Here is a 115,343-nt window from a genome sequence, read left to right as displayed (position 1 = left end):
TTTACATTTTTCACCTGCTTTTTTCACTGCAATGTTCACACTATCTATTCTGCTTGTTTGCCCTGCGCCGATGCCAATAGCACAACCATCTTTTGCTATAACTATTGCGTTGGATTTCACATGCTTACATATTTTCCAGGCAAAAATAAGATCTTTTTTTTCTTTGTCTGTTGCAGTGCATTCTGTTACTTGTTCTGCTTTTATTGTGTGGTCATTATTTTCTTGCACCAAAAACCCACCAACAACATTTTTAGTTTGGTATTTCACATTTTGTTGAAAAGATTTATGAATAATCACTCTTAAATTTTTCTTTCTTTGTAAAATTTTTAGTGCCTCATTGTTTACCGATGGTGCTATCACTACTTCTAAAAATATCTCGTTTAATTTTTCCGCTAGCTTTAAATCTATCTCCCGGTTTAAGGCAACTATACCACCAAAACTGCTTACTTCATCGCACGATAGAGCTTTTTCATATGCCTCCAAAGCATTATTACCAATAGCAGCGCCACATGGGTTATTATGCTTGATTATCACTGCTGCAGGTTCTTCGAATTCAGAAGTTATGTTAAGTGCGGATTCTATATCTACTATATTATTATAACTCAACTCTTTTCCATGTAGTTTTTCCAACGGATATTCTGTAAATTGATTACTATAAAATGCAGCTTTTTGATGGGGATTTTCACCATACCTGAGTTCTTGTACTTTATGCCCGTATAGAGCAAAAAACTCTGGTAACTCATTATTTTTACTCTGGGATAAAAACCAACTGTGAATATTAGAATCGTAGTGTGCAGTGAGAGCAAATGCTTTGGTTGCTAAGTGTTTTCTATATTCCAATGTTGTTTTATTGTTATTTTCTATCATCTCAGCTTTCAGTGCTTCATAGTCTTGAATGCTAGAAATAACTGAAGTAAAACGAAAGTTTTTTGCTGCAGCTCTAATTAATGCCACTCCGCCGATATCAATTTGTTCTATAATTTGCTCTTCATTTGAGCTGCTACTTACTGTCTCCCAAAATGGGTATAGGTTAGTTATAAGCAGGTCTATTGGCTCAATTTCTAGATCTTGCACTTCCTTTTTGTGCTTTTCTCGATCATAAAGTATTCCTCCATGAATTTTAGGGTGTAAAGTTTTTACTCTACCACCCAGTATCTCTGGAAATTGCGTATAATCTGATACTTCTTGCGTTTTTATTCCGGCATCAGATAGTGCTTTATAAGTATTTCCTGTTGAAAGAATTTCTATTTGTTGCTGCATTAAAAACGATGCAAGATCAATTATATTCGTTTTATCATATACCGATATTAAAGCTCTTTTGATTTTCATTTTTGTACAGAAAATTTTATAAGATTATATCTAAGAAAAGGAAATTTAGCTATTACATTTCTACACTAATTTAAAGCAGTCTATTCTATAAATTTTTTTACCATGCTTGATTTCAAGCCACGAATAAAATCTTCAATACTGCAAGGATTTCTCCCTTCCATTTGTACAACTTTAGGAATTAAAGTGCCACCTTTTAAACTTATGTGCATATTATCGTTAACAATCTTACCTTGTTCTGAAGCGAGAGCTTCAAAGTCAGCATCAAGTATCCTGATACGTTTATTTTCTATCTTAATGAATGCTTTTGGGTAAAACGCTTTAACCTTTCTATAAGCAACTTCACAGGCATCACTTGCATAAATTTTATAGTCTTCCACTTTGTTAGCGTAACATGCATCGTTATCGTTCTGTTTTAAGAGAAGCTGTTTTTCAATTTCGTTTAGCACTTCCAGCAGTAAATCACTGCCTAATTCAGACAATTTATCATGCAATGTCTTGTAATTATCGTTCTTTTCGATAAGAAATTTTTCCTGTTTTAAAATAGGGCCGGAATCTAATCCTTCATCCAGTTGCATAATGCTAACCCCGGTTTCTTGATCTCCTGCTAAAATTGTGTGCTGTATCGGGGCTGCACCACGCCACCTTGGTAGTAATGAAGGATGAATATTAATACAACCATATTTTGGAATATTCAAAATTTCTCTTGGAAGTATCAATCCATACGCAGCTACAACTGCAACGTCTGGTTTGAAATTTCTAAATTTTTCTTGCTCTGCCGAAAACTTTAGAGAGATAGGAGTACATACCTCTATGTTACTTTCTTCAGCGATAACATGTACTGGAGATTTCGTTGGCTTCTGTCCACGCCCTGAAGGTTTTGGAGCCTTGGTGTATACTGCTACTATTTTATTCTGTGATTTCAATAGTAAGTTTAGCGTACTAACAGCGAATTCTGGTGACCCCATGAAAATAATTCTCATGGTGTCTTTGCTTTAAGAATTCTCTGCTAATTTACCACTTACAGCTTCTACTAATTTGGCAAAATCATCCTTATAATTAACGGCCATCTCAGCAAGAATCTTTCTATTTAAATCAATGCCGGCAAGTGTAAGACCATGCATAAACCTACCATAAGTAAGCCCATGCTCTCTTACTGCTGCATTAATACGTATTATCCATAAACCACGAAAATCACGTTTACGATTTCTTCTGTCTCTATAAGCATATTGCAGTGCTTTTTCAACTCTTTGTAATGCAATTCTATAACAACTTTTTGCGCGCCCTCTATAACCCTTTGCCAGTTTCAATATTTTTTTATGACGAGCGTGAGTAGTGACTCCACGTTTTACCCGAGCCATTTTATTTTACCTCCATTTTATTAAATACCATAAGGCATATAAAGCTTAACTATACGCGAGTCAGATTTACCAAGAATCGTTGTACCGCGCTGATTACGAATATTAGATTTACTTCTCTTTACCATGCCATGCCTTTTGCCTGACTGAGTAGAAATGACTTTACCCTTAGCTGTAAGGTGAAAGCGCTTTTTGACAGAGGATTTGGTTTTTAATTTTATTTTCTTCATATTCTAAACAAATTTACAAGCACTACTATTGAGTTCTTTAATAGTAATTAAGTAGTAGTATAAATAATTTTATTAAAGAATCAAATTAAAATTGTATATTAAAGGAGTTTAAAAGTAATTACGCCCAATATATGTGTTATACCTTCTTTATTCCCAAGTGGCAACAATACTTGCCTCATTTTAACACTTTCACTTTCTTCCTCTTCGTTGATTGGACATTTACTCTCTATTACAGTATCAAGTTTATCAATGACTGCATCTATTTTATATAGTCGCAAAAATGGTGCATCAATTGCATACTTATTATCAATACGCGTCTTGTTCTCAAAACCATAGAATTCAACAGCCTTTTCTCCTGCATTTTCGCAAATATAACCTTGATCTTTGACTTCAATGATAAAACAATGCTGCCATGACTCCATTATTTCTGCAGTGTCTATTTCATGCCTTTCTGGCCAATCTCTGTCTGATCCTTTTATGTCATTCCAGTGTTGAGTCACCACATTTGCTATTCTTTTTTCTTTGCCTACATAAATTTCCATTCCAATTTCCACATATAAAACACAGATATGAGGTAAATTTATCGTGAATATATTGATTTTTTCTTACCACAAGGTGCATGTCACTAGAAGTTCTGAGATCTAGAGAGTGGTATTGATTTTATTTCCATTACAACTTATTATTTATAGATAACCTCAATAAAAACGATGAAGCTAAACGAAATCAGAGAAAGATTTATAAAATTTTTTGTAAATAATGACCACGAGCAGGTTTCTTCTTCTCCTTTGATTCCAGAACATGACCCAACGCTCATGTTCACAAATGCTGGTATGGTGCAGTTTAAAAATATTTTTACTGGTGCTCAAAAAACTGAAATGAAACGTGCTGTCTCAAGTCAAAAGTGCCTAAGAGCAGGCGGTAAACACAATGATCTGGAAAATGTTGGCTATACAACTCGGCATCACACATTTTTTGAAATGCTCGGAAATTTTAGCTTCGGTGATTACTTTAAGGAAACTGCGATAGAATTTGCGTGGGAATTTATCACTAAAGAGTTATCTCTTGATAAAAACAGACTATCCATAACCGTCTACCATACTGATGATGAGGCGTACGAGATTTGGCGTAAGATAAGTGGCTTTTCAAGTGATAAAATCATAAGAATTACAACGGATGATAACTTTTGGAGTATGGGAAGCACTGGTCCGTGCGGTCCATGTTCTGAAATTTTTTATGACCATGGGAGTCCTAATTTACAAGAGGGCGATAGAATTGTTGAAATCTGGAATCTGGTATTCATGGAGTTTAACAAAGATGAAGAAGGTAATTTACACAAATTGCCAAAAAAATGCATCGATACTGGAATGGGTCTTGAAAGAATAGCGGCTGTTATGCAAAACGTCCATGATAACTATGATATTGATTTATTTTCTGCTTTGATAAATAAATCTCAAGAGTATTGTGGAAGAACAGAAAATAAAATAGCGCATAAGATCGTAGCAGATCATCTTCGCGCGGCTGCATTTCTCATCGCAGAAGGAGTGCTTCCTGGAAATGAGGGCAGGAATTACGTATTACGCAGATTAATTAGGAGAGCCACACGTTATATTCACCTGCTTGGATATAATGATTCCCTACTCCATCGTATTTTTCCAGTGTTGATAGATAGCACGAGTTCGGCTTATATGGGAGCTGAATTAGTCAGAGCTAAAAGCTTAATAGAAACGACGTTAAAATCAGAGGAAGAAAACTTTAAAGACACTTTGATGAAAGGCATTAGTCTATTGGAAAAATTCACTGCAGATTTAAAACCAGGTGACACTCTGCCTGGAGAATTAGCGTTTAAGCTATATGATACTTATGGATTTCCTTTGGATATTACACTTGATATTTTAAAAGAGAAAAAAATAAATTTTGACCAGAAGGGTTTTGATGATGCAATGGGAGAACAAAAAGAGAGAGCACGTGCTAAATGGGCTGGATCTGGTGAAAAATCTGTTGAGCAAGTATGGTTTGATTTGATCGATAAATTTGGCAAAACAAAATTTGTTGGTTATGAGTTCAATGAAGTAAATGATGCGAAAATACTAGCTATAGTTTCCTCTAAAAATGAAGTAATTGATTCTGCAAAGGAGGGAGAAAAGATAACCATTATACTTGATAAAACACCTTTTTATGGCGAGTCAGGTGGACAGGTGGGAGATACTGGCAGTCTGATCAAATCTGATAGAAGTATTATTATAGTCGAGAATACCAATAAGGTTAATGACCTATATTTGCACAGATGCATAGTTAAGTTCGGTTCAATTTGTAAAGGTAACACAGTTGCAGCAAGCATTGACAAGGAAAGAAGGCAAACCTTAAGAAGAAATCATTCAGCTACACACCTTTTGCACTTTGTATTGAGAAAAATCTTGGGTGACCATGTCACTCAAAAAGGTTCCCTAGTTGCACCGGATAAGTTACGATTTGACTTTAGTCATAACACTCAAGTTACTCAGGATCAGCTATTCTTAGTAGAAGATATGGTAAACTCTCTAATCAGAGAAAACCTTTCTACGTCTACAAAAATTCAGAGCATGAATCAGGCAATAGACGAAGGAGCTATGGCGTTATTCGGTGAAAAATATGGCAACCAAGTAAGAGTAGTGAAGATTGGAGATTCAAGAGAACTGTGTGGTGGCACGCACGTTGAACATACTGGAGAAATTGGTTTATTTAAGATAGTAACAGAAAGTTCTGTTGCTTTTGGAGTGAGAAGAATTGAAGCTTTAACTGGTCAGGAAGCAATCAATTATGTACGTGATAATGAAATTAACTTAAAAAAAGTTGCAGAATTCGTAAAAGCACCAGCAAGTGAAATAATAAACCGATTAAATATTTTAAATCAAGAGCGCAAAGAATCTGAAGCTAAAATAAAAAATTTATATAAAAAACTTATAAGCGCAGAGAGCATAAAAAGCACTGAAATAAATGGAATAAATTTTGTAAGTCATGCTTTTACCAATATTCCAGCGAATATAATAAGAGAGTTTGTTTTGCAGCAACAAAAACCAAAAACGATAATAGCTTTCACGGCAACAGAAAAAGATAAAACAGTCTTGATTATTAAAGTAAGTAAAGACTTAGCTAATAAAATTAGTGCAAAAGAACTAGTATCAATAGCAGTTGAAAAAAATTGTGATGGGAACGCTGAACTTGCACAAACAGGCTGTGATAGCAATAAAATAGATGATGCCATTACAGCCATTTGTAGCAAAATAGCAGCTTCTAAGCACTCTACGTCATACCACCACGAACCGTCATACCGCCGCGGCGCTAACAAGCAGCGGGATACTTATAGCATTTCTCATAATAGTCCGAATAGGTCATAGGAAGGCAGAATCAACAGCACGACGAAAGGATTCGAATAGAGGAATGTTTTTCCTGGCTCTGTTTTTTATAGCAAACCAATGATGCTCAATTTTGTTAAAATCTGGAGAATAAGGCGGCAGATACAAAATTTCTGCACCGACTCCTTTAGCGAGCTTGATAAGCTTATCAGACTTATGAAAAGTAGCATTATCAAGAATGACAGTTTGTCCAGGTTCTAAGATCGGTGCCAAAAATTGCTCAAACCATCCATTAAAAATATCCATATTACAGTGGCCTTCAAATGTTAATGGAGCAACTATCTTTCTTCTACTTAAAGCTGCAACCATACTGATTCGTTGAGTTTTTTTTCCAGATTTTAGGGCATAAAATCGCTGTCCTTTCTGGCAATACCCATATGGATAGTCCTCCGTGTTATCAATCCCAGACTCATCTATATACACTAAGTTTTCTGGTTCTTTTGTTGCTATAATTTTTAAGAATTCAGCACGTTTTTCTTCGTTCCTTTCCTTGTATCCATATGTCTTTTTTTGCGCGTAAATCCAATTTTTCTGAGAGCTCGGTGGATCGTTTGGATACTAACGTTGCCCCAAAGTTTAGCCATTTCCGACAGAGTTTTTCTACCGTGTTTTTTAGCAAATTCGATAAACTTATTCCAGTCGATAATTTTCTGATTGTAACCTCCATTACCGAGTTTTTTTGACTGAAAGTCGCCTGTTTCTTTTTTTCTTTGCTGCCACTCCCACAAAGTAGTTCGTCCAATTTTAAATCTTGCTGCCACTGCTTCTCTGCTTTCCCCTTCGTCTAGTGCTTCCATTGCTTTTTTTCTTAAATCATAACTATATGCTGCCGGCATCCAACCTCCTTATCGCCATCTATCCTTATCTTATCATATCCGGACTTCTGTGGAAAGAGCTATTAACCATCGTCTACACCGTCATACCGCGATTCATTCGCGGTATCTCTTAGCCGCTAACAAGAGATCCCGCTAACAAGCAGCGGGATGACGAATTACTATGCCGCCGCGAACCGTCATACCGTTGCAAACCGTCATACCGCAATTCATTCGCGGTATCTCTTAGCATAGATCCCGCTAACAGGTAGCGGGATGACGGTTGTCAGGCTAGCTGTCATCCAAGTAGCTCGACTACTTGGATCCAGGAAAAAGAATGGTGTCATGAAAGTAGCTGACACTGATTCCTTTATGATGGTGTCATCCCAGTGCCCAGACACTGGGATCCAGGAAACTTAATTGCAAGTAATGCATTGGATTTGGTGAGTATGGGTTTTGCGTTATAGAATGAAGCACTTTTGGTGAATTTATAAAGAAAGCTGGATCCCAGTGTCAAGCACTGGGATGACAAGGTATAAACCTTATCGTCATGCCGCCGCGAACCGTCATACCGCGATTCATTCGCGGTATCTCAGCCGCTAACAAGTAGCGGGATGACGGTTGTCGTTTAGCCATAAACATTAAGAAATTTACCAAATGAAAAAAAAGGCAAAAGAAGCCCTGGGGTTATTATCCGCTTTAAAATATTGGCGTTTTTTATGTTTTAAACGCTTGACAAGCGAAATTCAGCTGCTTTTAATTGCAACTAACTTACGCTGCAAACGTTTAAGAAATTTACTAAGCAGAAAAAAAGACAAAGAATCCCCGAGTTAGCTAGTCTTTTACTATCTCTGTCGAGTATTGGCATTTTTTGATGTCTTGTAACGCTTTATAAGCGCGTTCAGCTTATTTAGATAAAAACCTAGATGTAGATGAAGTTTTGTAAAGACATACAGTATCTATATACTGCAAAAAATTGAACATAAGACGCCGATACATTAAGTAATCCTTACCTTTTAATCTGCAGATTGGCGAAAGCAAATACAATAGCTTCAGTTTCATGATAAGGGGGCTAGCGGAGTTTGTCAAGGAATTCTTATTAAAACTAAAGAGCTCAAATGAAAGGAGGTAAACTCTAAAGTATACATTTAGTAGCGCTTTCTATGAGAGAAATCGTATTACCTATTCCGTAAAGCTTTATGAAAGATCCCATTCTTGGACCGGTTTTTTGGCCAAGTAACGTTTCATATAATAGCTGAAACCAGTCACGTAAGTTGGTGTAATCATATTTTTTTCCAATAGAAAATACCTGAGATTGAATTTCTTCAGCAGTAGCAGTTGTAGATAGAGAATGTAAAGTGTCCTTCAAATCTAGTAACGCTGCTTTTTCTTTTTCATTTGGAGTTTTATATGATTTTGTTGGCTTGATAAAATCGTGATAATACTTTACTGCGAAGTCTGAAAGTCTATCAAGCATTTTATTATTTTCTGGTGTAACGTTTGGTGCATAAGAGGATATAAAACCCCATAGGATCTCTTTGTTTTCAGCATTACAAGCTGCTGCTAGGTTTAAAAGTAGTGAGAAATTTATGCCTGAAGTTTCTATACTGGGAACATTGCCCTGGTGAATGTGCCAAGCAGGATTATTTATATCCTTTTCTTTGTTCTCATGATAACGCTTTACAAATTCTAAATATTCATCAGTTGATTTTGGTATCACATCAAAATATAAACGTTTAGCTTTTTTAGGACTCTGAAAAATGTACAATGCTAAGCTCTCTGTTGGTGCGTAAGTTAGCCACTCTTCAATTGAAATGCCATTTCCTTTTGATTTTGATATTTTCTTTCCTTCTTTATCAAGGAAAAGCTCGTAGCAAAACAGAAGTGGTGGCTTTTCTCCAAGTATTTCACATATTTGACTTGAAAGCACAGCAGATGGAGTTAAATCTTTTCCGTGAGCTTCGTAATTTACTCCAAATGCGGCCCACCTCATTCCCCAATCAGGTTTCCATTGCAGTTTACATTTTCCTTTTGTCACTGGAACTTCTATTTTTTCCCCGTTTGGGTCTTCATATGTGATTGTTCCTTTCTCTGTATTTGTTTCAATTACTGGAACTTGTAAAACTTGAGAAGTTTTTGGGCATATTGGCAAGAATGGACTATAAGTCTGCTGTCTTTCTTCCCGAAATGATGGAAGCATTACGTCCATCACTTTATCATAATTTTTCAGTAAGAGTAAAAGTTTTTCATCGTAAACGCCAGATTTATAACACTCTGTTGCACTCCTGAACTCGTATTCAAATTCAAACATATCAAGAAATTTACACAACAATGAATTCATATGATGACCATAACTCTGATGAGTGCCAAATGGATCAGGTATCATAGTCAATGGTTTATTTAAGTGCTCTCTTAGCATCTCTTGATTTGGCACATTATCTGGTATTTTTCGCAAACCATCCATATCATCTGAAACTGCAATGATTTTGGTTTTTATACCAGGAGCTATTTTTTTTAATGCATTTACAATAACTGTAGTGCGGAAAACCTCTCCAAAGGTTCCTATGTGGGGTAAACCAGAGGGTCCATAACCAGTTTCAAATATTATTTCTTTTTTATTAGGAAACTCTTGCAATATTTTTTCTGCTTCTTGAAATGGCCAACTTGTCATTATCGGGATTAAATAATGTATCTTAACTTAAAGTGCTACTAGTTTCAATGGATTTTTAATATAATGATATAGTATTAGTGTTAGAGCTATTATTAGAAGGTTAAAGATATGTCCACAGGTAGTATACAAACAGATCAATTATTTAAAGGTCTTACAAGACCTGCAATGCTCTTTGGTGTGAGTTATATGTTTGCAATATTAAACGTCCTGATTTGCATGCTAATTTTCATTAATTCAAATAATTTAAGAGTGATTCTCTTAATGTTACCAGGTATACATGGACTTGGTTATATAGCTTCTGCAAAAGAACCGTTGTTTATTGAATTATTTATGGTAAAATTGGGAAAGTGCTCGAAATGTTTAAATCGTTTTTACCATGGAGCCAATTCTTATGATATTGCTTAACGTTGTGTGATGCTGAGGTTTAGGGCTATTCAATCAAAGAATAAATCTACTCTGAACAGGGAAGTTCACGCTGCTGAATTTATTCCTTATTCTTGCTATTGGAATAGCACAACCTTGATGACAAAAGAAAATTGGTTGGTTAAGGTTATAAAATTAAGTGGTTTTGCATTTGAAACTGCCGATGACGAGGATTTAGTCATACAGAACAACATCAGGAATCAGATGCTAAGAAGCATTTCATCTCCGGCATTTAGTTTGTATTTTCATACTATCAGACGTAAGAAAAATATTTTTTCTGATGAATTTGCAAGTCAAGGTTTGCCGAATTTTTTCGCTAATCACGTAAATCTAAAATGGAGAGAAAAACACGCAACAAGGCAATCATTTATTAATGACCTATACATTACGATTATCCGTAGAGCGGACACAAAAGGAGTAGAATTTTTGTCACATCTACTAAAAAAATTCGGACATGTAACTTCAAAACATGCTTGGGAAAGTGATATACGTGCCACGTATGAAGATTTAGAGGAAACGACAAATCGTGTAGTGACAAGCCTTAGAAATTATTCGCCTAAAATTCTTGGAGTAAAAGAAACTCCAGATGGTTTGTTCTGCGAAATAATGGAGTTTCTATCTAGAATCGTAAATTGTGGCTTCGTTACAAATACGCTTTTTCCGCTAAGAACTGAAATATCAAGATACTTACCAGTACATAGGTTATTCTTTGGCCGTAAGATGATACAGGTTGTGACTCATAATGAGAGTAAATATGCTGGAATAATTAGTATCAAAGAATATGGAAATCATACTTCTGCAGGAATGCTTGATTCGTTTTTACAACTTCCTTACGAGTTTATAATTACGCAATCTTTTCAATTTATAAACAGGCAAATGGCGATTGGAAAAATGCAGATACAGCAAAATCGAATGATACAGTCTGCAGATAAAGCTATTTCTCAAATAGCAGAAATTTCTCAAGCGCTTGATGACGCAATGAGTGGTAAGATTGCGTTTGGTCAACATCACCTGACTATTTTATGTATAGAAAAAAGTCCTAAATCATTGGATAACGCTCTGTCGTTGGTAGAATCAGAGCTTTCTAATTGCGGTGTTTACCCTATACGTGAGAGAGTTAACCTTGAACCAGCATTTTGGGCGCAAATTCCTGGTAATTTCGATTATATAGTGAGAAAAGCTACAATAAGTAGTCTTAATTTGGCTGGATTTGCATCTCAACATAATTATCCTACTGGTAATAAATTCAATAACCACTGGGGAGATGCCGTTACAGTTTTTGACACGACATCTGGTACTCCATTTTTTTTCAACTTTCATATAAGGGATGTTGGACACACTATGATAATTGGCCCAACTGGTGCTGGTAAAACTGTTTTAATGAATTTCCTGTGTGCCCAAGCGATGAAGTTTTCTCCAAGGATATTCTTTTTTGATAAAGATCGCGGTGCAGAGATTTTCTTAAGAGCACTTAGTGGTATCTATACTGTAATAGAACCAAGAACTAAAACAAATTTTAATCCTTTACAACTTGATGATACCTCTGATAATAGAACATTTTTAATGGAGTGGATAAAGTCTTTAATTTCGGTATATAATGATAAATTTACTTCAGAAGATATTGCACGAATTAATGATGCAATTGAAGGAAATTTTAAATTAAGAAAAGAAGACAGATTCTTGAGAAACCTCGTACCGTTTTTAGGGCTTGCAGGTCCTGATACTCTAGCTGGGGCAATATCTATGTGGCATGATAATGGTTCTCATGCTGCAATATTTGACAATAAAGAAGATTTGCTAGATTTTTCACGAGCAAGAGTATTTGGTTTTGAGATGGCTAGCTTGCTCAAAGATCCTGTTGCTCTTGGACCGGTCTTGATTTATTTATTTCATAGGATTAGTATATCTCTTGATGGCACTCCATCTATTATCGTTCTTGATGAGGCATGGGCGTTAATAGATAATCCAGTTTTTGCACCCAAGATAAAAGACTGGTTGAAGGTACTGAGAAAACTAAATGCTTTTGTGATTTTTGCTACTCAGAGTGTTGAGGATGCAAGTAAAAGTACTATTAGCGATACGCTTGTACAACAAACAGCGACACAGATTTTTTTACCAAATCTGAAAGCTACTAGTGTCTATCGGGATGTTTTTATGTTAACTGAACGTGAATATATATTAATTAAGCACACAGATCCGAGTACTAGATTCTTTTTGGTGAAACAAGGAGTCAATGCTGTAGTAGCTAGAATAGACTTAAAAGGCCTGGATGATATAATCAACGTATTATCCGGACGTGCAGAAAGTGTTCTATTGTTACACGATATATTAAATGAAGTTGGGGACAACCCAAAAGTATGGTTGCCTATATTTTATCAGAAGGTAAAAAATGTTTAAGACTAAGCTGTCATTGCTATTAATTGCGATATTTTTACTAAATATAGACTTTTTACTCTCATATCCAGTGCTTGCAGATGGAGTAAGTGGTACTGACAAGACAGAATTTGTTAGCAGATTTAATTCCACTGGCAGTTTTAGTCGTGCCTCTAATCCTGATTGTGGAGCGTTTAAAACAGCTGCAGCACTTGCTGGAATAGCGATTGCTGTTGGCGCAATATTTACTGGCGTTGTTTTGATCGTTTCTTCTGCTGGTTTGTTTACCGCTCTTGTTATTGTTGGAATGATAGCTGCAATTGTTGGAGTCTGGAAAGCTATAGGAGGACTTGTTGTTTGTGAACATAGTTTTGTTAAACACCCAGTTGCACGTGACCATGATGGAAAATACAAAAATTTTAAATTAGAAGACACAGGTTATAGTGGCTGCACCAATGAAAATTACCAAACAGAAGAGGAATATTTTTCTTGTTTGCAAAATAAAGCTCGGGAAGACGTGAACAAAAAAGATTATGACGGGAAAAGAGCAGAAAAAGAAGCCTTAAATTCTAACGTTCAGGAGAGTACAGAGAGTTATTACTGGCCAAAAAATGGTGTGCAATACAGTGAATATATAGAAGTATGTCATCGAAAACCTTTAACTTTTGGTAATCTTTTTAATAAGGTAGACTTTAATTCCAGAGGAGAACCTGGATACATAAACTTTGATGTCAGGGAGAAAGACACTGGATACGTAGATGGGTCATGGTCCTCGAAGGTTGATGGTGGTCTGGAATGTAGAGTTCTCAAAGCAGGACAGAGCGAACCCATACATGGAGCTACATTCAAAGCAGTGAGAAAAACGGGCAGATTATGTGTGGAGTTAGCCAGTGTTAGCATGCTTGGTATCGAAATGACTCCTTGGCCGCAAGGGGTTGATATGGGGTGCACGGAATTGCCACCTGACCTACTTGCTCCTATGTGTGAAAAATCTGTGATGATATTCAAAAATAAAGATGGTACAGGAGAGGAAAAAGTTACTATTGGTAATAATGATGACTATAAAACTATTATCAGATCTAAAGAAAAAGGACTCAACGGACAAGGGGGGAAAATTTTTGTAGGTTATGATAATGCTGGCTGTTTTAGCTCGTATGTTTCTGAAGCTTGTTATAACCAGGCAGGGAGTAAATCATTAGCTCCTATTCCCGTAACTTCTATGATAGTGCAATGCATTAAGGAATCATTAGATAATTTAGTTGCAGGTAAAGGTGCACCAAATGGTGAGAGTTTTATATCTGTAGCACAGAAAAGGCTGAAAAACACTGTAACTGCTGTTTTAGTTTTAGCTTTAATACTGTTCTCTATAAAAGCCATGTCTGGTGGAGTTCAGAGGCCTCAAGAAATGTATATGTTGATCATAAAATTCGCTTTAGTGATTTACTTCACAACAGGCAGTACCATGTCTCATTATTATGGAGAATTAACTCGTCTCTCAAATGGTTTGTCAGAGATAGTGCTAAAAGCATCATCTGAAAGTAAAGGCATATGTAATTATAAAGCAGGTACAGATTATGAATATACTCGTGCAGGAAAGAGGGTATCTTACAGTTATCTTGCACCTTGGGATAGGCTTGATTGTAGAATTTTATTTTATTTAGGTGCCCCTTTAGATGGAATTGGTGGCAAAATTGGTACTGGAGGTGTTGCAACGTTAGCAGTCTTGCTTGGTGCTGCTCCTGTCTTATTAGTTGCAGGTTCGGTAATCGGTATTATTTTTGCTGGTGGACAAATTTTAGTAGCTCTTGTCTGTATATTTATGGCCGTTCTGATGATGATGGTTATTTTGTGGCTGTGCTATGTATTTATTTTATCTCTAGTTGCTTTAAGTGTAATCATCATTTTATCACCTTTGTTCATTCCTATGGTTTTATTCCAACACACCAAAGGATATTTTGAAGGCTGGGTGAAAGAGTTGATTACCTATAGCTTATACCCGGTTATCCTTTTTGCGTTTTTGTCCTTTATGTTCATAGCATGTGATAAAATCTATTTTAAAAATTTAAATTTTGAACTGGACGAGTCATATAAAAATGAACAACCGGACAAGTCATATGAAAAGAAACAAGCAGAAATCTCATATAGTAAGAAAAAACAGTGGTTTAAATTGAAAGATGGGGAATGTGATAAAAATGAAACTACTCTTGCATGTATGATGCAAAATTATAGCTTTAAAAAGAGCAGCATACTTGGTCTATTCGACTTTACATACATGGAGTTTGGCAGCTCTCTCATCGGAGAATTATTAAAATTGTGTTTAGTATTATTCCTCTTTTACCACTTTTTAAACATTCTTCCTGGCATGGCTGCTGAACTTGCTGGTAACCATAGAGCAGCACTTGGCTCAGGTCAGACACCTGGACAAATGGTGGGCAAAGCTTTATCTGCTGCCAAAGCTGCTGCTGGGGGTGTTGCTGGAGTTGCTGGTGCTGCTGCTAAGAAGTTGAGTGGTGGAGACAAGAGTAAATCTCGAGGTTCTGGTTCTAGTAGCTCCGAGAGTGTTAACAAAAGCACTAAATGAGTTGGATTTATGCTAAAATTTTTGCTGATAATACCGTTTTTTTTTCTGTCAGGCTGCGGGGAACATCACTGTATTAAGCCAGAAAATTTATCAGGTTTGCGTGAAAAACTAGATATAGTGTCAACAGAGCAGAAATGGGTTGATTCTGGTGTTAATATCTCAGATAGAATAAGAGTAACAGAGATTGATATAGTGCCTAGTAAGGTTAATTTTTGTCCTAAGCAGTATGCAGATTTTGCAATTGGGCCTGGGAGAAATGACGTTGCATTACCATTTGCACTTAAAAAAGGCGATACGATAAGCTTTAGTGTGATTGGAAGTAAAGTGTGTAAAGATAAAGAGAGTGAGACAAAAATCAGGTATTTGAAAATCGACGAAAAGTGTAGCGAGCAAGAAACGGAACATTTTGCACATGTTTTAAATCAAGAGAAATGCCAAGGTGGCAAGGATGGGATATGTCCTAATAAATATATAATAGGCGATGCGCAATGGTTGAGTGGAAGAGAGTACTGGTTTTCGAAGTTAGATCAAGATGAAAGAAAAAAGGAAATTGAAAATATTATTAACTCTATAAAACAAGGAGAGAATATAGATTGCAGCAAGCTTTCAGAGAGCAGTGCAAGTAAGATAGATACGCACATTTTAAATTCACTCTGTAGACGTATATGTAAATTTTCTTCTGGTCGTAGAGGCGAGGATTGCGTGTATATTGAATATAATAATATAGAAATTGAGCTATTCAATGCTTTAAATTCTAGTGGTGAATCTGTTGTTGCTGAAATTATTAGTAACGTATTAAAGGGAAAACAGGTAAAAACTGACATTACATTTCTAAAAGTTGGTATGGATAATGAAACTCTTGAACACATTCCAGGTGGTGGTTTATGTACTAGTTGTGATCATAAGATGGAGAATGACCATCAAATACCAAGTTTAACTTTTAGTCTATGTAGCAGAAATGACAAGAGCTGCTACAATACAAATGACAAAGGCGGGTTCAACATAAGAGTAACGAAGAACCATAGTCTGGAAAATAGCTTGTATATAAGTGTTTCCGATAAATTCCCTGAGCATAAGCCTGGTGAAAATCAAGCGGATATATCTGTAGATATCAGCAAAGTTCATGACATGGAAAACTTGAAAGGAAAATTAAAAGACAAAACAGGCACCATATATTACGGAATAAGAGACCATGGCTGCGATTACAAAAATGAAGGTCAGTTTAGCATTAACCTAACAACTCAAGAGCCACCTACAAAAACTTTTAGTGCAATATATAATTTCTTTGATGAAAAAGTGAAAACTGCATTTTTCGGCTCTAATTATAAAGACCCTAACGCAATTCACTCTGATACTAGTCCTGTAAAGTCTCTTTACGAAAGTTTTATAAAATCAAGCAGAACAAATACCATTAGATCTACTATAATATCACTATTAGTACTATATATAATCTTATATACTCTTTATTACTTTTTTGGATTAACTCATATTTCTATATATGAGTTTTTAATTATATGCGTAAAGATAGGAATCATCGCTCAGCTATTGCAGGATAATAGCTGGGACTTTTTTTATAACAACGCATTCTCTATATTTATTAACACTCCAAAACAACTAATAGAAATAGCAAATTTTAGAGGCACTACTTCAAATGTTTTTGAGTTTCTTGATTTGCCGCTCAATAGGTTCTTGTCATCGCATTCAGTATTGTTAATAGTATCTCTTATATTTTCTGGCCCTTTGGGCATTGTATCTTTTTGCTTGGTGATTTGGGGTTTAATCACAGTGAGCTTATCTATTTTTAATGCCTTATTTTCTTTTATTACATCTATAGCAATAGTTGCGTTATTACTTTCTTTAGCACCTATTTTTATTATTTGTCTTTTATTTGCGTATACTAGGCAGATGTTTCAAAACTGGGTTAAAAATTTAGCAAGATTTGCAATTCATCCAGTGGTCCTTTTAATTTTTATATCACTGATAAGTCAGGTTATGGATTATATTGTGTATTCAGTATTTGATTTTGAGGTCTGCTCTACATGTATACTTAATATTAACCTAAAGATTTTTAACCCTTGTATTTTTTATGGTTATGCTTCCAAATATACACCTAATATTACCGCTATGATGGCTTTTGTTATTTTGGGACACGCTATGAAAGCTTTAGTTGAAGCTTCTTCGGCAATATCTGACTCGTTGTTTGGTGCTTATGTAGCAAGCGAACCTGGAAGACAGTATCAACAAAGCTTAATGGGAAAAGTAGGGTTAGATGAACGAAGCGTTCAAAGAAGAGAAAGAGGAGATGCCTCTCAACAGTCAGGTACGTCAAGACCTCAAATACCACAAGGGACTCAAAGGTCAACGCCTCAGATACCACAACCAGGAAGACAGCAATGATAAGTAAAAGATCACTATTATTGATACTGTGTCTTGCAATCACTGGTTGTAATATGGATTGTGTCGAGCCTGGGTTGCAGAGCAAAAACACCAGCGTTAATGTGGATGTTCCAGTTCGTAAAGCCGATAAAATTCATTGGGTTGATTCTGGTCAGGTAATTAGTCAGGGTGAGAAAATCAAATTCACCCTCGATGGATCAGTAAATTTTTGCCCTTTTAAAGAAGACAAAAATCCAAGGAAAGTACTTGTGCCAGCTAGCTTTTGTGCTGATGGCTCAGAACCAAATTATAGTAAGGCTGCGGATATTAATAGTGTACCTAACAATTATGGTGTTAATGAAAGTAAAAACGAACTATGTGGTGGCAAAGGATTTGGCAGCAATAGACGTTATGTGGACACTGGAATTAAAGTAAATCCTGGTGACAAGTTAAGCTTCAGCTTAGTTCCCAGAAAAATAACAATTGATTACGACAATCCAGAAGGGAAAGGCATCAATTTTGATGACAATTGTTATAAAGCTGTAGAAAATGACCGTAAGGAAACTGTATATAAGAAAGCTACAGTGAGTGAAGTACATCAGGGGGGAGAGTTTTTTTGTGATGGTAAAGATGGTACAAAAAATAAAATACAATTTTTACCTCTTGATAAAACAAAAGCAAAGGAAAGCAAAGTGCTAGTTGGCAATGGGTATACCCCATATGATAATAAGGTGCATTTTAATAAAGGTTATATTCAAGACAACGAACCATGGGTATATGGTTCACTACTTGATTTACGCCGCGCTAAAATAGGATTGAACGAGTTATGTGATGGAAAAAACTGTAGTCTTGATGAGAGAAAAAAGTACTCCTCCTATGAGCTTAACTGTTACCATCAAAATATATGCTATACTGAGAAGGGTATATGGAACTATGGTTTAGGTCAAGCAGGAGAACGGAACTGTGTCTCCTCTATAAGGTATAAGAAGTACGATAAAGGAAATAAATGTGATATGTATTCTTATCTAGAAAAAATGGAAGGGAATGTTAAAGCAGGTAGTTTTACTGAAGATGATAAATCTTGGGCTGAGGCTCTTGTTGCAAAAATTGGTGATCCTGATGATAAAAATATCGCTAAAGGTATTCAATGTCTTCCAAAGAAAGAGGGTGCAAAAGGGGATAATATGTGTTTGCAAATTGGCGATAACAATAAATTCGAGGATTTTTCTCTGGAATTGAACAATGATTATCCAGTAAATGACGAGGTAACGCCCGGTAGTAGTGTGATGCTCGCTATCGCAGATTATGGTCATTATTACTATAATAGAGGAGGGTACCATGTTAAGGTGACTAGATCATGTGAATATATTAATGGCGAAAAATTATATGTATATTTAGGTGATGAGCCACCTAAAGATTTGCATGGTGTGGGAACTAATGATTTTAAAGTGGTAGGAGTGAGAGAAAGAGTAAACGGAAAAGATGAGTACACCATATTAGATGTAATAAGCGGAGAACACTTTCAGAACGAAGAATCTAAGAAGATATATTTCGGCATCAATGTAAGCAACGTAGAGAGAGATGACATTACAGATAAAAATGGCAAATATTATGAAAATAATAAGTACACAGTAACTTTATTTGTTAAAAGAAAAATTAATGATTTTATTTCATCGAATGTAAACGGGGTATTTAAACTTATAAAAGAAGAAGTAATTGGGGACAGCGTTAAAGATTCATACAAAGGATATGCAAGAGGTCTTCTTCAAGGGGTAAGAGCTTTGCTTACTCTATACGTTATATTTACTGTCGTTGGCTATATGCTTGGAACAATACAGCTAAGTAAATTTGATTTCATTGTAAGAATGTTCAAGATAGCATTTATAGCTTTTGCCTTTAGCGATAGAAGCTGGGAACTTTTTGGTACAGCTTTATCCAGACTTTTTATAGATGGTAGCACTTATTTAGTTGATAGTTTTTCTGGCTATGTAGGAGAAGGGGAGAGAAAATTTGCATTCTTAGACTTGACAGCAGGAGTATTATTCACAGCAGAAACTTGGCTAAAGTTTTTATCGTTGATGCTTTCTGGTCCTTTTGGCGTTATTGCATTTTTGGCAATACTCTGCGCTACTTATGCGTTTTTAAAATGCATTATTAGTGCTACATTGAAATATGTAATATCTACTGTTCTAGTAGCGTTTTTACTGTCATTAACACCTTTATTTATCGTATTTATTCTATTTCAAAAGACTAAACCCTTGTTTGATAATTGGATAAAAACGTTGGCTCATGTTTCATTAGAACCAGTCATTTTATTTTCATTTTTATCTCTTTTAAATCAGTTGATGTATTCAGTTTTATATAACCTCACAAATTTTTCTGCATGCTATCAATGTTTAATTAGCGTAAATTTCTTATCGTATGATCTGTGCTTGATGAAATCAATACTGCCTCTTGGATACAGTCCTGGCACTAGCGTTGATGTTGCACTCAGTACCGGAGAAAGGGCTGGTGGACACTTTGCAGCATTACCTATAGACCTAATCCAGGCGTTTATATACCTCATTATTGCCGGTGCAATGGAAGCTTTTGTTTCTATATCGGAAACTATGGTACAAACACTATTTAGCTCTGGTTATGGAGTTACTGGCGGTGTTGGTACAGTTGCTAAGAGCGCATCGCAAGCTATGCTGTCAACCGTTGGCCTTGATGATAAGACCCAAAGTATGATACAGAGTATCAAGCAGAAAATGAGTAAAGATTGGGGAAAAATTGAGGCTAAATTACCTAACACACCAAAGCAACCAGACAAAAAAGAAGATTCTAAAGGAAGTTCTGATAAAACAACGAGTGATAGACCTAAAACATTAAAACAATCAGATCAGCAAAAAAATTTTGATGAAACAATAAGAAGTGATCCTAGTGCTAAAGCTAAAAACAAGGAAGAAAATGGAGAGGAGTAAGATATAAATGATATTATGGAGTAACTAATTAAAAAGATATTTTAAGTAAAGTTTTAGAAATTTATTCTGTATTTGGAAAAAGTTTAGATATGCAATCACGTTTAGGCAAATGTTGGTTTAGGGTATTACTTCTTGCAGCTTATGTGCTGATCACAGGTTGTAGTAAAAACGATATGCCTTTTCCAAGGTGTATATCTGCTGACTATTTTGGTCCTAAACCTATTGCAGTAAGCGCTCATTTTTCAAGCGACCACGATGCGTTTATTCCAGGAGATGGAGAAGTTGTTGATCCTGAAACTGGTGAAATTAATTATGGTTTTCACCATAACCAAGTGGTGGAGTGGGAGGATACCGGGCTCGAAACCAATGGAGATAGTTTAAAAGTGCGAGTGAATGGTGCATGGACATCTTGGAGTAATAATAACAAGAAGGAATCTAAAAAAGGCAGTTATACCTTACAAAGCTTGGAGCAGTTAAAATATGCAACTAAATTTGAAGGCAAGTCAGGTGATAATAGTCTACCTGACTTTCACTTAGTTTGTAATGATTACAAACCTAGTGCGCCACAGAAAATTTCAAGTAAGTCTAATGCAAGTTGCACTGTAAAGTGCAAGTGCATTAATGAAGATGATAGCGCAAATACAGTATCACGTGGTGCTCCATGTTGGTTTACCAACGGTCATGGTGCTTATCTTTTGTTTCAAAGGCCTGGTGACGATAGTCCTAACAAAGATTTGAAATCTATGCGCAATCCTTCATCTCCTACTGTACATCTAGGTTACAACTCCGTGGCAGAGAATGGGAGCGGTCTTTTTGCTTTAGACAGAGATAGCACTAAATTAAAGGACAGAAATTGTGACCCGGTGAAATTAAAAAAGGGATGGAAAATATATGTAAAAATATTAGATAGATATTACTTAGATAATGTAGGTGGCTACTCTTTTGAGTTCTTAAGTGGAGTGCGGCAACCGAGTGGGGTTGAGTTTTTTGATTATATTTATAACTATCTAAAATGTGTATTATTGATTAACGAAAATTGCAAAGAACATTTTAATAGCAATGATCCTGCAGTTGCACAAGCTATGTTCGAAAATATAGCTGAAAAAAGTACGAGCTTTCACAATTTTGTTCTTTCCTTGCTTGTTCTATTTGTAATGATTTCATCGCTTCTTTATCTTTTTGGCATGATACAAGAAACTAAGCATGATATGCTCATCAGAATGATGAAAATCACTCTAGTAATAGTGCTTATATCTCCTGGAAGTTTTAGATTTTTCTATGATCATTTTCTTGTTTTATTTGTTAAAGGTCTTGAACAATTGATAAGTATAATTACTAATTTTGCTCCCAACATGAACACCGGAAGTATTGTTCAAGGAGATGAAGCTAAGTTGTTTAGCTTCATGGAGGACATGTTCAATAAGTTTTTTGCTTATTCTGTTTGGAAAAAGTTTGCAGCGTTTTTACATTACCAAATGTGGGCAAGCCTTCTTATGATACCGGCAATTTTCATAGGGATTGTGCTATACTTCTTGCTGTGCTTATATGCTTACATAATATTTCTCTCTGGTTTTATGGGTATAGCTTTTCTTATAGCCATTATGCCACTGTTTCTAATTTCTATTTTATTTTCACCGCTGAAAAGTCTATTTGAAGGTTGGATAAAATTCTGCATCAGCTTTTGTTTACAGTCGATTATGATATTTGCTCTCTTGTCATTACTGGCTTCCATTATAATGAATACCTTTTATAGGCAGTTAGGTTTTACTGTATGCTACAATAAATGGTTCGAGGTAAAGTTATGTGCTCCAAAATGGGTGTTTGGTGGTTTTTGTATCGTTGATAAGCAGTACTTTGGTTGGACCCCAGGGCAAATTTTCGTACCTTACACTCTTGGAGAAGCTTCTCCGCTGAACGTAGATAAGAACATAGAAGGTATAGAAAAGATAAGCAGAGAAGGTGGTACAATAAAATTTACTGGCGGTGCTGGGTATATCCCTCTTCCACCGGATTACATTGAAAAAGGGTTTCGTTATATAGATTATCCTTTCTTTAACCCAATTCCTGGTACTAAAGAGAATCCAGCAGACCATTATATTGCAGAAAGTGATATGGTAGTAGATAATAGCTGTAGTGTAAAAGATTTAGTGCGTTTAACAAATAGTTTATCCCATGCATCAGAAAAAGCTGATATCTTATTATTGATTAATAATATAAGTAAAAAGACAGAAATCTATTGTAAGCAGCCAGGAAATGAAAGCAGGTGTACTAATTACAAGGAAATCATAGAAAAAGTAATTCTACAGCCAAGTTTAAAAAGTGAAATAAAGTCTTTAGTGCAAGATATAATTAGACAAGATGGGAGCTGCCAATCACAGAATTTTTATAAGGTAAATAGAAACTATCAAGAAAATAGTGATTACCAAAGGGTGCAAGACATACAGAGAGGTTATTTAATCAATGCAGGGGAAATCTTTGTATTATTCCTGCTTTCATTTTTAATGTTCTCTTTACGCGAGTTCGTACAACAAATGGGCTCAAGTATCGCTGGTGGTGGATTCAGCGTTTACAATATATCTAGTATGTATCAGGCATCGCCTTTGACTGGCATAATGGAAGAATTCAAACAGCAGTGGCAAAATTTTGCTGGTAGAGGACTTGAGTCTTTAGGCAGTTGGGCTACTCATTTACCGGATAGATTAGCCGGAGGTGCAGCTAATCTGCTGGGGAGAGTACCAAGAGTTGGAGGAGTGCTGAAATACGCTATTGATGTGCCACGTAAATTTGTAGGTGCTACTATTGAAGCAACAAAATTTGCAACATCACCTAAAAATGACGTTGATAAACTTGAGGAAAAGATCTACAGGGCATTTGGAGTTGATAAGGAAGATATTACACACAGAAGGATCGGTAAATATTTAGATTATTATAAAGGATACGTAGGATCACATTTGGGCTATACAATAGAAGATGCTATGAAGTTTACTTGGGAGCATGGCCTTGATTCTATAGGAGTTAGCCGTCGTACAGGAGAAAAAGATGGTTATCCAAATAACTTACTTTTTAGAGCAAAATCGCATAGGCAAGATTTCTTGAATAAGCTTCATGATGACACCATAGGCCGTAAGAGAGAACCAGAAAAAGACAATCCTGATCAATCAAATAAGGTAGAACGAGAGTTAGGCACGGAACTAGTAAGAGATAACCATGATCAGCCACTAGAAGAAGGCGACCCTCTTCGACTACGAGGGGGAGGTCAGCCAGATAAGGTAGTACGAGAACTAAGCACAGAACAAGAAGACAAGCCTAATCAACTACAGCATGATCAGCCAACAGAAGAAGATAAGCCTGATCAATCAAATGAAGTGACACGAAATTTAGGCACGGAACCAAAAGGTTCAGATGAAATTGATGATTTTGGATCTGCTTTTGAAGGTATGGAAAAACGTGCTGAAAGAGAAGGCAGAAGAAATCAAGATAAAGTTTATAACCTCTCACCACTTTTTGAAATGAACACTCCAGAAGCTGTAGAAAAACGTGCTGAAAGAGAGGAAAAAAGAAATCGAGAAGACAGTAAAAGGAAATTACCGGAACCAATGAGGAAACCAGATGCAAAAGGAGATGAGAAGAGGATTGAAGATGAAGACTAATAAAAATTTCAAAGGCCTTGATTATTATAAATTGCAGCAAGACAAAGATGGCAACATAAAGTTAAATGACTACGACGACATTTTAAATGCGCGTAGGGCAAGGGTAGACTTGTTGCGGGATAACACATCACTTGACAAGGATGTCAATTTTGCTAAATTGAATAAAGCTTTGAGTGAGAAATTTGTAGATAATCATAGTTTATTGTCTGAATTTGATAAGGAAGACAAAGAGATTGTACAAGAAAGGATTAAGGTGTTTAGTATTTTAGAAAGTCTTGAAGACCTTAAAAGCGTGAAAAGTGAAGATCTGTTAGAGGTTAGCTTACTGCTGTCAGATCTTAGCTTCATAGAGAGAAATGTTGTACTAAATACCGATCAGAATTCTGATCTAGCAGGATTTAAAAACCTATTTATTGAAAAAAAAGCATCTGGTGAAGAGTATAGTGAAGAAGAATGTAGAGGCTTTCTTGATAATATAGATAAAATCAATACTATAATTAAGTTAGAGTTAGAAAGCAGAATTGAAGGGCTAAATCATGATGAAAAAAATGATCATGATGATTTACAAGATGAGATTGGTCAAGCAATTAATGCAGCAGGCAAATCAGAAAAAGATAACTGATGAGTCTTGTGTTTGTGTTTTTCTTACAAGCGACTCGATAGCTTCTCTCTATTAAACTGCTAAAGCCATATTGACATTAATCATATAGTATAAATAATTAATTATTTTGGAGCTTATTTAATATGCTACGCATCATTGCAGGCAAATATCGCGGAAGAAAAATAACTACAGGTAAGCATTTAGCTGCACGGCCAACTATGAGTATTGTCCGAGAAGCAATATTTAATATGCTTTCCTCAAGAAAACCTATTTATAACTTGAATGTACTTGATTTATTCTGTGGTAGTGGTTCTTTTTCATTTGAAGCGCTTTCTCGCGGCGCTAAACATGCATTTATGGTAGATTCAGATTATTACAATTTGCAATTGCCTAAAAAAACAGCAGAAGATTTTGGAATTACGGACAATGTTACGCTAATTTGCTGCAGTGCTAACTGCTTACCACAACCTATTTCAAAATGTGACATAGTTTTTATAGACCCACCTTACAATAGCAATCTAGTTGAATCAACGTTGAATGGACTAGCTCACTCAGGCTGGTTAAGTGATGATGCATTGATAATTCTAGAGATTAGGAAAAACGAAGATTTTGAGTGCAATAAAAACTTCAGTATAATCTTGGAACGCACCTACGGTATAGCGAGAATAATTTTTCTTTCTCTATTAACTTGAACTTGCATATACTTTTCATTGATGAGTTCCAGTTCTATTTTCGTCAAGTTTCCGGAGAAATTACTTATTCTGTACTGCCCTAGATCAAAATTTTTATTAAATTCAGAGTCTATTAAATATTCATGTGCTTCTTCAATAAATTTATTTTCTTTTTCTTCGTAACTGGTGTATTTTGTTGTACCATTATTATCCTCACGATAAACTAAATGTTCTTTATGATCAGCATGAATATTTTTATTTTCACAAACCTTTTCAGGATCGTGCTCAAGTACTTTTCTACCAACAATCAATAGCTTATAAGAAATTTCCTATGATTCCTTTTAAGCGAGTTTTGAATTTTTGAAATGTCATGACATTGTTGATACGGTTATCAAGAAACGATAAAGTATCCACAAAATCTTCTGAATAATCATTGATAAAAAAAAGTATCGTACTTAAGTACACTCCAGCTAATATTGCTCTTTTTGTATAGTAGTTAAAATCTGTTGATTGGTCATGAATGCCATACCAAATCGCACTAATAGTTCTGTATAAAAGTTTACTAGAAAAATATGTATTTTTTGGTGATACAGAAAATGATAAAACATTTTTTAAAAGTTCTCTATAATTCGGTAGCTTAGCATAGTTTGAAAGGTGTATTTGAATAGCTAACTTTACTCGCTCTCGCACTTTCATATCTTCTAAATTAGAATTTCTTAATTCAGCTTCCATTGAGCTATTTAAGTCCTCTGCTATGTGCTCCAAAGCGCTATATATTCCATTCTGAAATTTGCAAAAGCTATTAGCTAGATTAAGGTCAGTGCACACCTTTAATAGGGTTTCATCGCTTATCCCTTCAAATGGAATAACCCTAATTAGCTTATCTATTATTAACTTTTGTTCCACGCAACATCATACTAAACAGCATGTGTGATTGTACCTGAGATTTTCAAACATTCTACAAAATGCTTCACCACGTTCCTCGAAATTTTTCCATTGATCAAAAGAAGCACACGCGGGAGAAAGTAATATTGTTACTTCTTCTGCGCTATTTAAGGCCTCTTCAAAAGCCAATCTGAATGCATCTTCTAGATTGCAACATTTAACATAATCTACTTTATTCTCCATAACATTTGCAAAAGCTTCGGTTGATTCTCCAATAAGAAAAGCTTTTCTAACCCTTGTAAAATGCTTGCTTAATGATTCTATTCCACCTTTTTTGCTTCTTCCACCAGCGATCCAATTTATGTTTTCATAAGATAAGATCGCCTTTTCGCTCGATTTTGCATTAGTTGCTTTGCTATCGTTCACGAAAAACACATTTCTTATTTTGCCAAGCAGTTCATTCCTATGCCTCAGTCCTGAAAAGGACTTGATTCCATTGATAATAGTGTTGCTATCTACTCCAAGTACCTTACATACGGCATATGTGGCTGCTATGTTTTCTGCGTTGGATATTAGGTTTATTTTCACGTCGCTTACTGATAAGCTATGATTCTCTAGTTTTAACGAGATCTTCTGGATCCCAGTGCCCCTTTTGTCATCCAAGTAGCTGACACTGGGATCCAGATAATTTCGATCTATACCAGTAATCTGTTCACTATAATCAAGCAAATTGTTACCTGCCAATGATATTAGATCTCTTGCACCACCCTCTGTCATCTGAGTAGTTGGCAATGGTTTTTCTTTTCTGGATTCCAGCGTCACGCGCTGGAATGACATCGGGGAATATGTTACTGAGATTGGAATTTTGTCTCCAGTGAATTTGTTGAATATATCAGCAGTAATCTCATTGTCACATCCTATTACGGCAACCTCACTACCGTTTATCAGTTTTAATTTAGTTGCTATGTAGTTCTCCATACTTCCATGCCTATCTATGTGATCTGGTGTAATATTGAGCAGTGCTGAAATGTCCACGTTAATTTCATTCATCAACTCCAATTGAAAAGAGGAGAGTTCGATTACATAAATTTCTGCATCTCTTTCTAGATCCAAAACAGGAACGCCTAAATTTCCACCAATAGCTACTTTTTTCCCTGCAGATTTTAATATGTGCCCTATTAGTGATGTAGTGGTTGATTTACCATTTGTTCCTGTGACGCCTATTACCTTCTGGTTCGTAGTTTTAGCTTCAAGAAATAGCTCAATGTCTGATTTTATTTTGCAATCAAATCTCCTTGCAAGTTTTACTATCCAATGTGGCTCTGTTGGCACTCCAGGGCTTAAAACCAATGCACTGATCTCATGCCAATTGTATTCCTTGGGATGAATAAAATTACATTTTTTATACATCATTTTTGTATTTGCTATTTGCTCTTCATGATCATCCCATGCATATATTCTTGCACCACTCTTTGTTAGAGCGTTAATGGCGGATAAACCAGTTTTACCAAGACCAAAAACCGCGACGTTTTGATTTTTGTATTTGTTTAGTTGCACTGCTAGATAACTTATGCGAACCATTTTATAAAGATATCGTACAAATTACAACAGACTTCTTTCGTAGGTTACAACTGTCATTCAATAGAAACAAAAAACTTCCTTGACAAACTCCGCCAGCCCCCTTATCATGAAACTGGAGCTATTTATTTATCTTCGCAATCTGTGCAGGTTAATGACAAAAAACTTAGGGTATTTGGCGTCTCATGTTTAATTTTTCGCACTACGTGCATCGCATGTCTTTAAAAATCTCTGGGTTTTTACCTATATAAGCCGAAACGCGCTTACAAAGCGTTTAAGACAGCAAAAAACGTCAAATTGACAAGGGAGAATTTGAATGCTAGCTACTACGGGGTTTCTTTGCCTTTTTTCCTGCTTAGTAAATTTCTTAAACACTTGCGGTGTAGGTTAGTTGCAAGTTAAAAGCAGCTAAATCGCTCTTAATCAAGCGTTTTAGAATAAAAAAAACGCCGATATTTTAGTACATGGTAAATAGCCAACCACCACGGGGTTTCTTTTGCCTTTTTTTTCATTTGGTAAATTTCTTAATGTTTATGGCTAAAGATTACACGAATGTTGCAATTACAAAAGCGTTTCTACTAGGAGGGTGTCATCCCAGTGCTTGACACTGGGATGGCTTTGTTGCATAGCAACTGAAAAAATCTGGTGGCTACTGACAAAATTCATTATAAAATAGCCATTTAACCTTGAAAGAAAAAATATGCCACAAAAAATGAGGGTCAGTAACCATAGCGAATATAACAAATTTCTAGAAAAAAGAGGAAATATTTTTCATTATATCAACGAAGCCATAGAAAAGTGGTACGAGAATGGTCCAAAAATACCAGGTGGCAACAATATTTATAGCGATAAAGTTGTAATTTTGGTGCACATAATAACTTGTTTATTTAGAATAGGCCTGAGGCAAACAGTTGGGTTTATAGCAGGATACCTTGAGCAAATTGGGAAAAATTTGCAAGTTATCAGCTATTCACAATCATCAAGAAGGTTTAAGAAACTCAATATTAAGATCAATGATTGCAGAAAATAATATGGAAGATATCGAAATTGCTATAGACAGTACAGGAATTAGTATATACAACAACACTCCTGGTCATAGCAAAGAAAATAGCGAAGATAGAAAGTATCGCAGCTATGAACAGACAAGAAAATTGCATGTAATGTTGAATACAAACAGCAAAAAAGCCATAGCTGTAAAATACAGTAACGGCTGATCACTATGGAGCTTGTGATTTGCTAAAAGAAGTCGATTTTCAGTATGTCATAAAAGTACTATATGCAGATAGGGCATATGACAGAGAAAAGCTCTATAAGCTGTGTAATCAATATGGTATAAAAACGAAAATTCCTCCGAAAAACAACGCAGCAGAGCATCCAAAGTTAGACTATATGGCTGAGAGAAATTCTGCAGTCAAGCTCATAAAGTCATATGATGAAGATGGTATAAAGAAGTGGAAAAAAGAGATGAGTTATGGAAAAAGATCTTATATAGAAAGTTTTTTCTCGCGACTGAAACAAACATTCGGGTTTAGTTTTAGGAATAAATCTGAGACAAATAGAGAGAAGGAACTACTTGTTAAATGCTATTTGCTCAATAAGTTCACTGATATTGGTATGGCTAAATTTGAGATAGCTTCATAAATTTATTGTGCGTTACCTACTATCCGAAGAGCGATGCAACAAAGCCATCCCAGTGTCAAGCACTGGGATGACATCGGAGAGTAAGTTGTTGTGTTTTTTTTAGTAAGTTGCTCAATTGTCACTGATTCATTTTCTCTAAAGTCACCTACCATAGTTCTTCTTAATTTTGTAATGTGTCCAAAACAATTTAATGCAATTCCAAGATCACGAGCAATTGATCTTACATATACACCACTACCGCATATCATAGAAAAATTTGCACTATTATTTATCTTACTATTACCCACAAATATAAATGTACTTATAAATAAAGTATTACAATATTAAAGTTTGCAAATATTGAGGGTATAAAAATGGCAAACGAGAGTAATGAATGGGCTAAAAATGAATTTGGAGATGCTGTACTTGGAGATAAAAGATTAACTGACCGATTAGTAAAGATTGCTGATAGTTTGATAAGTTTACCTGAAAGCTCAATTAATGAGGCATGCGGAAGTTGGTCAGAAGCAAAAGCAGCATAACGTTTTTTTCAAAATGAGAACGTAAAAGAAGTCGATATTCTAGCTTCACACATTGATAAAACAGTTGAAAGAACAAAAGCTCATAAAAGAATTCTTGTGATTCAAGATACAACTTATATTTCATACTCAAGCCATAAGCGGATTGGGAACTATTGCTGGAAAAGGAGCAGTAATGCATACAGCCCTTGCTGTTAGTACGGAAGCTGGGAATACTGGATCAAAAGATTTACTCGAGGCAACTCATTTCTGAAGAAGAAAAAAGACTAAAGAGCCATCGTAACAACGTTCATATTGAGGATAAAGAAAGTATGAAATGGCTAGAAAGTTTAAAGAAAACAAATAATATTATAGATCTGGCCCAAACCGAAGCTATAACTGTATGTGACAGAGAAGCAGATATGCATGATTTTTTTGAACTTGCACATAATCTTAACTCAGCAATTTTAGTAAGAGCTCGCCACAACAGAAATGTAAATAAAAAATTCATGCATACCAGGAACAAGCAAAAATTATGGTCATTTATCCAAGGCCTCCCTTGCGCTGGAAAAGTAGAAGTTGAAATCCCTGCTAGAGATAACAAGCAAAAAAGGACAGCGTTTTTAGAAATTAGATTCGGAAAATTTATCACATGAAGGCCATATAAAATGTAAAGAAGGTCACATAAAATATAAACCGACAGAGTCTACAACTTCACGCAATTCATGTTGTTGAAAAAAACTCTCCTCCCGAAGCAAGTCCTCTAGAGTGGATGCTTTTTTCCGGTCAGTACTTTTGAAGAAGCTGTTGAAAAAGTTAGTTGGTATTGTTTGAGATGGAAAATAGAGATATTACATAAAATTTTAAATCCGGTCTCAAAGTTGAGGAATGTAGACTTGGAACAGCAGAAAGATTAATGAGGTATTTAACAGTCATGAGCATTATTGCTTGGAGAATTTTCTTTATTACATCAATTGCAAGAACTAACCCAACATTACCATGTACTGCCTTATTAGCTGAGGAAGAATGGAAAGTTTTATATGTTAAAATACACAGGAAACCATGTCCAAATATAGCCCCTACTATAAAAGAAGCCGTTTCGTGAACTTGGAGGTCATTTAGCAAGAAAAAGCGACCCAAAACCAGGACCAATTACTCTTTGGAAAGGGTGGAGACGTTTCTTTGATCTAGAAGAAGGATGGCGACTTGCTCACGAACCTCATATTTGTGGGTAATAGTAAGATTTGATATGCTGCCAACACTTATGTTCAAATTAAAAATGTCATTTATGATACTAGCCACTTCACGCTTTGAGTTTTTGTAAAATCCGCTGAGTGCTGCAATTATAGACTTAACCCTTGGACCAAATGTATCTGGCGTAACACCTTCTGGTAACTTGCTACTTTTTCTTTTTCTGCATCTCCAACAACGACCATGTTCCAATTACTACATAAGGCCTAATTTCCGGAAGATCAACTTTTTGGTGAACATAAGGTTTTTCGCATATTACAAGCTCTCCTCCGCATTCGCAAATATTAGGCGACTCTATTTTTACTACTTTATCCGCTTCCATTGTAGCATGAAAATTTCCTTTATGCTCAACCTGATCGCCAACATTCCTTTCGCTTTTTGGCTTGTCCTTTTTTGTTTTGTACAATTCTTTAGAGCTCGGTAGAGATGAATTTTTCGAGTTTAAACCAAGCCTTTCCTTTAATTCAGCGTTCTCTATCTTTAAAGCTTTATTTTCTGCTTTTAAGTTTTCTATCTCTGCTTCCAGTTTTTCTATTTTTTGCTGTAAATTTTTGCAAAGTTCTAAAAGGTTTACCACATTACCTCACTTTTGCTCTATGATTATCTTTTTAGATCACTTTGTCTACCTTATTCTACCACTCCGCTGAACGGATACAATTTACTAAACAGAAAAAAAGGCAAAAGAAACCCTAGGGTAGCTAGTTATTCACTATCCATTTTTTAAGTTGGCGTTTTTTAATGTTTTAAATAGCGCATTTCAGCTTATATTAGGTAAAAACCTAGAAATTTTATAAAGACATAAGGTGCACATAATGCAAAAAATTAAGCATGATTTACGCCAAATACATTAAGTTTTTTGTCATTAATCCACTGCAGAGATTGCGAAGATAAATAAATAGCTTCAGTGTTATAATAAGGGGGCTGGCGAAGCTTGTCAAGGAAGTTTTTATGATTTATCTAACGAACTTTACACTTGCTAAAGTTGTACCATCTTGGTAACTTTAACTGAAAGAAGTTATTTTTTATCCAATATGAAAAAAGCCTTTATATTCACATCCTTAATAGCAATTATATTGATAGTTATTACTTATTTATACAGAAACGACGGAACTAATGACTCACAAGTGGTAAATGTTTATTCATCGCGCAAAGAAGAATTAGTACGTACTTTGTTTGATGAATTCACGAAAAATACAGGTATTAAAGTACGTTACATCATTGATGATTATTCTCAGCTACTTTCACGAATGGAAAACGGTGGTGAAGCTGACTTATTTTTGACTGCTGATGCAATCAACTTAATTCTAGCAAAAAAAAGAGGACTTTTATCTCAAGTAGATTCAGAGGTTTTAAAAAGTGTTATACCTGCAAGATTTAGAGACAGTGAAGATTATTGGTTTGGTCTTACAAAAAGAGCTAGGATATTGGTTTACAATAAAGAGTCAGTAGACCCTAAGGACTTAAGTACTTATGAAGATTTAGCAAATGAAAAATGGAAAGGAAAAATATTAGTGCGTTCTTCTACAAGTCCATATAACAGATCGTTAATTGCTTTTATGATTGCAAATAATGGTTTTGAAAAGACGAAAGAATGGGTAAGCGGAATTGTGAGCAATATGGCAAGAAAACCAAGTGGTGGTGATACTGATCAAATTTACGCCGTAGCAGCGGGTGAGGGAGATGTTGCAATAGTAAACAGCTACTACTTTGCGAGAATTCTTTCATCAGAAAATAAAAAGAATGTTGCAGACAAGCTAGGGGCTTTTTTTCCTAATCGCAACGATCACGGTGTAATGGTAAACATCAGTGGTGCAGCAGTAACAAAAAACGCAAAAAACAGGGAAAATGCTATAGTCTTATTGGAATTTTTAGTAAGCAAGCAGGCTCAAGAGTTATACGCTAAAAAAAACCAAGAATATCCTATTATTGAAGGCGTTGAAACTTCCGATATACTAAAATCTTGGGGAAATTATTCACAAAGTGATTTGCCTCTAAGTGAACTTGAGAAGCATCTTTTTGAGGCTGTTATGATAGCGGATGAGTGTAAGTGGAAGTAATCTCCAGTGCCACTAAACATTGGGATGAAAGATTTATGCTAATGTACCTTACTCTTAACTTGCTGAACTTTTTCTTCCTTCTAACTTAATTTTGACTTTACTATCTTTTTCCGTTCTTCCACCAAAACAATTGCTGCACAAGAGGTCTATTGAAAAACGATAATAAGAAAGTAGAATTGGTTCAAGTAGTTGGATAACAATTGCATGTTAAAAGGAAATTATGAACAAGAGAAGGAATTTGTTAAACATCTCAGACCTTACAGTCGATGATGTAGAAAATATAACTAAGTTGGCCAACCAGTACCTTAAAAAAGAAGTTGCAAATAGTCATATCTTGGAAAATAAGACAGTAATAAATTTATTCTTTGAAGATTCAACGCGTACACTTGCGTCTTTTGAAATAGCAGCAAAAAGCCTTGGAGCAAATGTTGTAACTTTGCCAATAAGATCTTCTTCTATTAACAAGGGAGAAGATCTAAAAGACATGATCAAAACATTAAATGCAATGAATCCTGATTACATAATAATCAGGCATAAAAGTAGTGGTATCATTAATACACTGGCAAAGTATGTTAACTGCTCGCTAATCAATGCAGGCGATGGAAGTAGTGAACATCCAACTCAAGCTCTTGCAGACTATCTTGTAATCAGCAATCACAAAAAGCAAATAAAGGACCTCAAAGTTGTGATATGTGGAGATATTCTGCACAGTAGAGTTGCAAGATCAAATATAAGATTGCTAAAAATGTTTGGAGCAGAGATAAACTTGGTCGCACCACCAACTTTGATTTGTAAGCATTTTCCTGAAGTAGATTCAGTCCATTATTCATTAATTGAAGGTATAAAGGATGCTGACGTAATTATGCTTTTGAGATTGCAGAAAGAGCGCATGAATAATAGTTCTTCAGAGAAAGAATATTTTCATTTGTATGGACTTGATTTACAAAAGCTATCATACGCAAAACCAGATGCGATTGTTATGCACCCAGGGCCAATAAATAGAGGGATTGAGATTAGCAGCGATGTAGCAGATTGTGTTATTTTACAGCAAGTAGAATTTGGATTGGCAATACGTAAGGCAGTGTTGCACTATTATAGGCCTTGCTAATATTAAAAGATGCTACACAACTAATGCAAAAAGGGGGGGCATGAAATGACAAGGCTTGTAAATGGTTTGAGAATGGCCATTAAGATGTTAAGGCCGAGGATATGGTGTGGAAGTTTTTACGAAAGCCTGAAGTCAATCAACAACCTTGCAGAACGGCAAATTAGAAGGCTATCGTAAAAACAGCTTTTTCACCTGGTCGGAACATGGAGAAAGATTTGTGGAAAGAATGTTGTCGATATTTTTGACATCACGTCTCAATGGCCAAAATCCCTTCCAAAAGTTACGACTGCTTAGTTCTTTATTCATTCTCACAATCCGTGAACGGTTACAACCTGGATTCCAGTGGGCTTTGTTGCATCGCTAGCTATGATGGATTAAAGATAAAAAAGATAGGGAATATCATTAGCTTATTATTCTGGTATTTATAACAAGAACGGTCAATGAATACCTAAATTTGAGTAAAAGAAATTTCACTACCATTTACCAATCCGGCTAAAATTCAAGAATTTCAATGCTTTAGCTATTTTCAATAGAATTAAATTTATTAATATAAATAACAAATTACTATTCTTAAATTTGATCAGATTGATTGCAAAAAAACAAGATTTTCAATAAGTTGCTTATAATCCTAACTATAGTTAGCCTTTCATAAGTAGCGATGCAACGAAGCCATTCCAGTGTCAGCTACTTTCATAACACCATATTACCTTAACAAAAGCAAATGTTCGTACAGATGTGCATCAGCTACTTTCATCTGCCACCTGCAAATTGCAATGTTCGTACAGTTATGTGTCACGCTACTTGGATGACACCGTTGAAAGAAATGAACCGCCTTTTCAAAATCGTTTTGAATAGAGGAATAACATTCACAAGTAAAATTTCATATTACCATTTTTTAATTTATGTATTATAATAAGCTTAATCTATAAGAAAAACAAAGTTGGAAAAGTTGGAAGAACTAAGCAAAAACTGGGTGATAAGAACGGGAAGATTTTTATCTTCATTGTTTTTTTTACTGTTGATTGCGCTGTCAATACGTAGTTTTTTATTCGAGCCATTTCATATACCTTCTGGTTCAATGAAAAGCACCCTACTTGAAGGGGATTACATTTTTACTAGTAAATATTCATACGGTTACAGTAAACACTCATTTCCATTTTCTCCAAACATTTTTAGCGGCAGGATTTTTTATACCCCTCCAAAGCGTGGCGACATAGTAGTTTTCAAACCCACAAGAAATGACAGCATCAGGTTTGTTAAGCGAGTAATAGGAACACCAGGTGACAAAGTGCAAATGATAGAGGGAGAATTATACCTAAATGATCAGAAAGTAGAGCGAAGGCAAATTGAAAGTTTTTTTGATTATGAGTCAAATCGTAACATACCAAGATATATAGAAACGCTTTTAAGTGGCAAGGAACATGAGATTTTGGTAGATGACATTTCTAATAAGCTATCATATAACACTCCGGTTTATTATGTACCTAACGATCAATTTTTCGTTATGGGAGACAATAGAAATAATTCTTTGGATAGCAGGTTTCCTGAAGTTGGTTTTGTACCAATGGAAAATATCATTGGGCGTGTAAGTATAGTTGGTTTATCGTTTAAACTGGGGAAGGTCGATTGGTTACCATTTAATTTCAGGTTACCTGTTGCTTTGAGATTAAATAGGGTATTGCACAAGGTTGTGTAAGCTTTTTCTACCTATTTGTTAATTCACACAACTCTAAAGAAGAATTTTCTAACTCGGCGATAGTGTTGTTAATTTCATTCAAGTCATTGCCTTGTAAAGCGTTTTTTGCATTTTGTAATAGGTTTTTCAACTTTTGATCAGTGGAAAGGTTATTATTGTTTTCAACCAAGTGTATGAGTTTATTTCCATTAATTTTAGCGCCTGCAAGGGAACGAGCCTTCATATCTTCATCAAAGCTGTTTATTGACTGGTTAACCATATTTTGAACATCAGCTTCACTCAAGCCAAAACTTGAATTTACTTCAACTGTCTGCTCGATTCCAGTAGTTTTTTCTCTTGCAGTAACAGTCAAGATTCCGTCAACGTTAACTGTAAATTCTATTTCAACTCTTGCAGAACCTGCAGGTAGTGGCGGTATACCTTTTAGTTCAAACTGCGCTAGAGATTTGTTATCCTCTATCATTTCACGTTCTCCCTGACAAACGTGAATTTTCATTGCTGTTTGCCCATCAAAATAAGTTGTAAACTCTTTTGTTTCTGAAACTGGTAGTGGCGTATTTCTTGGTATGATTTTTTCAACTATGCCTCCCATAGTTTCTATGCCAAGTGATAAAGGTAGAACATCCAGGAGAATATTCCTATCTTTTGAGCTCGAAGTTAAATCATGAGCTTGCAGAGCTGCCCCAATGGCAACTGCTTTATCTGGATCCACGTCATTCAGCACTTTATTTCCAAAGAGTTTGACTAGTGAATTTTGAACCAATGGTGTTCTAGTTGCACCACCAACTAAAATTACTCCTTTTATATTATCAATTTTAAGATCTATGTCGCTTATAGTACGAGTGACTATATTGATAGTCTTATTGACCAAAGAACTGATTGCCTGCTCGAATTCTTCTCTGGTAATTTCACATTCAAATGGCTTGCCGTTAATGCTGAATTCAAAAATGCCTGAGGTGTTTTTGCTCAGATATTCCTTCACAGAGCGTGATTCGATAAGTAAGGAATTTAGTTGCTTGGCCGTCTTTTCTCTATACTTATCAATCACAATTGAACTCAGCAAATGATCAAAATCATCACCGCCGAGTTTGGTGTCACCACCAACTGCAAGAACTTGAAACACTCCTTGATGCAATTTCAATATCGAAATATCGAACGTTCCGCCACCAAGGTCATACACTGCATATATTCCACTGCTATTGTTCTTTTCAATGGAGTAAGAAAGCGCTGCAGCGGTTGGCTCGTTAACGAGGCGAAGAACTTCTATTCCAGCTAATTTTGCCGCATATTTAGTTGCGTTACGTGCTGAATCGTCAAAGTAAGCTGGCACAGTAATCACTGCTTTTTTTACTTCCAGTCCCTTAGACTTTTTTACCCTCTCACATAAAGCTTTTAATATCTCAGCAGAAATCTCAACAGGAGTAAGATACTTTTCCTCTGCGCATTTTATTCTAATAACTTTTTCGCTTTCATGATCTATTTCAAAATTGACGCCTTCTTTATTTAATTCTTCAACACTTTTACCCATTAAACGCTTTATTGAGTAGATTGCATTTTGACCGACATCGTAGCCAGTTTTTAATGTATTATTTTCATATGAAAGAGCAGAAGGCAGCAGTTCTCTTCCTTGTTCATCTTCAAATATCTCCACGTTACCAGCTTTATTTACCATAGCAATCAAAGAATTGGTAGTACCAAGATCTATACCAAAAATTACTTCACTTGAATTTGGTTCAGAAATTTGAATTGGTTGCATTCTTTTTCACCTCCTCAAATGACTTATATAAATATTTCAATCTTAAGACTTGTGTAGCAGCTCCATCAAAATTCTTTATAGCAAAAGTGTTAATTAGGTTTTTAACGCAATCTTTTATTTTTTCATCAATCATCCTGCTTGCAAATTGTAAATCATCGCAGTCCAGCAAATATTCTCTTATTTCCATTGATTCACTTAATATTTCAGAATTTAAGTGGTCCTTTTGGCTTTTCACATCAAAAAAATCTAGCAAATGCTCGGCACGTTTTAGCGGTGACTTTAGTATCTGATAAGCTCTGTTAATATTTTCCATGTTTTGGGACTGTCTTTCATTTATATCAGTTTTGCTTAGCTCAATATATTTTTTCTCTAACTCATCAAAGCTGATATTGAAAGTTGGTTCAATTTCAAACAATGTAAAATAGCTGCTAGACATGAAAACTCTCTCCACAACCACATTTTCCTTTCTCATTAGGATTTTTGAAAACAAAACCCGATGAAAATTTTTCTTCTACATAATCCATTTCAGAGCCAAGAATAAACATGACGGATTTTGGATCGATCAACACTTTAACTTTTTGGTCATCACTGCAGTTTTCCTCAATTATCGACTCTAAAGGACGAGTATCATACGCATATTCAATATCATATTTTAAACCAGAACATCCTTTTTGCTTAATTAGCACTCTTATTCCTATTGCTTCTTCCGGTTTCTCAAGGTTAGTATGCTTCTTTTGGTCCAATAAATACCTTATCCTTTCTACTGCTTCCGCAGTTATAGTGATAAGTTTTCTATTCTTTTTTACAGTTTCACCTCCGCCTACTTCTTGATATTCACTCATGCTTCTTAATTCTTTTGCTTACTTTGATAATCATGAATAGCAGTCTTTATAGCATCTTCAGCAAGTACCGAACAGTGTATCTTCACTGGAGGTAAAGACAACTCTTCCACTATTTGAGTATTCTTTATCTGTGTAACGTCACTGATGGTTCTTCCCTTTATCATCTCTGTTAACAAGGAACTTGAAGCAATGGCAGAACCACAACCAAAAGTTTTAAATTTTGCATCTTCAATAACACCTTTGTCATTGACCTTTATCTGCAATTTCATTACATCACCGCACGATGGTGCACCAACTAAACCAGTACCAACATTTGGATCATTTTTATCCAGAGAGCCAACATTCCTTGGATTTTCATAATGATCTAAAATTTTCTCATTATAACTCATAAAATTACCTATAAACTGCTATTTTACATTATAACATATTTAGGTTAAAAACTAAAGGAAAACAATCGTTTTACGTGATTTTTACTTTCAAAATTCCCGTAAAACGATTGTTTAACTTTACAAATACACATAATACGTGTATTTCTTTACAATCAGCGTCTCTATGTTGTCATTAAGTTTATAATTTAAAAAGGAGTATTCCCTTGAGTTTGTTTAGTAACCTTTATAAAGGCTTGTTAAAAACTTCTTCTCGCTTTAGCGACGGGGTGAAAAGTATTTTTTCTGGCAAAAAAAAATTAGATCAGTCGCTTTTAGATGAATTAGAGGAATTGCTAATTAGCATGGACATTGGTCATAAAACTTCTAAGTTGATTATCGATAGGCTCACAAGCATCAAGTTTGACAAGGAAGTTGAACATAATATTATCTCGCAGCAGTTAATGAACGAAATAGAAGCTATATTGAGCCCAGTTGTACAGCCGTTAATTTTAAATAAAAAACCACATATAATAATGGTATGCGGAGTAAACGGTAATGGTAAAACCACGACTATAGGTAAGCTTGCATATAAATATAAGGAGATGGGAAAATCCGTTATGCTTGTTGCGTGTGACACATTTAGAGCTGCTGCTAGTGAGCAGTTAAACATTTGGGCAGAACGTTCTGATTGCTTGATTGTTACTGGAGAGTACGGTAGCGACTCTGCAAGTGTGGCATATAGAGCTGTAAGTCAAGCTATAAAAGATAACGTTGATGTTGTTCTAATTGACACAGCAGGAAGGCTGCAAAATAATGTGAACCTTATGGAGGAGTTATCAAAAATATATAGAACGATAAAGAAATTGGATGATACTGCCCCTCATGACGTTATTTTAGTTCTTGACGCAACTACCGGCCAAAATGCTTATAGCCAATTAGAGGCATTTAGTAAGATGGTCCATGTTACCGGGCTAATCGTAACAAAGCTAGATGGCACCGCTAAGGGCGGAGTAGTAATTGGACTTGCAGAAGCTTATAAGGTAAAGTTACATGCTATAGGAATTGGCGAAAATATAGAGGACTTAAGGGAGTTTACTAGTAAAGAATTTGCTGAAGCATTATTTAATTGTAATTAAAGACTTCTCTTAATTCCCTTACATGACCAAGCTTAATTATCTCAATATCATGAGAAGAATAATTGCCATTTTTAGGCATAATTGCTTTTTTGAATCCTAACTTTTGTGCTTCTTTTAGTCTGAGATCAGCATGCGAGACATTCCTAATTTCTCCTGAAAGTGCAACTTCACCGCAGATTATTGAAGAAGTTGGCAGCGGTAAATTTACTACACTTGAAATAAGGGAAGCAGCAACAGCAAGATCAGCCGATGGTTCCTGTATTTTGAGTCCCCCTGCAATGTTTAGGTATACCTCTTTATCATGCAAAAACATTTTGCAACGAGCATTTAGCACCGCAATGATCATAGCCAATCGATTAATATCCCACCCAACTACTGCCCTTCTTGGGGTTGCCATATTAGTCCCTGCTATTAATGCTTGCACTTCCATTAAAATTGGTCTTGAACCTTCAATTCCTGCAAATACGGCGCTGCCAACTACTTCTCTGTCATGGGCCATCAGAAACAATGATGATGGATTATCAACAGGCACAAGTCCTGCTTCAGACATCTCAAAAACACCAATTTCATTTGCAGGGCCAAATCTATTTTTAATAGTACGCAAAATGCGATATTGATTGCTATTTTCACCTTCAAAATATAATACCGTATCCACCATATGCTCCAGAGTTTTGGGTCCAGCTATTTGTCCATCCTTAGTTATATGACCAACTATTAAAAGAGAAACACCATATTGTTTCGCAAGAATAGTTAATTCATGTGCGCAAGTACGAACCTGAGTTACAGTTCCTGGTGCCGATGTAATTCTGCTATCATACATTGTTTGTATAGAGTCAATTACTAAGAATTTAATACTTTTGTTTTCCTTTATTGTTGCTACTACATCAGTTAAAGACACTGTAGATAAAAGCTTAATTTTAGGTTCATTTATCTTAAGACGCTTTGCTCTGAGACTCACCTGCTCTAAAGACTCCTCGCCGGATACATAAAGACATTCAAAAGAGGAAAGTTGCACAACATTAGCTGCAATTCTAAGCAAAAGGGTGGATTTTCCAATACCAGGTTCGCCACCAATTAAAATGCTAGCACCTTGAACGATACCCCCACCAAAAACTCTATCTAATTCTTCTATTCCTGTTAAAAAACGACTTGGAGTGATAATTTCGCTACCCGATAACGTCTTTATTAAAATTGGTGCAGATATACTTCTTTTGCCCGTTTTTACTGCTATTTCCTCAACAATTGTATCCCAATTGTCACATGCGATGCACTTCCCTACCCACCTACCAGTGCTGTGACCACAGGATTGACATACATATACAGTTTTCATCAAAGCCAAAATTATTTTGTTGTAATTGTAATAAAAATTAGCTGAATATGCGAAGTAAATCTATAGCTAACCCAAGAAAGGGTTCCCTATGTCATACCGCGATTCATTCGCGGTATCTCTAGATCCCGCTAACAAATAGCGGGATGACGAGCTTATCGTCACGCCGCCGCGAACCGTTATACCGCGATTCATTCGCGGTATCTCAAAGCATAGATCCCGCTAACAAGCAGCGGGATGACGAATTACTTAACCATCATCTACACCGTCATACCGCGATTCATTCGCGGTATCTCTTAGCCGCTAACAAGCAGCGGGATGACGAGGTCATGCCACCGCGCGAACCGTCATACCGCCGCGGTATCTCTAGATCCCGCTAACACGTAGGGGAATGACGAGGTCATGCCGCCGCAAACCGTCATACCGCCGCGGTATCTCTTAGCCGCTAACACGTAGCGGGATGACGGTTGTTGTTTAGCCATAAATATTAAGAAATTTACCAAATGAAAAAAAAGGCAAAAGAAACCCTGGGGTTATTATCCGCTTTAAAATATTGGCGTTTTTTATGTTTTAAACGCTTGACAAGCGAGATTCAGCCGCTTTTAATTGCAACTAACTTACGCTGCAAATGTTTAAGAAATTTACTAAGCAGAAAAAAAGACAAAGAATCCCCGAGTTAGCTAGTCTTTTACTATCTCTGTCGAGTATTGGCATTTTTTGATGTCTTGTAACGCTTTATAAGCGCGTTCAGCTTATTTAGATAAAAATCTAGATGTAGATGAAGTTTTGTAAAGACATACAGTATCTATATACTGCAAAAAATTGAACATAAGACGCCGATACATTAAGTAATCCTTACCTTTTAATCTGCAGATCGGCGAAAGCAAATACAATAGCTTCAGTTTTATGATAAGGGGGCTGGCGAAGGGTGTCAAGCAAGTTTTTTGTTTCTATTCCCAATAAAAGTTTGTTATATGGTTATGCAAGAAGTTTAATACTCATAGTTTCAAGCATATACTGAAATATCTCATTAGCAATTGCAACATCTTGGCGTGGGGCTTTGCCGTGTTCTATAAACACAGAGATTGCATAGCGCGGGTTATGGTAAGGGCCATAGGCGATAAATAACTTATGACTTTCGCCCTTAGAGTTTATTTCTGGTGTACCGGTTTTGCCAGCAATTTGTATACCGCTTAGCCCTTTCTTATAGGTTCCAGTTTTAGAATTCACCACATCAAACATAGCTTTTCGAACTATGCTAAGATGCTCACAATCCACATCAATATCGGGAAAATCTTGTATCGTTTTACTCATCTCAATGTGGGGAATTACCTCTTTTCCTGTTGCAATCCTCGCTGCAAGAACTGCAAGCTGTAGTGGTGTTGTAAGCATATACCCTTGTCCTATAACTAAGTTGATAGTGTCACCTAAATACCACTGCGAATATAGCTTTCGTGTACGCCAATCTCTATCTGGCAACAACCCTGGAGCTTCTTCTTTAAACGTTCCAATCAGTGGCCCACTTCCAATACCAAATTTTCTGGCCATTTCTACTAGAGAGTCTACACTTATTTTTTTCCCTATATTATAAAAGTAAGTGTTGCATGATAATGCCATTGCCTCATTTAAAGATACATACCCATGGACTTTGCTTTTCAGACAACGAAATTTCCGCTCACCTATTTTCATATAGCCCTTGCACGAGAATTTCTCTTCTGGTGTTATTATCCCGTCTTTTAAACCCGCAAGCGCAACTATTACTTTAAATATTGAACCAGGTGGAATTTGATATGATAACGCACGATTCACAAGCGGTAATGAAGGAGCATTCAAGTTTTCCCAAGTCTCATTTGATAGCCTGCTAGCAAAAAGATTATTATCGTAAGAAGGTGAATTATATAATGCTAAAATTTCTCCATTATTTACATCAATTACCACTGCGGAGCCTTGGTGATCTTTAAATACCTCTGCGGTTTTCTCTTGCAGATTAATCTCAATTGTCAGTTGTACATCTTGTCCGTCTTGTTGTGGTATGCTTGATAATTCTTTTATGACGCGTTTTTTAGAATTTATTTCCTGCTCAGATTTTCCTGACTTGCCTTTCAATATATGATCATATGTATATTCAATACCGCTGATTCCTACTTCGCTTATGCCTTGCTGTCTTTTTGTATATCCGATTACATGAGAACACATTGAACCAAACGGGTAATAACGTTTATAAAGAGCAGTTATTTTTTCTGACGATTTTGCTATTTTAGACTCGACTTCTGATAATGTCTGCAAATCAACTTCCTTACCAGAACCATCAAACAAAACAACATACGAAATTTTGTTTACCGCAAGTTCAATGCTATTCCTATCTAAAATTTTGCCCCGCTTAGGCATAATAGTAGCAACTCTTATTCTATTACTATTAGATAGTGCTTCGTACTTTTGTCTGTTTCGTATTTGTAAATTATATAACCTGCAACTAAAAACCGCAGAAATGGTAAGCTGAATACCACCTAATATGAATGCTCTGCGGTTAAAGACTTTGTTTTTTGTCCACATAACATTCCTTCAAAACACACTTTTTTCCCCTCTTTTATTGTTACACTTCTGGCTTTTACCGTATTACAAACCCTTTTTTCCCACTCACTTAAGGTCACAAACTTATAATCTGATTTTTTTAGTATTTTAATAATATGAGGTAAAGCTTCAATTGTGTTTGACCTGTTATTGTGATCATGAAACAGTATAACTGCTCCATTATGTACATTACTTAAAACTCTTTCAACTAAAGTTTCTGGCTTATCACCTTGCCAATCTAGCGAATCAACTGTCCATAATATTGAATACATATTTAATTGATCAGTATTTTCAATCAGATTATCGTCATAACATCCATATGGCGGACGAAACCATTTTACATCTTGTTTTATTGCATTTTTAATTGCTGTATTTGTCTTTTCCAATTCTTGCAATTGTTCCTCACTTGAAAGTGATGTCAACTTCCTATGCGACCAAGAGTGATTGCCTAACTCATGACCTGATTCATGAATTTTCTTTACTATTTCAGACGTTTTTTCATTTATACGTTCACCAAGCACAAAAAATGTTGCTTTTGCTTCATAGCTTTCCAGAACATTAATAATATCGTTTATTCTATTGTTGGAAGGTCCATCATCAAACGTAAGCGCAACAAACTTATCGTCGTTATTCAATAATTTTTTTATATTACTTAAATTTCTATATGATAGATCTAGATTACAACTGAGCCCACAGTATGGTAAATTAAAATTACAATCACTACAAAAAGCCGTACTTGAATATAGTAAGAAAAAAGTGATTATCCTTATAAACATTTGTAATCAGCAAAGTGATAGAATACTACACTTTTTTGCTAAGTTAAGCCATCTTTAATTGCTGTAGCCTTTACTTCATCGCTTCTTTAATATATTATATTAACAATTTTATATAATATATTATGATTGCAAATATAAATACCGTTGCGCTTCAGGGAATTAGCACAGTAAATGTCAATGCACAAATTCATATGGCAAATGGTATTCCAGCTTTTAATATTGTTGGCTTGCCGGATAAAACTGTTGCAGAATCCAGAGAGCGCATCAGAGCAGCGTTAAATTCAATCAATCTACTACTACCTCCAAAAAGAATTACAGTTAATCTCTCCCCTGCGGATTTGCTGAAAGAAGGCAGTCATTATGACTTGGCTATTGCTATTGGACTACTTGTTGTAATGAATGTGATACCAGTTGAAAAAGTTCAGTCTTATATAATCATGGGTGAACTGGCTCTTGATAGCAGAGTTATTCCAGTTTCAGGTGTGCTGCCAACAGCAATTAATGCAAAAAAGGACAATAAAGGAGTAATTTGCCCGAGAGGAAATGGTGTAGAAGCTGTATGGGTGAAGAATGTTTCAATTCTGGCTATAGAGAAATTAACTGATATTATCAGACACTTTAAGGGTGAGCAATTAATTCAGCCAGTAATTTTTAATTATAGTGATGCACCCAAAGAAAAAAGATTGGTTCCCGATATGAAGGATATCAAAGGCCAAGTTGTTGCAAAAAGAGCAGCTGAAATTGCAGCAGCAGGTGGGCATAATATGCTTCTTGTTGGCCCTCCTGGTACTGGAAAATCAATGCTTGCTAAGCGCTTTATAGGATTGCTGCCTGATTTAACCGAACAGGAGATAATTGATGTTAATATTATTTCCAGCATAACAAAAACTGGTAATGAAATATTCAAAGTAACTCGTCCCTTTCGTGAACCTCATCATTCATGCTCTATGCCAGCGATGATAGGGGGAGGAAAGAATGCAAAACCTGGAGAAATTACCATGGCTCACAATGGCGTGTTATTCCTTGATGAGTTGCCAGAATTTCCAAGACTTGTGCTTGATTCTCTGCGCCAACCACTTGAAGATAGAAAAGTTACCGTTGCAAGGGCAAATGCTCACATAACCTACCCTGCAAATTTTCAACTGATTGCTGCAATGAACCCTTGCAGGTGCGGTTATTTAGGTGATGCAAGCAGATCGTGCAACAAAGCTCCAAAGTGTGGCACAGATTACAAAAACAAAATATCAGGCCCATTGCTTGATAGAATAGACATATGCATTGAAATGCCAAACGTTAGCATACTCTCTCCTGAAATCTCTGTGGAGGGAGAAAGTACTAAAATCATAAGAGAAAGAGTGATAGCAGCAAGAAAAGTTCAAACTGAGCGCTATAGTGAATTAAATATTCGTTGCAATTCAGAAGTAAGCGGTGAAGCATTTAATAAATTTACTGAACCAGATCAGGCAGGGTTAGAATTGCTAAAATACGTACTGAAAGAAAATTACATTTCCAATCGAGGCCACACACGCGTATTAAAAGTTGCAAGAACTATTGCAGATCTTGCAAAAAGTGAAGAAGTAAAAAGAGCACACATTGCTGAAGCGCTCAATTACAGAATAAAGGTATATTAAAAAATTAGTTTACTTGACAGGCAATTTTTTTTACTATATGCTTCCTTAATGAAATTTTAACATTCTATTTAAGGAGTAGAGTTATGGCATTAACAAATTATGAGTATAGAAAAGGGGATGGCATTTTTCATGCTATTTCAGAAGGATATATACGAGCTGAAAAATACTGGGGAATTCCTGGTGCTGCTGGTGGAGCTGGTCAGTACGCTATGCATAATAAAGGGAGAACAGCATTATTTCCGCTTGCAGTTGCAAGTGTTGTCTTTACAGCAATGCATATGAAAGCAGGCTTTGTTAGTGCAGCAGAAGCTTCTGGGTTTCTTGCTAAGACTGCCAGTTACTTTGTTGGAACAAATCAAGCAATAGCTGCTTCATTACCTGGATTTATCGGAACAGGTGTTGCTGGTCAGATAGTTGCGGGTGCCATAATGGCAATTGCTGCAGCTGCTGTTCTTTATGGAACATATCAAATTGCCTCAAAATTAAAAGATGTTGCGGTTGAAGAATTGAAAGGGGAAGAGAAAGATAAGAAATCTAATAATCTTTAACAAAATAAAAAGGGATAGGTTTCTGTCCCTTTTTATAAACGTTTTCTATTTTTTGCATCGGTTAAGTGATGTCATCTAAGAATCTAGTTATTATAATTAACGGCACTTATTAGTATAAATGTTAAGAATAAGTAAATCCCGTTTACTGTTTACGCCTATAGAAGTGAAAAGTATTTGCATATTATTAAAAAAGCGGTAACTTATTATCAAGTGAATTCGCTAAATTTGAGTAATTTAAATGTCTATTGATCTTAGTCTGCCGGAGTTACCTATATTGCACCCAAGGATTACCGTTGTGGGAGTGGGTGGTGCTGGTGGAAATGCTGTGAATAACATGATCCAATCTAATTTGCAAGGAGTGAATTTTGTTGTCGCAAATACCGATGCTCAAGCACTAGAAAAGTCGTTATGTGATAAAAAAATTCAGCTTGGCATTAATTTAACTAAGGGGCTTGGTGCTGGTGCTTTGCCTGATGTTGGCAAAGGTGCAGCAGAAGAGTCAATTGATGAGATTATGGAGCATATAAAAGATAGTCATATGCTTTTCATCACAGCAGGAATGGGCGGTGGTACTGGAACCGGTGCAGCACCGGTAATTGCAAAAGCAGCCAGAGAAGCAAGAGCCGCAGTTAAGGATAGAGCGCCAAAAGAAAAAAAGATATTGACTGTTGGAGTTGTAACTAAACCGTTCGGTTTTGAAGGTGTGCGCCGTATGCGCATTGCAGAGCTTGGACTTGAAGAACTGCAAAAATACGTGGATACACTTATTGTCATTCCAAATCAGAATTTATTTAGAATTGCAAATGAAAAAACTACATTTTCTGATGCATTTAAACTTGCTGATAATGTTCTGCACATTGGCATCAGAGGAGTAACTGACTTGATGGTCATGCCAGGGCTTATCAATCTTGACTTCGCTGATATAGAAACAGTAATGAGCGAGATGGGCAAAGCGATGATCGGCACCGGAGAGGCAGAAGGAGAAGATAGAGCAATTAGTGCTGCAGAGGCTGCAATATCTAATCCATTGCTTGATAATGTATCAATGAAAGGTGCGCAAGGAATATTAATTAACATTACTGGTGGCGGAGATATGACTCTGTTTGAAGTTGATGCTGCAGCCAATAGAGTGCGTGAAGAAGTAGATGAAAATGCAAATATAATATTTGGTGCTACTTTTGATCAAGCGATGGAGGGAAGAGTTAGAGTTTCTGTTCTTGCAACTGGCATTGATGGTCGCAATAATAAATCAGAAACTTCACCTATAAGTCAGAGCGAAGACTCAGAGAAAGAGAAATTTAAGTGGCCATATAGTCAAAGTGAAAGTACACAAGACAAAACACTGGAAACAAAACCAGCTGAACAGGTAAGCGAAGGAGCTAAGTGGGGCAGCAATATCTATGATATACCAGCTTACTTAAGAAGAAAAAAATAATGCAATTTTGGCTACTTAAGTCAGAGCCAAGTGAATACTCATGGCAAAAAATGGAAAAGGAGCAGGTAGTTGAGTGGGATGGTGTGCGCAATTATCAAGCTCAAAATTACATGAAAATTATGAAAGCAAGCGATCTTGCGTTTTTTTATCATACAGGTAAAGAGAAAGCAATACTTGGAATCGTTGAAGTATTTAAAGAGTATTATCATGTTAATGATCCCAAGTTCGGATTAGTGAATGTAAAGTTTTTGAAACCTTTAAATAACCAAGTAACGTTAAATAATATAAAACAAAACCCACTTTTGAAAAATATGACTATATTAAAACAACCACGTTTATCAATTGCCCCAGTTTCGGAAATTGAATGGAATGAAATAATAAGGATGAGTGATGTGTAATACCTGTCATTTCAGTTCCTAAATGATGTCATCTCAGCACACAACGCACAGCTGTATGAATATTTGTCTCGAAGGCAGTGCATTAAACGTTATAGCCGATTTTGCATCAAACACAAAGGTGTCATTCCAGTGCTTGACACTGGAATCCAGCCTTAATGCAACCACATTAAAGCCGTTGTGTTTTAATATAAGATTAGCTACTTTTATATTCACTAACTTGATGTCTAATCAAAATTCCTGGATCCCAGTGCCTAGACACTGGGATGACATCCTTCTAGTGTACAATATTCGTACAGTTGTGTACATGACACAAGGGTCTATAACTCTTCTTTTTTGGATTCCAGTGTCAGCTATTTGCATGACACCCTTACTGATGTGTCACTCATGTTAGAAGTAAATATTCTTGACAAGAAATGGTGCAGCATTATAGAAAATCCTAAAAATTTTGTATTAGGTGTCATCAATGCTTCTCTAAAAGAATTAAAAATAGACCACTATAAACCAAATATATCAATAGCTCTGGCTGATGATGACTTGCTACATCAACTTAATTTAAAATTTAGAGAAATGGATAAGCCAACTAACGTACTATCATTTCCGTATGAACAATTGTCTAATGAGTGCGATTTAGGAGACATAGCAATTTCAATAGACACAATAAAAAGAGAATCGCATGAGTATTATATACCCATTCTTGCTCACATTGCACACATGTTAGTGCATGGATTACTGCATTTACTTGGTTATGATCACCAAAAAAAAGATGAAGAAATTATAATGAAAAATCTAGAAAGAGAGATTTTAGCTTCGCTTGGCTACAATATGTGTGCGATTTAAAAGGAATTTAATAAAAATATAGTAGATGATAATAAAATATGTTATCTACAAAGGGTTTTAGCTATAAACAATAAAAGGTAAGTGATATGGTTCAGTTTTCTTTGCCAAAGAATTCTAAAATTAATCAAAAGGGCAAAATTTATCCTATTCCTGCTAGAGCAAAAAACATCAGAAGATTTCAAATTTACCGTTGGTCTGCTGATGACGAGAAAAACCCTAGAATAGACACATTTTTTATTGATATGGATAGTTGTGGCCCTATGGTACTTGATGCATTAATAAAAATAAAGGATGAAATAGATTCGACTTTAACTTTCAGACGTTCTTGTAGAGAAGGCATATGTGGATCTTGTGCCATGAATATTGACGGAACCAATACTCTTGCATGTACTAGATCTATACATGATATAAAAGGTGACGTAAAAATATATCCATTACCTCACATGTATGTAATAAAGGACCTAGTCTCGGATTTGAGCCAATTTTATGAGCAATACAAATCAATTAAACCTTGGTTACAAGCAGATAAGCCTGCCCTACCAAATAAAGAATACTCTCAATCTTCTGAAGATAGAAAAAAATTAGATGGCTTGTCCGACTGTATATTATGTGCTTGCTGTTCGACTGGTTGCCCAAGCTACTGGTGGAATAGTGATAAATTTTTAGGACCAGCAATACTATTACAAGCTTACAGATGGATTGCTGACAGCCGTGATAATAAGACAGGTGAAAGACTTGATGTTTTAAACGACCCATTCAAGTTGTATCGTTGTCATACAATAATGAATTGCACAAAAACTTGTCCTAAAGGACTTAATCCAGCAAGAGCAATAGCGAAAGTAAAACAGCTCATGGTAGAGAGAGAAGGAGTTTAAGTATTATCTTTTGCATTCTTCGTAAGAGAACAGCAAACCTTCCGAAGCGTATGGTATTGTTAATACCCTGAACGCTTTTCCGTTTGTGAAGTGCATCGTATCATCGTACGATTCAAATAATTTTTTGAACAACTCATGTCTTTGGTTACTAATAGTTTGAAAATCCTCTTTTTCTAAAAGCTTTTTAGATTCGAAGAGGTAAAGCATAACTTCGTGATAAGTTGGGTAAGATGCCAAAAATTTTGGGTCAAATTGAAAGGTTTTTATAAAAGCATTATTATAAAATTTTAGCTTTTGATTCTTACTATATATTACTATAGCAACCGGTAACCTCTCAAGCAAATTTTTCTGTGTAGCTAAATAACTGTTTAATTCAGTATATAATTTCTCTGCATCACTAACATCTTTCCCATACATTACTATGCTACCAGAACCTTGTATTGGAATTTTAACAAAATCGAAAACCTTAGGTTCGTTCTTATAAGTTATGACATGTCTTCCTGGTTTTGTGCTATGAGCGCTACCGGTAATAGCAAATTTCTTAGAACCATCTACATATTTATCATAAAACAAGTTATAAAATTCCACCTTTCTACTCTTGTTATATCTTAGTATTGGAAATGGTAAAGAGTTGAAAACGTTTTTATAGCTCTCCACTTCCTGTGTAAGCTTACTATTTTCTAACTCAAGTCCGTTAGCCTTTATCTTACAGTCTGAGACATTCCTTATCCATAACAGCACACCTATCACATTGTTAGAATCATCTATTATGCTTCTACCGTAACATATGCAATAAACCTCACTGTCTTTTGACTTTAAATCTAGAGTAAAAGATTTATTTATTTCCTTTGCCTCAACAAAATTTTTGATTAAGCTTTCTGATTGCTCAAAAAAATTCACAAACTCATTAAATGAGTAAAAAACAGTATTAAGCAAAATTAGTAAATTGGGAGAGAACTTTTCTATACGTTTTTTTGCATCCCAAATATAAAACCCATCATTCACAGTATCAATCAAATTATTTATGATAACATTTTGATGCTGTAAGTTCTTAATCTTATTACTAATTTTTAATTTAGAATAAGAGAGAAAGAATAATATTAGAATCAATATTAAAACCACTTCATACAAAAAAAACATAGCACTTTTAAAACAAATGTAAAAATTTGTAACCGCTCAGAATTATGCTGAAGAGGTATATAAGTAAAGATTGCCTAACATTTGAAAGCCCAATCTCTTATAAAGGTTCACAGAAGATTTCATACAATGTGCTACTATATATTTGCATTCAAGCTGTTTAGCTATCTTTATTCTTTCTAAAACCATTTGGGTACCTATTCCACGATTCCTGTAAATTGGTAAAACTCCATCACTATAAAAACCAGCTACGCTATCTTGAACATAAAGACCGCATGTCCCAATAATTTCATTATTTAGTGTTACAAGAAAAAATCTTAATCTTGAGTTCTTATCATCATAATTTGATAATCCGCGAAAAAATGTGCTGACAATTCCAACGCCATGATAAAAAATTTTAGAAGTGTGTAGATCTAACTGTTCTAAGAGGTTGCTACCATTCACAGCATTTAACCTCAAGTTTGGAATAACATCAGCAGGTAAAAAGTAATTTTTCATATTAAGTAAAGCTTTTTTTGGTGTGCTAACGTGTTTTATTTCACACTTTTCTAAAATATCTCTTATTTTCATATGTGAATTTATTACCCATGTTGCTTCTATATCTCTTGTTCTGAGATAATCTAGAGTTTTTTGTATAGAAAGCTCGGTACATTGATCTCCACAGAACACAAAATTAAATAATGACTCCCTGGTACCATTTATTGTAAATATGATGTTATCAAATTCATCGTGTACTTCCCACTCAGATAAATTCGCTGTGTACAGTATATAATCCTTTAGATTTTGAACAATTAAGCTTGAATAATAAATTTTTTTATCCTGCATACACCAACAATAAACAATAAAAGGCTCCTATAAGAACACAGGCTAAAATTGCAGCTATAACGTCATCTAGCATAATACCTAAAGGACCTTTGGTATTTTTATCGATTAAATTTATAGGCCACGTTTTTATTATATCAAAAAACCTAAAAGAAAAAAAGCACAACAACAATGAAGAATAATTCATCTCTTGGCTTAACAATATCGAAACTAAAAGTATCGTCAGCAATTGACCAACCACTTCGTCAATTACTACCTCTTTTGGATCACATGAAGTCTTGTAATGTTTTATATAATTACCTGTAGACCATAATCCAATTAAGAATAAAAAAGAAATAATTGCTGCACCTAAAATTTTGTTGCTCAGGATTACAGGAACAAGCGGAAAAGAAGCCAAACTACCCACAGTACCTGGCATTTTTTTTACTGTTCCAGACAGCCACCACGTTGATATTAATTTATATAAAAATTTCACAATATATCCAAATACAAAATTAACTTATAAGAACAGAAATAGTATCCTCTATAGAGGCGCTTTCATACAATAATCTATAGACCGCTTCACATATAGGCATTTTTATCTTTAGCTTTCCTGCTAAATTAAATATGGACTCAGCAGTGCTAAAACCTTCAATCACTGACTTGCCTTCTGACAAAATCTGCTGAACATTAAAGCCATTATCACTATTACCTATTTTAAACCCAAAAGATAAGTTTCTTGAATTCAAGGATGTGCATGTCATAATTAGGTCACCCAGACATGCTGGCCCAAGTAGTGTATTTATATCCACACTACCGTCACCAATTTTTGCTGAGTATAAAGCCTTAATTTCGCTCATACTTTTCGTAATCAATGCTGCATGAGCATTAAACCCAAGTTTACTACCTAGAACAATCCCACACGCTATAGCAAAAACGTTCTTTAACGCTGCACAAATCTGTACTCCTATAATGTCGTTACTAAACTCCAATTTAACATTTTCTTGTTGCAGCTCTGATACTAGCTTTGAACCTAATGTGTTATTTTGGCATGCAAGAACCATTGAATAGGGTAATTTTCTTGCAACTTCTACAGCAAAGCTAGGACCTGAAAAAATAGCAATAGGATTGTTAGGTAAAATTTCATTTACTATTTCACTAGGTAATTTTAATGTAGACTTTTCTATTCCCTTACAAGCTAAAATTATTGCTACATCTTTTTTCAGATTACAATTATGCAATTGCTGACATACCTTCCTCAGAGACTGAGTGGGAACAGCGAGGATTGTTACTGAAGCATTAATTGTGTCTTCAATAGCCAATTTTACTGACACATTATCAGAAATTCGACAACCGGGTAGCTTGTCACTTTCTCTTTTCCCGTTGATTGATTCAAATGTAGTTTCATTGCGAGTCCACAAAATCACATCTTTCTTACTACCTAATGAAATTGCGATTGCTGTACCCCATGCACCAGCACCTAAAATTGATATTGCCACACAATATTCCTGAAAATATTACTTATACTTTAAAATAGTAGGATAAGTAAATTAAAAATATAACACAGACATATAGAATAGTTAAATATTTATTAACCGAAGTATTCTTTTAATAATAGTAACTTTAATTCAATATTTACTAAAAATATTATTACTATCATGGTATGTCTATTATATTTTAGATCTATTTATATAACTTTGGAACAATATATTTACTATTAATTAATAAGTGTAATTTTGATCATTTGTTAATAAAAATTTGATTTATTACTTTCCTTAGTTATATATATTACTAAAATTATAAATTATTTATGGGGTGTAAAATATGCGTATATTATTAATTGAAGATGATCAAGTAAGTGCAAAGACTGTGGTTAACGCCTTAACTTCTGATGGACATTTCTGTGACGTTGTTACTTCTGCACAAGATTATAACAATAATATGGTTTCCTCAAACGGAGATTACTATGACCTAGTTATTTTAGATATACACTTGCCTGGTGATATTGACGGATATGATATATTGCTAAGACTAAGAAGTGCAAAAATCAAAGTTCCTGTCTTAATACTTTCATGTATATCCGCTGTCAATCACAAAGCTAAAGGACTCGGGTATGGTGCCGATGATTACTTAACCAAACCATTTCATAAAAGTGAGTTATTAGCTCGAATTAAGGCCATAGTGCGTCGTACTAAAGGCCATCCTGAATCGGTGATAAAGATTGGTAATATAAATATCAATTTTGATCACAGGATTGTTGAGGTGAAAGGTAAAACGGTTCACCTTACTAATAAAGAGTATTCTATGATAGAATTGCTAGCACTGCGTAAAGGAACAGTATTAACAAAAGAAATGTTCTTAAATCATCTTTACAATGGCTTAGATGAACCTTCAGATAACAAGATAGTTGATGTTTTTATGTGCAAATTACGTAAGAAACTTGAAAGTGCAAATGATGGAAAAAGCCACATAGAAACCGTTTGGGGCAGAGGGTATGTTCTGAAAGAGTATATTGATGATGATGAATATTCTAATGTTAATGTAGGCGAAAGTAGTGATGGCTATCAAGCAGAACAAGTGAAGGACAACGCATGAAATGCCTACACATTTAAATATAGCATGGCTTATATCGCACGTATCATGTGAACGCCTAGGTGAAATATAAGCCGAGTTCTGTTTATGTAGCTATTTATCTGGAGTAAATGTTACCATTTACCGCATGCGATTTACCCGAGTAGATATGAGGAAAACATAAAATCTACTTCTATTTAATCTTGCTCCTAGTGTTGGTTACTCGACTACCAATGTTGCCATTGCCATGGTGTGCTCTTACCACACCTTTTCACCCTTACCTAAAAATATTTTAGGCGGTAATTTTCTGTAGCCCTATAACTGGAGTTACCTCCGGCGGGCATTACCCGTCACTATTTTTCCTTGGAGCCCGGACTTTCCTCTGCTATGTTTATCACACAACAGCAGCTACTTATTTCACCTAGGAATTATACTTTAACATGAAAATCACAAAAGCAAAAGACAATTTCCTAACAGTCTACATATTAAAAACATTTAGACAAATAGCTAAAGGTGATATTCCGGCACATCATCACTATCCCAAGATAAGCTTTTTTCACTTTTAGACTCCGCTTCAGTTAGTCAAGAGCCTGGTCCACCGCTTGAAGACGATGAGCTACTTCTTGATCGACTACTACTTTCTACTGATATACTATTTAGCACTGTTTCAGATTGATATATAGTTCGCATTCTGTTACCAGTGGTAAAAATTTCTTCATCGCTACTTGAAGATGATCGCCTTCTATAACCCAAATCAGTTAGTTCTAATACAGAAGCAGCATTACGACCCTTAACATATCTATATGCTATGAATCCTATAATTCCAACAATACCTATTGCTCCAACCAAAGATCCCCCTATCATTCCTGCCTTATTAGACCCTATAGCAAGTTGAGTAGGTTGTGGTGAAGAAGTAGACTGAGGAAGTAAAGTCGTGGTGAATATAGGAGTTGTTGACTCTTTTGTTCTAGTACTTGGTATACTAAATACTGTTTGTGTAGTTTTCTCTGAGCTTGTTGTTGGCGCAGTTGGTTCCACTGTTACTGTGCTTGTTTGAGTCGTTGACTCTGTTGAAGGTTTACTCATCGTAGAAGTCGACGCACCAGTCGCTGCTGTAGGTTTTACAGTACTTGTCTCAGTCCCTGAAGTTACTATCGGCACACTAGTTGACGTTGTAGCAACCGTGGTCGCTTGTGAAGTAGTAGTTGTTTTTGCTACTGTCGTTGACTCCGTTGAAGGTTTACTTATTGTAGAAGTAGGTGCAACGGCTTCCGTTGTCAATTTAGTAGTCTTCACAGCGTCGGTTTCTGCTGTGCTAGTAATTGCAGCAGTCGGCGTTTTCTTAGAAGTCACAACCGTTTCTGCAACAGTTATAGGAGCCACGGTACTACTAGAAATAATATCTGGCGTTAATCGACCGTTAATGATATTAACAAAATCACTGAGAGTTTTGATGCTATTTGCCGGTATTATTGTTGCTTCAGAAGATTTTCCAGAGCCGTTTTGATTAAAAGTTACAATATTTTCTCCACTTACCGCAGTTACGATAAAACCACCCTGACCGTTGCCCTTAATATATAATTGCTCTATAGGATCTGTAAATTGATAGATAGGAAAATCTGACACTGATCCATTTTTAAGTAGAGTTGCTATATGTAACCTCTGCTCATTAGCTGATTGGTCATTTTCAAGAAAAGCAACTAGATCATTTCCTTCCGTTTGTTCAACATACTGCAAAAAGCTTATTTCATGTTCTCTAGAAAGAGATAGTGCTTTATTATCTATTTGACCTTTTCGATTACCAAGTAAAAAGCCATTAACTCCATCCTTCAGACCCTGAATCACTTTAGCCATATCAAATTTAAAAATACGTGTTTTTCTCACCTCTTGATTTTCCTTAGTAATCCTTTTGCTCACTTGCGAATAAAGCATCGTGTTTCCATTTAATGCCAATTGCCCCTGATTATCAAAATTGAACAATTTTCTTTCTGTAACACCTTTTTCTCCAGTCAATACCTTAAATTTTCCGCTCTCGCTTGACTTTAAGTACCAAGAAACTAAAGTTTGATCCTTTAAGTTATGGGCGATTACAATTACGTCACCATTACCAACTTTCACTGCTCTTGGTTGAAAGTAACTATTGCCCACATTTGCAAGACTATTATTATCAATATTCTTTTGTAATTTTCTTTTATCTAAATGTTCAACTGAAGGAGTATTAACTGATTGTTTAATTCCGTAAGTGTTAAAAGATAAGCCTTTAACGCATTTTTCTCCTTCTTCGCTAATTCCTTCTTCAGGAAAGATAACTCCAACTTTATCTATTTCAGCTGAATCTTCTATTAATGTGAGAGATAATTGATCTTTGAATTCATTTGCTACGCTGATATTTGTACCACATTCGTATGTTTTTGATTGATATAATGGACTAATAAGTAATTTTACTTTACTGCTCCCATTACCATTATCTTGATAGCTGAGTCCGTAAGCAACTCCATTCCCCTCAATTAATTCTACGTTTGTTGGATTAAAACCTATCGCTTCTTTAATTTCCGGTGTATTTGAGTTGATCCCGAGCAATCTTCTTAATATAGACATAATTTTATTTAAAATATTAATAAAATGCTATTATGATTACTCCTGTGTGTTAATGTCAATGAAAATTTTAACTAAAATTAAAAAATTAATATAATATTTTATACTAAAAGGTAAATATAAGCTTGAAGAGGGCTAAGAAGCTTTATGCTATTTCTCAAAAAACCAACAATTGCAATCATTGGTTCTACAGGTATAATCTGTTAAAGTTTACACGAGTCTCATGAATGATAGAAAAAGAAGAGCAGTTTAGTTTTACATCAGAAAACCTCAAGAAAGCGGGAAAGTTTATAGAGATGTATCCCAAAGGTAGAGAAGGTAGTGCTGTTATGCCTTTACTATATCTGGTTCAAGAGCAATGCGGATGGGTTTCTGAATCTGCTATGCGTTATGTTGCTGATATGCTGCATATTCCACATATTCGTGTATATGAAGTGGCAAATTTTTACACCATGTATAATTTAAAACCAGTAGGCAAATATCTAATACAAATTTGTAGAACAACTCCTTGCTGGTTGTGCAATAGTGAAGAAGTTTTAAATACCTTTAAAAAAAAACTTGGAATCAATATCGGTGAGACTACTAAAGATAATTTGTTCACTTTAAAAGAAGTTGAATGCCTAGGTGCATGCGTTAATGCTCCCGTTGTGCAGATCAATAATGACTTCTATGAAAATCTTACTCCTGAGAAAGTAGAAAACATCATAACAGAACTTTCAGGCAAATAGATGAAAGAAGAATTTTCATTCAAGAGAATCAAGCAATCAGGTTCTGCAAGAGTTGGAACAATTAAAACTCCAAATGGAAGCGTAGAAACCCCCGCTTTTATATTCTGCGCAACAAAAGCTGCAATTAAAGCTGCAGATATTGAAAGAATAAGTGAAGCTGGTACCCAAATCATACTTTCCAACACCTATCACCTAATGCTTCAACCAGGAGAGAATACTGTTGCAAAACTTGGTGGTTTGCGCAAGATGATAGGATGGAATGGGCCAATGCTAACTGACTCAGGTGGATATCAGATATTTAGCTTAGGCCACGGATCAGTTTCGGAAGAGATAAAAGGAATAAGAAAAAAACAAAAAACTTTGATCAAAATTAATGAGGATGGGGCAATTTTCCGTTCTTACATTAATGGTAAAATTTATTGCTTAACTCCTGAAAAATCTGTACAAATTCAACAGAAATTAGGTGCAGATTTAATCCTAGTTTTAGATGAATGCACTCCATTTCACGTAAGCAAAGAATACACAGCAAAATCAATGCTCATGAGCCACAGATGGGCTGAACGTTCTTTAAATGAATTTGAAAAAAACAATAATGGCAAGCAGGCACTGTATGGAATTAGTCAAGGCGGAATATATCACGATCTGCGTAGAGAAAGTTGTGATTTTATCAACAATTTACCATTTTTCGGTCAAGCAATAGGTGGATCACTTGGTCAAAGTAAAGAGCAGATGTACGATGTAGTTTCTTTCACTATGGACCACTTGAAAAAAGACAGGCCTACTCATTTGCTTGGTATTGGTGGAATTGTGGACATCTTTCGCGGAGTTAGTCTTGGAATTGATACGTTTGATTGCGTGCATCCAACCCGTTTAGCAAGGCATGGTGGTGCGCTGATTAAAGTAAAAAATAGAGATTCTATTTCTTCAAAGTGCAAAGAGCATATCAATTTGCGAAATCAACAATTCGAGCTGGACGATAACCCAATTGAAAGTGACTGTTTATGTTTTACCTGCAGAAAACATTCAAGAGCTTATATACACCATTTACTGAAAGCTAAAGAGCTCCTGGCTTACACGCTCGTTACCATTCATAATATTTTCTTTATGAATAAGTTAATGGCATCAATAAGGCAGGCAATATTAGATGATAGGCTAGATCAGGAGAAAAATAATTGGATTAGTGAAATACCATTGCACTTTGATTTGGCCTCTCTTTAAGTCTTTTCTTCATTAGACTTCTTGCATAACCATATAACGAACTTTTATTGGAAATAGAAACGAAAAAACTTACTTGACAAACTCCGCCAGCCCCCTTATCATGGTACTGAAGCTATTTATTTATCTTCGCAATCTGTGCAGGTTAATGACAAAAAACTTAGGGTATTTGGCGTCTCATGTTTAATTTTTCGCACTACGTGCATCGCATGTCCTTAAAAATTTCTGGGTTTTTACCTATATAAGCCGAAACGCGCTTACAAAGCGTTTAAGACAGCAAAAAACGTCAAATTGACAAGGGAGAATTTGAATACTAGCTACCCTAGGGTTTCTTTGCCTTTTTTCCTGCTTGGTAAATTTCTTAAACACTTGCGGTGTAGGTTAGTTGCAAGTTAAAAGCAGCTAAATCGCTCTTAATCAAGCGTTTTAGAATAAAAAAAACGCCGATATTTTAGTACATAGTGAATAGCTAACCACCACGGGGCTTCTTTTACCTTTTTTTTCATTTGGTAAATTCCTTAATATTTATGGCTAAACGACAATCGTCATCCCAGCGGGATCTAGAGATACCGCGGCGGTATAGCTATACCTTTTTTCTACTTAGTTTGGGTTATGCAAGAAGTCTATTCTGTTAACTCTTCCTTTTATTATTTTTCCTTCAGAAGTGCTATAATAAATAATTAATCTATTAATGTTAGCCTTTGTCTTGAATTTGTAAATGTTAGAGATAAAGATATGAATATAAAAAATAATGTTCTATTAATATTTGACTTTGATAATACTATTACTAATGGGCACATGCACAATGCTCTTTCTAGGTTAAGCAAAAGTGACTTTAATTCTACTCAAAATAATGCAGCAACTGATAACGACATAAAAAATTTTCTAGAAAATACAGACGGAATAAAAAATAAAGAGGGGTTAAAATCTGTACTGCAATCTGCACTTTCAAGTGGAATAGAAGTTAATATTGCATCATATACAAAATATCCGGATGCTGTAAAAGAGGTTGTAAAGGATCACTTGGGTTTATTTGAAGAACAAACAGGTAGCATTTCTGTATTTGGTGGGTTTCCAGGAGATTATGATAATCAGTTGCAAGAGTTAGATGTTAGAGAACAACAAAGTCAAGTCGGAAAGAATTTGCACATCTGTGAGGCAATTGTGAAGTATAAGAATAAACACGGTGAGTTGCCAAAAACTGTCATGCTAGTTGATGATGATGTAAAAAATATTCAAAAGATTAATGAGTTTGTTGCATCAATGAGCAAAAGAGGGGGATGGCTTAAAGAAAATGGGCTGAGTGTTGAAGATATAAACAATATTAAATTTGAAGGCGTTCAAGTACCTAAAGAGGACAAAAATGTTGGTTATCTAGAAAGAGTACAGGAGTTTGTCAATGCTAACTTGGTACAAGAACCAATTTATGAAAATTTAAGGAAAGAAGAACCTATATACCAAAATCTTCAAGACACTCAGAGACAATCACCTGAAGAAAAGCCACCACAATTACCTCCTAAACTTAAGAATTTAAATGCAGTATCCCAGAATAATGAGGAGCCACCATCATTACCTACTAAAAAAAGGAAATCAAGTGATGGTGTGGTTGTTGATGATGAGAGTAAAAAACAAGATATTAAAGACATGTCATCATCCAAAGCACAACCAACACGCTCAAAACGTCATGCAATGATGCTTGACCCTCAGCAAATAGAATCTATACACCAGAATGCTGAAGAGCCACCACTAGGTAAAAAATACGCACATACTGAAACCATCTCCTTATTAGAGGCATTTGAGACAATCAGAGATTTTTTTCAAGATTGTGGTCAAAAAATAATAAATACTATTCATAGATTATTAAAGAAGGAAGTAATAACAGGAGTTAAAGAGCAAGGCTATGATGTGAATAGTGAAAAAGGTAAAAGTGAAATTACGATTTATGGTAATAAATCGATAGATATTGACAAAATAAAAACGGATTTTATTGATACCTCTCTAATTCGAATAATGGAATTGGGTGAGGAGAAAATCAAAGATCTTAACAATAATTATAAAGGTGATCAGCTAGGGCGAGAGATATCGAAATTATTGAACGCTGGTTCGCAAAAGGAAAATATAAACTCAAACTATAATGATGGGTAGCCTATATTTCAGACTCGTGAAGAAGCATGGAATTATCCTCAGCAAAAGAAAAATATAAACTTGAATCCTGCAAGCAGCACTACACCTCAAGGTCAAGTATCATCATCTCCTCCTAGAAGCAATATAAAAGAAGCGTGTAGTTCACAGCACACCGCTTCAATTGTAAAGTAGCCAAATTAATGTAATAGAATGCGCTAAGCTTTAAGCATAGAAACCACTTTATCGTAACTTGGTAATGATTCAATTTCTCCAATTGCAGCTAGAGTGGTTTTTTCATGCTGAGATAACAATTCTTCTGCTGCTTTTTTTACGTTAGCAGTGGTAACTGCACTAATTTTTTCTATTAATTCATTTTTACTGATGTACCTATTATAGTTACCGTAGTAGTGTCCCAATGTTTCAGCACGTGAGCTAACACTTTCGCGTGACATTAAAATTTGGGATTTTACTCGCTCTTTCACTCTATTTACTTCTTCTTCCTTCAGATCATCTGTAGACAACTTCTTCAACTCTGTCGTTATAGATTTTAAAAGCTTATCTAAGTTACTACTGTCTGTACCAGCAAAAATGGAAAACATTCCTGTATTAGTATAGCTGGAATTAAATGAATAAACAGAGTAAGCTAATCCCTGCTTTTCCCTTACTTCCTGGAATAAACGTGATGACATTCCGCTCCCTAATATAGAATCAAGCACTTGAAACGTGTGATATTTATCGTCATGGCGAGAAACACTAGGTAGACCAATTAGCAAGTGTACCTGATCTAATTTACGATGTTCTAAATACTCACCACCAGTACAGCTCGCATTTTGGCTTTTTTTCAGCTTTTTAGAATGAATCTTTGAGAGAAAATCTTTGGTTAATGCAACAACTTCTTCATGTTCAACATTTCCTGCAACGGCAAATAGCATATTCTCACCAAAGTAATGCTCATTTATGTAATTATCTAGATCTCCTCGAGTAAAAGATTTTACAGTATTTTGCGTGCCTAAGATTGACCTACCAAATGGTTGGTCTTTATAAGCTGCCTCAAAATATTTGTCGAAAATAATGTCACTTGGTGAATCATTAGTTTGAAAAATCTCTTGTATTACAACACCCTTCTCACGTTCCAATTCATCTTCTGGAAACGTGGAATTCATCAATATATCTATTAATATATCAATACCAGTTTTTATGTCTTTCTTGAGGACTTTTGCATAATAGGTGGTGCTTTCCCTACCAGTGCTGGCGTTGAAAACCCCACCTATGTCATCAAAAGCTTTTGCAATTTCAAAGGCAGTTCTTGTCTTCGTCCCTTTGAAAGCCATGTGTTCTAAAAAATGGGATATTCCATTTTGCTTTGCACTTTCTGCTCTACTGCCAACACCAACTCGTATGCTTAAAGCTACGGAATCAATATCACGCACCTGCTCAGTTATTATGCGCAGACCATTATCTAATTTTGTTACCCGGGGTATATTCATCTCATATATTCTTCTAAGTTCTCTTCTGCAAAATCCCAATTAATCAAATGATCAAGGAAAACTTTTATGTAGTCAATTCTACGGTTTTGACAATCTAAATAATAGGCGTGCTCCCACACATCCATAGTGAGTAGTGGCACTTGACCATAAATTATTGGCAAATCTGCATTTGGAGTCTTGGTGATTTTGAGCTTTCCTAACCTACCTTTTTCGAGCACTAACCATACCCATCCACTGCCAAACTGGCTTACTCCATGACTCGAAAATTCTTCATAAAATTTATCAAAGCCACCGATATCGTCCTGAATTTTTTTTGCTAAAAGACTACTATCTTTAGGCTTACCACCACCATTTTTTTTCATTGAGTTCCAATAAAAAGTGTGGTTCCAAACTTGTGCTGCGTTATTAAATATAGGCAAGTTGCTGCTATTACCATGAACTTCTGTTATTAATCCCTCAATTTTCACATGCTGATAATCCGTATTTTCAACCAGCTCGTTGAGTTTATTTAAATACCCTTTATGATGCTTATCATAATGAAAGTCTAAAGTTTTTGCAGATATGTAAGGCTCTAAAGCTGTTTTATCATATGGTAATTCAGGTAAAGTAAAACTCATAAAAACCTCTTTATTTCTAACCTACTTGGATGGTAGGGCAATATATGCTTTTGTGCAACATATAATTAATAGCTAAAACATTTAGGTATCTATTGCATTATTCTAAATTATACTACAATAACGATTATTATATAAGCCATAGAAATGGATTAAATGCAAAAGTTACTTGACACCCTTCGCCAACCCCCTTATCATGAAACTGAAGCTATTTATTTATCTTCTCTGTACAGATTAAATGACAAAAAAACTCACGTATCTGGCGTATCATGTTTAATTTTTTGCACTATGTGCACCTTATGTCTTATAAAATTTCTACCTACATAAGCTGAAACGCGCTTATAAAGCGTTTAAAACATAAAAAAACGCCAACTTAAAAAATGGATAGTGAATAACTAGCTACCCTAGGGTTTCTTTTGCCTTTTTTTCTGTTTAGTAAATTTCTTAACGTTTATAATTTAGATTAGTTGCGGTTTAAAAGTAGCTGAATCGCGGTTATTAAGTGTTTAGAATAAAAAAACGCCATACTTGAAAGTATAATGTAAGTAATTAGCCAACCACGGGGCTTCTTTTGCCTTTTTCTCCGCTTGGTAAATTTCTTAATGTTTATACGGAAGGTGTCATTCCAGCGCGTGACGCTGGAATCCCCAAAAAAGGATGATGTCATCCGAGTAGCTGACACTGGGATGACAAAAAAAGGAGCACTGGGATGACATCATAGGGGCGCTGGCCTGACAATCGTCATTCCGCTACGTGTTAGCGGGATCTAGAGATACCGTGACGGTATGACAAGGGAGAACAGTTGTATTCCTGCACAATTTATTCTCATGACAAAAACGTCTTAACTTTCTCTCTACTTTTTCTGGGTAAGGTCAATTTTGTGAAAAAATGGATTGAATTATAGGCAGATTTGGCTATTATTTGTAATACATGGGTATTAGGTAAAATGTTTAAATTTGATCCTTTATTATTAGCTCGAATTCAGTTTGCCTTCACAATAGGCTTTCACATTATATTTCCTGCTTTCACGATCGGGCTTGCAAGTTTTCTAGCCTTTTTGGAATGGTGTTGGCTTAAGACTGGTGATACACGTTTCCGTGATGTTTATAAATTCTGGATCAAGGTTTTTGCCGTTGCTTTTGGCATGGGAGTGGTATCTGGAGTTGTAATGTCATATCAACTTGGTACCAATTGGTCGATTTTTTCTGACCGCATAGCCAATGTTCTCGGCCCTCTATTTTCCTTTGAGGTTTTAACAGCCTTTTTTCTGGAGGCATCTTTTTTGAGTATTATGCTATTTGGATGGAATAGAGTAAGTTCTCGTATGCACTTTGCTTCTACTTGTATTGTTGCAGTGGGAACGCTTATTTCAGCTTTTTGGATTATTGCGGCCAACAGTTGGATGCAAACACCCGCTGGATTCACGATTGGTGAGAATGGTCTCCTATATCCAACCAATTGGTTAGAGATTATTTTTAATCCTTCTTTCCCTTATCGCTTTATTCATATGGTAACAGCAGCCTATCTTACAACAGCTTTTGTGGTTGGTGGTGTAGGAGCATTTTATCTTTGGAGAAAACGACATGCTCCTCAAGCAAGAATTATGCTTGGTATGGCAACCATTATGGTAGCTTTAGCTGCACCATTTCAGCTGTTCATGGGAGATAGGCATGGATTAAATACACTAAAGCATCAACCTGCTAAGATTGCTGCAATGGAAGGTATATGGGAAACCGAAAAAGGGGCTGGCTTACTTTTATTTGCTTATCCGGATCAGCAAAATGAAATTAATCACTACGAGATAAAAATTCCTAATCTTGCCAGCTTGATCTTAACACATGATTTTTTAGGAGAAGTAAAAGGATTAAAGGAATGGAAAAAAGAAGATAGACCACCTGTAGTATGGGTATTCTGGTCCTTCCGTATAATGGTTGGAGTTGGAATTTTAATGATCATAATTGGGTCAGTAAGTGTTATACAGTATCTTCGTGGCAAATTATTCCAAAGTTGTTTCTTACATGGATGGTGGATATCAATGATGCCGTCTGGGTTCATAGCGTTACTTGCAGGTTGGTTTACTACTGAAATTGGCCGTCAACCTTACACTGTATATGGAATTATGCGCACAATTGAATCATTTTCATCTGCGATTACCGGTCCTCAGGTTGCATGGTCTTTGATTGCATTTATCGTTATGTATACCCTTATATTTGGAGCAGGTAGTTACTATATTCTGAAACTTATATACAAAGGAATTCCTGTCATTAAAGAAGAAGAGCAATTTTATAAACACGGTATTGGAGCTTCAGTGATTGATGCTGGTACATCTGGAAAGGACAACAATCATGTTTGATTTTTCTTCCTTAATTAATTTACCCCTAATCTGGGGATTACTAATTGCCATAGCTGTTTTACTGTATATTTTAATGGATGGGTTTGATTTAGGTATTGGTATTTTACTTCCTTTTGCACCGTCAGATAAATGCCGTGATCACATGATAAGCTCAATTGCACCATTTTGGGATGGAAACGAAACATGGTTGGTATTGGTTGGTGGAGGGTTGTTTGCTGCTTTTCCTCTTGCATATTCAATATTAATGCCTGCTTTTTATATTCCAATCATTATTATGCTGCTTGGCCTTATAGTGCGCGGAGTATCCTTTGAGTTTCGTTTTAAGGCAGAAGGAAAATACAGGCGATTATGGGATTATGCCTTTCATTTTGGGTCACTTGGTGCTGCATTTTGCCAAGGCATGATTTTAGGTGCATTTATACATGGTGTAGAAGTAAACGGACGCAACTTTTCTGGTGGCCAATTTGATTGGGCAAGTGCTTTTAGTGTAATGACAGGCATTGCTGTGATATTTGGATATGCACTTTTAGGTTCTACATGGCTCATAATGAAGACAGAAAATATAACACAAGAATGGGCACGCAAGGTTGCTTCTTATACGCTTGGTTTTGTAGGTATTTTCATGGGACTAGTGAGTGTAGTGACACCATTTTTAAATGAACGTATTAAAAACTTTTGGTTTAGCATGCCAAATTTTTATTATTTATTTTCTATTCCATTACTCACATCTTGGCTATTTTTCATGCTGTGGTTTGATCTTCAGAATACTAAACGGGAGTACCGTCCATTCTTTCTCAGTATTGCTATTTTTTTTATGGGATATTTAGGTTTAGGAATTAGTATCTACCCATGGATTATACCTTTTCAATATACCATTCTGGATGCAGCCGCTTCTGGGCCAAGTTTATCTTTAATGCTCATTGTTATAATACCGCTTTTACCAATCATTTTAACTTATACTGGTTATTGCTATTATGTCTTTCGTGGAAAATCAAATTATGAACACACATATTAAGGAGTTAGTGACCTTATGGTTAAAACGTTACCCTTAAATCAAGCAGTCATTCAGGCAATGGCGTCAACTCAAGAACCTTCATTAGCAAACCCTCCTATGGATTTTCTGAAAAGTTTTTGAGTATATTGTATTTTTAATTTGTAGAATAAGTTTTTTTCCTTTTTGCATGCTAACCAAAAAGGGTTCTGTCATCCTTCTTGTCATATAAGTAGCTTGACGCGGGCATTCAGTTTTCTTTATAATTTTCTTTGTGAAAGAACAAAAATGCTTATTTGTAACCATAGCTGGCTTACCAAATGCTGGGAAGTCTACATTAATTAACAGCATCATAAGCAAGAAAATTGCAATTGTCACCCCTAAAGTGCAAACAACAAGGACGCAAATAAGGGGTGTTGCAACATGCAACAACACACAAATTGTCTTTACTGACTCCCCAGGAATTTTCTCAGCAGAAACAAAACTTGAAAAAGCTTTAGTCAAATCTGCATGGTCGGCAGTTAAGGATAGTGACATCACTTTGTTGCTTGTTGATGTAAGCAATTATTTGAAAAATATAGAAAGAATTAAGACTATATTTATGCGGCTGCAGCGCACAAAAGGCAGATGCATTTTGGTTATCAATAAAACTGATTTGGTAAAAAGGCCTGAATTAAAGATGGCGCATGAGCATCTGAACTTGCTTTATAAATTTGAAAAGGTTTTTATGATATCAGCATTAAAGAATGATGGACTTTCTGATTTGATGAATTACTTGTCTGAAGTTGCATCGGTGAGCCCCTGGTTTTATGAAGAAGATCAAATAACCGATTCCTCGACAAATTTTTTATCAGCAGAAATTACGAGAGAAAAATTATTCTTGAACTTGCGTGAAGAATTGCCATACTCTACAGCTGTTATAACTGAACAATTTGAGGAAAAAAAAGATAAGAGTTTAGTCATCAAACAGATCATATTTGTGTTGAAAGATAGTCATAAAAAAATAGTGCTAGGAAAAGATGGCAGTAATATTAAAAAAATTAATATCGAAGCGCGTGCTGAACTAGAAAAATTATTTGAGTGCAAGGTACACCTCTTTTTATTTGTGAAAGTGCGACCTTGGATCGACCGTCCGGAGGAGTATATAGGCAATGCTTAATTCTTTATTGGTATTTGATATTGAAACTATACCAGATGTAAATTCCTGCAAAAATTTACTCAATATTAGTGATGATAGTAGTGTAGAAGAGAAGAGGGATGCATTAACAAAATATCATCTTGAAATAACAAACGGGCAAAACTCTTTTCTGCGTCAGCCTTTTCACCTTGTTGTAGTTATTAGTTTTTTACTTTGCAATATAAGCTACCAGAGTGGTTATGAGGTGTTCACACTGCAAGAAATAAGATCTGGAGGCACACTAAATTCCAGTGAAAAGGAGCTAGTGAAAGGATTTTTTAACTACATATCAGAGAAAAAGCCAAGATTAGTTTCGTTCAACGGACGCACTTTTGATATACCAGTGCTGAAGTATCGTGCTATGGTCCATGGCATTCAAGCGGAATATTTTCATAAAGCTGGCGATAAGTGGAATAGTTACAATCAGAGATATAGCAGTGATTGGCATTGTGATTTGCTTGAATCCCTCTCTGATTTTGGAGCTTCTGCGAGAGTAAAAATGAACGAAGTTTGTGCAGCATTTAATCTTCCTGGTAAGATTGGAGTTGATGGGTCACAAGTTATGGACTTATACGATAGCGGCAAGATACAAGAGATTCGAGATTATTGTGAAACAGATGTAATTAACACTTATTTGATTTACTTAAGGTTCATGCATCATCAGGGAAGGATTACTACTGAAAGCTACAACAAAAGTGCGGAAGAGCTGCTTTTAGAGTGCGAAAAAAAAGAATACCTAAAGAAATTTAAAGAAGAATGGCAAATAACTTGTGGTGGAAAAATTTTACTTCCATAGAATAAATAGTCGAGTTATAATGCACTAACAAGCGAACCTCTGTACTAAATTTTGGTTAATATACACGTTGAGCATATTAAGAAAGTTGCTTTTAAGGTATTGCATTTTACTTTTATTTTCGTTATAAGGTTGCTTTAAGTTGAATTTTCAACATTTTTATACTATTTACATTTAAGATATGATTTCGAAATTTTTTGGGGGCACTTCATGAAAAAGTCTATGTATACTAGAACTGCTCTAGTTTCTTTATTAACTTTATGTTCTTTCAGCAGTTTTGCAGCTGACTTTCCTGATGAGAGTATGAAGGAAATAAAAAAGCAAGAGAGCACAAAAACTTCTGGAAAAACAGAAGTTATGAAAACATCAAATAAAAAACTGAAAGAAAAGATGGACAGAATATGTAATGCTGATCCAAGAAAAAAAGCTGAAGAGCTTAAGAAAAAAGAGGAGCTAAGATTAGCAGCCGAGCAGAAGAAAAAAGAGGAGATCAGGCTAGCAAATGAGAAAAAAGCAAAGCTTATAGAGGATTCAAAAGCGAAAGCTCTAAACGCTAAGAATTCTAATATAGAAAAAGGTAAAGTTTCAAAAACTAAGCGTTCTAAAACTAAGAATGCTAAAGTTGAAGCTAAAGATGTAAAGAAGGATATAAAAGTTGTTAACAAAAATACAGAGGAAAAAGGTAAGGCAAGTCCTGTTGTTTCAGTTGGTGGAGTTGATATTATCGATACCAATCAAGGGCAAAGTAATTTAAGAATAACTTTTGGTGGTGTTGTTGATGCTCAAGGTTATGGCAAAGCTGGACCAAGTGGCGCAGATTATAAACGTTATAACGTTATGCCAAACAGATCTACAGAGTATTATAATGCCACTCCAGATATAACAAAAGGAGCAAATCCAATATTCTATGAAGGAATAGGAAATATTGGTGATTACAGCAACGATATGGGTATGATTGCTGATGCAATATTGCACCTCAGAGCAGAAAATAAGAATGAAGATTTAGGTCTTCTTTATGGTGCTGACGTGCAGTTTCATGTCCCAGTGACCGAAGGTAAGGGAGCTTCACAGGGTGTTTATGCTGCAAAAGGCAGAAGTGCGCATGTGTTTGTTAACTCAAAATATGGTGACGTGAAGCTTGGTTACCAATTTGGTCCTGAGGCTCTGATGAGGCTTGATGCAACAAGAATTGCGACTGTTGACGGAGCTGCAGATAGTGACTGGTTCAGAAAAGTGAACTTAGAAGGAAGCGCTGCTAGCTTTCCATTTTATGTAACACCACGTCTTTACACTGAAAGTTTTTCGAGTGAAAGTGAAAAATTCTCTTTCCGTATGGCAGGGAAATATAACAAAGGCGTTATGACTACACTGCCATTTAGAGTTGCTTACTACTCACCAAATTATATGGGCGCAAGATTTGGTATCAGCTACTCACCTCGTTATGATAGTGGTTTGTTTACTGTAAAAGAAACAGTTTCAGAAGATAAAGGCGGTAAGATAGAACATAAGGAAACGATAAAGCATGTCGGCCCAGACTATGAGCACATAGTAAGTGCTGGTGCATCATATGAATATGACTTTGATAAACATAACATAAAAGTTAAAACTTCTGCAGTTGGTGAATATGGCTTTCCAAAGCAACCAAGTAAAGATAAGCATCTTTATAAGGAATTTGTGGAGTATAATGACCTGATGGGTGTTAATTTTGGTGTAAGCGCTGATTATAAGATTAATGAAGATCAAGGCGTAAAGTTTGCTGCCTCTTTTGCATACTTGGGCAAATCTGGTCAACCGAAGGGTATTAAAAAATTAATTGGTGATACCTATACGGAAATTGATAGTAAAGATGCTACTGATGGCAAAAGAGTGGAAGGGCTGAAAGCTCAATTTGGTAAAGATAGTATAGATACCATGTATTGGACTGTAGGAGCTGGGTATCAACATGAGAATATCTACACAAGTTTGACGTATTTTGGCAGCAGAATGAATGACAAAGATATGCTTCATGATGGTGCACTTGGCGTTCAATATGATCTGTCTCCTGCATGCAGTAAGAACAAATTTGTTCCTTACGCAGCTCTCCATTATTTTATGACTAACGAAACAGGTAAGCTGAAAGATGAGTCTGATGCTGATGTACCTTCTAACCAAGGAATTCTCCTTCTTACTGGTGTGAAGTTTTCTTTCTAACCAGCCAGTATACACCACAGTTAATTGTGGTGTATTCTTGTCTGTTAGTGTTTATTTGTCGATCAAATAAACATATGGTGTCCTCTCTCCTGTCATCCCAGTGCGTGACACACAACTGTACGAACATTGTGATTTGAGGACACTCCACCAAGAAGGATGTCATCCCAGTGCCCAGACACTGGGATCCAGCTTTCCATGCAACTTCATCAAAAGCGTTTATTCAGCATAAGATCAGCCACTTTTTATGCTCACCAAATCAGTTTGCTTACTTACAAGCAAAATTTCCTGGATTCCAGTGTCAAGCACTGGAATGACACCCTATGGTCACCGGAATGACGCTTTATGGCTACTTAGATGATGAGAAAAGAACACACTGCCCTTATTCTACTGGCCGTATAGCTACTTTCAAATTTAATCAATTAAGCAGGAGGCACCTATGCAAACCACACTAAAAAATCATTTAGCTGGAGAATTACTTACCACTGCTACGTGCTGGAAATTAACTCTTGCAGGTGGAGAAGTAATGGGATTCACTGACTATGATGAAGACTTAAATATTGATAATATACTCTATAAATCTTCAAGTGGATTTACAGCCAGTAGTATAATATTAAACAGCGATTTAAAGACTGATAATTTGGAAATTGAGGGAATATTAAATAGTGTTGATATCAAAGAAAAAGATGTTTTATCAGGAAAGTACGACTTTGCAAATATTGAGATATTTCTTGTGAATTATAAAGACTTGACCCAGGGAACAATGAATCTACATTCAGGAATTTTTGGTAAAGTGACATTAAGTAGTGGAAGATTTATTGTTGAAATTAGAGGGCTTTCAGCAAAGCTTGAGAGAAGCATAGCAGAATTATACTCTCCTGCATGCAGAGCACAATTTTGCGATGATAAATGTAAAGCCGATACTAAAAAATTTAGTAAAATAAGTACAATCACTAAAGTAATAGACGAAAGAAGATTTGAAGACACGAATTTAACTGAGAGTGATGAATATTATAAGCACGGAGTAGTAAAATTCTTTGGCTCAATAGCGTTTGAAGGTGTAGTAAAAGAATATAAAAATAAAGTAGTTACGTTGTTTACTTCGCCTCCATACCAAATTTTTGCTGGAGATAAATATTCAATACTCGCAGGTTGCGATAAAACATTTCCAACTTGCAGAAGCAAGTTTAACAATACTGTGAATTTTCGTGGTGAACCCTATATACCAGGTTTTTATATTGTTTAGCAGTACAATTTTCAATATTATGAATAAGCATGGAAAGGTGGCTGAGTGGTCTAAAGCACACGCTTGGAAAGCGTGCACATATGAAAATATGTCGGGGGTTCGAATCCCCCCTTTTCCGTATGTTACTTCTAGAATAGTATAAAACCCCCGGTCGCGCACACAACTGTACGAACATTGTAATATGGTACAATGTTACAACTATGCGGTGGTAATTTACGATAAATTCATGTAGCCATTTCAAATTTAGCCATACCAATGTCAGTAAATTGATTAAGCAAATAACACTTGAGTAGCAGTTCCTTCCCACGATTAATTTCAGATTTGTTCCGAAAATTAAACCCGAATGTTTGTTTCAGTCGCGAGAAAAAACTTTCTACATAAGATCTTTTTCCGTAGTTTGTTTGCCTTTTCCACCTCTTCATTCCATCTTCGCTGTATGACTTTATTAGTCTAATTGCAGCATTTCTCTCTGCCATACTTTGGATGCTCTGCTGCATTGTTTTTTTGGAGGAATTTTTGTCTTTATGCCGCATTCATCACACAATTTATAGAGTTTATGTCTGTCATATGCTCTGTCTGCATATAGTGCTTTTATGGCATGCTGAAAATTAACTCCTTTAAGTAAATCGCAAGCTCCATAGTGATCAGACCGTTACTGTATTTTGCAGCTATGGCTTTTTTGCTGTTTATATTCAACATTACATGCAATTTTCTTGTCTGTTCATAGCCACGATATTTTCTATCAGCGCTATTTTCCTTGCTGTGTGTTGTTATAAATGCTGATGCTTGTGCTATCTATGGCAATTTCGATATCTTCCATATTATTTTTATCAATTCTGCAATCATTGATCTTAATATTAAGTTTTTTTTGAAGCTTGCGAATAGCTGATAACTGCCAAATCTCTTCCTATTTGTTGCAAATATCCTTTTATAAACCCGACTGTTTGTCTTAAGCCAATTCTAAAAAGATTAACGATTATATGCACTAAAATCACAACTTTATCACTATAAATATAGTTGCCGCCCTGCATTTTTGGACTATTTTCATACCAATTTTCGATAGCTTTATCGATGTAACGAAAAATATTTCCTCTTTTTTCTAGAAATTTGTTATATTCATGGCAGTTACTAACTCTCATTTTTTGTGGCATATTTTTTCTTCAACAGTTAAATAGCTATTTATAATGAATTTTGTCAGTAGCCACCAGATTTTTTCAGTTGCTATGCAACAAAGCTATCCCAGTGTCAAGCACTGGGATGACAGGAAAAGAGGCTATTTGGATGACATCTTTCTTCTTGGTATAAATTATTTTATATCTCAATGTTCATACAGCTATGCACGTTGCTGCATAGTGGATGAGGTGTACTACCTCTAAGAATATACATTATCTCACATAATAATATAATATTTCGTTCATAAATCAACGTTTTTAACATGCAGCAAGAACATTTCCGTTGTAATTAAGGTTCTTAAGATGTATATTAATGAATCTTGTTTTCAATAAATAATGAAAGTAATAATTGTCATGATAATGTTATTGTGTAGCAGTTACACAATGGCAAGCGAGAGAATAAGTCTAGTGGATAAAAAACTATCTCAAGGATATGTAGCTCCAGTGCTTATAGAAAATAGCGTTATTTTATCAGACAAGCACGGCGCTTTATATTCCTTTGATATTGATAACTCAAAGGCTATGAATTGGAAATTACACCTCTCACATAGGAAAAAAATTGGTAACATGAGCCTATCACATTATGAAAAAAATGTTTTCTTTATAGTGGATAACACTTTACACGCAATAGGCGCAAAAACTGGCAAGATTGAGTGGGAAAAAGAATTGAGAGCTCCAGTAAGAGGAAAAGCAGCAGTAATAAATAATAAATTGGTAGTATTGACTATTGATAATTATCTGTACGTGTTTGATATAAAAGATGGCAGCTTCGTTTGGACTTATCAAAACGGCATCAATGAGGTTCGAGGTTTGTATTCCATATCGCCAGCAATTTCTAATGATAAAATAATAGCACCATTTTCAAATGGTGAGTTAATAGCTTTTAATGAAGACGGTAAAAAATTGTGGAGCCAAAAATTGGCTACAAACCTTTTGGATACACAGCTCACAGATGTAACTACTACACCGAGAGTGCTTGGCGATACTTTAATAGCTACAAATAATTCTTATATTTATAGCATTGACGTGAAATCAGGAAATATTTTATGGTCAAAGTCACTGCAAGTAAAAAGTGTATCAGACATTGAGTCATATTATAGTCCTCTTATTCCTGCAGAGAAACAAAAAGAAGGCGGCAGAATTTTTATAGTTACTAAAGACGATAAAATAATTGGCCTGGATATAAAAAATGGAGAAACAGTCTGGACATCTGATTTAATAGAAAATACGCAATTGTTTGCTCCAATTATGCATGCCCATACACTGTGGGTGACAAGCAATAAAGGTTCAATGTTTGCTTTTCCGGGATCTGAAAGTGCAGGAAAGGTAGTCAAAGTACCTGGTAATGTGTTTCACACTCCAGTGTTTACTCGCAATAAGATATATGTAACAACTGAGGGAAAAGGTGTTTATTCTTTAGAAAATAGGTTTGTTTTTTATGACTGATTATGATTTAATTGTTATAGGTGGTGGCCCAGGAGGCTATAAGTGTGCTATCGCTGCTGCAAAACTTGGATTGAAAGTTGCCTGTATAGATAAAAATAGCATTTTTGGTGGCACATGCCTCAGAGTTGGGTGCATACCCTCCAAAGCATTGCTCCATTCTTCCTATCAGTATGCTCACACGAAAAATGATCTGTCGAAGCTTGGCATAAAAATTAAGGACGCAAGTTTCGATTTAAAAGAAATGCTAGGCTATAAGGACGCCAGAGTTCAGGAACTTGGAAAAGGTATAGAATATCTGTTTAACCTTCACAAAATCACTAAAATCAATGGGCTTGCTTCTTTTGACCAAGGTAATCTTGAAGTTTCAGTTGAAGGTAAGGTGCTGAAGACAAAAAATATAGTAATTGCAACCGGTTCTGATGTTATTTCTTTGCCAGGAATTAATATCGATGAGAAAGACATTATTTCTTCCACCGGTGCACTATCTTTAACTGAAGTACCAAAAAAACTTGTCGTAATCGGAGCCGGGGCAATAGGGCTTGAAATGTCTTCTGTATGGAGAAGGCTAGGGTCTGAAGTCACTGTAGTAGAATTTTTTGACAGAATCGCTGCAGCAATGGATGGAGAATTAAGTAAGTCTCTACTTTCTAGTCTACAAAAACAAGGAATAAAATTTTTACTTAGCACTAAAGTCGAGGAGATAAAACAAAGTAGCAACTCTTTGAGTGTGAAAGTTTGCTCTGTAAAAGATAACCAAACAAACGTTATAGAGGCAGATAAGGTGCTGGTTGCAGCAGGACGCAAACCATGCACTGAGAATCTTGGTATTGATGAAAAAATAGAAAAAGATAATCGCGGTTTCGTTCAAGTTAACAACAGATATGAAACTAATGTAAAAGGAATATTTGCTATTGGTGATGTGATCGGTGGAGCAATGCTTGCTCATAAGGCAGAAGAAGAAGGAGTGGCAGTTGCAGAGATAATCGCTGGGCAAGTACCTCACGTTGATTATGAAATCATACCATCTGTCATTTACACTCACCCTGCGGTTTCTTCAATCGGTAAAACTGAAGAGGAGTTGAAAAGTGTTGGCCGTAAGTACAAAGTTGGTAAATGTCAATTTGCTGCAAACGGCAGAGCAAAAATCACTGATGATGCTGAAGGATTCGTGAAAGTGCTGACTTGTAGCAGAGCAGATACAATACTAGGTGTGCATATCATAGGAGCATACGCTGACACGCTAATAAACGAAGCAGCGGTTGCAATGGCATATGGCGCAGCAGCAGAGGATATATACAGAATTTGTCACTCTCATCCTGATATAAATGAAGCCTTTCGAGATGCGTGCATCGATGCTTTCTTTAAAAAATAATTGTGGACCTCGGTTCAATCATTGAAAAATGGTATGAGTGGCTGAGGTGCAACAGATCTTATTCACCAAATACTTTAGAGTCATACATGAGGGACTTGAAGGATCTTATAAGTTTCCTAAATACTCACATTGGCGGAGAAGTAAATGTTGGTACTCTGAAAAATTTAAGCATACCTGAGTTAAGAAGTTGGCTTACCTCTCGTTACGCAAGAGGTGTAAACGCAAGATCCAACACTCGAGCACTCTCAGTAATCAGAAATTTCTTCAAGTACATAAAAAATAACCACAATATAGACAATGAAGCTGTATTTTCCTTATCAAGGCCAATTCAGAGAAGAACTCTGCCCAAAGCATTATCAATACCTAATATAAAAACTTTATTGAAAGAAATGAAACTATCCGACCTGGGTGAACCTTGGGTGGTAAAAAGAGAAATTGCGATTATCGTCCTGCTATATGGTACAGGCTTAAGAATCAGTGAAGCGTTGAACCTTAGGGTTAGTGATATCAGTAGCGAAAACTTAATAATTACAGGTAAAGGAGATAAACAAAGGCAGGTATTCATTCTCCCCGTAGTAAAAAAATGTATACAAGAGTATATAAAAGCTTGCCCTTACCTTGATGAAGCACAACATCTTTTTTTGGGAGTAAGAGGAAAAAAATTGGGAAGAACTTATGTGGCCAATCGTTTGCAGAAAATAAGGAGAATGTTAAATTTACCAGAAATTTTATCTCCACATGCATTTCGCCATAGTTTTGCTACTCATTTGCTTCAGGAAGATATTGACATAAGATCAATACAACAACTGCTTGGTCACTCAAGCCTGGAAACTACTCAAATTTACACTCACCTCAATTATCAAGATGTTTTTAACATGTACAAAAATTTTCAGCAGGGCCTGGAGAAGAAATCAAAACTTTAACTTCGTTCTAAACCACCAAGCTGAGTGCTTTCAACATCACTAAGTATTGTGTTTGCTTTATATAAATTACAACATCCTAATAAAAAAAAAGCCAGTGCAACTGCTGTAAAGAAAGCACTTATTATCCCTGGATAATCTTCTATTACTAAACATGCAACAACAGTATATACTCCAAGCAATATAAAACATGCAGAAGCGTAGTTGCTTAGTTTTCTACCAGAAGAAATTGCTTGCGAGGATTTTTCGTTTTTATTACTACGGAGCAGTCTATTTTCTGATGAAAGCCTATCTCTTTCTTCCCTTACTTGTTTCAAATCTCTTTTTAATTGTAAAATTTCGACAGTGTCGCTTGCTCTTCCATACACAATTCTATTAAGTCGAGTTACTTCACTATTTAGATCATTGATTTTTGTTTTTTGAGCCGATTTTTCCTGTCTTACTTGCCCTAAATCTCTTTCTAATAGTGAAATTTTGCTAGTTTTATTCGTTAGCTCTTGCTCTTTTTCTACAAGTTGAGCTTTTGTTCTTTCAAGCCCTTGTAAAAACTTCTCAAAATCTTCTGGTATATTATTCGTATTTGCAGGAAATTTTTCATTTAAATAATCTTTAATAGAGTTAACTGGATTATCAACACCCCCCAATGCAGCAGTAACAACTGCACGATTTATAAAACAATTATCTTCTCTATTAATAGTATCAGTTAATCGGCTCTGAATAGCTTGTTCAATTGTTTGCTTTAATTGTGCATACTGCTCGTAACTAAAATCTAGGTCTTTATGTTTTAAAAGTTTTGTCAATACTTCTTTTTCATCTTCTGTTATCGTTCGTAAACATAATCGAATAATTAAGCTAAGTGGTGTTTTTATTCTTCCATCTTGGGTTCTTCTCCAGCAATTAGGATGAAGCTCTTGATTCAATAGTCTTTTCGCTTGGCAAATATTTCCGCTAGAAAGAGCAGCTAATAATTCTTTTCCTTTCTGTGCTTTTTGTATTTCTATTATCAAATGCCCAGCACGATTTTGTCTAGCACATTCCTCAGGATTTTGATGGTTTTTATTGGTTAGATAAGTGTTTATGTTTGGATGACTTAGTAAGAGTTGTAAAGTTTTCTTTTGTTGAAAGCACATTGCTAGATGCAAAACTGTATTGTTATTATTTTGTTCAGAAATATTAACATCTATGCTCCGGTGCAGTAGGAGCAACCTAATCATATTCTGATATTCTTTTTCTGTTTCAGAGCCTGCAGACAAATTAGTAACTATGGACATCAAAGGTGTCATGCCTTCTTTATCAAACGCATTAACATCCGCACCCTCTGCCAGAGCTTCTTTAAAATCTTCTAGGTTTCCATCATCAATAGCCTTAAATAGCTGTTTTGTTGATTCACTTAGCTGTCTTGAAGTTGTCGGATTTCGAGCTTGCGATGCCGTGTTATCACCACCTCCATAAGCTCCATAACATGCTACACCGTTTCTATAAGGCATACTAAACCCTCTTTATTAATGATTTACTAATATAATTATGTAAAAGAAAAGGAAAATTGCAAGCAATTTATCTAAAATCCTAGAATTAACTACGACTCCAAAAACTTTTCTGCATCAAGCGCAGCCATGCATCCTGTTCCTGCTGCAACTACTGCTTGACGATATACCTTATCTTGAACATCACCTGCAGCAAACACTCCTGCCCTACTAGTTAAAGTTGTTCCAGGTTTTGTAATGATGTAACCCTGCTCATCCATTTCAACAAAGCCTTTAAAAATACCCGTATTTGGTGCATGCCCGATTGCAATGAACACTCCATCCACTTTTAATTCTTGGGTTTCTGCTGATTTAATCGCAATACCAGCAACCCTTTTTGGATTTTCTTCTCCAAGAATCTGCTCTACGGTATGGTTCCACATTACTTTTATTTTATCATTTTTAAAGAGCCTATCTTGCATTACTTTTTCCGCTCTTAATTTATCACGCCTGTGTATTAATATCACTTCTTTGGCAAATCGAGTTAAAAATATTGCTTCTTCAACAGCAGTGTTTCCACCACCAATCACAGCTACAACTTTATTCCTAAAAAATGCACCATCGCAAGTCGCACAAGCTGAAACCCCATAACCCTGAAATTTCTTTTCACTTTCTAAACCAAGCCACTTCGCTTGCGCACCAGATGCAATGATAATTGCATCTGAATAGTAGTCATTGATATTACCAGAAGATCTAAACCTATACTCATTAGAATCCTCAAGTTGTTCAACGCTTTTTATCTCATCATCTATTATTTTTGCTCCAACCTTTTCTGCATGCAACCTCATTTGCTCCATTAGTTCTGGACCCTGTATTGAAACAAAACCAGGATAGTTTTCAACATCTGTAGTAATTGTAAGCTGACCACCAGGCTGCATTCCCGTTACTATAATTGGCTCTAAGTTTGCACGTGCTGCATATATAGCAGCAGCATAACCCGCTGCCCCAGATCCAATAATAAGAACTTTTGTACTAAATTTATAATTCTTCACTGTATGAGTTTAGATAATCAGCTACTCCTTCATCGCTTGCCTGCATTGCTGGCTTACCTTTTTTCCACCCTGCTGGACACACCTCACCATGCTCTTCATTATGTTTAATTGCATCAACGATTCTAACGAATTCATCGATATTACGCCCTAAAGGCAAATCATTTATCGATTGATGACGTACAATAAATTTATCATCAATAACGAAAGTTGCTCTCAGCGCAATTGAGTCATCATATAAGACCCCATAGTCTCTTGATATAGACTTTTTGATATCAGACACTAAAGTGTAGCTAATCTCTCCAATACCACCATCATTAACTGGAGTGTTTCGCCATTTATAATGTGAAAATTTTGAATCTACACTTATTCCTATCACTTCAACACCACGCTTTGCAAACTCATTTATTCTATTATTGAGCGATATCAATTCAGTTGGGCAAACAAAAGTAAAATCAAGTGGATAGAAAAAAAGGACAGCATACTTATTTTTTATGCGCTTACTCAGACAGAAATCATCAACAATTTCTCCGTCAGAGAGAACAGATGAAGCAGTAAAATCGATAGCAGATTTTGTTACAAGATTCATAATTAACCTATTCTTTTAAAATAACTTTAATTTTACATCTTGATAAACTTATATGCAAGTTTTCTTTGGTTTTAGTCCTATAAAAACTTCCTAAAATAGCTCTTCTTTTTTACCGATAAGATACAATCCAGGTTGGAATACTGAGTTGGTGAGTATAAAATTCTACGTCATACCGCCACGAACCGTCATACCGCGATTCATTCGCGGTATCTCTAGATCCCGCTAACAAGTAGCGGGATGACGAGGTTATCGTCATGCCACCGCGAACCGTCATACCGCGATTCATTCGCGGTATCTCGGCCGCTAACACGTAGCGGGATGACGGTTGTCGTTTAGCCATAAACATTAAGAAATTTACCAAACGAAAAAAAAGGCAAAAGAAGCCCCGTGGTTGGCTAATTACTTACATTATACTTTCAAGTATGGCGTTTTTTTATTCTAAACGTTTAATAACCGCGATTCAGTTGCTTTTAAGCCGCAACTAATCTAAATTATAAACATTAAGAAATTTACTAAACAGAAAAAAAGGCAAAAGAAACCCTAGGGTAGCTAGTTATTCACTATCCATTTTTTAAGTTGGCGTTTTTTAATGTTTTAAATGCTTTATAAGCGTATTTCAGCTTGTGTAGGTAAAAACCCAGAAATTTGATAAAGACATAAGGTGCACATAGTGCAAAAAATTAAACATGAGACGCCAGATACGTGAGTTTTTTTGTCATTTAATCTGTACAGAGAAGATAAATAAATAGCTTCAGTTTCATGATAAGGGAGTTGGCGGAGTTTGTCAAGTAAGTTTTTCGCTTCTGCGGGCTACTTGAATAACGGCTACAATGTTCATACAGCTATGTACATAGCTGGAACCCAAAAAAAGAACCAAGTAGCCAAGGCTACTTGGATGACAAAAGGTAATACAAGAAATCTATTGGCTCTCGTATATCTTAGTGAAACTTAACAAGTTTATCTATAGTTTTAGTGATGATTCTTGGAGTATCCGGAGAAACTGCTGAGCTCAGCCTATTTAACCGCTCTATAGCGAACTCGCTATTCTCATTTGCTATGAAATCACATAAAATATTTTCTATATCCTTAGTAACACTTTCATGCTTTCTCAGAGGATGATTATGTGGATACCTACTGATGGTTTTGATACTGGAATACTCAACAAAAGCTTGATCCTTAAAAGCAAGTTGTCTCAATTTCTCTTTGAATTTTCCTTCTTCCTCTTTTGCTAAAAGGCGAGACTTTATCAGTGATTTTATAATCAAATTTATAGCTTGATGTATTTCAGAATGCACTATAACTTTAATGGTATTTTCTTCTACTATACAATCATAAATATTTTTTTCGCTCTGTAACGACTCTATTAATTTCTTGCTACTTTGTGAATTCAATTCCAAATTCTCCTCACTCATAGGAGTTATTATGAAGGTGTTCTTACTCACTCTGATGTTAAATTGTGGAGAGCCTTCAGAAAAGGAAAATGCTACATCCTTAAATTCAAGTGCATGATTGTATGCAGCAAAAAGGGTGTGTGCTATAACACTGCTGGGCACCTTCATTCCATGTTTACTCAGGTGGTTCAATACATTTTCAACCTCATGATATGTAAAGTCTGTATCTTTTAGCAATTCAACAACTTCTATGCCGTTGTGTTGTTTATACTCTATTCTCAATTCTTCTGTAAAAAGTGTTTTAGCTGCTATATGTTTATCAAGCACTGTGAAAATCTTGATGAAATTCTCTAAATCTTGTTTGTTAACTAATTCGATACTAATTAAGTTTCTGCTAATAATTGAAATATTTTTTGTCATTTTTTCCCACTAAAAAAACTCACTGAATGAATTGTATTTTTAATTCATTAAGAATTGTTTAAAGTGAGCATACTAGTTTTCATTTACGTATTACACGACAAAACAAGATAAAAAGTTACATAAAATCATCATGTGGTATAACACACTCTCCACATTCATCATTGCTGTTTGTGTAGGTTGTGACATCAGTGTGATTGTCATTATTATTTAGCATATCATCCAACTTTCCTTCTTTTTCAAGATCCATCAATTTGTCACACCCCCCAATGTGCTTATCGTTGATAAAAATCTGTGGAACTGTTCTAACGTTATACTTTGATTTTATGTTGTTAAATAGATCTGAGTTTTTGAGCACATCAATTTCTTCATACTTCACACCTTTTTTATCTAGTAAATCCTTTGCCCTTATGCAGTATGGACAGCCCTTCTTTACATATATCACAACATTTTTCACAATTTATCTCCGTAGCTTACTAAAATATAGTTATTATATATAAGAAACATATCAAATTGTATGAAAATTATTTATAATTGTGAGCAAGGAATAGAAAATAATATAGCACTAACCTTCGGAAATTTCGATGGCATTCATTTAGGACACGAGTTTGCAATTTCTACTCTAAAGAAGGTAGCACAAGAAAGAGGATTACCCTCTGCAGTTTTAACTTTTGAGCCTCACCCATCAACTGTTTTATTTGGTAGAAACAATTTTAGGTTAATAGACCAAGAACAAAAAAAGGAACTAATCAGCAGCTATGGTATAGATTACTTATATATTATTAATTTTAATAGAGGTTTTTCTGAGGTTAGCTGCGATGACTTTATCAGTGAGATTTTAATAGATAAATATGGCGCTAAACACATAATTGTCGGAGAAAATTGCACTTTTGGTCATAAACGATTGGGTAATATATTAACTCTAGAGAAATATTCTGAAATATATGGATACTCTTTGACTAAATTAGAGCCATTAACAATTGACGGCAAAATTTGCTCTTCTTCTTCAATAAGGGAGTATGTACAAAGGGGCGAAATAGAAATTACTAATAAATTGCTCGGCAGGCCTTATCAAGTTTCTGGTGTTGTGACAAAAGGTGCATGTAGAGGTAGAGAAATAGGATTTCCAACCATAAATATTCCTATAGAAGATTGCATGATAAAACCTAAGTTTGGCACATATTACGCTAGAGTGACTTTTCCTGATAGTAATCCAAATTGGTTATATGGAGTAGTCAATATTGGTATGAGACCTACTTTTAAGGATCTGAAAAAGCCTATAATAGAAATGCACATATTCGATTTTGATGAAGACGTATATAGTCATAAAGTCAATATACAACTTTTAAAATTCATAAGGTCAGAAAAAAAATTCCATAGTATTGAGGAGTTAACAAAACAGATAAATTATGATATACTTAAAGTTTATAGGTTAAAGGCAAATTTATGAAAAAGTTATGCTTAGTTGTTATATTAATTATAGTATTGATTGACCAAACGAGCAAATTGTACATAAACTCATTGATTGATGAAGGAGAATCAATTGAGATCGCTAGTTTTATAAAACTAGTTGAAGTTTGGAATTCAGGTATTAGTTTTGGAATGTGTAGCGCTTTACCACATGGCGGTTTCTTTTTTTCAGCATTTTCAATACTAATAATTGGTATACTTGCATATTTGATATACAAGTCTGACGATCAGTCAACTTACCTTGGTTTTTCTCTGATGATTGGTGGAGCAATCGGAAACGTAGTTGATAGGATCTATTGGGGAGCTGTATATGATTTCATATATTTTCATATTGATGATTGGTATTGGCCAGCCTTTAATTTAGCAGATTTATCTATAGTTTGTGGAATGTTTACATTGTTATATAAGTGGTATATATACGATATGCTTATTTCTAAACAAAATGGGGAATAAAGTAATTATGTTTATATTAGGTTAGGATAATGCTTCATAAGCTTTTTAGTTTTCTTATACTACCTGCATTTTTTTTTACTTACCCAATTTCTTCGAATGCTTTAAACATAGAGTACAACATAAAACATGCTAAACTCGATAACGGTTTGGATGTTTATATTGTTCCTAATCATCGGATTCCAGCCGTTTTACATGCAGTAATATACAAAGTTGGGGGAATGGATGATCCAATCGGCAAAGCAGGATTGGCTCACTACTTTGAACATTTAATGTTTGAAACTACAGGAAAGTTCACAGATATAGAAGCCACTATGAGTAGCATTGGGGCTCAATTTAACGCGTTTACCACTAAAGAATATACCTGTTATTTTGAGTTGATCCCCAAAAAAGATTTACCACTTGCAATGGAAGTTGAAGCAGATAGAATGGGCAGCTTTAATGTTACTCAAGACAAAATAGATAGAGAAAAAAACATTGTGTTGGAAGAAAGAAAAATGAGATTTGATAATCATCCTAACAACTTGTTATGGGAAGAAATGAATAGTGCATTTTACCGTACTGGCTATGGTAGGTCTGTTATCGGCTGGGAGAGCGATATCAAAACTTACAATTTGGATGACATAACGAGGTTTCATGATAACTATTATCACTCCGGCAATGCAATATTACTGATTGTGGGTGATGTGGAACTTGATGAAGTAGTGAAATTAGCAGAAGAAAAATATGGCGAAATTAAAGCTAAGCCTGTAATGAGAAATTACCCAAATCAGGATCCAGTGCATAATGCAGGTCTATCGGTGACCTTAGAGAGCACTGAAGTAAAAGAACCAGTTTTATATTTTCGTTATCGTGTACCCTTATTTGAGCATATAAATGAAGCTTCCGCTGCTCATTTAGCGGTTGAAATTTTAGGTGGCGGCAAATCCAGCAAACTGTATAATGATCTGGTTTTAGATGAAGATGTGGCAGTATCAGTGTTTGCTTATTATAATAGCCTAGCTTTTAGTGATGGCTACATTGATATTCAGGTCATTCCAAAAAGCGGAGTTAATTTAGATATTGTTGAAAGAGAGTTAGATAATGCTATTAATAACTTCATGTCTAAAGGAATAACGGATGAGGAGTTGCAAAGCTCGAAATATAGATACAAAGCAGCACAGTTTGATAATCTATCTGACTTAACTCATATAGCGATGTTCTATGTGCCACACCTTGCACTTGGTATTCCACTTGATGAAATAGATATTTCATATAGCAAAATAGATGATGTTAATTTAGAGGATGTAAATAACAAAATTCGTACTATCTTTTCTTCCAATAAGTTAATTGGTCGTTTATTACCAAAAGGAGATAACAATGAGAATAAGTAAATTTGTACTTCTGTTTTTTTTCTGCCTAAGCTTTAATTTACAAGCAAGTGGTAGCTTAAATATAGAGGAGGTCACTACCCGTAAAGGATTTAAGTTTTTATTTGTCGAAAACTGTGCTTTACCAAAAGTTTCACTGAATATATCATTTAAAGATGCAGGTTATGTGTATGAGAATGCAGAAAAACAGGGACTTACCTGGTTTACTTCTCTTATAATTCAAGAAGGGGCAGGAAAAAATGATGCCAAAGATTTTGCGAAAAAGCTTGAAGATAAAGGGATTAGTTTAAATTTTATTGCTGATTTAGAAGCATTTAGGGTTTCATTAAATACTTTGTCTGACAATCTAGAGGAAGCAATTTCATTACTGAGCGATACTATAATGCGTCCTAAAGTTGACCCTGAAGGGTTGAATAGAGTTTTCGAGAAAGCCAAAGTTAATTTTAATAATCTTGAAAAAAGTCCTTATTTTGTTGCTGGAAAAGAATTAGATACGTTATTGTTTAAAAAACATCCTTACTCAAAAAGTGTGTACGGTACTCTTGACACTATAATGAACATTACTAGAGATGATGTTTTAACATACATAAAGCGTAATTTTGCTAAAGATAACATAGTTATCAGTGTTGCTGGTTGTGCAAAAAAAGAAGAAATTATTACATTATTAGATAAATATTTATCTAAATTGCCGTCAAAAAGATCAAAAGTTAGAAAAATACCTGTAAAAAATAATTTTGGTTCTGCAGAAAGTAAGAATATTTTTATGGATATACCACAGAGTGTGATACTTTTTGCTCAAAAAGGTATAGCTTATGAAGATCCTAATTATTATAACGCTGGTGTCTTAATTGATGCACTTGGTGGCATGAGGCTGAATTCAATATTAATGACAGAACTGAGGCAAAACTTGGGTATTACTTATGGTGTTTATGCAAGTATTATTTCCAATAAACATGGAAATATTATATCTGGATTTATAAGTACTGATAGTTCTACTGCTGGCAAAGCTATATCAGCAGTAAAAGATACATTTAGCAGAATAAAAAAGCAAGGAATTGACGAACAATTGTTCAAGGATGCAAAAATTGGCTTGGTAAATAATCTTGTCCTTTTCCTGTCCAATAACACAAATACAGCAACGCTGCTAGATAATATGCAGATAAATGATCGTGATGTTAACCGTATAAATAATTATGCGAATATCATTAATGATGTTAAATTAGAGGAAGTAAACGAACTGGCAAGTTCTTTACTGGAACCTGAAAATTTATTTTTTGTTGAAGTTGGAAAAAACGCTCAAGGTCAATAATTATTACAGTCATATATCTTCTGCTATTGACCTTACTGCTTCTACATAACACTTATGCTCCTTAGCTAGAATGCGTTCTGAGAGGCTTTGAATATCATCAGCTGGTAACACTGGTACAACAACTTGAGCAATTATGGCTCCAGCATCAACTTCAGGAGTGACATAATGTACAGTACAACCTGTAATTTTTACACCTGCTTTTAGAGCTTGCTCTTGAGCGTTTAGACCTTTAAAAGACGGAAGTAAAGAGGGATGAATATTTATAACCTTGTTATGCCATTTACTCAGAAAATCAGCTTTGAGAATTCTCATAAACCCTGCAAGGCAAATTAAATCAACCTTATGTTGAACAAGTATTTCGTGAATTTTACCAGCATCAAGCGGTTTATCTTTAACAATAAACGCTGAGATTCCTGCTTGCTCTGCTATTTTCAGACCAGCAGCTTCGCTATTATTTGTGATAACACATGCAACTTCTGCGGAAAAATTCTGATCTTGACATGCTTCTATTAAGGCCTGCATATTCGACCCCCTACCTGAAATTAGTATTCCGAGTTTTATCTTTTTCATTATAGCACAGTTAGTTTAGAATTTAGTTAATACTAACAAAACAGCTCAAAAGGAAAACTTATTTTATAGCAAAGAAGGCAGACTAAACTCTTTATATAAGTGGACCTCTAATTTTGAACCTCACTGGACAACACAAAATAACGAATAGCCCCATGTACCCAGCTTAAACTAGCTTTAATGCTTAGATATTGTGCTATTTTTGTATAATATACTACTATAAGTATATATTTTTGTAATCGCGTTATTATTTATTTAACAAAGTATTAGTATAATTTATTACACTGGATTAAATGGAGAAAGTTCAATGAGTAAATTACCGAACAATGCAAAAATAGGTAAATCTCAGGTTACTCAGTGGGAGGTAATAAAAAATTGTGAATATGCTGATAATTGCTTGTCAAAAATAGTAACTTTGTACGTTATTAGAATAACTCAGCTATCAGATTTTTATACGAGTGACGAACCTGAAATTAACACTGTTTTAGCAAGAATAAGCGTGACAAGTGAAAATGTATTTTTAAACAAGGCTACTACTATTGAAGTTATGGAAGGTATTTTTCCGTATAAATTCAACAGCAAGAAGAGAAATAACATATTAAGGTTAGAAGATTTGTATAATTATTTATGTTCTATTGTTAACAATAGCCTTCCAAAAGAAATGCTTGAAAGTCTTGTAAGGGAATATAAGGATGCTGTTAACTTATTTAAAGCAATTACTTAACTGAACGTAGTATTTTTAAGATTTTATTTTCTATTTCAGAAATGCCGCTTTCAAGATCTTTATCTATCAAATACATGGTAGAGAAATATGTTTTCTGCTTACTTTCAACATTGATAGTTAAAGTTCCGGGAGTGATTGTGACTGAATTGGCAAATAACGCAATGCTTTCATCATTATGCCCTTTGCATTTTCTTAGAATAATGATTGGCTCAAGCTTAGATTTGAGTTGTAGCACCTTTTTTGTTACATAAACACTTGATAAAATGATTTGGTACATTAACCATGGTATATAACTTACTAACTTATAAAACGACAGTCTACTCGTACTATTTAAAATCTGGCTAAGAGCTCTTTCAGCGTTTATCAACCTTCTAAAGATAAACGATGTGAATATAGAGGAAAACACTCCACAAAAAATAAAAAACGGCTCAAAATAACCAGACAATACAGTCCATAGAACAAATAAAATTATAAATGACAGAGAAAAAAACTTGATTTCCTTCCTAAAGTTGAGGTTTTTCATAGTCTGTAATATAACTTAAATGACTCTTTAAGGAAAGATAATAACGAATATTTAGGTTCTTGACTTCTATGTTAAAAGATATAACAACTAAGTTATGTATTTTAAGTGAGGAAGTTATGAAATATGGCAAATTTATGGAAATATTAAAAAAAATAAATGACCTTTCAGATTTGAGCAAGGACAATATAGTTGAAAAAATAAAAGCTAAGTTACAAGAAGAAGATCCAGATTTATGTCAAGAGTGGGAAAAGAGTAAACCTGACAACGATAGTGGATCTGGCATAAATTACATATTTACTATATCTTGTGGTCAAAATTCTAAGAAAGTCAAATTGTTACATCTTGCTTCTTATTGGAACTATGCAAATGTAGCAAAAGCTCTGATTGAAAACGGGGCAGATATTAATGCAGAACATGATAATAAAATTACTCCTTTACATATTGCTGCTCACTATGGCCACGAAGATGTAGTAACCATTCTAACTGGAAAAGGAGCAATTGTTGATGCAAAAAATGGTGATGGATGGACTTCTTTACATTTTGCTGTTGAAAAGAACCACAAAAATGTAGTAAACACTCTAATTGGAAAAGGAGCAAATGTTAATGCAGAAAATGATAAAGGATGGGCTCCTTTACATCTTGCTATTACAAATGGCCACAAAAAGATAGTACAAGTTCTATCAAAAGCAGAAGGAATCAACGTTGATGCAAAAAATAGTGATGGGTGGACTTCTTTACATATTGCTGCTCACTATGGCCACGAAGATGTAGTAACCATTCTAACTGGAAAAGGAGCAATTGTTGATGCAAAAAATGGTGATGGATGGACTTCTTTACATTTTGCTGTTGAAAAGAACCACAAAAATGTAGTAAACACTCTAATTGGAAAAGGAGCAAATGTTAATGCAGAAAATGATAAAGGATGGGCTCCTTTACATCTTGCTATTACAAATGGCCACAAAGAGATAGTACAAGTTCTATCAAAAGCAGAAGGAATCAACGTTGATGCAAAAAATAGTGATGGGTGGACTTCTTTACATATTGCTGCTCACTATGGCCACGAAGATGTAGTAACCATTCTAACTGGAAAAGGAGCAATTGTTGATGCAAAAAATGGTGATGGATGGACTTCTTTACATTTTGCTGTTGAAAAGAACCACAAAAATGTAGTAAACACTCTAATTGGAAAAGGAGCAAAGGTTAATGCAGAAAATGATGATAGATGTACTGCTTTACATCTTGCTGCTGAAAATAACCACATAGAGGTAGTAAAAATTCTAGTTGAGAAAGCAGATGTTAATGCAGAAGGTATTGTGGACGAGACTCCTTTGCATGTTGCAGCCAGAGAGGGCCATAAAGATGTAGTAGACATTCTAATCGCAAAAGGAGCAAAGGTTAATGCAGAAAATGATGATAGATGTACTGCTTTACATCTTGCTGCTGAAAATAACCACATAGAGGTAGTAAAAATTCTAGTTGAGAAAGCAGATGTTAATATAAAGGATGCTGATAGATGGACTCCTTTGCATGTTGCAGCCAGAGAGGGCCATAAAGATGTAGTAGACATTCTAATCGCAAAAGGAGCAAAGGTTAATGCAGAAAATGATGATAGATGTACTGCTTTACATCTTGCTGCTGAAAATAACCACATAGAGGTAGTAAAAATTCTAGTTGAGAAAGCAGATGTTAATGCAGAAGGTATTGTGGACGAGACTCCTTTACATCTTGCAGCCAGAGAGGGCCATAAAGATGTAGTAGACATTCTAATCAAAAAAGGAGCAAAGGTTAATGCAGAAAATGATGATAGATGTACTGCTTTACATCTTGCTGCTGAAAATAACCACATAGAGGTAGTAAAAATTCTAGTTGAGAAAGCAGATGTTAATATAAAGGATGCTGATAGATGGACTCCTTTGCATCTTGCTGCTAAAAATGGCCACGAAGATGTAGTAAAAACTCTAATCGCAAAAGGAGCAAAGGTTAATGCAGAAAATGATGATAGATGTACTGCTTTACATCTTGCTGCTAAAAATGGCCACGAAGATGTAGTAAAAACTCTAATCGCAAAAGGAGCAGAGGTTAATGCAAACAATGGTGATAGACGTACTCCTTTACATCTTGCTGCTGAAAATGGCAAAATAAAAGTGGTGGAAGTTCTGCTACACACTGAAGCAGACCCTTCATTAAAAGATGTTGATGGAAAAACGCCAAGAGACCTTACTAAATATCAAGGTATAATTCAGCTTTTAGAGGAAGCGGAAAAAAAGCAAACGTTAAAAAATGAGAATAAAAAAACGCCAAAGGATCTTACTGAAAATAAAGATGTAATGCAGCTTCCAGAGAAAAAGGAAGAAAAACAAATTGGAAAAAATGCAATTGTGAAAGAAAAAGAACAATCTGCAAAAAATGCAATTGTAAAAGGTATTATTGTGTGTTTTGTAACTGCAGTGATAGTTGGTGTTGCACTTGCATTTGCTACTGCCCTATCTGTACCAGCAATAATTGGACTAGCTGCAGGATCTGCGCTCATAGTTGGTGCTGGTCAATATATAATGTCAAAGCCTAAAACTGAAATGAAAGAAGTAAAGGAACTTGTGCCTAGAGAGACAGAAAAAGCACTTACTTGATTTTTGTTATCCTGTTGCTATCAGACTAGCCTGGCACCTTATATTTATTGGGATAACTGTTTTATTATGAATTAAGTCAAAAACTCTGTAATATATTGAAGCTTAAAGATATCTTTAGATATGGAAGTTATTGCAGAAAATAGGAAAGCAAGGTTTGAATATTTCATCTTAGAAGAATTTGAAGCGGGTATGGTCTTATTAAGCAGTGAAGTTAAATCGCTAAGAGAAAGAAAAGTAAATATTTCCGACGCCTACGTTGTTGAAAAGAATAGCGAAGTATGGCTGCACAATATGCATATTGCAGAATATAAAGCTGCGAACCGCAAAAATCATAAACCAAAAAGGGAACGTAAATTACTCTTGCATAAAAAGGAGATAAATAAACTAATTGGTCAAATCAAGACTGCTGGGATAACTGTTGTGCCGCTTTCGGTCTATTTTAACGATAAAGGATTTGCAAAAACTAAAATTGCCATTGTAAAAGGAAAAAAACTCTACGATAAGAGAGCAACCATAAAACAGAGAGAGTGGGATCGTGAAAAAAGTAGATTGTCTAAAAATAATTTATAGCAAAATATGTCTTTAAATCCAGTAATTTTCAGCATCGGTCCTGTTTCTATATATTGGTATTCCTTAGCCTACGTTTTGGGTATAGTGTTTGCATATTGGTATTTACATAGGCTAGATGACCAAAAAATATTTACTAAGAATTTTTACGATTCGTTATTAACAGCCACTATTATAGGTATTATCCTTGGAGGTAGACTTGGCTACGTATTGATATATGATCCAGTTCTTTATATAAGCAACCCTATCGAGATATTGAAGACCTGGGAAGGAGGGATGTCATTTCATGGCGGTGCTATAGGAGTTTTGCTTGCAGTAATAATCTCCTGCAGAAGACATAACATTCCTATATTTTATGCACTGGACCTAGTTTCTTGCGGAGTTCCCATAGGTTTATTTTTAGGTCGCATAGGCAATTTTATAAACGGAGAGTTATTTGGCAGAGTTACAACTATGCCATGGGGTATGGTATTTCCAGAGAGTGGTGATAATTTGCTGCATCATCCAAGCCAGCTTTATGAGGCACTTTTTGAAGGACTGCTACTTTTTGCAGTTGCAAATTCACTGTTTTTCTTAACTAGAATAAGACTGTATCACGGTGCGTTAACTGGTATTGCAGTTATGTGGTATGGAATAGCACGTTTTTTCGTTGAGTTTTTTCGCGAACCAGACTATCAAATTGGCTATTTGTGGCTTGATTTAACTATGGGGCAGTTGCTTTCTATACCTATGGTTTTGCTAGGAATGCTTGTATATCTAGGCGCATTAAATTTAAAATTTAATACGAAATCTGTCACATAGAGAAAAGGTGAGTTCAATAGAAAAATGTAGCCAGAAGCCCCACATTATGCACAATTGTACGAATTTTCTGCGTTGCAGTAGAATGAATCGGTGGGCTTTGTTGCATCGCTAGCTATGATGGATTAAAGATAAAAAAGGTGGAGAATATCAGTAGCTTATTATTCTGGTATTTATAACAAGAACGGTCAGTGAATACCTAAATTTGAGTAAAAGAAATTTCACTACCACTCACTAATCTGGCTAAAATTCAAGAATTTCAATGCTTTAGCTATTTTCAATAGAATTAAATTTATTAATATAAATAACAAATTACTATTCTTAAATTTGATCAGATTGATTGCAAAAAAACAAGATTTTCAATAAGTTGCTTATAATCCTAATTATAGTTAGCCTTTCATAAGTAGCGATGCAACAAAGCCATCCCAGTGTCAGCTACTTTCATGACACCATTTGCTGTGCAGTTTACCTTCAAAAATGAATGTTCGTACAGCTATGGAATGAATCGCGGTATGACGTAGCTTCGCTATAGGCAATGAAGGAAATATTAACTATACTTCTTTTTACCATTGTTTATATTTCCTATTCACATATATTAATATTTTACTCACTTAAAGTAAGCTAACTACCGTTATTAATATTTTTGTAATAAAAATTGTATATGGTGCATGTAATCAAATTAAGAGGAAGATTGTGGAAATTACGCCATCAATAAAAAAAGAATTGAAGCAAAGTACTCTATATGTTTGCCTAGAAAAATGCAAAAGTGCATTTTGGTTTATCTTTTGGTTTAGTGCGGGAATCAATTTATTAATGTTATTCCTACCACTTTATACCTCTCAAGTGCTTGATCGGGTGATATCGAGCGAAAGTGTATCAACACTAACTATGCTGACAATTATCACTTTATCTGCATTTGCATGTTCTGCAATGCTTGAAACTTGTCGATATTTAGCCATGGCAAAAATAGGTGATTGGATCGATAAAACTGCAACACCAGATCTGATAGTAAGGTCAATCAGGCTAACGTCAGTGCAGAGCTCAACTTCAAGTGGTGAAGCAATACGAGATCTCGGAGTGATAAAAAATTTCATTACAGGAAATGGTATATTCTCACTGTTTGATACTCCATGGTCGTTAATTTACCTTGTTGTGATTTTCATGATACATACCTCCACGGGGTTTATAGCTATTACTGGAATTATTATATTAGTCTCTATGGCAATATGGAATGAACTTGCCACTAAACGAATATTACAAGAAACCAACGAAGAAACTATACGGAATATCAATGCTATAGATGTTGCAACAAGAAATGCAGAAGTGGTTGAAGCTATGGGCATGTCAGAATTCATAGTCTCTGATTGGTGTAAACGAAATGATCAGAACCGAGCAATGCAAATTAAAGCACAAAATCGCTCTAATGTAATTACTGGAATCACTAAATTTTTGCGCTCAACTCTGCAAATATCAGTGATTGGAACAGGTGCATTACTTGCAATCACAGCTCATAAGACTGCCGGTAGCATCATCGCTGCTTCAATTTTAATGGGTAGAGTATTAGCACCATTTGATGCTGCGGTTCATACTTGGAAGTTTTTAAATCAGGCTAGAATGTCATATGGAAGGCTACAAAGACTTATATTAACATCGCCAAAAAGAGAGCAAACGATGGCTCTACCAGAACCTGAAGGAAAATTGGAATTTGATAGAGTATTTTTTACTCCTTATGGAAGCAATAAGCCGACAGTAAAAGGAATATCATTCATTATAGATCCTGGAGATGTAGTTGGTGTTATTGGTGCAAGTGCTTCTGGTAAATCCACTATCGCAAAATTAACTGTTGGTGTATGGAAGCCAATATCTGGTGTAGTCAGACTAGATGGCGCTGATGTATATACTTGGAATCGAGAAAATTTTGGTAATTATGTTGGCTACTTACCTCAGGATATTGAGTTATTTAACACTAGTGTCAAAGCTAATATTGCTCGCATGAGGCCAGATCCAAATCCTGAAGAAATAATCAAAGCAGCAAAAATTGCAGGAATACATGAACTAATACTAAGCTTACCAAATGGATATGATACAACAATAGGAGGTCCTGGAGGAGTAACGCTCTCTGGCGGCCAAAAACAGCTTCTTGGACTTGCCAGAGCTTTTTATGGTCACACAAAACTTTTAGTACTTGATGAACCAAACGCTAACTTAGATAGCAATGGAGAGGCATGCTTAATTAATGCAATTGGCATTGCAAGAAAACAAAATACTACTACTGTTATCATCACTCACAAGCTACCGTTATTGTCCGTAGTTGATAAGGTGATCCTCATGTCAGATGGTGTCATTTACGCTATGGGACCAAAAGATGAGATTTTGAGCAAATTAGTTGCTCCATCATCAAGTACCACAGAAGATGAGCGCTCTTCAGCAAATGGTTAGTTTATAGCCTTTCTTATAATAGTCCGAATGCGATAAGATATGTGTTTATGGCTATAGCAGGCCAGTAGCATATTACGGTCTGTTCGGATTATTGTAAAAAGAGCTATACTTACAATAAATTCTGTATCTGAAATAACAACTGTTCCAGAAAAATATATATTTCTTTACCATTAGAAATAATATTACAAGAATAGTAAATAGATTAATAACTCTTATTAATTAAAGTCAATCGGCAGATATAGCCAAAGTGGCTTAGGTTTACCTACAATTTGAAAAACAACAAATTCGTCTTAATGAATTTTCTTAATTTGTTATCTAAATAACTTAATATTAGTGGTAATTTTATAAAAAAAATTATAATATAAATAATGTTGCTGCGAAAATTTATAACAATATTTCCCTCTAACGTTTAATGAATTTCAATAAATTGCCTTTTTAATTCTAGATAAGTATATGCTTTGTTAATATGTTTAGTTCAAAATCCAAAAGTAAGTTTATGCTTTCTATTGGAGAAGAAGGCATAATGTTACTATATTTTAAAAATAATACTTTAAATAAAAGGTATTTTGTTAAGGGCAAAAACGATAAAGCAGTTTCCGATTTAATTTCATGTCTTTCGTCAGATAAAAAAGCACCTTTATACCTGGTGCTTAATCATGCAGATCAAAATTACTCGCTACAGTTTATTACAAGGGCAAACAAGATTAGTGCCTATCTATCAGCAAAAACAAAGATGGAGCATTTTTCTCGTAATAATGACATAAGTTCAGTTTTTTTGGTTGAGAAGCCAAACAAATTCAATCAAAACTGGTGCTATCTTCTTGTTTCATCAAAAGCAAAGCATTTAGTAGAATATTGGTTGAATGTGTTTATTGAGATAGGCTCCAACTTTAAGGGAATATTAATGTTTCCTATAGAAATAAGTAATATAACAAAAAAGATTCTACATAAAGATCCTAATAATTGGAAAATTATAGTTGCTGCAACTAAAACGGGAGGCTATAGACAAGTGGTTCTTAAAGAGAATAAAATGGTATTTACGCGCTTAACATCATTTACTAATGATAATTTACCAGGAATTATCGCTGGTGGAATATATCAGGAAGTGCAAGATACTATTCGATCCTTAACTAAGTTTGGGTTTGAAAAAAATAACCCTATCGACCTTTGTATCATAGTGTCAGAAGATATCAAAGCTAGTTTATCAGTCATAAATTTTTCAGAGAACAGTGTGAACATATTAACTCCATATGAGTTAGGCAAACTATTAGGAGCAGAACTAGCTATAAGTGAAAAAGATAACTTTTGCGATACCATAATTTTGTTTCATAGCTTTAAGAATAAATTAGCAGCTATTTTTAATACAAAGGAAACTAAAGAATTTTATCTATTCAATTACCTTTATTTAAACTCTCCTCGAATTTTTCTATACTTCGCCCTGGTTTTAGTTATAACAAACACCCTTTGTTTGCTAAATTTGTATTCAAATTTCAATGTCGCTGATAATTTATCAGCAAAGCAGGACACCTTAAATAACCAATTAACAAAACTTAGCCAAAGCTATAATGTAAAAAAAATAGATGAAATTTATGATTTTATTAATATCAATAATATTTTATCAAAAATAGAATACTCTCCTCTTACACAAGTTAAGTATGTAGAAAAGTTAAAAATACCAGGTATAGAGCTTCGATCATTTGAATGGAATTATAATGAGGCAAAAAGTTATATTACCACAACTTTAAAGTTTAATTTTCAATCCGGTAAAAATATTTCTCATCAATACGAGAAACTACGAAAAAATTTAAACGATAATTTTCGTACCTATGACATTAATATTTCTAGCTTACCTGCTGCTAAAGAGCAAAATCTATCTATTGATGTTGAAATAGGAGAGGCAATGTAGATTAATGACTATCTCTCAATTAAAAAGAAAAGCTACAATTCAGTTTATATCGTATTTGTTATTATCTGTTGGATTAATAGGGTTATTAACATATGTTGTTATCTATAACGAAAAGATTTATAATAAAAACCAAATTGCGATTGATAAAATACGTTCTATTAATTTACAGATTACTGGAATTCAAAAAAAGGAAGTTGTTCTAAATAAAAACCTAGATTTATGGAAAAAAATTTCTTCTTCAAATTTACATAGTAGCAGATACATTGCAAATTTAAATTTCGAGCTTAGCAAGTTATATAAAAAGCACTATATATTAGAACCTGAAATATCAATTTCTATACCCGAAGAAGTTGAGCTCCACAACAAAAGTGAACGCACAAAAGTAATAAAAAGTGAAGTGGTCCTAAATTTAAGCTCAATCAGCGATAAGCATATTTTTTTATTTCTACAGTCTATTCCAAATCTGCCCGGTTATGTTATGATCAAATCTCTTATTTTAAATAAGCAGAGAAATATTGATGCTGCAACTATGAATCAGATTTTGAATGGTAATATGATAGAGATAGTGAGAGCTAATATAGTCTTTGATTGGTATACTATATTAAGTAGATAAGGTGATGAACATAAAGCTGTTTTTTATTTTTACGCTACTCATTTCCAATGTTAATGCATATTGCAGTTGTGAAGATATCATAGAAAGCATAGAAATTTGTAAGGAGTATTCTTGCCGACAATATATTGGCAATGAAGATTTTATTGAGCATAAAATATTAGGATTAAATAGTGGAAATTTATGCGTATATATAGAAAAACAAGGTAATGATGAAATGGTTTGTCATCATTCTCAGTATGGAATGATGATAGAAAAAAGATATTTTGAAAGTATTCTTAAAGTTGGCAATCAAGAAATCGACGATTTTATTGATATAGCAAATTTGCGTGCAAAAGAGTGTTTCTTTATCAACAATCAAAAACTAAGCTATACAGATCGGGACGATATAATAAGAGAAGCAGTGGAAAGTGACTTTGACGTTTTGTCACAATATAGTAACGTAAAAAGCATTTTTTTTGATGAAGAGCCAGTTAATAGAATGGTCAATGAAATGGAAAAGTTCAATTTACGATCTTCAAGAGCTGTAAAAGAGGAGGTATCAGATAATTTCAACTGTAAGGTAGTGAGTTTAGACTCAATTTTATATCTTTCTCCCGATACATGGAAAATATGGGTAAATGGAAAACTGTTTATAAATACTAAGGATTTAAAAGTGCACTCAGTCACTGAAAATTATGTAACTTTTGTATGGACCGTAGATCAAAAAGCAATAAAAAAGCATGCGAATGATTCTCAAAATGTATATTTTGGATATGGGAGTATTATGTTTACGCTTTATCCAAAACAAAAATTTGACTTGGATGGCTTATCTATTAAATAACTTAAATATATATGCGCTTGTAGCTCAGTTGGATAGAGCGTTGCCCTCCGGAGGCAAAGGCCGTGGGTTCGAATCCCTCCAAGCGCACTTTTAATTAAATTTGACAATAGTATTTTCACATAAGATAATAAAAGGATTTATTTAGAGCATAATTATGTCTGGTGGTACCATAAACAAAGTCATACTAGTTGGTAATTTAGGAAAAGATCCTGAAATTAGGACTACACAAAATGGAAAAGAAATGGCAAGTTTTTCAATAGCCACGTCTGAAAGTTGGACTGACAAACTTTCCGGTATGCGCTCTGAAAAGACAGAGTGGCATAATATCGTAATTTTTAGTGAAGGATTAGTAAAAATCGTCAAAGATTTTGCACGCAAAGGTAGTAAAGTTTATGTTGAAGGTTCTTTGAGAACTAGAAAATGGACTGACCAAAACGGTGGTGAAAGATACACAACAGAGGTGGTTCTATATAATTTTAATAGCGCTCTTACTCTCTTGGATTCACGAAATAGTGCGCCAAATTCTGATTACAAGCCAAGTGAATACAAACAAGGTGAAACAGAACAAAAAGATAAACACGAAAGTTTTGACAACGATATAAAAGATGAACTACTCGACGATGAAATACCATTTTAACAATTTAAATTGAAATCTACATTTTTATGGACTGCTTGTGTTACTCCTTTTAATTGCAATGGAGATAGTATAGATTATAGCAGTTTGCAGCGTTTACTGACAATGCAAGTTAAAGCTGAAAATGGCGTAGTGTTGCTGGGTAGCACAGGTGAGAGCCTATCGCTTACTGATTCTGAAAAGCGTACATTAGTTGAATTCGTATGTAAGCTAAAATTAAATACGAAAATTATAATTGGCGTACCAGGAGTGAATCTATATCAGACTCTTGAATGGCTTGATTTTTGCAAGGGTATGCCTATTCATGGCTATCTAATGACAACTCCCATTTATGCAAAGCCCGGAATTATGGGGCAGACTTTATGGTTTGAAAAGCTGCTTGAGAAAGCACATGTGCCGGTTATGTTTTACAATATTCCATCAAGAGCAGGAATAAATCTTCACGCTGAAACTGTACGCAACTTATCTAGTCACGAAAAATTTTGGGCTATCAAAGATTCAAGTAGCACTGTTGATACTTTAGCTCAGTATAAGAAAGTTGCACCAAATATTGAGGTCTTTTGTGGAGATGATAATATGATATCCGATATGGCCGCTTATGGTGCGGCTGGCCTGGTTTCCGTTGCTTCCAATGTTTGGCCATATGTAGCACATGAATATGTTAAGAAGTGCCTCAATGGCAGGAACCCTCAGGCAGATATCTGGCAACAGGCTTGCGAAGCGTTATTTACTGCCAGCAACCCAATACCTACTAAAGCACTTTTGCATGATATTGGTCTTATAGAACATCAAACTGTCCGCCTACCGCTCAGCACAGAAGACTTGCCTTCTGTTGAAAAATTGAGGCAAGTCAATAAAATGATTCTTGGATGGAAAGAATTGGCTACTCTCTAAATAGTCTTGCAACTTTGATTTAATATACAATCCAAGTTTCATTTGAACACTCCCAAACTTATCACTTTATGCCACTGGTCTTCATCTAAAATTTCTACACCTAATTCCACTGCCTTTTTATATTTGGATCCTGGTTTTTCTCCTGCAATTAGGTAGTCAGTTTTAGCAGAAAGATGTGAGCTGACCTTTGCTCCCAGAGTTTTGGCTCTTACTTTTGCCTCTCCTCTACTCACAGCAAGTAGCTTACCAGTAAACACTATAATTTTATTATTTAAAACAGAGTTACTAGAGTTGGAGCTCACAGGAAGAATTTGAAGACAAGCAGTAAGATCATTTAACATTTTGATGTTATGTTCCTTAGAAAAAAATGATTCCAAAGATTCAGCCACTTTTTTTCCTATGCCGTCTATACTGACTAGCTCAGTATTATCTGATGACAGTTCAATCATCGAATTATACCAGTTATTATAAGAAACATAATAATCTGCAAGCAATTCTGCTGCAACTTGACCAATAAATCTAATACCTAAAGAAAATATAAACCTATCTAGAGTTATTACCCTTCTGCTTTGTATAGAATTTAACAAATTAGCTATAGATTTCTCGCCCCAGCCAGACTGTCCTTCCAGATTAAATTCATCCAATTTTTCTTCTAAAGTAAAAATATCATGGATTTGTTTTATCAGACCAAGGTCGTAAAAAAACTCTATCTGCTTATCACCAAGGCCAACAATGTCAAATGCATCTTTCGATACAAAATGCTTTAGTTTTTCTATTATTTGAGCTTTACAGGCAAATTCCTCAGGACATCTTACTGCCGCCTCTCCCTCAACCTGACGTACTTTACTACCACATTCAGGGCATACTTCAGGAAACACAAATTCAGGTGTATTTGGAAGACGAGAATCTCTGCTTACTTCAACGATCTGGGGAATTACATCACCTGCTCTTTTGATTGTTACAATATCTCCCTCTCTTATGTCTTTACGTTTTATCTCATCTTGGTTATGCAGACTTGCTCTACTAACTAGCACCCCACCAATATTGACTGGCACTAAATCTGCAACTGGAGTTAAAACCCCTGTTCTGCCCACCTGTATAAATATCTTATTTAACTTTGTTTTTGCATAAACCGCAGAAAACTTGTATGCAAGTGCTGAGCGCGGTGCTTTGTGAGTATTCCCTAGACGATTTTGTAGTACCAAATCATTTACTTTATAGACTATTCCATCAATATCATAATCCAAGTTATAGCGACAGTTATAGACCTCGTTATAGAACTTCAGCATTCCATCTAAACTACTCGTTAAGGACTGATGCTCATTTACGCAAAAACCAAGTGCCTCAAGCTTATTTAGTACCTCACTTTGACTTTTCTCTGCTCCACCAATTAAAGAATAAGCAAAATATCTAAGTGGTCTACTTGCTGTAATGTTTGCATCCAATTGCTTCAGAGAACCAGCGGCTGCATTTCGAGGATTGGCAAATTCATCGTTTTCATTTAACTTTAAAAAGTCGCTGTTACCGATGTATATTTCACCTCTTACTTCTAGTCTTCCTTGCACACCTTGCAAAAACTTAGGAAAGCCTTTTATTGTTGCAACATTGTGAGTGACATCTTCCCCTACAAAACCATCACCTCGAGTTGCAGCTTTAACAAATCTTCCATCCTCATAAATTGCAGAAAACGACAACCCATCAATTTTTGGCTCACATAATATCTCTATTTTGTCCTCAATTAAAAACCTCTTTATTTTAGACAAAAATTTCTCTACACCTTGTTCATCATAAGCATTCTCAAGAGAAAGCATAGGTTCTTGATGTTCCACCTTAGAAAACCTCTCATCAGGTGGAGCACCAACACTATCTTGTGTTGCATAAATTTCTGGCTCTATTTCAGCTAACTTTTTCTTCAGTTCATCATATTCAGCATCACTTATTTCTGGCTTATTTTTTTGGTGATACAAAACATTATGATAATTTATTTGATCTTGCAGTTTTTCTCTCATCTTTTCTAAGTTAGTCATGATACCAATATAATGCTACATTAGCCTTTGTCGTCAAGCTGTGAATTTTCTTGAATTTATCATATGGTCTTAATCCATCAAATATCAAAGGTGCCACAATGCTATAGCCATACTTATTCTTCTCTCGCTCAATTGTATTAGCAGATTTCACTTGCTTTAGCCATATATTTATATAAAATTAAAATAAATTAGAGTAAACAATATTGCTGTTTAAATGCTAACAAGATTCGCTCCAAGCCCAACTGGCTACCTCCACGTAGGAAACGTACGAACTGCCTTGGTTTGTTGGATGTACACACGCAATCAAAATGGAAAATTTTTACTCCGTTTTGATGATACTGACCTTCAGCGTTCAGATGTCAAATATATAAATGATATCATACAAGATTTGAAATGGATTGGTATCAATTGGGATGCAAGTTTCAAGCAATCAGAGCGCTTTGAGCGTTACAATGAGGTGTTTTTGCAGTTAATAAAAGAAGGGCATATTTATGCATGCTATGAAACAAGAGAAGAGTTAGACATTAAACGAAAATTGCAGTTAAAACAAGGACTTCCCCCTGTATATGACAGAAGCGCGTTACTTCTAACTGAGCAAGAGAAAATTAGTTATGAGCAAGAAGGAAGAAGACCACATTTTAGATTTAAGTTGGATAGAAATGAGGTTGTTAAATGGAATGATGAAGTTAAAGGTGAAATAAATATTGCAACCAGTAGCATAAGTGACCCTGTGGTAAAAAGAGAAGATGGAATTTACACATACATGTTACCTTCTGTTATTGATGATGTTGACTTTAATGTAACCCATGTTGTACGCGGGGAAGATCATGTAACTAATACCGCAGTTCAGCTCCAAATGATTAAAGCATTAAAAGCGAAAATCCCTACATTTGCTCACCTTTCTCTGCTACATTTTGATGATAGCAAGATATCCAAGCGAGCCGGCGTGCTAGATATCAAATCTATAAAAGAAGATGAAATTGAACCGATGGCACTAGTTAGTTATTTAGTGAAGCTCGGAACATCCAATCCAATTGAAGCTTGTGCCTGTATGCAATCTTTGATTGATTCATTTAATATTAAAAAATTTAGCTCAGCATCTGTACAATTCAGCTTGAGTGAAATATATAAGCTAAATAGCAAAGTTCTGCAACAAATGCCATTTGAAATGGTGCAAGACCGTTTAAATCAAATTGGAGTGGACTCCTCAGAGTTTTGGTATTTTATAAGGAACAATATAGAAAGGTTTTCTGAGGTGGCCAAGTGGTGGAAAATATGCAAATCTGATATAGAGCCTGTGATTCTTGATAAGGAGCTTATAAAAATTGCGTTCAATGCATTGCCCCAAGGTGATTGTAATGAAAACACGTTGTCAGAATGGGTCAAAACTATTCGACAAACAGTGGATATAAAGGCAAAAAACCTATTTACGCAGTTGCGTTCAGCTTTAACAGGAACAGAAACAGGACCAGAGCTCGCTAAACTATTAATTTTTATCGGCAAAGAAAATATCATTGCAAGGTTAAAAGAAAAGTGAAAACTAAAGAATTATAGCTAATGCAATCCCTACGTCATACCGCGATTCATTCGCGGTATCCCTTAACATAGATCCCGCTAACACGTAGCGGGATGACGAGCTTATCGTCACGCCGCCACGAACCGTCATACCGCGATTCATTCGCGGTATCTCAGCCGCTAACAAGAGATCCCGCTAACAAGCAGCGGGATGACGGTTGTCGTTTAGCCATAAACATTAAGAAATTTACCAAATAAAAAAAAAGGCAAAAGAAGCCCCGTGGTTATTATCCGCTTTAAAATATTGGCGTTTTTTATGTTTTAAACGCTTGACAAGCGAGATTCAGCCGCTTTTAATTGCAACTAACTTACGCTGCAAATGTTTAAGAAATTTACTAAGCAGAAAAAAAGACAAAGAATCCCCGAGTTAGCTAGTCTTTTACTATCTCTGTCGAGTATTGGCATTTTTTGATGTCTTGTAACGCTTTATAAGCGCGTTCAGCTTATTTAGATAAAAATCTAGATGTAGATGAAGTTTTGTAAAGACATACAGTATCTATATACTGCAAAAAATTGAACATAAGACGCCGATACATTAAGTAATCCTTACCTTTTAATCTGCAGATTGGCGAAAGCAAATACAATAGCTTCACTATCATGATAAGGGCGCTGGTGGAGTTTGTCAAGTAAGTTTTTGTATTTTAATTTTAGAATTTTATAGGCTTTTGTTCTCATGAAAATTATGTTCTCATGAGTAAATTAATGTTATCCTTTTTTGTTGATCTAAAGTTTCTTATGTTCATACACTTACGTGTTCATAGTGTTTATTCGCTGCTTGAAAGCTCGGTTAAAATTGAGGAGCTGATCGGCCTTTGTTTGCGAAATAAAATGCCAGCGGTTGCAATTACTGATTCAGGTAATTTATTTGGTTCACTTGAGTTTGCAGAATATGCGGCAAGTAGGGGAATACAGCTAATAATAGGATGCAATATTATAGTTAAACATTCAGAACAAAATTTACCTATATTATTGCTTGCAAAAAATGAGCAAGGGTACACTAATTTAGTCACTTTGGTGAGTGAGTCTTTTAGAAAGCGCAAGAATAACAGCGATATTCCTTACGTTGATTTTGATGAGCTATTGAATTTAAGTACGGGTCTGATCGCTTTAACCGGTGGATGTTTGGCTCAACTATTGTTGGGGCAAGATAAAGAAACGGTTGAAAAACTGCTTTCAGCATTTAATGGTCATTTATATGTTGAATTGCAGCGTCATGGGCTGAGCAAGGAGCTAGAGCTTGAAGAAACTTTAATAGATTTTGCTTATCAGCACAATATACCACTGGTTGCAACAAATGATGTATTCTTTACAAATAGATCTGACTATGAAGCTTATGATATATTAACGTGTATATCAGAGGGTAGTTATGCTCTCGAAAATAACAGGAAAAAGCTAACCTCTGAGCATTATTTCAAATCTGTGGCAGAAATGGAGGAGCTGTTCAGTGATATTCCTGAAGCAATTCATAACACTTTAGTAATAGCTAAGCGGTGCTCTTACATGCCAAGAAGCAGGCAGCCTATTCTGCCTAAATTTCCTTGTAGAGAAAATAAAACTGAGAATGAAGAACTGAGGGAGCAGGCAGTTGCGGGATTAGAATTCCGCATTACGAATGAGACAGACATAGACCTTAAACAATACTACGATCGGCTAAATTACGAACTAAGCGTAATAACTTCAATGAATTATTCCGGGTATTTTCTAATAGTTTCTGACTTTATCCGTTGGAGCAAAGCAAATGGCATTCCAGTTGGTCCAGGAAGAGGCTCTGGTGCTGGATCAATTGTTGCTTGGGGCTTGCAGATTACAGACCTTGATCCAATAAAGTTTGGCCTAATATTTGAAAGATTTTTGAATCCTGATCGTGTATCGATGCCTGACTTTGATATCGATTTCTGCCAAGAGAAAAGGGACCTGGTTATTGATTATGTTCAGAAAAAGTACGGTTATGTTGCTCAAATAATCACTTTTGGAAAATTGCAAGCAAGGGCAGTATTGCGTGATGTTGGTAGAGTATTGCAAATGCCTTACTCTCAAGTGGATAAAATATCTAAAATGGTTCCATTTAATCCAGTAAATCCTGTAACTTTATCACAAGCGATAGAGTTTGATCAAAACCTGCAGAAAGAGCGGGATAGTGATGAGGTAATTGCAAAGCTTCTTGATATATCTCTTAAGCTTGAAGGAATATATCGTCACGTTTCAACCCATGCTGCTGGAATTGTAATATGTGATCAAAAGTTGGAAAATTTTGTTCCTGTGTACTACGATCCAAATTCGGCTCTGCCAATCACTCAATACAGCATGAAATATGTGGAGAAAGCTGGGCTAATAAAATTTGATTTTCTTGGGCTTGGTACGCTAACGCTAATAGATCATGTATGTCGTTTAATTAATCGTGATGGAAAAAAGATTGATATTTCTTCAGTTCCTTTAAATGACCAAAAAACCTATGAGATACTCTCAAGCGGTGATTCAATTGGAGTGTTTCAGCTTGAAAGTTCGGGAATGAGAGAAGCTTTAATTAAACTAAAACCGGACTGCATTGAAGATATTATCGCTTTAATTTCCCTTTATCGTCCAGGACCTATGGATAACATTCCAACTTATGTTGCAAGAAAACATGGACTTGAAAAGCCAGATTATATTCATCCGTTACTTGAGGAAGTATTAAAAGAGACATTTGGGGTAATAATTTACCAAGAACAAGTGATGGAAATAGCCCGTATTCTTTCCGGGTATAGCTTAGCGGAAGCAGATCTGCTGAGACGTGCCATGGGTAAGAAAATCAAGGAAGAGATGGATAAACAACGTGAACTTTTTGTCCAAGGGGCAACAAAAAATGGCGTTGATTATGACAGGGCAAGTTATATCTTTGACCTTGTTGCAAAATTTGCTGGTTATGGGTTCAATAAATCTCATGCTGCAGCATATGCGGTTATATCTTATCAAACGGCTTACCTTAAAGCTAATTATCCATTAGAATTTTTTACAGCACTAATGAATCTGAATATTGATGATAGAGATAAACTGAATTTATTTTATCATGCAGCAAAGTTTAGTGGCGTTACCGTTCTTCCACCTGATATAAACAAATCTAAAGCTGAATTCTCAATAGAGAACGAACGCATACGTTATGGTATTGCTGCCTTGAGGAATGTTGGTTTTTCTATAGCGGAAGGAATAGTGAACGTACGTTCAAGCGCTTGTAAGGACATATGGGAATTCATTCAAAATTCAGGTCATATAATAAATAAGAGAGCGCTAGAAAGCCTGATTAAATCCGGAGCATTCGATAGCGTGCATAAGAACAGAAAGCAGCTATATGAGTCAATGGACACGCTGATTTACTTTGCAAATAAAAACAAACAGGATAGAGAATCAAGTCAAGCTGCTTTGTTTGGTAGCCTTGATGTCCTCAAACCGAAACTTGAGAATGTGGAAGATTTTGATGAAGAGAAAAAATTAGAGCATGAGTTATTTTCACTAGGATTTTATTTAACTAATCATCCACTTGAAAAATTTAGAATTCTTCTGGAAAAGTTAAATATTGGGTTTATCGGAGAAAATAGAACAGCAAAAACTGCTGGGGTAATATTAAATGCACGTATGAGAACTTCAGAGCGTGGAAGGTTTGTTATCCTCACACTTTCCGATCCCCATAACGTTTCTGAAATAGCATTCTATAATAATGAAATAATAGAAGAAAAAAGAGATTTATTTTCACCAGGAACATTTGTGATAATTGATCTTGAAGCTTCGGAAAATACGACAAGATTAGCAGGCAAGGATATATCTGAGTTTACAAAAAGAATCGCTTCTACAATAAAAGAATTAGTTCTCACCACTGAGTGCACGGATTCGCAAAAAGCCGCTATGGAATTAAACGCAATATTGAAAGATGAAGGCAGAACCAAAATAATGCTAAGACTTCTTCTCGAAAAACATAAAGTGAGCATCTTATTACCAGGTGCGTACTCAATTGCTCCTCAAGTTATGTATGAAATATCTAACTTAAGCTGGATTAAAGGCGTAGAAATTAACACAAATAACTTGCTTATATAAAAAAGCTTTATATAATGAAATATTTAATCGGTATTAAAGGAAGATATAGTGAATCTTTATGAATTTACTTTTATAACACAACAAGGATTATTACAGCAAGAAGTAGAGGAAATGGTCCAAGAGCTAGCTGTTTCATTGAAAAATATTAAAGCAGATGTTATGTTCCAGCAAATCAGGGATATTCTGAAAAAAGGAAATGACAAGCTTACAACACAAGAGTTAGAAGTGCGTGCTGAAAACATTAAAGAAGGTCTAGTTGCTTACTCTGATTTCTTGGAAGATCTTACAAAAATTTTATGGGTTGAATTGGAAGAAGATCTTTCAAATTTGAAAGAAGTGAAGTCAAAAATCGATAAAGAGTTGAAAGATGACCTAAAAGATTTAGGAATAACGCAAGATTTTACAAAATTTCTAGGAGGCAGTACTAAAAGTGCGTTTATCCATAACGCAGTAAATGCTTTGAAGAGAAATATTTCAGAACATCTAATAAAGATTTTTCAAGATATTTTGAAAGATTTTAGAATAAACGGTCCAACTCAATCGAGCAAAGCGTTGGAAATGCTTTTGAAAAACATTGAAGCATCAGGATTAATCAAGTATGAACATTGGGGTCTTTTGGATTTTGCATATCACAAAAATAAAATGAAGAGCGGTCATTATTGTATAATGTGCATAAGTTCTACTGCAAGCATTCTGGATGAATTTATGCGTAGAATGAAACTTAATGAGAACGTTATTCGCCACTTTCCTGTGCAGGTTGATAAAATTTTTGAAGGTAAATCTCATATGATGAATAAACAAATTGAGGAGCAAAGCGCATAATGATGAAAAGACGAAATAGTTTTAATAATTCTTACGTATCTGTAAATAATAGGACTGGCTTTAGGCGTTCTAAAGTTTGCCCTCTTGCTGCGTCTAAAGATGAAGACATAGATTATAAGAATATAGATTTATTATCCAAGTTTACCTCTGACTATGGTAGGATATTACCTAGAAGATTAACAGGCGTATGTGCAAAAAAACAAAGGAAGTTACGCTTAGCGATCATAAGGGCACGTTTTTTAGCTCTTATTCCTTACTGTACTAAAAAAGTTTAGGTAATTTATGTTGATAATTTTAAAGGAAAATATAAGGACTTTAGGTAAGCTTGGTGAAGTTGTCAAAGTTAAACCAGGTTATGCACGTAATTTTCTTTTTCCACAAAGAAAAGCGGTGAAAGCTACCAAGGAAAATTTAACAAAGCTAGAGGAGCAACGTTTATTACTGGAAGAAGAGAATATAAAAAGATTAAATGTAGCAAAAGAGCTTGCATTGTCACTACATGATAAGTTTGTGGTATTGATAAAGCAAGCTTCAGAGGATGGTAAAATTTTTGGTTCTGTAACAACACGTGAAATTGCGAAAATTTTACTACAAGAAGGACATGTGATAGACCACCGTAGTTTATCTTTTGGTGGAGTAAGCATCAAAAACTTGGGTGAATACCAAGTAAACGTAGAATTACATAGTGAAGTAGTAGTACCAATTACTATATACGTCGTGAAATCCGAAACAGATGCAAATGAGCTAAGGCAAGTAAAATTGCAAAATCAGAAGTCTGAGCAACAAGAGGCAGAGCAAGATGCGAATAAAGAAGCTGCTGATGGTGATGATAGCTGATCAAAGATGATCCCTTGTTATAGCCGAAAAGAAATGTCTGCCATGGCTAAGCTGGTGTCATCCCAGTGCTTCCCTCATGTCATCCCAGTGCGTGACACTGGGATCCAGTTTATTTCATCATGGACATTATTTTATGCTTCTAGAATCCGTTGTCCATTGAATAATTTGCAAATACTTTTATACCTGGATTCCAGTGTCACGCACTGGAATGACACCATTATTGGAATAAATCAAAAATGATTCCCCGCTATAGCAGAAAAGAAATGTCTTCCATTTGGGAGGAAAATAATAAATTTAATATATGGCTTAAAATAGAAAAATTAGCGTGTGAAGCTCAAGCAAAGTTAGGAGTGATTCCGAATAATATTGCTGAGAACCTCTCTGGTGCTATTGAATTTGATGTTGAATGTATCAACGAAATTGAATCCATTGTAAAACATGATGTTATAGCTTTTCTGACGTATATTGCTAAAAAAGCGGGAGTTGATGTTCGTTATCTTCATTATGGAATGACAAGTTCTGATGTTTTGGATACATGCCTTGCGGTGCAACTGAAAGAGTCCTGTGATATTTTGCTCGAGAATCTAAAAAATTTACTTGCAGCATTGAAAAAAAAAGCTGAGGACTATAAAGATATTGTTTGTGTTGGACGCAGTCACGGAATGCATGCAGAACCAACAACTCTTGGAATAAAATTTGCCAGATTTTATGCTGAATTTAAACGCAATTATCAGAGATTAATTAGCGCGCAAAAAGAGATCTCAATTTGTAAAATATCAGGTGCAGTAGGCAATTTTGCAAATGTTGATCCGTTTGTTGAAGAATATGTAGCGAAAGAAATAGGACTCATACCTGAAATCATATCGTCTCAAGTCATTCCTCGTGATAGACATGCTATGTTCTTTTCAGTTTTGGGAGTGATTGCAAGCTCAATAGAAAATGTTGCTGTTGAAATTCGTCATTTGCAAAGAACTGAAATCGGCGAAATTTCTGAGCATTTTTCCACGGGGCAGAAGGGAAGCTCTGCTATGCCACACAAATGTAATCCTATTTTAAGTGAAAATCTGACTGGACTCTCACGTTTAATACGCAGTTATGTTTTTCCTGCGTTAGAAAATGTTGCATTGTGGCACGAACGTGATATATCACACTCGTCTGTGGAAAGATGCATTGCTCCTGATGCTTGTATAACAATGGATTTTGCTTTAGTGCGATTAACAGATTTGATAGATAAATTGGTGATCAATAAGGAAAACATTGAAAAGAACTTAAATTCTTCAAAAGGTTTAGTTTTCTCACAGCGTGTATTGCTTGAGTTAGTAAATAGTGGTTTGGCGAGGGAAGAGGCGTATAAAATTGTTCAGAGCAATGCAATGAAAGTGAAACAAAACAACAGTGATTTTCTGGCCGAATTGAAACAAGATAAACCCTTACTTAAGGTTATTAACTCGGAAAAACTTGAATCTTTGTTTGATTTGAAGTATTATACGAAACATATAGATCGTGTGTATAATAAGGTTTTTAATTAGGCTGAGTAGCTCAGTTGGTAGAGCAGGAGGATCATAATCTCTTGGTCGGGGGTTCAAGTCCCTCCTCAGCCACTCGAACTAAACTATGTTTAGCAAAGCAGTGCTACTGGTGAAACCCAGTGTCAGTTACTTGGAATGAGTTGTATATCCACTCAGGTGAGGAGACAATGGATAAGAGATTGTGAAAAGGGTTTAGCTTTTGGCCTATGATCTCTTTAAATGACAGAATTTCACTACAAAACTTAACTTTCTTCTATGCAGTTAGCTAAGTCAAGAAAGGTGAATCTATCTCTTGTTGTAAACGCAAGATCGACCACTTTACAATATTGTTCTTTATTCCAACTGAGGTGCTCTGGTAAGTGTGGAATTGATAGATCTTCAAATATTTTTTGCAGGTGTTTTGCAGGTAGTAAATTTTGCTTAATTAAACTGGAAATATTATGCCATTCTTTACAAATAATCTCTTGGATTTTTTGCTGCATAATTTGCTTCTGTTCAAAAGTTCTTACAAATTCGATATTATCAAAGCACTGAGTTATATGTTCTACATCTAAAGTGGTCGGTTTGATAATCGGGTTTTGTATTGATAATATCTTTTCCTGCAAATTAGCCATGGTAATCGTCGTAACAGCAATTTTTTCGCCATGTAGTAAGGAATGATCTCTTGTTACCATTTCCATTGCGTGAGCTATCATATGCTCTCCTTGGCTTGCAGAATAGCTGCCTTTTGATATTACCATTCCAAGTCCTGAAATTAGTAGAACTTCCATAAGTAATAGGACCACTTTTCTACTTCTTTTAGTAAGCGCCGTATACTCTCTTAGCAAAATTTGCTCCAAATCGCGAACAAGTGTAAAAGGTAATTCATTGTATTCTGTGCCAAGCAACAAATGAGATAGTAGCCAGTCAGCCTGAACTGTTGAACGACAAATGAAATCTGCAAATCCGCTTAATGTGAGACGCAGTGGTGCATTGGCAAGTATGTCTATATCTATATATACTGCTCTTGGAAGATGTGCTTTGAACGATTTTTTATATCCATTTACTAATATTGAAGCATTTGCAGAGGTATATCCATTCATAGAAGCGGCTGTTGGGAACGATATATAATCTTTTTTCTCGAGGTAGCTTGCATATTTGCAGATATCGTTAACAGTGCCGCTACCAAATGCAACTATTAAGTCACTGTCTTTTGCTTTGTTTCTAACTAGATTTACAGTTTCAAGAGAGGCAGCTCTGCTTGGTGTCATGCAAGTAGCTGACACTGGGATCCAGGAAAACAACTTATGGATTCCAGTGTCACGCGCTGGAATGACAGGTGGAGCTGGAATAATTAAGTTAGGAATTTTATTAAGTACGTTTTTGTTTAAAAGTTTTGCTGTATTTTTATCTGCAACTAGAAAGACGTCATTTCCGTGTCGTGTGCATATTTCATAGATATCATCAGCAAGGTAGTAATCTGTTATTACTTCCCTTAGAAAAGTTTGTTCGGTTTGATGTAATATTTGTTTTAAATAGTGCATAGAGTGTTTACAATATAGCAGTATAAGTATTTTAAGATTGACATGAAAATTGACCCTGTAGAGCTAACTAGGAAATTGATCTCTTTTGAGAGTATAACACCAGAAGACAGCGGGGCAATAGAGTATATAGCAACAATCTTCAAGAAGAGCGGCTTTGATTGTGAGATTTTAGAATTTGGTGATAAAGTTAAAAATCTTTATGCGAAATATATAAATGGAGTACCAAATTTGTGCTTTGCTGGGCACGTTGATGTTGTACCACCGGGTCAGTTAAAAGATTGGGCATTTGGTCCATTTAATCCAGAAGTGAGGGATGGAATGCTATATGGAAGAGGGGCCGCTGATATGAAAAGCGGAGTAGCTGCATTTATTGCTGCTATGGTAAATTTGATTGCAGAGAAGTTTCAATTTAATGGTTCGATAAGTGCATTGATTACCAGTGCTGAAGAAAGCATGGAAGAATATGGAACAAAGGCAGTTTTGGAATGGATGAAAAATAAGCAGAAAAAGATAGATTTTTGTGTGGTTGGCGAACCAACCAGTAGTGAGAAATTAGGTGATACCATAAAAATAGGCAGAAGAGGTTCTGTAACATTTGAATTAATTTGCCATGGAAAACAAGGGCACGTTGCCTACCCAGACCTAGCAGACAATCCAATATATAAGGTAATATCGATATTGAGTAAGGTAAAAAATACTACTTTTGATCATGGTAATAAATATTTTCAGCCTTCACATTGCGAAGTTACTACTATCGATGTTGGAAATAATACTAGCAATCTAATACCTGGCTCAGCAACTACACGTTTTAACATTCGATATAACAATGAACAAACACCGGGTGGCTTATATAAGCTGATTGATGAAATATGCTCCAGTGTAACTAGCGATTATAAACTTTCTGTGCATAGCAGCAGGGACGTTTTCCTCTCTACTCCCGATAGAAATACTGATATTATGCTTGATGCAATAAGTAAGGTTACCAACATTGATGCTATACTTAGCACAAGTGGTGGCACATCTGACGCTGCGTTTATCAAAGATGTTTGTCCAGTGATTGAATTTGGTATAATCAACAAAACCGCACATCAGATAAACGAATGCGTATCAGTAAACGATATACACAAGTTAACAGCTATATATAAGGAATTTATAGAAAATTATTTCAATCCCACTAATAAAATATTGAATCAGGTCAACGTGGTTAGGAATATATCTAGTGGTCCATTGTTAGCTTAGATGTAATCAGATCTCTTGCATAACTGTTGTCTGAATAACAACTGGTGTCATTCCAGCAAAATGTGTCAAGTAAGTTTTTTCGTTTCTATAGCTACTTGGATGACAAAAGAAGAAATACTAGACTTTATACCTTTTGCACTCAAATTCACATAAATCATGAATTATGCACGTTTCACACGAAGGTTTCTGTGCTTTGCAAACATATCTACCATGCAAAACTAGCCAATGATGAGCATAAAGCAGGTATTTTTTGGGAACCACATTTAAAAGAGATTGCTCTGTTTTAAACACATCTTTTTCTTTCACAAGCCCAATTCTATTGCTCACTCTAAAAACGTGAGTATCAACTGCCAATGTTGGAATGCCAAGCCCCGAATTTAAGAACACATTAGCGCTCTTTCTCCCCACTCCAGGCAAAGACACCAAATCATCAAAATTAGTAGGTACTTTGCTGTTGTATCGTTCTACCAATATTTTACTAAGCCCGATTATATTTTTTGCTTTGGAATTATATAAACCAATACTGCTTATGCATTTTTTCAGCTCACTCTGCCCAAAGCTCAGCATTTTTTCTGGCGTATCAGCGATATTAAATAGTTCTCTTGTAATTTTATTAACGCTTACATCAGTTGTCCGCGCTGATAAAACTATCGCAACCAGTAACGTAAAATGATTGGTATAATTTAGCTCTATTTTTGGCGCAGGATTTGATTGTTGAAACTTTTCAAATATTAGTTCTACTTTTTTTGAGTCCATCTCATTTACCACACCTCTTTTAAATATTTAAACAAAGAACCCCTCTTTCCCATCATACAAATACAATTTGTCCATTCTCACCACGTCAAAATTGTGTTCTTCGAGTTTGATTAGCAAGTTATTTACATCACTATTTGTAATAGCTTGCTTTTCATTATTTGCGATAAACCTACAGGTTATTTGGTCACTTGAAGGTTTTGAGTTTCCTGGCCAAATCGCAAGTCCTTTTGAGTATATTGCTATCATTTGCAGATTACTTGATTCAAATAATCCTACTATTTGATCAACATTACTGGATTTGTCCCAAGCGAGAGTTATATCACTACCCACTAGCTTTTTAACTTTGTAATCTTGTTCGTAATTGTCTTGTACTTTATTTATTTTACTATCCAAATTTATTTTACTATCCGAACCACTGCCAATTATAAGCTCAGCAGGTTTCTTTCCTAAATTATCTATAACAGCTTCTGCAAATTCTTTGGTACCAACTTTCTGTTTACTTCTTTTCTCCTTATATAAATCGGCAGTGTGTATTCCATCCTCCAAAGTCTTGAGCCATGCATCGTAGATTAGTTTTGCAGTACCCACTTGACCTATGTAAATTAGCATATGCACTGCAGCATTTAAAAGACCAGAAGGATTGGCTATGTTTTTTCCTGCAATATCAGGGGCAGAACCGTGCACTGCTTCAAACATTGCGTATTCATTCCCGATGTTGCTACTTCCGGCAAGCCCCACAGATCCAGAGGTTTGTGCGACTATATCTGATAATATGTCGCCA

100 protein-coding genes, 3 tRNA genes, 1 other RNA gene and 3 pseudogenes (2 of these 107 only partly in view) are annotated in these 115,343 nt (G+C 35.2%); 64 read left to right on the top strand and 43 right to left on the bottom strand.

Annotation, left to right across the window (positions count from 1 at the left end):
- The 5 genes from purH to ABWU40_RS05660 form a co-directional block, all read right to left on the bottom strand.
- On the bottom strand, positions 1-1,329 hold the 5' portion of the coding sequence (gene purH / locus ABWU40_RS05680) for a bifunctional phosphoribosylaminoimidazolecarboxamide formyltransferase/IMP cyclohydrolase (RefSeq protein WP_015589256.1). 183 nt of this gene lie to the left of the window's left edge; 1,329 of the gene's 1,512 nt are visible here — the first part of the coding sequence; its start codon is at positions 1,327-1,329; its stop codon lies beyond the left edge, outside the window.
- Positions 1,330-1,409: 80 nt separating this feature from the next.
- Positions 1,410-2,309, bottom strand: coding sequence for a methionyl-tRNA formyltransferase (gene fmt / locus ABWU40_RS05675; RefSeq protein WP_015589255.1), 900 nt, complete (start codon positions 2,307-2,309; stop codon positions 1,410-1,412).
- Between the two features lie 12 nt (positions 2,310-2,321).
- Positions 2,322-2,687: a 50S ribosomal protein L20 gene (gene rplT / locus ABWU40_RS05670; protein WP_015589254.1), complete on the bottom strand. Its 366-nt coding sequence runs from the start codon at positions 2,685-2,687 to the stop codon at positions 2,322-2,324.
- A 20-nt stretch (positions 2,688-2,707) separates the two neighbouring features.
- Positions 2,708-2,914, bottom strand: a complete 207-nt coding sequence (rpmI, locus tag ABWU40_RS05665; protein WP_015589253.1) for a 50S ribosomal protein L35 — start codon at positions 2,912-2,914, stop codon at positions 2,708-2,710.
- 98 nt (positions 2,915-3,012) lie between these two features.
- Entirely contained in the window at positions 3,013-3,456 is a 444-nt protein-coding gene (locus ABWU40_RS05660; RefSeq protein ID WP_015589252.1) for a PAS domain-containing protein, read from the bottom strand.
- Positions 3,457-3,621: 165 nt separating this feature from the next.
- On the opposite strand from ABWU40_RS05660, the gene alaS reads away from it, so the two are divergent.
- Positions 3,622-6,288: an alanine--tRNA ligase gene (alaS, locus tag ABWU40_RS05655; protein WP_353279167.1), complete on the top strand. Its 2,667-nt coding sequence runs from the start codon at positions 3,622-3,624 to the stop codon at positions 6,286-6,288.
- Here alaS and ABWU40_RS05650 read toward each other — a convergent pair.
- Positions 6,283-7,142 (bottom strand): IS630 family transposase gene (locus ABWU40_RS05650; RefSeq protein WP_156518142.1). Its coding sequence is split into 2 segments (ribosomal slippage): positions 6,283-6,818 and positions 6,818-7,142, totalling 861 coding nucleotides; the frame shifts between segments, so codons are not numbered across the junction. The two genes, alaS and ABWU40_RS05650, sit on opposite strands and share 6 nt — an antisense overlap.
- Before the next feature lie 252 nt (positions 7,143-7,394).
- Here ABWU40_RS05650 and ABWU40_RS05645 point away from each other — a divergent pair.
- A complete protein-coding gene (locus ABWU40_RS05645; RefSeq protein ID WP_153801319.1) occupies positions 7,395-7,538 on the top strand; it encodes a hypothetical protein in 144 nt (47 codons plus the stop codon).
- A 237-nt stretch (positions 7,539-7,775) separates the two neighbouring features.
- On the top strand, positions 7,776-7,952 hold the full coding sequence (locus ABWU40_RS05635; protein ID WP_155968420.1) for a hypothetical protein: 177 nt from the start codon (positions 7,776-7,778) through the stop codon (positions 7,950-7,952).
- A gap of 301 nt (positions 7,953-8,253) precedes the next feature.
- Here the strand turns inward: ABWU40_RS05635 and ABWU40_RS05630 are convergent, their stop codons facing one another.
- Entirely contained in the window at positions 8,254-9,789 is a 1,536-nt protein-coding gene (locus ABWU40_RS05630; RefSeq protein ID WP_015589250.1) for a lysine--tRNA ligase, read from the bottom strand.
- 108 nt (positions 9,790-9,897) lie between these two features.
- Here ABWU40_RS05630 and ABWU40_RS05625 point away from each other — a divergent pair, with 108 nt between their 5' ends.
- The 8 genes from ABWU40_RS05625 to rsmD all read left to right on the top strand — a co-directional run bounded on the left by ABWU40_RS05625 (position 9,898) and on the right by rsmD (position 25,448).
- Positions 9,898-10,194 carry a type IV secretion system protein VirB3 gene (locus ABWU40_RS05625; protein ID WP_141457237.1) on the top strand — a complete coding sequence of 99 codons (297 nt, stop codon included), beginning with the start codon at positions 9,898-9,900 and terminating at the stop codon, positions 10,192-10,194.
- Between the two features lie 9 nt (positions 10,195-10,203).
- Positions 10,204-12,609: a VirB4 family type IV secretion/conjugal transfer ATPase gene (locus ABWU40_RS05620; RefSeq protein WP_010962886.1), complete on the top strand. Its 2,406-nt coding sequence runs from the start codon at positions 10,204-10,206 to the stop codon at positions 12,607-12,609.
- The gene (locus ABWU40_RS05615) at positions 12,602-15,166 is read left to right on the top strand and encodes a type IV secretion system protein (RefSeq protein ID WP_353279166.1); all 2,565 of its coding nucleotides are present in this window, start codon (positions 12,602-12,604) and stop codon (positions 15,164-15,166) included. Before ABWU40_RS05620 ends, ABWU40_RS05615 begins: the two co-directional genes overlap by 8 nt.
- Before the next feature lie 9 nt (positions 15,167-15,175).
- The gene (locus ABWU40_RS05610) at positions 15,176-17,563 is read left to right on the top strand and encodes a type IV secretion system protein (protein WP_141457233.1); all 2,388 of its coding nucleotides are present in this window, start codon (positions 15,176-15,178) and stop codon (positions 17,561-17,563) included.
- Positions 17,560-20,505: a type IV secretion system protein gene (locus tag ABWU40_RS05605; protein ID WP_353279165.1), complete on the top strand. Its 2,946-nt coding sequence runs from the start codon at positions 17,560-17,562 to the stop codon at positions 20,503-20,505. The genes ABWU40_RS05610 and ABWU40_RS05605 overlap by 4 nt, the downstream gene beginning before the upstream one ends.
- A gap of 89 nt (positions 20,506-20,594) precedes the next feature.
- A complete protein-coding gene (locus ABWU40_RS05600) occupies positions 20,595-24,155 on the top strand; it encodes a type IV secretion system protein (protein ID WP_015589245.1) in 3,561 nt (1,186 codons plus the stop codon).
- Complete coding sequence (locus ABWU40_RS05595; protein WP_010082417.1) at positions 24,145-24,777, top strand: hypothetical protein; 633 nt, start codon at positions 24,145-24,147, stop codon at positions 24,775-24,777. The genes ABWU40_RS05600 and ABWU40_RS05595 overlap by 11 nt, the downstream gene beginning before the upstream one ends.
- A gap of 122 nt (positions 24,778-24,899) precedes the next feature.
- Positions 24,900-25,448, top strand: a complete 549-nt coding sequence (rsmD, locus tag ABWU40_RS05590; protein ID WP_141457227.1) for a 16S rRNA (guanine(966)-N(2))-methyltransferase RsmD — start codon at positions 24,900-24,902, stop codon at positions 25,446-25,448.
- On the opposite strand, the gene ABWU40_RS05585 is transcribed toward rsmD, so the two are convergent.
- The 3 genes from ABWU40_RS05585 to ABWU40_RS05575 are packed head-to-tail and all read right to left on the bottom strand — an operon-like array spanning position 25,406 to position 27,893.
- Complete coding sequence (locus ABWU40_RS05585; RefSeq protein WP_006279274.1) at positions 25,406-25,738, bottom strand: hypothetical protein; 333 nt, start codon at positions 25,736-25,738, stop codon at positions 25,406-25,408. The genes rsmD and ABWU40_RS05585 overlap by 43 nt on opposite strands.
- Positions 25,739-25,742: 4 nt before the next feature.
- Positions 25,743-26,333 (bottom strand): COQ9 family protein, encoded by a 591-nt coding sequence (locus tag ABWU40_RS05580; protein WP_010082414.1) that lies wholly within the window; start codon positions 26,331-26,333, stop codon positions 25,743-25,745.
- Positions 26,334-26,339: 6 nt separating this feature from the next.
- The gene (locus ABWU40_RS05575) at positions 26,340-27,893 is read right to left on the bottom strand and encodes a Mur ligase family protein (RefSeq protein WP_015589241.1); all 1,554 of its coding nucleotides are present in this window, start codon (positions 27,891-27,893) and stop codon (positions 26,340-26,342) included.
- Between the two features lie 697 nt (positions 27,894-28,590).
- Here ABWU40_RS05575 and ABWU40_RS05570 point away from each other — a divergent pair.
- The 3 genes from ABWU40_RS05570 to ABWU40_RS05560 are packed head-to-tail and all read left to right on the top strand — an operon-like array spanning position 28,591 to position 29,531.
- Positions 28,591-28,920 carry a transposase gene (locus ABWU40_RS05570; protein ID WP_007548762.1) on the top strand — a complete coding sequence of 110 codons (330 nt, stop codon included), beginning with the start codon at positions 28,591-28,593 and terminating at the stop codon, positions 28,918-28,920.
- Positions 28,904-29,104 (top strand): hypothetical protein, encoded by a 201-nt coding sequence (locus tag ABWU40_RS05565; RefSeq protein ID WP_010082383.1) that lies wholly within the window; start codon positions 28,904-28,906, stop codon positions 29,102-29,104. Before ABWU40_RS05570 ends, ABWU40_RS05565 begins: the two co-directional genes overlap by 17 nt.
- A 19-nt stretch (positions 29,105-29,123) precedes the next feature.
- Positions 29,124-29,531 (top strand): transposase, encoded by a 408-nt coding sequence (locus tag ABWU40_RS05560; RefSeq protein ID WP_007548764.1) that lies wholly within the window; start codon positions 29,124-29,126, stop codon positions 29,529-29,531.
- 47 nt (positions 29,532-29,578) lie between these two features.
- On the opposite strand, the pseudogene ABWU40_RS05555 reads toward ABWU40_RS05560, so the two are convergent.
- A pseudogene (locus tag ABWU40_RS05555) lies at positions 29,579-29,803 on the bottom strand (tRNA pseudouridine(55) synthase TruB); the annotation flags it as partial.
- Positions 29,804-29,884: 81 nt separating this feature from the next.
- On the opposite strand from ABWU40_RS05555, the pseudogene ABWU40_RS05550 reads away from it, so the two are divergent.
- Positions 29,885-31,263: pseudogene (locus ABWU40_RS05550) on the top strand (IS4 family transposase).
- A gap of 7 nt (positions 31,264-31,270) precedes the next feature.
- On the opposite strand, the pseudogene ABWU40_RS05545 reads toward ABWU40_RS05550, so the two are convergent.
- Positions 31,271-31,856 (bottom strand): annotated as a pseudogene (locus ABWU40_RS05545) (DUF6444 domain-containing protein); the annotation flags it as partial.
- A 454-nt stretch (positions 31,857-32,310) separates the two neighbouring features.
- Here ABWU40_RS05545 and ABWU40_RS05540 point away from each other — a divergent pair.
- The 4 genes from ABWU40_RS05540 to lepB all read left to right on the top strand — a co-directional run bounded on the left by ABWU40_RS05540 (position 32,311) and on the right by lepB (position 36,140).
- Positions 32,311-33,336 carry a Fe(3+) ABC transporter substrate-binding protein gene (locus ABWU40_RS05540; RefSeq protein WP_010082338.1) on the top strand — a complete coding sequence of 342 codons (1,026 nt, stop codon included), beginning with the start codon at positions 32,311-32,313 and terminating at the stop codon, positions 33,334-33,336.
- 220 nt (positions 33,337-33,556) lie between these two features.
- Positions 33,557-34,444: an aspartate carbamoyltransferase catalytic subunit gene (locus tag ABWU40_RS05535; RefSeq protein WP_015589239.1), complete on the top strand. Its 888-nt coding sequence runs from the start codon at positions 33,557-33,559 to the stop codon at positions 34,442-34,444.
- A 45-nt stretch (positions 34,445-34,489) separates the two neighbouring features.
- Positions 34,490-34,621, top strand: a complete 132-nt coding sequence (locus ABWU40_RS05530; protein ID WP_255317428.1) for a hypothetical protein — start codon at positions 34,490-34,492, stop codon at positions 34,619-34,621.
- Positions 34,622-35,393: 772 nt separating this feature from the next.
- Positions 35,394-36,140, top strand: coding sequence for a signal peptidase I (gene lepB / locus ABWU40_RS05525; protein ID WP_010962911.1), 747 nt, complete (start codon positions 35,394-35,396; stop codon positions 36,138-36,140).
- A 7-nt stretch (positions 36,141-36,147) separates the two neighbouring features.
- On the opposite strand, the gene hscA is transcribed toward lepB, so the two are convergent.
- From hscA to iscU, 4 genes are read right to left on the bottom strand one after another with little or no spacing between them, the layout of a single operon-like run.
- The gene (gene hscA / locus ABWU40_RS05520; RefSeq protein WP_141457223.1) at positions 36,148-37,896 is read right to left on the bottom strand and encodes a Fe-S protein assembly chaperone HscA; all 1,749 of its coding nucleotides are present in this window, start codon (positions 37,894-37,896) and stop codon (positions 36,148-36,150) included.
- A complete protein-coding gene (locus tag ABWU40_RS05515) occupies positions 37,874-38,332 on the bottom strand; it encodes an iron-sulfur cluster co-chaperone HscB C-terminal domain-containing protein (protein WP_015589237.1) in 459 nt (152 codons plus the stop codon). The genes hscA and ABWU40_RS05515 overlap by 23 nt, the downstream gene beginning before the upstream one ends.
- Positions 38,325-38,738 carry a HesB/IscA family protein gene (locus ABWU40_RS05510; protein ID WP_015589236.1) on the bottom strand — a complete coding sequence of 138 codons (414 nt, stop codon included), beginning with the start codon at positions 38,736-38,738 and terminating at the stop codon, positions 38,325-38,327. The genes ABWU40_RS05515 and ABWU40_RS05510 overlap by 8 nt, the downstream gene beginning before the upstream one ends.
- A 5-nt stretch (positions 38,739-38,743) precedes the next feature.
- The gene (iscU, locus tag ABWU40_RS05505) at positions 38,744-39,127 is read right to left on the bottom strand and encodes a Fe-S cluster assembly scaffold IscU (protein WP_353279164.1); all 384 of its coding nucleotides are present in this window, start codon (positions 39,125-39,127) and stop codon (positions 38,744-38,746) included.
- A gap of 203 nt (positions 39,128-39,330) precedes the next feature.
- On the opposite strand from iscU, the gene ftsY reads away from it, so the two are divergent.
- The gene (gene ftsY / locus ABWU40_RS05500; RefSeq protein WP_015589234.1) at positions 39,331-40,242 is read left to right on the top strand and encodes a signal recognition particle-docking protein FtsY; all 912 of its coding nucleotides are present in this window, start codon (positions 39,331-39,333) and stop codon (positions 40,240-40,242) included.
- On the opposite strand, the gene radA is transcribed toward ftsY, so the two are convergent.
- Positions 40,229-41,572, bottom strand: coding sequence for a DNA repair protein RadA (gene radA, locus ABWU40_RS05495; RefSeq protein WP_141457221.1), 1,344 nt, complete (start codon positions 41,570-41,572; stop codon positions 40,229-40,231). The two genes, ftsY and radA, sit on opposite strands and share 14 nt — an antisense overlap.
- Positions 41,573-42,072: 500 nt before the next feature.
- Here radA and ABWU40_RS05490 point away from each other — a divergent pair, with 500 nt between their 5' ends.
- A complete protein-coding gene (locus tag ABWU40_RS05490; RefSeq protein WP_182309489.1) occupies positions 42,073-42,249 on the top strand; it encodes a hypothetical protein in 177 nt (58 codons plus the stop codon).
- Between the two features lie 298 nt (positions 42,250-42,547).
- On the opposite strand, the gene ABWU40_RS05485 is transcribed toward ABWU40_RS05490, so the two are convergent.
- Positions 42,548-44,122 (bottom strand): penicillin-binding transpeptidase domain-containing protein, encoded by a 1,575-nt coding sequence (locus ABWU40_RS05485; protein WP_015589167.1) that lies wholly within the window; start codon positions 44,120-44,122, stop codon positions 42,548-42,550.
- Positions 44,077-44,916, bottom strand: a complete 840-nt coding sequence (locus tag ABWU40_RS05480) for a polysaccharide deacetylase family protein (protein ID WP_015589168.1) — start codon at positions 44,914-44,916, stop codon at positions 44,077-44,079. The genes ABWU40_RS05485 and ABWU40_RS05480 overlap by 46 nt, the downstream gene beginning before the upstream one ends.
- A gap of 122 nt (positions 44,917-45,038) precedes the next feature.
- Here ABWU40_RS05480 and ABWU40_RS05475 point away from each other — a divergent pair, with 122 nt between their 5' ends.
- The 4 genes from ABWU40_RS05475 to ABWU40_RS05460 all read left to right on the top strand — a co-directional run bounded on the left by ABWU40_RS05475 (position 45,039) and on the right by ABWU40_RS05460 (position 48,928).
- The gene (locus ABWU40_RS05475) at positions 45,039-46,547 is read left to right on the top strand and encodes a YifB family Mg chelatase-like AAA ATPase (RefSeq protein WP_264378093.1); all 1,509 of its coding nucleotides are present in this window, start codon (positions 45,039-45,041) and stop codon (positions 46,545-46,547) included.
- 83 nt (positions 46,548-46,630) lie between these two features.
- The gene (locus tag ABWU40_RS05470) at positions 46,631-47,095 is read left to right on the top strand and encodes a hypothetical protein (protein WP_353279163.1); all 465 of its coding nucleotides are present in this window, start codon (positions 46,631-46,633) and stop codon (positions 47,093-47,095) included.
- Positions 47,096-47,333: 238 nt separating this feature from the next.
- Positions 47,334-48,530: a cell division protein FtsZ gene (gene ftsZ / locus ABWU40_RS05465; protein WP_010962790.1), complete on the top strand. Its 1,197-nt coding sequence runs from the start codon at positions 47,334-47,336 to the stop codon at positions 48,528-48,530.
- Complete coding sequence (locus tag ABWU40_RS05460) at positions 48,530-48,928, top strand: EVE domain-containing protein (RefSeq protein WP_007549395.1); 399 nt, start codon at positions 48,530-48,532, stop codon at positions 48,926-48,928. Before ftsZ ends, ABWU40_RS05460 begins: the two co-directional genes overlap by 1 nt.
- A 228-nt stretch (positions 48,929-49,156) precedes the next feature.
- Here ABWU40_RS05460 and ABWU40_RS06355 read toward each other — a convergent pair whose 3' ends face one another.
- The gene (locus ABWU40_RS06355) at positions 49,157-49,288 is read right to left on the bottom strand and encodes a hypothetical protein (RefSeq protein ID WP_255322244.1); all 132 of its coding nucleotides are present in this window, start codon (positions 49,286-49,288) and stop codon (positions 49,157-49,159) included.
- A gap of 24 nt (positions 49,289-49,312) precedes the next feature.
- On the opposite strand from ABWU40_RS06355, the gene ybeY reads away from it, so the two are divergent.
- A complete protein-coding gene (ybeY, locus tag ABWU40_RS05450; protein ID WP_010082473.1) occupies positions 49,313-49,765 on the top strand; it encodes an rRNA maturation RNase YbeY in 453 nt (150 codons plus the stop codon).
- 86 nt (positions 49,766-49,851) lie between these two features.
- Entirely contained in the window at positions 49,852-50,640 is a 789-nt protein-coding gene (locus tag ABWU40_RS05445) for a succinate dehydrogenase iron-sulfur subunit (protein ID WP_010082472.1), read from the top strand.
- A gap of 3 nt (positions 50,641-50,643) precedes the next feature.
- Here ABWU40_RS05445 and ABWU40_RS05440 read toward each other — a convergent pair whose 3' ends face one another.
- Genes ABWU40_RS05440 through ABWU40_RS05425 form a run of 4 tightly spaced genes read right to left on the bottom strand, consistent with a single transcriptional unit; the run spans position 50,644 to position 54,077 of the window.
- On the bottom strand, positions 50,644-51,780 hold the full coding sequence (locus ABWU40_RS05440; RefSeq protein WP_010962793.1) for a hypothetical protein: 1,137 nt from the start codon (positions 51,778-51,780) through the stop codon (positions 50,644-50,646).
- Between the two features lie 42 nt (positions 51,781-51,822).
- Positions 51,823-52,602, bottom strand: coding sequence for a GNAT family N-acetyltransferase (locus ABWU40_RS05435; protein WP_006280097.1), 780 nt, complete (start codon positions 52,600-52,602; stop codon positions 51,823-51,825).
- Positions 52,592-53,074, bottom strand: a complete 483-nt coding sequence (locus ABWU40_RS05430; RefSeq protein WP_141457025.1) for a phosphatidylglycerophosphatase A — start codon at positions 53,072-53,074, stop codon at positions 52,592-52,594. Before ABWU40_RS05430 ends, ABWU40_RS05435 begins: the two co-directional genes overlap by 11 nt.
- Before the next feature lie 19 nt (positions 53,075-53,093).
- On the bottom strand, positions 53,094-54,077 hold the full coding sequence (locus tag ABWU40_RS05425; RefSeq protein ID WP_006280098.1) for an NAD(P)H-dependent glycerol-3-phosphate dehydrogenase: 984 nt from the start codon (positions 54,075-54,077) through the stop codon (positions 53,094-53,096).
- Positions 54,078-54,402: 325 nt separating this feature from the next.
- On the opposite strand from ABWU40_RS05425, the gene ABWU40_RS05420 reads away from it, so the two are divergent.
- Positions 54,403-55,173: a response regulator transcription factor gene (locus ABWU40_RS05420; protein WP_006280099.1), complete on the top strand. Its 771-nt coding sequence runs from the start codon at positions 54,403-54,405 to the stop codon at positions 55,171-55,173.
- Positions 55,174-55,224: 51 nt separating this feature from the next.
- Here ABWU40_RS05420 and rnpB read toward each other — a convergent pair.
- Both rnpB and ABWU40_RS05410 read right to left on the bottom strand, forming a co-directional pair.
- Positions 55,225-55,574, bottom strand: an RNA gene (rnpB, locus tag ABWU40_RS05415) — RNase P RNA component class A.
- 157 nt (positions 55,575-55,731) lie between these two features.
- Entirely contained in the window at positions 55,732-57,747 is a 2,016-nt protein-coding gene (locus tag ABWU40_RS05410) for a hypothetical protein (RefSeq protein WP_015589172.1), read from the bottom strand.
- A gap of 224 nt (positions 57,748-57,971) precedes the next feature.
- Here ABWU40_RS05410 and nuoE point away from each other — a divergent pair, with 224 nt between their 5' ends.
- From nuoE to ABWU40_RS05395, 3 genes are all read left to right on the top strand, one after another.
- Positions 57,972-58,472, top strand: a complete 501-nt coding sequence (gene nuoE, locus ABWU40_RS05405) for an NADH-quinone oxidoreductase subunit NuoE (protein ID WP_010962799.1) — start codon at positions 57,972-57,974, stop codon at positions 58,470-58,472.
- On the top strand, positions 58,473-59,690 hold the full coding sequence (tgt, locus tag ABWU40_RS05400) for a tRNA guanosine(34) transglycosylase Tgt (RefSeq protein ID WP_015589173.1): 1,218 nt from the start codon (positions 58,473-58,475) through the stop codon (positions 59,688-59,690).
- Between the two features lie 732 nt (positions 59,691-60,422).
- On the top strand, positions 60,423-61,832 hold the full coding sequence (locus tag ABWU40_RS05395; RefSeq protein ID WP_246039504.1) for a hypothetical protein: 1,410 nt from the start codon (positions 60,423-60,425) through the stop codon (positions 61,830-61,832).
- Between the two features lie 194 nt (positions 61,833-62,026).
- On the opposite strand, the gene ABWU40_RS05390 is transcribed toward ABWU40_RS05395, so the two are convergent.
- Together ABWU40_RS05390 and ABWU40_RS05385 are read right to left on the bottom strand one after the other, a co-directional pair.
- Positions 62,027-63,298, bottom strand: a complete 1,272-nt coding sequence (locus tag ABWU40_RS05390; protein ID WP_010962800.1) for a M16 family metallopeptidase — start codon at positions 63,296-63,298, stop codon at positions 62,027-62,029.
- Positions 63,295-63,915: a superoxide dismutase gene (locus ABWU40_RS05385; protein WP_197907379.1), complete on the bottom strand. Its 621-nt coding sequence runs from the start codon at positions 63,913-63,915 to the stop codon at positions 63,295-63,297. The genes ABWU40_RS05390 and ABWU40_RS05385 overlap by 4 nt, the downstream gene beginning before the upstream one ends.
- Positions 63,916-64,858: 943 nt before the next feature.
- Between ABWU40_RS05385 and ABWU40_RS05380 the strand changes: the two genes are divergently transcribed.
- The 7 genes from ABWU40_RS05380 (at position 64,859) to ABWU40_RS05350 (ending at position 72,777) form a co-directional block, all read left to right on the top strand.
- The gene (locus tag ABWU40_RS05380) at positions 64,859-66,265 is read left to right on the top strand and encodes a cytochrome ubiquinol oxidase subunit I (RefSeq protein WP_353279449.1); all 1,407 of its coding nucleotides are present in this window, start codon (positions 64,859-64,861) and stop codon (positions 66,263-66,265) included.
- Positions 66,258-67,280 carry a cytochrome d ubiquinol oxidase subunit II gene (gene cydB, locus ABWU40_RS05375; protein ID WP_015589177.1) on the top strand — a complete coding sequence of 341 codons (1,023 nt, stop codon included), beginning with the start codon at positions 66,258-66,260 and terminating at the stop codon, positions 67,278-67,280. Before ABWU40_RS05380 ends, cydB begins: the two co-directional genes overlap by 8 nt.
- Before the next feature lie 250 nt (positions 67,281-67,530).
- On the top strand, positions 67,531-68,415 hold the full coding sequence (era, locus tag ABWU40_RS05370; protein ID WP_353279162.1) for a GTPase Era: 885 nt from the start codon (positions 67,531-67,533) through the stop codon (positions 68,413-68,415).
- A complete protein-coding gene (locus ABWU40_RS05365) occupies positions 68,408-69,229 on the top strand; it encodes a 3'-5' exonuclease (RefSeq protein WP_015589180.1) in 822 nt (273 codons plus the stop codon). The genes era and ABWU40_RS05365 overlap by 8 nt, the downstream gene beginning before the upstream one ends.
- A 207-nt stretch (positions 69,230-69,436) precedes the next feature.
- Positions 69,437-71,416 (top strand): porin, encoded by a 1,980-nt coding sequence (locus tag ABWU40_RS05360; protein WP_012673252.1) that lies wholly within the window; start codon positions 69,437-69,439, stop codon positions 71,414-71,416.
- Positions 71,417-71,852: 436 nt separating this feature from the next.
- A complete protein-coding gene (locus ABWU40_RS05355) occupies positions 71,853-72,659 on the top strand; it encodes a DUF2163 domain-containing protein (RefSeq protein WP_141457018.1) in 807 nt (268 codons plus the stop codon).
- Positions 72,660-72,690: 31 nt separating this feature from the next.
- A tRNA-Ser gene (locus ABWU40_RS05350) sits at positions 72,691-72,777 on the top strand.
- Between the two features lie 106 nt (positions 72,778-72,883).
- Here the strand turns inward: ABWU40_RS05350 and ABWU40_RS05345 are convergent.
- From ABWU40_RS05345 to ABWU40_RS05335, 3 genes are all read right to left on the bottom strand, one after another.
- Positions 72,884-73,135 carry a hypothetical protein gene (locus ABWU40_RS05345; RefSeq protein ID WP_022626339.1) on the bottom strand — a complete coding sequence of 84 codons (252 nt, stop codon included), beginning with the start codon at positions 73,133-73,135 and terminating at the stop codon, positions 72,884-72,886.
- On the bottom strand, positions 73,105-73,254 hold the full coding sequence (locus ABWU40_RS05340) for a hypothetical protein (RefSeq protein WP_285520262.1): 150 nt from the start codon (positions 73,252-73,254) through the stop codon (positions 73,105-73,107). Before ABWU40_RS05340 ends, ABWU40_RS05345 begins: the two co-directional genes overlap by 31 nt.
- 262 nt (positions 73,255-73,516) lie before the next feature.
- Entirely contained in the window at positions 73,517-73,810 is a 294-nt protein-coding gene (locus tag ABWU40_RS05335; RefSeq protein ID WP_080717625.1) for a transposase, read from the bottom strand.
- Positions 73,811-74,167: 357 nt separating this feature from the next.
- On the opposite strand from ABWU40_RS05335, the gene ABWU40_RS05330 reads away from it, so the two are divergent.
- From ABWU40_RS05330 to ABWU40_RS05320, 3 genes are read left to right on the top strand one after another with little or no spacing between them, the layout of a single operon-like run.
- Complete coding sequence (locus ABWU40_RS05330) at positions 74,168-75,277, top strand: PQQ-like beta-propeller repeat protein (protein WP_015589182.1); 1,110 nt, start codon at positions 74,168-74,170, stop codon at positions 75,275-75,277.
- Complete coding sequence (gene lpdA, locus ABWU40_RS05325) at positions 75,270-76,649, top strand: dihydrolipoyl dehydrogenase (protein ID WP_015589183.1); 1,380 nt, start codon at positions 75,270-75,272, stop codon at positions 76,647-76,649. The genes ABWU40_RS05330 and lpdA overlap by 8 nt, the downstream gene beginning before the upstream one ends.
- A 2-nt stretch (positions 76,650-76,651) precedes the next feature.
- A complete protein-coding gene (locus ABWU40_RS05320; protein WP_015589184.1) occupies positions 76,652-77,572 on the top strand; it encodes a tyrosine recombinase XerC in 921 nt (306 codons plus the stop codon).
- Here ABWU40_RS05320 and ABWU40_RS05315 read toward each other — a convergent pair.
- From ABWU40_RS05315 to grxC, 5 genes are all read right to left on the bottom strand, one after another.
- Positions 77,569-79,056, bottom strand: coding sequence for an ankyrin repeat domain-containing protein (locus ABWU40_RS05315; protein WP_353279161.1), 1,488 nt, complete (start codon positions 79,054-79,056; stop codon positions 77,569-77,571). The genes ABWU40_RS05320 and ABWU40_RS05315 overlap by 4 nt on opposite strands.
- Positions 79,057-79,145: 89 nt before the next feature.
- The gene (trxB, locus tag ABWU40_RS05310) at positions 79,146-80,084 is read right to left on the bottom strand and encodes a thioredoxin-disulfide reductase (protein ID WP_353279160.1); all 939 of its coding nucleotides are present in this window, start codon (positions 80,082-80,084) and stop codon (positions 79,146-79,148) included.
- The gene (locus tag ABWU40_RS05305; RefSeq protein ID WP_012673206.1) at positions 80,071-80,670 is read right to left on the bottom strand and encodes a peroxiredoxin; all 600 of its coding nucleotides are present in this window, start codon (positions 80,668-80,670) and stop codon (positions 80,071-80,073) included. The genes trxB and ABWU40_RS05305 overlap by 14 nt, the downstream gene beginning before the upstream one ends.
- Before the next feature lie 938 nt (positions 80,671-81,608).
- Positions 81,609-82,481: a hypothetical protein gene (locus ABWU40_RS05300; protein ID WP_141457015.1), complete on the bottom strand. Its 873-nt coding sequence runs from the start codon at positions 82,479-82,481 to the stop codon at positions 81,609-81,611.
- A gap of 115 nt (positions 82,482-82,596) precedes the next feature.
- Positions 82,597-82,935, bottom strand: a complete 339-nt coding sequence (gene grxC / locus ABWU40_RS05295) for a glutaredoxin 3 (protein ID WP_151807604.1) — start codon at positions 82,933-82,935, stop codon at positions 82,597-82,599.
- A gap of 60 nt (positions 82,936-82,995) precedes the next feature.
- Here grxC and ribF point away from each other — a divergent pair, with 60 nt between their 5' ends.
- From ribF to ABWU40_RS05275, 4 genes are read left to right on the top strand one after another with little or no spacing between them, the layout of a single operon-like run.
- Complete coding sequence (gene ribF, locus ABWU40_RS05290; protein ID WP_353279159.1) at positions 82,996-83,928, top strand: riboflavin biosynthesis protein RibF; 933 nt, start codon at positions 82,996-82,998, stop codon at positions 83,926-83,928.
- Entirely contained in the window at positions 83,925-84,401 is a 477-nt protein-coding gene (gene lspA, locus ABWU40_RS05285) for a signal peptidase II (protein WP_141457013.1), read from the top strand. The genes ribF and lspA overlap by 4 nt, the downstream gene beginning before the upstream one ends.
- Positions 84,402-84,430: 29 nt before the next feature.
- Positions 84,431-85,771 carry a M16 family metallopeptidase gene (locus ABWU40_RS05280; protein ID WP_141457011.1) on the top strand — a complete coding sequence of 447 codons (1,341 nt, stop codon included), beginning with the start codon at positions 84,431-84,433 and terminating at the stop codon, positions 85,769-85,771.
- Positions 85,758-87,077 (top strand): M16 family metallopeptidase, encoded by a 1,320-nt coding sequence (locus ABWU40_RS05275; protein ID WP_015589188.1) that lies wholly within the window; start codon positions 85,758-85,760, stop codon positions 87,075-87,077. Before ABWU40_RS05280 ends, ABWU40_RS05275 begins: the two co-directional genes overlap by 14 nt.
- 9 nt (positions 87,078-87,086) lie before the next feature.
- Here ABWU40_RS05275 and purN read toward each other — a convergent pair whose 3' ends face one another.
- Complete coding sequence (gene purN, locus ABWU40_RS05270) at positions 87,087-87,647, bottom strand: phosphoribosylglycinamide formyltransferase (RefSeq protein WP_015589189.1); 561 nt, start codon at positions 87,645-87,647, stop codon at positions 87,087-87,089.
- A 304-nt stretch (positions 87,648-87,951) separates the two neighbouring features.
- On the opposite strand from purN, the gene ABWU40_RS05265 reads away from it, so the two are divergent.
- The gene (locus ABWU40_RS05265; RefSeq protein WP_006279382.1) at positions 87,952-88,368 is read left to right on the top strand and encodes a hypothetical protein; all 417 of its coding nucleotides are present in this window, start codon (positions 87,952-87,954) and stop codon (positions 88,366-88,368) included.
- Here ABWU40_RS05265 and ABWU40_RS05260 read toward each other — a convergent pair.
- Positions 88,361-88,891 carry a Na+/H+ antiporter subunit E gene (locus tag ABWU40_RS05260; RefSeq protein ID WP_010962821.1) on the bottom strand — a complete coding sequence of 177 codons (531 nt, stop codon included), beginning with the start codon at positions 88,889-88,891 and terminating at the stop codon, positions 88,361-88,363. The two genes, ABWU40_RS05265 and ABWU40_RS05260, sit on opposite strands and share 8 nt — an antisense overlap.
- A 68-nt stretch (positions 88,892-88,959) precedes the next feature.
- Here ABWU40_RS05260 and ABWU40_RS05255 point away from each other — a divergent pair, with 68 nt between their 5' ends.
- From ABWU40_RS05255 to dapA, 10 genes are all read left to right on the top strand, one after another.
- Positions 88,960-91,518 carry an ankyrin repeat domain-containing protein gene (locus ABWU40_RS05255; protein WP_353279158.1) on the top strand — a complete coding sequence of 853 codons (2,559 nt, stop codon included), beginning with the start codon at positions 88,960-88,962 and terminating at the stop codon, positions 91,516-91,518.
- Positions 91,519-91,638: 120 nt separating this feature from the next.
- Positions 91,639-92,088, top strand: a complete 450-nt coding sequence (gene smpB / locus ABWU40_RS05250) for an SsrA-binding protein SmpB (protein WP_007548863.1) — start codon at positions 91,639-91,641, stop codon at positions 92,086-92,088.
- Between the two features lie 6 nt (positions 92,089-92,094).
- Positions 92,095-92,886 (top strand): prolipoprotein diacylglyceryl transferase, encoded by a 792-nt coding sequence (gene lgt, locus ABWU40_RS05245; protein ID WP_015589191.1) that lies wholly within the window; start codon positions 92,095-92,097, stop codon positions 92,884-92,886.
- Between the two features lie 690 nt (positions 92,887-93,576).
- Positions 93,577-95,322: a type I secretion system permease/ATPase gene (locus tag ABWU40_RS05240; protein WP_015589192.1), complete on the top strand. Its 1,746-nt coding sequence runs from the start codon at positions 93,577-93,579 to the stop codon at positions 95,320-95,322.
- A 466-nt stretch (positions 95,323-95,788) separates the two neighbouring features.
- Positions 95,789-97,228 (top strand): hypothetical protein, encoded by a 1,440-nt coding sequence (locus ABWU40_RS05235; RefSeq protein WP_353279157.1) that lies wholly within the window; start codon positions 95,789-95,791, stop codon positions 97,226-97,228.
- Positions 97,229-97,232: 4 nt separating this feature from the next.
- Complete coding sequence (locus ABWU40_RS05230; RefSeq protein WP_015589194.1) at positions 97,233-97,841, top strand: hypothetical protein; 609 nt, start codon at positions 97,233-97,235, stop codon at positions 97,839-97,841.
- Positions 97,842-97,845: 4 nt separating this feature from the next.
- A complete protein-coding gene (locus tag ABWU40_RS05225) occupies positions 97,846-98,661 on the top strand; it encodes a hypothetical protein (RefSeq protein ID WP_065094808.1) in 816 nt (271 codons plus the stop codon).
- Positions 98,662-98,674: 13 nt separating this feature from the next.
- A tRNA-Arg gene (locus ABWU40_RS05220) sits at positions 98,675-98,748 on the top strand.
- Positions 98,749-98,815: 67 nt separating this feature from the next.
- The gene (ssb, locus tag ABWU40_RS05215; protein ID WP_010082448.1) at positions 98,816-99,298 is read left to right on the top strand and encodes a single-stranded DNA-binding protein; all 483 of its coding nucleotides are present in this window, start codon (positions 98,816-98,818) and stop codon (positions 99,296-99,298) included.
- Positions 99,299-99,307: 9 nt separating this feature from the next.
- Positions 99,308-100,189 (top strand): 4-hydroxy-tetrahydrodipicolinate synthase, encoded by an 882-nt coding sequence (dapA, locus tag ABWU40_RS05210; RefSeq protein ID WP_015589196.1) that lies wholly within the window; start codon positions 99,308-99,310, stop codon positions 100,187-100,189.
- Positions 100,190-100,227: 38 nt separating this feature from the next.
- Here the strand turns inward: dapA and ligA are convergent, their stop codons facing one another.
- Positions 100,228-102,216: an NAD-dependent DNA ligase LigA gene (gene ligA / locus ABWU40_RS05205; RefSeq protein ID WP_353279156.1), complete on the bottom strand. Its 1,989-nt coding sequence runs from the start codon at positions 102,214-102,216 to the stop codon at positions 100,228-100,230.
- Positions 102,209-102,367 carry a hypothetical protein gene (locus tag ABWU40_RS05200; protein ID WP_353279155.1) on the bottom strand — a complete coding sequence of 53 codons (159 nt, stop codon included), beginning with the start codon at positions 102,365-102,367 and terminating at the stop codon, positions 102,209-102,211. Before ABWU40_RS05200 ends, ligA begins: the two co-directional genes overlap by 8 nt.
- A 63-nt stretch (positions 102,368-102,430) precedes the next feature.
- On the opposite strand from ABWU40_RS05200, the gene gltX reads away from it, so the two are divergent.
- From gltX to ABWU40_RS05165, 7 genes are all read left to right on the top strand, one after another.
- Complete coding sequence (gene gltX, locus ABWU40_RS05195) at positions 102,431-103,753, top strand: glutamate--tRNA ligase (RefSeq protein ID WP_015589198.1); 1,323 nt, start codon at positions 102,431-102,433, stop codon at positions 103,751-103,753.
- A 773-nt stretch (positions 103,754-104,526) separates the two neighbouring features.
- Positions 104,527-107,856, top strand: a complete 3,330-nt coding sequence (gene dnaE, locus ABWU40_RS05190) for a DNA polymerase III subunit alpha (protein WP_015589199.1) — start codon at positions 104,527-104,529, stop codon at positions 107,854-107,856.
- Positions 107,857-107,904: 48 nt separating this feature from the next.
- On the top strand, positions 107,905-108,678 hold the full coding sequence (locus ABWU40_RS05185; protein WP_065094495.1) for a 30S ribosomal protein S6: 774 nt from the start codon (positions 107,905-107,907) through the stop codon (positions 108,676-108,678).
- Entirely contained in the window at positions 108,678-108,953 is a 276-nt protein-coding gene (gene rpsR, locus ABWU40_RS05180) for a 30S ribosomal protein S18 (protein ID WP_007548890.1), read from the top strand. The genes ABWU40_RS05185 and rpsR overlap by 1 nt, the downstream gene beginning before the upstream one ends.
- A 7-nt stretch (positions 108,954-108,960) precedes the next feature.
- Positions 108,961-109,515, top strand: coding sequence for a 50S ribosomal protein L9 (gene rplI, locus ABWU40_RS05175; protein WP_141457004.1), 555 nt, complete (start codon positions 108,961-108,963; stop codon positions 109,513-109,515).
- A gap of 236 nt (positions 109,516-109,751) precedes the next feature.
- Entirely contained in the window at positions 109,752-111,044 is a 1,293-nt protein-coding gene (gene purB, locus ABWU40_RS05170; RefSeq protein ID WP_012673216.1) for an adenylosuccinate lyase, read from the top strand.
- Positions 111,044-111,116, top strand: a tRNA-Met gene (locus tag ABWU40_RS05165). Before purB ends, ABWU40_RS05165 begins: the two co-directional genes overlap by 1 nt.
- A 170-nt stretch (positions 111,117-111,286) precedes the next feature.
- On the opposite strand, the gene ABWU40_RS05160 is transcribed toward ABWU40_RS05165, so the two are convergent.
- Positions 111,287-112,567 carry an iron-containing alcohol dehydrogenase gene (locus ABWU40_RS05160; RefSeq protein WP_141457000.1) on the bottom strand — a complete coding sequence of 427 codons (1,281 nt, stop codon included), beginning with the start codon at positions 112,565-112,567 and terminating at the stop codon, positions 111,287-111,289.
- A 42-nt stretch (positions 112,568-112,609) separates the two neighbouring features.
- Here ABWU40_RS05160 and dapE point away from each other — a divergent pair, with 42 nt between their 5' ends.
- Positions 112,610-113,806 (top strand): succinyl-diaminopimelate desuccinylase, encoded by a 1,197-nt coding sequence (gene dapE, locus ABWU40_RS05155; protein ID WP_015589204.1) that lies wholly within the window; start codon positions 112,610-112,612, stop codon positions 113,804-113,806.
- Positions 113,807-113,923: 117 nt separating this feature from the next.
- On the opposite strand, the gene nth is transcribed toward dapE, so the two are convergent.
- Both nth and icd read right to left on the bottom strand, forming a co-directional pair.
- Entirely contained in the window at positions 113,924-114,562 is a 639-nt protein-coding gene (gene nth / locus ABWU40_RS05150) for an endonuclease III (protein ID WP_006279797.1), read from the bottom strand.
- Positions 114,563-114,589: 27 nt separating this feature from the next.
- Positions 114,590-115,343, bottom strand: the 3' portion of a protein-coding gene (gene icd / locus ABWU40_RS05145) for an isocitrate dehydrogenase (RefSeq protein ID WP_141456998.1). It continues 683 nt past the right edge of the window; only the last 754 of its 1,437 coding nucleotides appear in the window; the start codon falls outside the window, past its right edge; its stop codon occupies positions 114,590-114,592.

Origin of the sequence: Wolbachia endosymbiont (group A) of Cydia amplana (assembly GCF_964028495.1) — a bacterium.
Lineage (GTDB): Bacteria > Pseudomonadota > Alphaproteobacteria > Rickettsiales > Anaplasmataceae > Wolbachia > Wolbachia pipientis.
This window is presented reverse-complemented; position numbering and strand designations above follow the sequence as displayed.

Excerpts from the sequence above, each read along its gene's own strand:
- ABWU40_RS05420 (WP_006280099.1), top strand. The coding sequence starts at position 54,403 with ATGCGTATATTATTAATTGAAGATGATCAAGTAAGTGCAAAGACTGTG.
- ABWU40_RS05355 (WP_141457018.1), top strand. The coding sequence starts at position 71,853 with ATGCAAACCACACTAAAAAATCATTTAGCTGGAGAATTACTTACCACT.
- ABWU40_RS05565 (WP_010082383.1), top strand. The coding sequence starts at position 28,904 with ATGATTGCAGAAAATAATATGGAAGATATCGAAATTGCTATAGACAGT.
- rpsR (WP_007548890.1), top strand. The coding sequence starts at position 108,678 with ATGATGAAAAGACGAAATAGTTTTAATAATTCTTACGTATCTGTAAAT.
- ABWU40_RS05630 (WP_015589250.1), bottom strand. The coding sequence starts at position 9,789 with ATGACAAGTTGGCCATTTCAAGAAGCAGAAAAAATATTGCAAGAGTTT.
- ABWU40_RS05345 (WP_022626339.1), bottom strand. The coding sequence starts at position 73,135 with ATGGCAGAGAGAAATGCTGCAATTAGACTAATAAAGTCATACAGCGAA.
- ligA (WP_353279156.1), bottom strand. The coding sequence starts at position 102,216 with ATGACTAACTTAGAAAAGATGAGAGAAAAACTGCAAGATCAAATAAAT.
- ABWU40_RS05475 (WP_264378093.1), top strand. The coding sequence starts at position 45,039 with ATGATTGCAAATATAAATACCGTTGCGCTTCAGGGAATTAGCACAGTA.
- ABWU40_RS05530 (WP_255317428.1), top strand. The coding sequence starts at position 34,490 with ATGACAAGGCTTGTAAATGGTTTGAGAATGGCCATTAAGATGTTAAGG.
- ABWU40_RS05330 (WP_015589182.1), top strand. The coding sequence starts at position 74,168 with ATGAAAGTAATAATTGTCATGATAATGTTATTGTGTAGCAGTTACACA.
- ABWU40_RS05390 (WP_010962800.1), bottom strand. The coding sequence starts at position 63,298 with ATGAATATACCCCGGGTAACAAAATTAGATAATGGTCTGCGCATAATA.
- ABWU40_RS05335 (WP_080717625.1), bottom strand. The coding sequence starts at position 73,810 with ATGCCACAAAAAATGAGAGTTAGTAACTGCCATGAATATAACAAATTT.
- ABWU40_RS05615 (WP_353279166.1), top strand. The coding sequence starts at position 12,602 with ATGTTTAAGACTAAGCTGTCATTGCTATTAATTGCGATATTTTTACTA.
- ABWU40_RS05385 (WP_197907379.1), bottom strand. The coding sequence starts at position 63,915 with ATGAGTTTTACTTTACCTGAATTACCATATGATAAAACAGCTTTAGAG.
- ABWU40_RS05515 (WP_015589237.1), bottom strand. The coding sequence starts at position 38,332 with ATGTCTAGCAGCTATTTTACATTGTTTGAAATTGAACCAACTTTCAAT.
- lpdA (WP_015589183.1), top strand. The coding sequence starts at position 75,270 with ATGACTGATTATGATTTAATTGTTATAGGTGGTGGCCCAGGAGGCTAT.
- ABWU40_RS05570 (WP_007548762.1), top strand. The coding sequence starts at position 28,591 with ATGCCACAAAAAATGAGGGTCAGTAACCATAGCGAATATAACAAATTT.
- ABWU40_RS05595 (WP_010082417.1), top strand. The coding sequence starts at position 24,145 with ATGAAGACTAATAAAAATTTCAAAGGCCTTGATTATTATAAATTGCAG.
- ybeY (WP_010082473.1), top strand. The coding sequence starts at position 49,313 with ATGTTAGAAGTAAATATTCTTGACAAGAAATGGTGCAGCATTATAGAA.
- ABWU40_RS05540 (WP_010082338.1), top strand. The coding sequence starts at position 32,311 with ATGAAAAAAGCCTTTATATTCACATCCTTAATAGCAATTATATTGATA.
- rplT (WP_015589254.1), bottom strand. The coding sequence starts at position 2,687 with ATGGCTCGGGTAAAACGTGGAGTCACTACTCACGCTCGTCATAAAAAA.
- ABWU40_RS05305 (WP_012673206.1), bottom strand. The coding sequence starts at position 80,670 with ATGAATCTTGTAACAAAATCTGCTATCGATTTTACTGCTTCATCTGTT.
- ABWU40_RS05625 (WP_141457237.1), top strand. The coding sequence starts at position 9,898 with ATGTCCACAGGTAGTATACAAACAGATCAATTATTTAAAGGTCTTACA.
- ssb (WP_010082448.1), top strand. The coding sequence starts at position 98,816 with ATGTCTGGTGGTACCATAAACAAAGTCATACTAGTTGGTAATTTAGGA.
- ABWU40_RS05600 (WP_015589245.1), top strand. The coding sequence starts at position 20,595 with ATGCAATCACGTTTAGGCAAATGTTGGTTTAGGGTATTACTTCTTGCA.
- ABWU40_RS05535 (WP_015589239.1), top strand. The coding sequence starts at position 33,557 with ATGAACAAGAGAAGGAATTTGTTAAACATCTCAGACCTTACAGTCGAT.
- ABWU40_RS05360 (WP_012673252.1), top strand. The coding sequence starts at position 69,437 with ATGAAAAAGTCTATGTATACTAGAACTGCTCTAGTTTCTTTATTAACT.
- rpmI (WP_015589253.1), bottom strand. The coding sequence starts at position 2,914 with ATGAAGAAAATAAAATTAAAAACCAAATCCTCTGTCAAAAAGCGCTTT.
- ABWU40_RS05395 (WP_246039504.1), top strand. The coding sequence starts at position 60,423 with ATGAATATAAAAAATAATGTTCTATTAATATTTGACTTTGATAATACT.
- ABWU40_RS05160 (WP_141457000.1), bottom strand. The coding sequence starts at position 112,567 with ATGCACTATTTAAAACAAATATTACATCAAACCGAACAAACTTTTCTA.
- lspA (WP_141457013.1), top strand. The coding sequence starts at position 83,925 with ATGAAAAAGTTATGCTTAGTTGTTATATTAATTATAGTATTGATTGAC.
- ABWU40_RS05490 (WP_182309489.1), top strand. The coding sequence starts at position 42,073 with ATGAAAAAAAAGGCAAAAGAAACCCTGGGGTTATTATCCGCTTTAAAA.
- ABWU40_RS05660 (WP_015589252.1), bottom strand. The coding sequence starts at position 3,456 with ATGGAAATTTATGTAGGCAAAGAAAAAAGAATAGCAAATGTGGTGACT.
- ABWU40_RS05460 (WP_007549395.1), top strand. The coding sequence starts at position 48,530 with ATGCAATTTTGGCTACTTAAGTCAGAGCCAAGTGAATACTCATGGCAA.
- ribF (WP_353279159.1), top strand. The coding sequence starts at position 82,996 with ATGAAAATTATTTATAATTGTGAGCAAGGAATAGAAAATAATATAGCA.
- ABWU40_RS05365 (WP_015589180.1), top strand. The coding sequence starts at position 68,408 with ATGCTTAATTCTTTATTGGTATTTGATATTGAAACTATACCAGATGTA.
- ABWU40_RS05575 (WP_015589241.1), bottom strand. The coding sequence starts at position 27,893 with ATGGTTCGCATAAGTTATCTAGCAGTGCAACTAAACAAATACAAAAAT.
- alaS (WP_353279167.1), top strand. The coding sequence starts at position 3,622 with ATGAAGCTAAACGAAATCAGAGAAAGATTTATAAAATTTTTTGTAAAT.
- purB (WP_012673216.1), top strand. The coding sequence starts at position 109,752 with ATGATTCCCCGCTATAGCAGAAAAGAAATGTCTTCCATTTGGGAGGAA.
- ABWU40_RS05645 (WP_153801319.1), top strand. The coding sequence starts at position 7,395 with ATGACGGTTGTCAGGCTAGCTGTCATCCAAGTAGCTCGACTACTTGGA.
- ABWU40_RS05635 (WP_155968420.1), top strand. The coding sequence starts at position 7,776 with ATGAAAAAAAAGGCAAAAGAAGCCCTGGGGTTATTATCCGCTTTAAAA.
- ABWU40_RS05485 (WP_015589167.1), bottom strand. The coding sequence starts at position 44,122 with ATGTGGACAAAAAACAAAGTCTTTAACCGCAGAGCATTCATATTAGGT.
- ABWU40_RS05435 (WP_006280097.1), bottom strand. The coding sequence starts at position 52,602 with ATGCAGGATAAAAAAATTTATTATTCAAGCTTAATTGTTCAAAATCTA.
- ABWU40_RS05380 (WP_353279449.1), top strand. The coding sequence starts at position 64,859 with ATGTTTAAATTTGATCCTTTATTATTAGCTCGAATTCAGTTTGCCTTC.
- ABWU40_RS05470 (WP_353279163.1), top strand. The coding sequence starts at position 46,631 with ATGGCATTAACAAATTATGAGTATAGAAAAGGGGATGGCATTTTTCAT.
- ABWU40_RS05510 (WP_015589236.1), bottom strand. The coding sequence starts at position 38,738 with ATGAGTGAATATCAAGAAGTAGGCGGAGGTGAAACTGTAAAAAAGAAT.
- ABWU40_RS05235 (WP_353279157.1), top strand. The coding sequence starts at position 95,789 with ATGTTTAGTTCAAAATCCAAAAGTAAGTTTATGCTTTCTATTGGAGAA.
- ABWU40_RS05445 (WP_010082472.1), top strand. The coding sequence starts at position 49,852 with ATGGTTCAGTTTTCTTTGCCAAAGAATTCTAAAATTAATCAAAAGGGC.
- ABWU40_RS05255 (WP_353279158.1), top strand. The coding sequence starts at position 88,960 with ATGTTAAAAGATATAACAACTAAGTTATGTATTTTAAGTGAGGAAGTT.
- ABWU40_RS05315 (WP_353279161.1), bottom strand. The coding sequence starts at position 79,056 with ATGCCTTATAGAAACGGTGTAGCATGTTATGGAGCTTATGGAGGTGGT.
- ABWU40_RS05260 (WP_010962821.1), bottom strand. The coding sequence starts at position 88,891 with ATGAAAAACCTCAACTTTAGGAAGGAAATCAAGTTTTTTTCTCTGTCA.
- purN (WP_015589189.1), bottom strand. The coding sequence starts at position 87,647 with ATGAAAAAGATAAAACTCGGAATACTAATTTCAGGTAGGGGGTCGAAT.
- ABWU40_RS05480 (WP_015589168.1), bottom strand. The coding sequence starts at position 44,916 with ATGTTTATAAGGATAATCACTTTTTTCTTACTATATTCAAGTACGGCT.
- ABWU40_RS05280 (WP_141457011.1), top strand. The coding sequence starts at position 84,431 with ATGCTTCATAAGCTTTTTAGTTTTCTTATACTACCTGCATTTTTTTTT.
- lgt (WP_015589191.1), top strand. The coding sequence starts at position 92,095 with ATGTCTTTAAATCCAGTAATTTTCAGCATCGGTCCTGTTTCTATATAT.
- ABWU40_RS05265 (WP_006279382.1), top strand. The coding sequence starts at position 87,952 with ATGAGTAAATTACCGAACAATGCAAAAATAGGTAAATCTCAGGTTACT.
- ABWU40_RS05275 (WP_015589188.1), top strand. The coding sequence starts at position 85,758 with ATGAGAATAAGTAAATTTGTACTTCTGTTTTTTTTCTGCCTAAGCTTT.
- ABWU40_RS05300 (WP_141457015.1), bottom strand. The coding sequence starts at position 82,481 with ATGACAAAAAATATTTCAATTATTAGCAGAAACTTAATTAGTATCGAA.
- fmt (WP_015589255.1), bottom strand. The coding sequence starts at position 2,309 with ATGAGAATTATTTTCATGGGGTCACCAGAATTCGCTGTTAGTACGCTA.
- dnaE (WP_015589199.1), top strand. The coding sequence starts at position 104,527 with ATGTTCATACACTTACGTGTTCATAGTGTTTATTCGCTGCTTGAAAGC.
- hscA (WP_141457223.1), bottom strand. The coding sequence starts at position 37,896 with ATGCAACCAATTCAAATTTCTGAACCAAATTCAAGTGAAGTAATTTTT.
- nth (WP_006279797.1), bottom strand. The coding sequence starts at position 114,562 with ATGGACTCAAAAAAAGTAGAACTAATATTTGAAAAGTTTCAACAATCA.
- ABWU40_RS05440 (WP_010962793.1), bottom strand. The coding sequence starts at position 51,780 with ATGTTTTTTTTGTATGAAGTGGTTTTAATATTGATTCTAATATTATTC.
- rplI (WP_141457004.1), top strand. The coding sequence starts at position 108,961 with ATGTTGATAATTTTAAAGGAAAATATAAGGACTTTAGGTAAGCTTGGT.
- ABWU40_RS05610 (WP_141457233.1), top strand. The coding sequence starts at position 15,176 with ATGCTAAAATTTTTGCTGATAATACCGTTTTTTTTTCTGTCAGGCTGC.
- ABWU40_RS05230 (WP_015589194.1), top strand. The coding sequence starts at position 97,233 with ATGACTATCTCTCAATTAAAAAGAAAAGCTACAATTCAGTTTATATCG.
- smpB (WP_007548863.1), top strand. The coding sequence starts at position 91,639 with ATGGAAGTTATTGCAGAAAATAGGAAAGCAAGGTTTGAATATTTCATC.
- radA (WP_141457221.1), bottom strand. The coding sequence starts at position 41,572 with ATGAAAACTGTATATGTATGTCAATCCTGTGGTCACAGCACTGGTAGG.
- nuoE (WP_010962799.1), top strand. The coding sequence starts at position 57,972 with ATGATAGAAAAAGAAGAGCAGTTTAGTTTTACATCAGAAAACCTCAAG.
- ftsZ (WP_010962790.1), top strand. The coding sequence starts at position 47,334 with ATGTCTATTGATCTTAGTCTGCCGGAGTTACCTATATTGCACCCAAGG.
- dapE (WP_015589204.1), top strand. The coding sequence starts at position 112,610 with ATGAAAATTGACCCTGTAGAGCTAACTAGGAAATTGATCTCTTTTGAG.
- cydB (WP_015589177.1), top strand. The coding sequence starts at position 66,258 with ATGTTTGATTTTTCTTCCTTAATTAATTTACCCCTAATCTGGGGATTA.
- rsmD (WP_141457227.1), top strand. The coding sequence starts at position 24,900 with ATGCTACGCATCATTGCAGGCAAATATCGCGGAAGAAAAATAACTACA.
- ABWU40_RS05620 (WP_010962886.1), top strand. The coding sequence starts at position 10,204 with ATGCTGAGGTTTAGGGCTATTCAATCAAAGAATAAATCTACTCTGAAC.
- ABWU40_RS06355 (WP_255322244.1), bottom strand. The coding sequence starts at position 49,288 with ATGCAAATAGCTGACACTGGAATCCAAAAAAGAAGAGTTATAGACCCT.
- ABWU40_RS05410 (WP_015589172.1), bottom strand. The coding sequence starts at position 57,747 with ATGTCTATATTAAGAAGATTGCTCGGGATCAACTCAAATACACCGGAA.
- ABWU40_RS05605 (WP_353279165.1), top strand. The coding sequence starts at position 17,560 with ATGATAAGTAAAAGATCACTATTATTGATACTGTGTCTTGCAATCACT.
- gltX (WP_015589198.1), top strand. The coding sequence starts at position 102,431 with ATGCTAACAAGATTCGCTCCAAGCCCAACTGGCTACCTCCACGTAGGA.
- tgt (WP_015589173.1), top strand. The coding sequence starts at position 58,473 with ATGAAAGAAGAATTTTCATTCAAGAGAATCAAGCAATCAGGTTCTGCA.
- ABWU40_RS05225 (WP_065094808.1), top strand. The coding sequence starts at position 97,846 with ATGAACATAAAGCTGTTTTTTATTTTTACGCTACTCATTTCCAATGTT.
- iscU (WP_353279164.1), bottom strand. The coding sequence starts at position 39,127 with ATGAGTTATAATGAGAAAATTTTAGATCATTATGAAAATCCAAGGAAT.